Raw genomic sequence first — 115343 nt, 5'->3', positions numbered from 1 at the left:
CATTTTTGATTTTTATCAGGCTGATATGCCCGATCGCGATGCCGACCACGAAGGAGACGCTGACCATGGCCGCAACAACGCCGCTCTACGACACCTATCTGCGGGCGCCGTTGCGTTTCGAGCGAGGCGAGGGCGTCTGGCTGATCGCCGAAGACGGCACGCGCTATCTCGACTTTGCAGCCGGCGTCGCGGTGAATTCGCTCGGCCATGCTCATCCCCATCTCGTCGAGGCGCTCAAGGGCCAGGCCGAAAAGCTCTGGCATGTGTCCAATCTCTATGATGTTCCCGGCCAGGAAAGCCTGGCGCGGCGGCTGACGGCGGTCACCTTCGCCGACCGGGTGTTCTTCACCAATTCCGGTGCCGAAGCGCTCGAATGCGCGATCAAGACGGCGCGCCGCTATCACTTCGCCAAGGGGCATCCGGAGCGCTTCCACGTCATCACCTTCGAAGGTGCCTTCCACGGCCGCACCATCGCGACGATCGCCGCCGGCGGCCAGCAGAAATACATCGAGGGTTTCGGGCCGAAGGCTCCGGGCTTCTACCAGGTGCCGTTCGGCGATATCGCCGCGGTCAAGAATGCGATCAACGACGAGACCGCCGCGATCCTGATCGAACCCATCCAGGGCGAGGGCGGCATTCGTCTCGCTTCGAAAGAGTTCATGCAGGAGCTGCGCGCGCTCTGCGACGAGTTCGGCCTGCTTCTGATCCTCGACGAGGTCCAGTGCGGCGTCGGCCGCACGGGCAAGCTCTTCGCCTATGAATGGGCCGGCATCCAGCCGGACATCATGGCGGTCGCCAAGGGTATCGGCGGCGGTTTTCCGCTTGGCGCCTGCCTGGCGACCGAGGCGGCGGCTGCCGGCATGGTGGCCGGCACCCATGGCTCCACCTATGGCGGCAATCCACTGGCCATGGCGGTCGGCAATGCAGTCCTCGACGTCGTCCTCGCAGAAGGCTTTCTGGAGAATGTGCGCGACGTGGCACTGGTCTTCCGTCAAGGGCTTGCCTCCCTCAAGGACCGTTTCCCCGAGGTGATCGAGGAGATCCGCGGCGACGGGCTGATGCTCGGCATCAAGGCCAAGGTGCCGTCCGCCGACGTGCTGAAGGCGATCCGGGCCGAGAAGCTGCTCGCCGTGCCGGCCGGCGAAAACGTGCTGCGGCTTTTGCCACCGCTGATCACCACCGCCGCCGAGGCGCGCGAAGGGTTGGCGCGACTGGAACGCGCTGCCGAAGCGATCCGGGCCAGCAGCGGCACGGCCGCGGCCTGACGCCGAGACGGATTGAAGGCGGCCCGGAAAGCGTGGTCGATTATCGGTTTATGACAGGAAATTCAGTATTATGACTGCCACCAGACATTTTCTCGATCTCTCCGCGATGACGGCCGCCGACCTGCGTACGATCATCGACGATGCACGCGTGCGAAAGACGGCGACCAAGGCGGGAACGGCGGAGAAGCCGCTTGCCGGCAAGATGCTGGCGATGATCTTCGAAAAGCCGTCGACCCGCACGCGCGTATCCTTCGATGTCGGCATGCGGCAGCTTGGCGGCGAGACTCTGTTCCTGTCCGGGACGGAAATGCAGCTCGGCCGCGCCGAGGCGATCGGTGACACCGCCAAGGTCCTGTCCCGCTATGTCGACGCCATCATGATCCGCACGACCGACCATCGCCGCCTCCTGGAATTGGCGGAGCACGCGACGGTTCCGGTCATCAACGCCCTGACCGACGACACGCATCCCTGCCAGATCATGGCCGATATCATGACCTTCGAGGAGCATCGCGGGCCGGTCAAAGGCAAGACGTTCGCCTGGGCCGGCGACGGCAACAATGTGCTCCATTCGCTGATCGAAGGATCCGCACGCTTCGGCTACCGGATGAACATGGCCGTGCCGCTCGGCTCCGAGCCGCAGGACAAGTTCTTGAACTGGGCACGCAACAATGGCAGCGAGATCCTGCTTTGCCATGAGGCGGAACAGGCGGTGGCCGGCGCCCACTGCGTCGTCACCGACACCTGGGTGTCGATGAATCAGGAGCATCGTGCCCGTGGACACAACGTCTTCCAGCCCTACCAGGTCAATGAGGCGCTGATGAAGCACGCTTCCCCGGAGGCCCTGTTCATGCATTGCCTTCCGGCGCATCGCGGCGAGGAAGTCACCGACGAGGTCATCGATGGCCCGCAATCCGTCGTTTTCGACGAGGCCGAGAACCGGCTGCATGCGCAGAAGTCGATCCTCGCCTGGTGCCTGGGCGTCATCTGACGACCGCGACCGCCGCGGCGAGACTATTGAAACCGGCGAGGTTCGACACGATTTAGGCTGCATATGGGTGGCTCCGGCACGCCGTGCCGGCTATCGCCGCCTACAGCGCCGCGCGTCTTAGCAGACGCGCAAAGGTCGCTGTAGCGCTTTGAATTGCTGCATGTTTCCTCAAATCGTGCCCGATTTAAGGATAAAACATGCGGTAGAGGGCCTCATGCGAGTTTGCCGAAGTGCGCCTGAAGGCGTGCCGGCCAAACCCAGGTGACTTCTGGACAAATCCGGTCGCAGCGGCATCAAATAGGATAACGGGCAGGTTGCGCGAGGGAAAACAATGCCCGCGCCGTGGCCATTGTTCGTGAGACAAGGAGCAAGCGATGACAGAGACAGCGCCGGGACTTGGCGAGTTCGATTTTGCCGGTGACGACCACGTCGTACCCTTCCAGGTGGAGGGCCTCGACGTGCGCGGGCGCGCCGTGCAGCTCGGTCCGATGCTCGACGCGATCCTCGAGCGGCACAGCTATCCGCTGCCGGTGGCACGGCTCGTTGCCGAAACGGTCGTGCTGACGGTTCTGCTCGGAACGTCGCTCAAGTTCGAGGGCAAGCTGATCGTCCAGACCCAGGGCGATGGGCCGGTCGACCTCGTCGTCGCCGATTTCTCTACTCCGGACCGGGTTCGCGCCTATGCGCGCTACGACGAGGAGGCGCTTGCCGCCGCCGAGAAGGGTGGGCGCACGCAGCCGCATGAATTGCTGGGGAACGGTATCCTTGCCTTCACCATAGACCAGGGGACTCATACCCAACGCTACCAGGGCATCGTAGCGCTCGACGGCGCGACGCTCGAGGAGATCGCAGCGGTCTATTTTCGCCAATCGGAACAGATACCGACCAAGGTCCGCCTCGCCGTCGCCGAACTGCTCGACCGGGACGAAAACGGCAAGCCGCGACATCGCTGGCGCGCCGGCGGCATGGTGGCGCAGTTCCTGCCCGAGGCTCCCGAGCGCATGCGCCAGCCGGATCTGCACGGCGGCGATGGCGATGACGGCGACACCGGCCTCCCCTTCGAGGAGGACGATCTCTGGGCCGAAGCCAAGGTGATGGTCGAGACCATCGATACCGACGAGCTGACCGACCCGATGGTCGGGACGGAGCGCCTGCTCTATCGGCTGTTCCACGAGCGGGGCGTTCGCGTCTATCAGCCCCAAGCCGTCTATGACCGCTGCAGCTGCTCGCGCGACAAGATACGCGAAGTTCTGGAAGGACTGAGCGCCGAAGACATCGAGCACAGCATCGAGGGCGGCCAGATCAAGGTCACCTGCGAGTTCTGCTCCACCAACTATCGCTTCGAGGCGAGCGAGGTGCGATCCCAGTAGCGCGGGACGACCCTCAATTCAGGGTCCGCACCAGTCCCGGAGAATCGAGTGAAAAGGCGGGGATGGCCACATTGAAGGTCTCCCCGTTTTCGGCTTCCATGTTGTAGTGGCCGAACATGACGCCCGAGGGCGTGTCGAGCGGGCAGCCGGAGGAGTATTCGTAGGTGTCGCCGGGATTGAGCAGTGGCTGCTCGCCGATCACGCCGGGACCGCTCACCTCGTCCACCTGGCCGTTCTCGTCGGTGATGTGCCAATAGCGGGTCATCAGCCGAACCGCGATCTCGGAATGATTCGATATGACGATGCGGTAACCCCAGACATAACGGCTATCGTCCGGATCCGATTGTTCTTCGAGAAAGTACGGCTCTACCGTGACCTCTATGTCGCGCGTCAGTGCCCGGTACATGTTCGACATCCTGTTTCAAAACTGCTCAAGTATCATACAGCGATAAGGTTTCGTGAAGAATAACGGCAAGATTATACGAGTCGTTTCAACTTTCACGCAAGGCGGGTGAACATGCTTGACGGCGCGTTGCGCAGGCGCCTGGATCCGATCCTGAACCGGCTTGGCGCTGTGCTCGCCAGCCGGGGCTTGAGTGCCGATGCGATCACGATGTGCGGGCTGTGCCTCGGGCTCGCCGCGGCCGTTCTCGTTGCCTGGCACTTATATTTTGCGGGCGCGTTCCTCATTCTCCTGAGCCGGTTCTGCGACGGTCTCGACGGGGCGGTGGCGCGCGCAAGCCGCAAGACCGATTTCGGCGGTTTTCTCGACATCGTCCTCGACTTCGCCTTCTACGGCGCGATCCCGCTCGCCTTCATGGTCGCCGATCCGGCGGCGAACGGTCTTGCCGGCGGGCTCCTGCTCTTTGCCTTCTACGTCAATGGCGCGAGTTTCCTCGCCTTCGCAGCGATCGCCGAGAAGCGGGCGCTGTCGACCGAAATCCGCGGGGCGAAGTCGATCTATTTCACGACCGGCCTTGCGGAGGCTACCGAGACCATCGCCGTTTTTCTGGCCTGTTGTCTGTTTCCACATTGGTTCCCGGTGCTGGCGGCGCTCTTCGCCGTCCTCTGCCTTTACACCGCCCTGTCGCGGATCGTCCTGGCGCGCTTCACATTTCGCGACGGACAGTGACAAACCGCCCGTGGGAAGCCGGGCGGTTAAAATCGCACGCTGAGAGGAATCACGCGCGGACGTTCTTCAGCGCCTTGGCAAAATCTTCGACGAGATCGTCGCTGTCCTCGATGCCGGCCGAGAAGCGGACCGTCCCGGACGAAATGCCGAGTTCGGTCCGGGCCTCGTCGGTGAGGTTCTTGTGCGTCGTCGTCGCCGGATGGGTGATGAGGCTCTTGGAATCCCCGAGATTGTTGGAAATTCGCACGATTTCGAGCGCGTTCTGCAGCGCGAAGGCCGATTCCTTGCCGCCCTTCAGCTCGAAGGCCACGAGCGTCGAGCCGCCGGTCATCTGCTTGGCAATGATATCGGCCTGCGGATGGTCCTTGCGGCCGGGATAGATGACGCGCGCCACCTGCGGCTGCTCGGCGAGGAGGTCGGCGATGCGGCGGGCATTTTCCGTCTGCTGCTTGACGCGCAGCGGCAGCGTCTCGATGCCCTTGAGCAGCGTCCAGGCGTTGAAGGGCGACATGGCCGGGCCGGTGTGGCGGAAATAGTCGTGCAGGTTTTCGTCGATCCATGCCTTGTCGGCAAGCACGACGCCGCCGAGGCAGCGACCCTGGCCGTCGATATGCTTCGTGGCGGAATAGACGACCACATGGGCGCCCAGTTCCAGCGGCTTCTGGAAGAGCGGCGTGGCGAAGACATTGTCGACGACGACCTTGGCGCCGATCTGATTGGCGAGCTTGGCGACGCCGGCAATGTCGATCACCTCCAGCGTCGGATTGGTGGGGCTCTCGAGGAAGAACACCTTGGTGTTCGGCCGCACCGCCTTTTCCCAGTTGGCAAGGTCGCGGCCATCGACCAGCGTGCATTCCACACCATATTTCGGGGCGAGCGTTTCGACCACCCAGCGGCAGGAGCCGAAGAGGGCGCGGGCGGCGACGATGTGGTCACCCGCCTTGACCTGGCAGAGGATCGCCGCCGAAACCGCGGCCATGCCGGAGGCAGTGGCGCGCGCATCTTCGGCCCCTTCGAGCATGCACATGCGCTTCTCGAACATGTCGTTTGTGGGGCTGCCGTAGCGGGCATAGATGAAGCCGTCGGTCTCGCCCTTGAAGCGGGCTTCCGCCGCTTCCGAGCTCTCATAGACGAAGCCCTGCGTCAGGAAGATCGCTTCGGAGGTCTCGCCATGCTGAGAGCGGGTGGTACCGCCGTGGACGAGTTGGGTTGCCGGGCGCCAGGTCTTGCTCATGCGACATCACCTTCAAAACAAAAAAACCGGCCGCGAAACGACCGGTTTGACACCCGGCCTTTTTAGCTACTTGTTTAACGTGGCTGCAAGCCGACCGGCCAAATCACCACGGGATAACGCTTCAAATACTGCCTGGCCGCGCTTGCGTCAATTCCCGGAGTTTGGTTTTGTCTGGCAACTGAGAATGAGGATCGGAATGGGTCGCGATACAGGGATTTTGGCCGACCGCGCGATCGCCGCGCTGTATGCCTCGGGACGTCTGAAGAGCGAGAAGGCGCTGGATGATGACCAGATCCAGCCAGCCAGTCTCGATCTTCGCCTCGGATCGAAGGCGTTTCGGGTCCGGGCGAGCTTCATGCCGGGGCCGGCCCACCTCGTCGCCGACAAGCTCGACCGCCTGAAGCTGCATGTGATCGATCTCAGCGAAGGCGCGGTGCTGGAGACCGGCTGCGTCTATATCGTGCCGCTGATGGAGAGCCTTTCGCTGCCGGAGACCATGTCTGCCTCCGCCAATCCGAAGAGCTCGACCGGTCGCCTCGATATCTTCACGCGCGTCATCACCGACCGGGCGCAGGAATTCGACAAGATCCCGTCCGGCTATAACGGTCCGCTCTATCTGGAGATCAGCCCGCGAACCTTCCCGATCGTGGTACGCCGCGGCTCGCGCCTCTCGCAGATCCGTTTCCGTGTCGGCCAGTCGGTTCTTTCCGAGCAGGAGCTGCTGGCGCTTCACGAAAGCGACGTTCTCGTCGCCAGCGAGCGGCCGAACGTCTCCGGCGGCGGCATTGCCCTCTCCATCGACCTCAAGGGTACCGGCCCGGACGGGCTGATCGGCTATCGCGGCAAGCACCACACATCGGTCGTCGACGTAGACAAGAAAGCGGAGCACGCCGTCTTCGATTTCTGGGAGCCGCTCTACAGCCGCGGTCGTGACGACCTGATCCTCGATCCGGACGAGTTCTATATCCTCGTCTCGCGCGAGGCGGTGCATGTGCCGCCGCTCTACGCCGCCGAGATGACACCCTTCGATCCGCTGGTCGGCGAGTTCCGCGTCCACTATGCCGGTTTCTTCGATCCGGGCTTCGGCCACGCATTGGCGGGCGGCAGCGGCAGCCGCGCCGTGCTCGAGGTCCGCAGCCACGAGGTGCCCTTCATCCTCGAGCACGGCCAGATCGTCGGCCGCCTGGTCTACGAACACATGCTGGAACGACCGGAGGGGCTCTATGGCCTCGACCTCGGTTCGAACTATCAGGCGCAGGGCCTCAAGCTTTCGAAGCATTTTCGCGCCGAGTAAGGATCGACGCTTGACAGATCGCGGCCTTTGGGGAAATTTCCGCTTCTGACGCGGGTGTAGTTCAGTGGTAGAACGCCAGCTTCCCAAGCTTGATGTCGTCGGTTCGATCCCGATCACCCGCTCCATTTCCTTTCCGCTCCACCAGCCCGTCGACGGCTTTTCCGACAGACGCTCGTGCCGGAGAGGTACCTATGGTCAGCGCCCCAATGTCCCGCTAAGTTCCGCTGAATGCTCGGGAATCGGATCGCAATGACGCGCGCTTTCTTTCAGAGAATTATCGGCCTGCTGGCGATCGCGACGCTGCTCGCCGCAGCCGGGGCGAGTGCCGCGCCGAAGGAACTGCCCTTGCTGTTCGATGCCCGCGAGCGCATCGCCAAGCCCGACCTGACCGCGCTGGCGCGGCTGCGGTTCCTGACCACGGTCGATTTCCCGCCCTTCAATTTCATCGATCAGTCGGGCAAGCTTTCAGGTTTCCACGTCGATCTCGCCCGGGAAATTTGCCGGGAGCTGGAAATCGAAGCGAAATGCCAGATCCAGGCGGTGACCTATCCCGAACTGATGCCCGCGCTCGAACAGGGCCAGGGCGAGGCGATCATCGCCGGCGTCGCCGTTACGCCGGAACTGAGGCGACGTTTCGCCTTTTCCAGGGCCTTCATGCAATTGCCCGCGCGTTTCGTCCTCAACAGGAAGGCGGCCGGCGGCATTAAAGGGCCGGCCGATCTCGTCGGCAAGCCCGTCGGAGCCGTGGCCGGCACGACGCACGAGGCGATGCTGAAGGCGTTCTTTCCGACCCTCGAAGCCAAGGCCTATCCCGACCGTGATGCCTTGCTCAACGCCTTGCGGGAGGGCGCCGTGACGGCCGCCTTCTCCGATGGCATGCAGCTCTCCTTTTGGGTGTCCGGCAGCGTCGCCGCGGGATGCTGCGCCCTGATGGATGGCGCCTATTTCTCCGAGCGCTTCCTGGGCGAGGGCCTGACGATCATGAACCGCACGACCGAGCCCGCCCTGACCCAGGCGATCGACCATGCGCTGCTGGCGCTCTCGCGCAGCGGCAGGCTCGAGGAAATCTACCTGCGCTATTTCCCGAACGGCATTTATTGAGCGGGGGGGCAGGCGGGGAGAGCTGCGAGGGACCATCTCAGCCGCGGCGAAACGGAAGTATCAGCGACCATGCGAGCTTTGTCGGCTCGCTGCGCCCGAAGGCCTTCAAGCCTGTCTCTATCGCGTCGTCGCCGCTCGCGGGCTCTGCCACATAGGTCGAAAACAACCGGTCCCACAGGGAGAGGCTGAAGCCGTAGTTCGAATCTGTTTCGCGTTTTTCGACCGAGTGATGGATGCGGTGCATGTCGGGCGTGACGATCATCTGCCGCAACAACCTGTCGGCTTTCGGGGGCAGCCGCAGGTTGGCGTGATTGAACATCGCGGCGGCGTTGAGGACGATTTCGAAGACCAGGACGGAGAGTGCCGGCGCGCCGAGCGCGATGATGACCGCGCTCTTCCATGCCATTGAAAGCAGGATCTCCAAAGGGTGGAAACGCAGCGCCGTCGTGACGTCGACGCCCGGATCGGCGTGGTGAACACGGTGGATACGCCACAGGATCGGCAGTTTGTGAAACACCACATGTTCCAGCCAGACGGCGAAATCGAGCGCGACGAAAGCCAGGAGACCCGCAAGCGGCGCAGCCACGCCAAGCGCGGGCAGCAGGCCATAGCCATGCGATCCGGTCCAGATTGCAACGCCCGTCGCGGCGGCCGGAAAGACGATGCGCAAGAGCAGGGACGAGAGGAGAAGTATCGAAAGGTTCGTGGCCCAGCGACGCGCCTTCAATGCCCGCAGAAGCTCGGGTCTTTCGAGCCGGGGATGCATGAGTTCAAGCACCGCCAACGCGGCGAAGACCGCCGCAAAGGCACCGAGCCGCCACACTGGTTCCGCAATGCCGAGGAACAGCATTCGCCATCCTTCCCGCCGCGCCTATGGCGACAAACTTGGAATTGCCGCATCGATTTGTCGAAACATGCAGCAGGACGACGATATGACGTCTTGCCGGCGGCCGGCAAAGACACGTTGGCGTGAATGAAAGCCTGGCGTGACGGCTCTACTTGCGAAAGCGGGCGAGGGCGCCGCGCTCGATCGCCGCGCAGGTGAGCTTGTCGAGGGCGAGACGATCGCGCAACAACTGCAGCAGCCGGATCTCCTCGGTGCGGATGCGTTGATCAGCGGCGGCGATCTCGACGGCGAGCGCGTAGGCCGTCTCATAGTGCCGCTGCGGCAGCGATTCGCGGACCATTTCGAGCGTCACGTCGAGCCCTTCCGGAGCGGCAAGCTGGGCCGCACATTCGCGGCCGATATGGATCAGCCGATCCTCGTCGAAGCCGTCGAAGGCCGGCAGGAAACGCACGAGCCCGCCGATGCGGGCGAACTCGTCATCGCTCATGCTTCGGTCGACCGCCGACATCATGACCATAACATAGACGAGGGCTTCGTGCTGGCTGAGGCTTGCGGACATCGGCTCTCCTGGAACGGGTAGCCGTCAGTTAGGAATTCCCGAGCGGGCTTACAAGTCCGGTGCGGTCTCGCCGAAGTTCATGCCGTCCGCCGGCTCCTCGATCACCCGGGGCCTCCGGCTCAGATCACGCGGGTCGCTGCCGTAGAAACCGCGCTTGGCGCTTCGGGCCGCCTCCGCTTTCGTTTCGAGCGCAGTGCCGGGCAGCGGTATTGCCCAGCCGTTCGTGACCAGCCACTCGGCGACATTCATCTTGCCGACCGTGCAGCTTGCGGCGGCGGCACCTTCGGCCTTCTCGTCGATCTCGGCGCAGACCAGCGCCCGTCCCCTCAGGAAATTGCGGAACGCGGTGCGCGCGATCATGCCGCAGGGCCAGCTCTTGCCGTTACCTTCGCAAACCTTGTCCGCCTTCTCCGGCTCGATGTCCTTGATCTGCAGCGTCTTGTCGCCGGTTTGGACGAGGCCGGCGGCAAGCGCGACGGGTCGCTGCAGGACGAGGGGGGTCATCTTCTTTTCCGGCGCGGAAAGAGGCGGCCGCGGCGCGATGCGTTCGAGCGGTTTCGCAACGCCCTCTTCCGGCAGGGCGAAGAGGTTCGGGTCGACGGGCCGCACCGGCACCCGCGACGTCTTGGCGGCGGCCTCCTCGTCGACTGGCGGCGGCGTCGGCTCGGCCGGAATTTGCTCCACGGGATCCGGTTCCTCGGCAGGTTCCGCAGCCGGGCTCTCGATCGCGGCGGCGTCCGGCGTCTCGAGCACGAAATCAGGCGTCGCCGCGCTTTCGCGACCGCGGATCGCCGTGGCACCGCTCAGAAGGATACCGGCGTAAAGAGCGAGGGCGGCTAGCCCGCCGGCGATGGAGATGGTCTGGGGCCGCATCTTGACGTTATCCTATTGGCTGGCCCAGATGATCCGGGCGATCCATTCGACGTCCTTCATCTCGAAACGGCGGTTCGGATGGTCCGGATTGAGCGACAGAAGCTCGACGCCGCGCGGCGTTTGGCGTGCCAGGATCTTCGCCATCACCTCGCCCTCGCGGCTCTTGAGGACGACGCGGTCGCCGCGGCGCGCCTGCGCTCCCGGATCGACGATCAGGATATCCCCGTCGCGATAAAGCGGCAGCATGCTGTCGCCCTGGACCTCCAGCGCATAGACGCTGGCCTTGCTCTGCGGCGCGGCGGGAAACTCGACCTCGTCCCAGCCCTGGCCGACGGGAAAGCCGCCATCGTCGAAGAACCCGCCTGCGCCGGCCTGCGCGAAGCCGATGAGAGGAATGCCGGAAGCCGGCCGGCCGGAATGCGTCGGTCTGCCGCTGCTGGACTGCAGCAGTGCCATGAACTGGTCGACCGTCGCGCCGGTCGCCTCGAGGATCTTCGAGATCGATTCCGTCGACGGCCATCGGTCACGGCCATCGGGCGACTGGCGCTTCGACTTGTTGAATGACGTCGGGTCAAGACCGGCGCGGCGCGCAAGGCCGGATGGCGAGAGCTGGTGGCGCTCCGCCAGCGCATCGATCGCCCGCCAGATGCTGTCATGTGAAAGCATGTCGATCCCACCCCGCAGGCGCGGCGGATGCGGCGCCACGAGAACCATACGGAGCGCACATTACCGAAGCCCGGGACGGCCGTAAAGAAAGGGCAGGAAAATAGTCCTGTTCCAGCCGCAACCGGCAGGCTCACGAACCGGCGCCGGCGAGCTCCCGTTCCTTGGCCTTGCGGTTCATCACCTCTTCATAGGCCGCCTGCAGCGTCTGGCGCACCGATGGGCCAGATGGTGCGCCAGTCTCGCCGAGATGTTCTGCCCTGAGTTCGTCCATGAATCGTTCCCAAAGGGCCGGGCCGCCCTCCTCCATCAACTGGGCGCGGATGCTTAGTTCCTCGCTGACCGGCAGATAGCGTCGCCCCCAGGCGCCAAGGTGGGCCATGATCGGCACCAGAGCGATCGCCATCTCCGTGAGGCTGTAGATCGCCTTCTGCTTGTGACTCGGATCGTCTCTCTTCGTCAGCATGCCGATTTCGAGCAGCGTCTTCAGCCGGTCGGCGAGAATATTGGAGGAAATGCCCTCCTGCGACCGCAGCAACTCGCGGAAGTGGCGTTTGCCGCCGAAGATCATGTCGCGGATGATCAGGAGGCTCCATTTGTCGCCGAAGACTTCGAGCGAGAGGTTGATCGGGCAGGCCGAGCGGTGATCGTCAGTCATTCTGGTCTCTGTACCGGAGGGCGGATGCGGATTGGCGATTCCAATCCTTCAAAACTGCTTGCATTATTGCAGCAGTGACATTACAGTGCAACTGCTTTCAAAATACAATCAGTGTTGCGGCGCGTCCGGCACAGGGCCGGCCGCCGAGGAGGAGAGAAAGCGATGACCCAGTCTTCCGTCGAGCATGCAAGCTTCACCATCGAGCGCGTCTTCAAGGCGTCCCAGGAGCGAGTCTTCAACGCCTTTTCCGACCCCGCCGCCCACGACCGCTGGTTCGTCAAGGCCGACAATTGGCCGGTGGCGGAGTACCGCCACGATTTCCGCGTCGGCGGCCGGGAAAACGGCCGCTTCAGCCAGGACGGCAAGACCTTTTATTTCAACGAGACCGTCTATCTCGACATCGTCGAGAACCGGCGCATCATTTCGGCCTATAGGATGGCAAAGGACGATCGGCCGATTTCCGCTTCCATCGCCACCGTCGAATTGGTGCCGGAAGCAAGCGGTACACGCGTCATATTTACCGAGCAGGCGGCCTTTCTCGATGGCCTCGACCAAGTCGAGTATCGCCGCAGCGGCTGGGAGCAACTGATCGGTTTTCTGGCGGCCGAGCTTGGCGAGACGGCCGAAGCCGCCTGACCTGCAGATCGCCTACAACATCGAAGCCAGTGCGCTGCCGGCAATGCCGAAGGAGAAGGCGACAAGGCAGGCAGCGGCGATGCGGCGCGGAAGACGTGGGCCGACCGGCCGCCTCGGCAGGCGCGCCAGAAGCGTGCCGGCGCCAATCCACAGGGAGCCGGCGCTTAGCGTCAGCCCCGCAAGGCCGACAAGCCAGGGCAGCATCGCGAAAAGCCCGACCTCAGGCATGATGACGAGCGCAATGATCAGCGCCTTCGGGTTGAGGATGGTGGTGACGAAGACCTGTCCGGGGGTGATCGGCCGCTCGCTCGCGCTGTGCGCCTTCATCGTCCAGAGGGCATGCGCCATGAAGAGGATCCAGCAGGCGGCGGCGAGCTTCAGCAAAAGGCCGATCTCGGGATGGGCGGAAATGAGCGGCGCCGCCAGCACCGCCATCGGGACGATCACCGTCAGATAGCCGCCGAGTTCGCCAAGTAGAAGGGGCAGGGAACGGCGCAAGCCGACCGCCGCACCGGAAAGCCACAAAAGCGTGTTGGTGGGTCCGGGTGTTGCGAGCAGAAGCAGGATGGCAAGGGCGAAGGGGAGCGGCTGCATTGTGGATGTTCGGCTTTCGGTGATGACAGATGCTCTTAGCCCAGTCGCCAGCGTGGCGACTTGATTCTGGTCAACTGCGCTTGTAAGCGCGGCGTCCCCCTTGCTCCGTCATCCTCGGGCTTGACCCAGGGCTTGACCCGAGGATCCAGAATTAGTCCGGGCGGCATTGCACACAGTGGCCAATGGTCGCTCGTGTTTGGATCCGGGTCAAGCCCGAGGATGACGGAAGGTGTTGGCACGAGCGAGCCCACAGGGGGCGCTTCGCAGGCTGCGGGGGTTCCCGTGCGAAGCGACATTGCGGTCGGGAAGAAACGGGCGTCAGCCCCTGTGCAGCCGGATCGGCCGCGTCTTCTCCCGCACGATCACTCCCTTTGCCTCGAGGTCGAGCTGCACGGTTTTCGACCACCAGGAGACCCCCTTGCCGCCCGGGAATTCCTCCTCCGGCAAACGGCCGGGGATCCGCTCGCGGATCTCCGCCAACGTAAGGCCGGGTGGCTCGGAGGGGATGACGGCCATCCAGGCGGCCTTCATCGCCGCATATTTTTCGGCGTCGACGAAATTCGTCTTGCCGGGTCGGATGACGTTTTCGACAGCGACTTTGTGAGGTTTCGACATCTCGGTTCCTCCAGTTTTTCCGAAGGACGATTGAGCGAGGTGGCGGCCGACATAGCTTCGTCGGACCGACGCGCCGAATATGTGCCGCTTCTCGAATCATGACAAAGAAAAAGGGCCGCCCCCAATGGGCCGGCCCTCCGATAGTCTCGGGTCAGGCGAGCGGTTCACGCCGCCTTCTGCGCCTCGCCATAGGGATCGAAGCGGCCGTAGAAGGTCTCGCCCTTTTCGGCCATCTCCTTCAAGAGCGGCGTCGGCTTGAAGTGGTCGCCATATTCCTTGGCAAGCTTCTCGCAGAGCGCGACGAAGGCCTTGGCGCCCATGCCGTCGATATAGGAGAGCGTGCCGCCGGTATAGGGCGCGAAGCCGAAGCCGAGGATCGAGCCGACATCCGCCTCGCGCGGATCGGTGACGATGCCTTCCTCGATCGTCCGGGCCGCTTCCAGCGCGATCGTCGCCAGGAAGCGCTGCTTCAGCACCTCGACGTCGACCTTGTCGGCCGCCTTCTGCGGATAGAGCTCCTTGAGGTCCGGCCAGAGATATTTCTTGGCCGGCTTTGCCGGATACTCGTAGAAGCCCTTGCCGTTCTTGCGGCCGCGCCGGTCGAGTTCGTCGACCAGCTTGTTGACCAGCGCCAGATGGCGCGGATCGACAGCCTTCTCGCCGAGATCGGCGACCGTCGCCTTGAGGATCTTCTGGCTGAGGTCGATCGCCACCTCGTCGTTGAGCGACAGCGGCCCGACGGGCATGCCGGCCATCTTGGCGGCGTTCTCGATCATCGCCGGCGGCACGCCTTCGATCAGCATGTCATAGGCTTCGTGGATATAGCGGAAGACGCAGCGGTTGACATAGAAGCCGCGGGTGTCGTTGACGACGATCGGCGTCTTCTTGATCGCCGCGACATAGTCGAGGGCAGTGGCGAGTGCCTTGTCGCCCGTCTCCTTGCCGAGGATCACTTCGGTCAGCATCATCTTCTCGACCGGCGAGAAGAAATGGACGCCGATGAACTGATCCGGCCGCTTCGAATTCCTGGCAAGTCCGGTGATCGGCAGCGTCGAGGTGTTGGAGGCGAAGATCGCGTCGGGCGCGATGACGGCCTCCACTTTCTCGATCACGTCCTTCTTGACCTGCCGGTCCTCGAACACCGCCTCGACGACGAGACCGACGTCCTTGAGGTCGCCATAGTCGGCCGACGGGGTGATCCGGGCGAGCAGCGCTTCGCCCTCTTCCTTCGTCAGCCGGCCCTTGCCGATGGAGTCCTTGACCAGGCCTTCCGAATGCGCCTTGCCCTTCTCGGCCGCTTCCATATCGCGGTCGATGAGGGTGACCGGAATGCCGGCGGCGGCCGTCACATAGGCGATCGAGGCGCCCATGAAGCCAGCCCCGAGGACGCCCACTTTCTTGAATTCGGACTTCGGCACGCCAGCCGGGCGGCGGGCGCCCTTGCCGAGTTCCTGCATCGAGACGAACAGCGAGCGGATCATCGAGAAGGCCGCGGTGGTCTGCAGGATCTCGGTGAAATAGCGCTGCTCGATCTTGAGGCCCGTGTCGAACGGCACCTGCAGCCCTTCATAGACGCATTTCAGGATGGCAATCGCGCCCGGATAGTTGCCGTAGGTTTCGCGGCGAAGAATGGCGGAAGCCGCCGGCCAGAGTTGCGCCGAGGCGGGCGTCCAGACGCCGCCGCCCGGAAGCTTGAAGCCCTTCTCGTCCCAGGGCTGCACGGCTTTGAGCCCGCTCTTGATCATCGCCTTGGCGGCCTCGACCAGCTTCTCCGGTTCGACCACCTCGTGCACGAGGCCCATCGCCTTGGCGCGTGCCGCCGTCAGCGACGAACCGGTGGTCATCATCTGCAGCGCGTCCTGGGTGTTCGTGAGGCGCGGTACGCGCTGGGTGCCGCCGGCGCCCGGGAAGATGCCGACCTTGACCTCGGGGAGGGCGATCTTCACGGATTTCGAATTGGAGGCGACGCGGCCGTGGCAGGCGAGCGACAGCTCGAAGGCGCCGCCCATGCAGGTGCCGTTGATCGCCGACACCCAGGGCTTGCCTGAGGTTTCGAGCTTGCGGAACAGCCCGGTCATGCGGCCGACGAGGTTGAAGAGCTTCTGCGCGGCATTGGCCGGATCGTTCTTCTTCTCCTCGGCCTGTAGCGTGAACATCGACTTGATCATCGAGAGATCGGCGCCGCCGGAGAAGGAGGATTTGCCGGAGGTGAAGACGACGCCCTTGACGGCGGCGTCGGCGGTCGTCTGGTCGACGATCGCGTCCAGTTCGTCCATCACCTCCTGGGTGAAGACGTTCATTGACTTCTCCGGCATGTCCCAGGTGACGAGTGCGATGCCGTCGGCGTCGGTTTCGATCTTGAAGTTCGTGTAAGACATATTCTCTCTCCCGGGATCGGATCAGACGCGTTCGATGATCGTGGCAGTGCCCATGCCGGCGCCGATGCAGAGCGTCACCAGAGCCGTGTTGAGGTCGCGGCGTTCGAGCTCGTCGAGCACGGTGCCGAGGATCATCGCGCCGGTCGCGCCGAGCGGATGGCCCATGGCGATCGCGCCGCCATTGACGTTGATGCGATCGTGGTCAATGTCGAAGGCCTGCATGAAGCGCAGCACGACGGCGGCAAAGGCCTCGTTGAGCTCGAAAAGGTCGATGTCCGAAAGCTTCATGTCAGCGCGCTTCAGCAGCTTTTCCGTGACGTCGACCGGACCGGTCAGCATCAGCGCCGGATCGGAGCCGACATTGGCGAAGGCGCGGATGCGGGCGCGCGGCTTCAGCCCCATGGATTCACCGCCGGCCTTCGAGCCGAGCAGCACCGCCGCAGCACCGTCGACGATGCCGGAGGAATTGCCGGCATGATGGACATAGTTGATCCGTTCGATTTCCGGATGCGCCTGGATGGCGACGGCCTCGAAGCCGCCCATCTCGCCGGGCATCTGGAAGGACGGGTTGAGCGAGGCGAGCGCCTGCATGTCGGTGCCGGGGCGCATATGCTCGTCGCGGTCGAGGATCGTCAGGCCGTTCTGGTCCTTGACCGGCACGATCGAGTTCTTGAAGTAGCCCTTCTCCCAGGCATGCGCAGCGCGCTTCTGGCTTTCGACCGCATAGGCGTCGACGTCATCGCGCGAGAAGCCGTATTTGGTGGCGATCAGGTCGGCCGAGACGCCCTGCGGCATGAAATAGGCCGGCAGGCTGACGGAGGGATCCATGAACCAGGAGCCGCCGGACATGCCGAGGCCGACGCGCGACATCGATTCGACGCCGCCGGCAATGACGATGTCGTCCGCCCCTTGGGCGATCTTGGCCGCGCCGAAATTGACGGCGTCGAGGCCGGAGGCGCAGAAGCGGGAGATCTGCATGCCGGGGGCGCGCGTCGAGTAGCCCGCCTCGAAGGCGGCGGCCTTCGGGATCACCGAGCCTGCATCCATCACCGGATCGACGCAACCCATGACGATGTCGTCGACGGTCGACGTGTCGAGCCCGTTGCGGTCGCGGACCGCCTCGAGCACCTTGGCGGCGAGCCGGACGGACGGCACTTCGTGCAGCGATCCGTCCTTCTTGCCACGGCCGCGCGGTGTGCGCACGTGGTCGTAAACGAAGACTTTCGTCATGTCTCATCTCCCTTTCGTCGGCGCCTGGTCGGGCCGCGCATTATCGATTGGAGCGGAGTGCGGGCGGAAAGCCGCCACGCAGTCCGTTCCCCATTCTCCACTCTGAAATCAGAACGCGGCGGCGTCCAGCGCCATCAGCGTGTCGGCGCCGGTTTCGATACGGGCCTTGCGCAGCGCCGTTTCCGGCAGGATGCGTTCCATGAAGAACTTGGCGGTGATCAGCTTGTTCTTCAGATAGTCCGCCTGCGCGGTTTCCCCCGCTGCAAGCTTCTCCTCCGCCGCCTTGGCGATCTTCGCCCACATGTAGCCGAGCACGACGAGGCCAAAGAGATGCATGTAGTCGGTCGAGCCGGCGCCGGCATTGTCGGGCTTGGCCATGGCATTCTGCATGAACCACATGGTGGCCGCCTGCAGGTCGTTCAGCCCCTTCTTCAGGGCCTTGGTGTAGCCGGAGAGACTTTCGTCGCCGCGGTTCTCCTCGCAGAAGTCGCCGATCTCCTTGAACAGCGCCATGACGGCGCGGCCGCCATTGATTGCGAGCTTGCGGCCGACGAGGTCGAGCGCCTGGATGCCGTTCGCGCCCTCGTAGATCATCGCAATGCGGGCGTCGCGGACATACTGGCTCATGCCGTGCTCTTCGATATAGCCGTGGCCGCCGAACACCTGCTGCGCCATCACCGCATGGTCGAAGCCCTTGTCGGTCAGAACGCCCTTCAGGATCGGCGTCATCAGTCCGAGCATGTCGTCGGCGGTCTGCCGCTCCTCGGCGTTGTCGGAGCGATGGGCGATGTCGGATTTCAGCGCCGTCCAGAGCGTGAAGGCGCGGCCGGCCTCGGTGAAGGCCTTGATGGTCATCAGCGTGCGGCGAATGTCCGGGTGGACGATGATCGGATCGGCCTTCTTGTCCGGTGCCTTCGGGCCGGAAAGCGAGCGGCCCTGGATGCGTTCGCGCGCATAATTGACGGCGTTCTGGTAGGCGATCTCGGCGATCGACAGTCCTTGCATGCCGACGCCGAGACGCGCCTCGTTCATCATCACGAACATGGCGTTGAGGCCCTTGTTTTCCGTGCCGATCAGATAGCCGGTCGCCTCGTCGTAGTTCATGACGCAGGTGGAGTTGCCGTGAATGCCCATCTTGTGTTCGATCGCGCCGCAGGAAACGCCATTGCGCTCGCCCGGCTCGCCGCTGCCATCGAGCGTGAACTTCGGCACGATGAAGAGCGAGATGCCCTTGACGCCTTCCGGCGCGCCCTCGATGCGGGCAAGCACCAGGTGGATGATGTTCTCCGCCATGTCGTGCTCGCCGGCGGAGATGAAGATCTTCTGCCCGGATATCCTGTACGATCCGTCGCCGTTCGGCACGGCCTTGGTGCGCAACAGGCCGAGATCGGTGCCGCAATGCGGCTCGGTCAGGTTCATCGTCCCGGTCCAGGTGCCTTGCACCATCTTCGGCAGGTAGGTCCGCTTCTGTTCATCCGAACCATGCTCGATGATCGCGGCGATGGCGCCCTGCGTCAGGCCGGGATACATCATCAGCGCCATGTTGGCGGAGGACATGTATTCGCCGACGGCGGTGTGCAGCGTGTAGGGCAGGCCTTGGCCGCCGAACTCCTCCGGCACGGCAAGACCGAGCCAGCCGCCCTCGCGATAGAGGTCATAGGCTTCCTTGAAGCCCTTCGGCACGCTGATGGAGCCGTCGTCGCGGCGCTTGCAGCCCTCCTGGTCGCCGGAAAGATTGATCGGGAAGAGTTCTTCCTCGGCGAGCCTGGCGGCCTCGCCGACGATCGCCGCCACCATGTCCGGCGTCGCATCGGCAAAGCCCGGCAGGTTGTGGTAGCGCTCGATACCGAGCACGTCGTTGAGGATGAACAGGGTGTCGTCGACCGGAGCCTTGTAGATGGGCATTCTTTCCTCGCCTTGATGTCCCCTCGGGCCGCGCCGCCGCCTGCCCGATTTTTGCTGTCCTGAGCGCGAGCCGAAGGGATCGGTGTCGCATCGTTGGCAGGATGCTACAAAATTTTGACGTTTGCGTAAACGTCAAAAAATGGCGCATCGCAAAATTCTGGCAGCGAGGTTGTTGCCGGTCCCAAACGCCCCTCCGCCGAAGATTAGGACCGGTCCGGATGGATAAATCGTTAAAAAATCGCAGGGATTAACGGCTTGTTTACCACGTTTAATGAATTGTCGGCTGTGAGATGGTCAAAGCTGCAACCGCAAGCTCGCGTAGTGTGGCTTTGCTCGCATCGGCCGCTGAAGAGGAACGGGGTCAGCGCCCTTCCGCGGCTTCCACGATCGTCGGCGACAGGGGCGAAGAGACAATGAACGGGTCACGATCCAATCCTCAGCGCACAAGCAACCCGTCCTATGGCGACAGGCCGTCGCTCGATGCCCTCAACCGAACCATCGAAGGCCTCGAGGCGCGCATCGAGGGCCTGATGAGCAGCGTCAGCCGCGAGCAGCGCCAGCCGGAGCGTCCGACTGCACCGGCGAGCACCGCCGTCTCGGAAATCCTCGAACGCCAGCGCGCGCTCAGCGCCGCACGCGAGCGATCGCCGTTGCGCGAGCGAATTGCGGCGCGGGAAGCAGCTCGCTCCGCTCCCGTGCGCCTTGCGGAAGAGCCGCAATATCAGCCCGCCCAGCCCGCGCCCGCCCCGTCGTCGCGCCCGTCCGCCGCAGCCGATATCGCCGAGGCTCTCGTCGGCTTGAGGCAGGATCTGAAGCGCGACATCAGTGATGGGCTTGCTCGCGAAATGCACGCCCTTCGTTCCGAAATCCGCGGCATCAAGGCGGAGGCCTCCGAAGACAGCGGCTACGCTGCCGATATCAGGGCCGATCTGCAGAGGCTTGCCGACAGCATCAATCAGCTCGGCCGCCAGGCGCCGTCCGCGCAGGCGGACGCGCTCCGCGTCGAGTTTGACGACCTTCGGACGATGATCGATGGGCTGGCGCGCGAAGATAGCATGCGGCGCATGGAAAGTCGCTGGACCGGCGTCGAGGATCGGCTGAACGCCTTCGACCAGAGCCGCGACGACGAACTCGTGGCGCTCGCCTACCGTCTTGACGAAATCAAGTCGCAGATCGGCACGCTGAACCAGGCCCCGGTGGTCGATGTGCTGGAAGACAAGCTCGTTGCGGTGGCCCGGGCGATCGAGATGCTCGGGCGCCAGATAGAGCCGGACGACCGGTTCGTTTCGCAGTTCGCCGAGCTCGATCATAGGCTCGATGAAATCGGCCGGGCGGTCGCCGCCGGCCGCAATGCCGCGAGCCTCGACAATGCCTTCGTCAACCGGCTGGAAAGCCGTCTCGGCGATCTGTCGCACCAGATCGACAACCTTGCCCGCCCGGTGGACGCCGGTCTCGGCGCACGGATCGAAGCGCTGACGGCGCGTGTCGAAGATCTTGCCGGCGAAAGGGCTGCGGCTCGGCTCGAGGAACGGCTTGACCAGCTTTCGACGCTGCTCGAGCGCAGCCAGCGCAATGCGGCGCCGGAACTGGCGGGCTATCTCGCCGATATTTCGCGCAGGATCGAGGCCCTGGACCAGGGCAGCGTCAACGACGCGCTGGCGGAACGGCTCGACTATCTCGCCCGCCGCATCGACGAGCTGGACGGGCATGCCGAATCGCCCGTGCCCGACATGCGCTTCGAGCGGCTCGAAGACCGGCTTGCCGACATCGCCCAGCGCCTGGAAGAGACACAAGCCGCGCCCTTTGACGATCGCGACGCGCTGCGCAATCTCGAAGCCCAGATCAGCACCCTCTCGGCGCTCGTCAGTCAGTCGCGCCAGGAGCCGGCCGCCGCTGCACCGGTGGAGTTCGAAAGCCGCATGACGGCGCTCGAAGACTATCTGGCGACCAGCGACGAATATATCATCGAAGCCGCCCGACAGGCCGCCGAAGCGGTGATGGAAGCCTATGCCAGGAACGGCATGCCGCAGACGGCAGCCGGCGCCGACATGGCCGCGATCTCGGCGCTCGCCGACGACCTTCGGACGCTTGAAGATCTTAGCCGTTCGAGCGAAGAACGCACGGCGCGTACGTTCGAGGCCCTGCACGACACGCTCATCCACATCGCCGAGAAACTGGAACGGCTCGAAGAACGGGAGCCGAGTGCCGGAGCACGGAATGCCTCGCATGACGTACCGGCGATGCCGAAAGCAGTGCAGCCGGAGTTTTTCGACGCAGCCGATCAGCGGCACGCAGAACTTCAGCAGGACGGATCGGTGACCGAGTCCAAAGCCGACGTCGTTGTCGCAAGCCCGGTTGCCGCCGAATTGTCCTCCTCCGTCGATGTTTCGATCGTCGAGCGGGATGAACCGCGGGCAGATCCTCCCGCAGCAAAAGCCGGCCTGCTGGCCGGTCTTACTCGGCGTTTCTCCGCCAAGCGTGGCGAGACGGCGACCGTTAAGGCGCGCCAGATGGTCGAGCCGGCGCCTTCGATCGACCCGTCGGAAATGCTTGCGCCGGAAGACGCCAACCAGTTGCTCGAGCCGGGCTCGGGCGTGCCGGACGTCAAGAAGATCCTCGAACGGGTGCGTGCCGGACAAATGGCCCGCGGCGGCGAGCCGGCTGCCGGCGGCGAAAAGGCGGACTTCATCGCCGCGGCTCGCCGTGCGGCGCAAATGGCCGTCGAGGAAGCCGATTCGCTGAAAGGCGCCAGGGACAGGCTCCCTTCGTCCGGCGGCGGTGCCTTTGCCCGTCATCGTCGCCCGATCCTGATGGCGGTCGGCGCCGTATTGCTGGCGATCATGTCCTATCCGCTGGTCAGCACGATGCTGAAGGGAAGGGACGCTGAGAACGGCAAGCCCGTCTCGGCGGTCGAACGCAAGGCGGAAGTGGAAATTGCGCCGAAGGCCACCGTCGAGGAAGCGGCCGAGCCGGCATCTGCCGCAGTCGCGGTAACGGCACCCGCGGCACAGTCGGTTGCGGCTCCGGTCGAGACGATATCGGCAAAGGCACCCGTAGCGGGGGCCGACGAACCTGCCGCAGCCGTTCCGGCAGCGGCGCCGCTGCTGCAGCCGGCAGCCGAGCCGGCGCCGACCGGTCCGGTCTCGACGTTCCAGCCGACGACCACAGGCGCGCTGACGGTCGCGAGTTTTGCACCGGTCAAGGCGAGCGAAATCGTCCTGCCGGAAGGCTTTGGCCCCCCGGCGCTGGTGACGGCGGCGAAGGGCGGCGATCCTCTCGCCTATTACGAGATCGGCACCCGCTTCACCGAGGGACGCGGGGTGAAGGAAGATCTCGCCGAGGCTGCCAGATGGTATCAGCGCGCGGCCGATGCCGGCGTCGTGCCGGCCGGATACCGGCTTGCTAATCTCTACGAGAAGGGGGCGGGGGTTACGCGCGACGCGTCCAAGGCCAAGGCCCTCTATCAGAAGGCTGCCGAGGCGGGTAACGCCAGTGCGACCCACAATCTCGCGGTCATGCTCGCCAGCGGTCGCGACGGTGCGCCTGATCTTGCCGCGGCGGCGAAATGGTTCGAGAAAGCCGCCAATCTCGGGGTCCGCGACAGCCAATTCAATCTGGCCGTGCTCTACGCCCGCGGCAACGGCGTCGATCAGAGCCTTGGGGAATCCTACAAATGGTTCGCGATCGCTGCGCGCGACGGCGACAAGGACGCGGGTGAAAAGCGCGACGAGATCGCCAAGGCGATGAAGCCCGATGAACTCTCGAGCGCCAAGGCGAAGGTCGAAGCCTGGAAGATGCAGCCGGTCGACGCCGGCGCGAATACGGTCGACGTGCCCGACGCCTGGGTCGGCCCTTCGACGAAGACGGCGTCGGTCGACATGACGAAGGCCGTGCGCAACATCCAGGCCATTCTCAACAATAATGGCTTCGACGCGGGCGCCCCCGACGGACAGATGGGCAAGAAGACGGTCGCCGCGATCAAGGCGTTCCAGAAGTCGATCGGCCACGAGCCGACCGGCGAGATCACCGACGGGCTGGTGAAGGAACTCTTGAAGCGCAATTCGTAATGGCGGACCGGGCGACCGTCCTGCTGCATCTTGGCCTCTGCAAAACCGAAGATGCTAGCGGCACCCGCTGAAAACTGCCCGCCATGTCCCTGAAAAGGTTGACAGCTCCCGCCCGAGGGCGCATGAGCGAAGGCGTCGTGTGCCGTCCGTTTGAAGACGCAGGCGACTACAGCGGCGCGCGTCCAATTGGACGCGCAAGGGTCGCTGTAGCACTTTGAAATGCTGCATGATTTTTCCTTAAATCGGTCTCGATTAGAGGAATCATGCAGTAGCCGAAAAATCCCGCTCGTGATGTTCTTGCCACTTCGAAGCATCCCGCAGCGCCTCCCTCCAAGGTGGGGGTGCGAATAATTCAAAGCGTTGCACGATTCCTAAATCGTTTCCGGTTAGGAGTTGTGCGGTTGCAATTTTCATCCGCCTTGCGGGTCCGTTGTTACATCGAGGTTCGGCCGTGACGGTCTATCTCCCCATTGCAGAATTGTCGGTGAACATATTCATCATTCTCGGCATGGGCGCGGCCGTCGGTTTTCTGTCGGGCATGTTCGGTGTCGGCGGCGGCTTTCTGATCACGCCGCTCTTGATCTTCTACAATATTCCGCCGGTGGTGGCGGTGGCGACCGGCGCGAACCAGGTGGTTGCCTCGTCGATCTCCGGTGCGATCACCCATTTCCGCCGCGGCACGATCGACATCAAGCTCGGCACGGTGCTGCTCTGCGGCGGTCTCGTCGGAGCGACCGTCGGCGTCTGGCTCTTCTCGGTGCTGCGCCGCATCGGCCAGCTCGATCTCGTCATTTCGCTGCTCTATGTCGTCTTGCTTGGTTCGGTCGGCGGTTTGATGCTCTGGGAGAGCATCATTGCCATGCGCAAGGCCGCCAAGAACCAGCCCACGCAATTGCGCCGACCCGGTCAGCACAACTGGATCCACGGGCTGCCGCTGAAGATGCGCTTCAAGAAGTCGAAGATCTATCTGAGCGTCATCCCGGTTGCCACGCTCGGCTTCTGCATCGGCATCCTGACATCGGTCATGGGCGTCGGCGGCGGCTTCATCATGGTGCCGGCGATGATCTATCTCCTGCGCATCCCGACCAGCGTCGTCGTCGGGACCTCGCTGTTCCAGATCGTCTTCGTCTCCGCCTATACGGTCATCGTCCAGGCCTCGACCAACTATACGGTCGATATCGTGCTGGCCTTCGTGCTGATGATCGCCGGCGTCATCGGCGCCCAATACGGCGTGCGCGTCGGCCAGCGGCTGCGTGGCGAACAATTGCGGGCGCTGCTGGCGCTGCTCGTCCTTGCCGTCGGCGTTCGCCTGTCGATCGAGCTCATCATTCCGCCGAAGGACATCTATTCGGTCGTTTCAGCGGGGTTCGGCTTCTGATGCGCGCGCTCGCCCGTCTCGTTCTGCTTGCGCTCGCGCTTTCGGCCGCCGCGCCGGCATCGGCACAGTCTCTGGAGCGTGAGGTCGGCAACTTCCCCGAGAAGCTCGAGATCGGCATCTCGACGGACGAAATCTCCATCACCTCCGACTTTCGCGGCGCCGACCTGACGATCTTCGGCGCTATCGACGGCTTCGACGCCAACCTTCTCGCCCAGGGCAAGTACAACATCATCGTCGTGCTCGAAGGGCCAAAGGACAATGCGACGGTGCGCAAGAAGGAGCGCGTCTTCGGCATCTGGGTCAACACCCACTCGATGACCTTCGAGCTCGTTCCCGAAGCCTATTCGCTGTCGAGCACGCGCGATATCGCGACGATCGCACCGCCGCGCGACATCGCCAATATGGGCATCGGCGTCGATCACATGCGGCTGGTGCCGCTCGGCTTCATCGGCGACGGCAGCAGCCTCGGCGAGTTCCGCAACGCCTTCCGCCGCATCCGCGAAGAAAGTGGCGTCTACCAGCGCGATCCCGGCGGCGTGCAGTTCATCAGTTCGAGCCTGTTCAAGGCATCCGTCCGCCTGCCGGCCAATGTCCCGAACGGCGTCCATGTGGTGCGCGCCTATCTCTTCCGCGAGGGCCTCTTCGTCGCCGCCAAGGCGTTGCCGCTGAGGGTGGTGAAAACCGGGCTCGAACAGGCGATTACCCGCGCCGCGCACGAGCAGCCGGTGATCTACGGCCTTTTTGCGGTGACTCTGGCGGTGATCACCGGATGGGGCGCGAGCCTGCTCTTCCGCAAGGATTGATGCGGAATGGAGCCCGGGCGGTCGCATTGCGGGCACGTTCTCTTTTGTGCCGTGGTGGTTTAAGGAGAAGATTGAATCAGCACCGCCCGTCTGGTCCCGGGCTGGGAACGGTGCGCGTGATCGGGAGGCCGCCATACTTCCCGGAAGCAGAGGAAAACCCCGATGAAACCGATTTTCGTGCAACTGCAATGCGCGCCCGGCCGCACCTACGAGGTCGCCGACGAGATCTACCGCAAGGAGATCGTCTCGGAGATGTATTCGACGAGCGGTGATTATGACCTGCTCTTGAAGATCTATGTCGAGGAAGGCCAGGACATCGGCAAGTACATCAACGACAACATCGCCACCGTTCCGGGCATTTCCCGTTCGCTGACGACGCTCACCTTCAACGCTTTCTGATTCGGTTCCTATAGATAGAGCGGATGCGGGGCGGAAACCTTCATCCCGCTCTACCCCAAGAGGTTGGCAAAGCGCACCGAATAGATCCGGTCGCGGCCCATCAGATGGGCGACGAGCTGCTGCCGGTCGAAAAGGCCGGTCATGGCGCGGTGCCGCAGATCCAGCCCGCCGGTGGTCACGCCGAAGGCGGGCATCAGCAGCCGCTTGCCGTCGGTTGCGAAACAGGCGCGCCGGACCGATCTTTCCCGGCGTCGGACGGTCGCCGAGGGATGCAGGTGGCCGGCGACTTCGCCGAGCCCGTCTGCCAGAGACGGCTCGTGGCGGAAGACCAGGCCGGCATGACGAAGCTCGTCCATCGACGCGCCGGGCAGCCCCGAGGCGCCGTCGGGATCGTGGTTGCCATTGATCCAGATCCAGTCGCGCCCGTGCGCCATTGCCGCGATCATCTGGCGGAAGGTCTCCGGCATCGCTGCCGATCCGGCGCGGTCGTGGAAATTATCGCCGAGGCTGATCACCGTTGCGGGATCATGGCGAAGAATGATCGCCTCCAGGATGCGCAACGTCGCGAGCGTGTCATAGGGCGGCAGCATCATCCCGCGCCTGGCGAAGGCGGAGCCTTTTTCGAGGTGGAGGTCGGAGACGACCAATGTCCCGCTGTCGGGCAGAAAGAGGCCGCCGAGCGGATCGCAGATGCCGCTAACGCCGTTGATCGTCGTGCGGGCCTGGAAGAAGGCGCCCGTCGCCGGAGCCGATGTCGCGTGAAGGAGCCGGTGCATCGTTACCCCGACGCTCTCGGATGTAGAACAAAACCCCTCCCCAACCCCTCCCCACAAGGGGGAGGGACTAGGTTGCCGCGCCCTCCGTACACTATCTTTGCTCTACCTACGTGTTGAGCCGTGGGAAGCGGCAAGTCGGTGCCGCAGCGAAGCCCCTCCCCCTTGTGGGGAGGGGTTGGGGAGGGGTCTCCACTCCGAATTAGCCGGCGAGTCTCTCTCATGCCGCTTTCCTATTCGCCTGCACCGTGCCCAATCCCCATCGCCTCGTTGATCAACTCATCGGCCGCCGCTTCCGTGAGCAGGAAGTCCTGCGCTTCCCCGTGGACCGATTCCCGGCCGATTTCCAGCATGACCGGCACGGCGAGCGGCGAGATGCGGTCGAGTTGGCGGTGAGTGATGTGGCCCTTGATTCGCTTGAGCATAGAGCCGAGGCGGCCAATGTCCAAAAGTCCGGCGGCCGCGTCGTTGCGGGTCGCTTCAAGCAGGATGTGGTCGGGCTCGTGCATCCGCAATACGTCGTAAATGAGATCGGCCGATACGGTGACCTGCCGCCCGGTCTTCTCCTTGCCCGGATGGCGCTGGTCGATGAGCCCGGCGATCACCGCACAGGTGCGGAAGGTGCGCTTCAGCAGGAAGGATTCGTTGAGCCAGGCCTCCAAATCGTCGCCGAGCATGTCCTCGTCGAAGAGCTCGGCGAGCGATGGCGCCCGCTCCCGGAACGCCGCGCCCAGATCGTCGAGCGCCCAGACGGCCAGCGAATAGTCGGTGGCGACGAAGCCGAGCGGCTTCAGGCCGGCCCGATCGAGGCGGCGCGTGAGCAGCATGCCGAGCGTCTGGTGGGCGAGCCGTCCTTCGAAGGCGTAGCTGACCATGTAGTGGCGGCTGCCGCGCGGGAAGGTCTCGATCAGCAACTCGCTCTCGCCGGGCAGCATCGAAATGTCGCCCTGCAGCGCCAGCCAGTCGCGCACCTGGTCCGGCAGGCTGGCGCGCCGCGCCGGGTCGGCGAGCATCTTTCTCACCTGGGCTGCGAGATAGGTGGAGAGCGGGAATTTGCCGCCGGCATAGGTCGGCACCTTGGGATCGAAGGAAAAGGCCTGCGAAACGAGGCATTCGTTCTCGCGGATACCTTCGAAGCGCAGCACCTTGCCGGAGAAGAGAAACGTGTCGCCGGGCGACAGCATTTCGAGGAAATACTCCTCCACCTTGCCGAGCGGCATGCCGCCGCGGCCGAGCGAGCCGCGTGCATTCCTCTTCACCATGCGCACGTTCAGCATCGGCGATTCGACGATCGTGCCGACATTCAGCCGGTATTGCTGCGCGACCATAGGGTTGGAGATCCGCCACAGCCCTTCCTTCGTCTTGCGGATGCGGGCGTAGCGCTCATAGGTTCGAAGCGCATAGCCGCCGGTGGCAACGAGGTCGACGACCCGCTCGAAGGTTTCCCAGGAAAGATCGGCATAGGGGGCCGCGGTGGTAATTTCGTCATGAAGCTCGACCGCGTCGAGGGGTCTGGCGCAGGCCATGCCGAGCACATGCTGCGCTAGCACGTCGAGCGCGCCCCTGCCGACCGGCGGCGTATCCTGGGCGCCGATATAGTTGGCGTCGAGGGCGGCCTGGCATTCCATCACCTCGAAGCGGTTGGCCGGCACGAGGATCGCCCGGCTCGGTTCGTCCATGCGGTGGTTGGCGCGGCCGATGCGCTGCGCCAGCCGGCTCGCCCCCTTCGGGGCGCCGACATGGACGACCAGGTCGACGTCGCCCCAGTCGATGCCGAGATCGAGCGTCGAGGTGGCGACCACGGCGCGCAGCCGGTTCTCCGCCATCGCGGCCTCCACCTTGCGGCGCTGGGCGACGTCGAGCGAGCCGTGGTGGAGCGCGATCGGCAGGTTGTCGTCGTTGATCGTCCAGAGCTCCTGGAAGAGCATTTCCGCCTGGCTGCGCGTGTTGACGAAGAGCAGCGTCGTGCCGTGCTCTTTGATCGCGGCATAGACGTCCGGGATCGCATAGCGGGCCGAATGCCCCGCCCAGGGCACATGATTCTCGCCGCGAAGGATGGAGATTTCGGGTTTGGCCCCGCCGGATACGGTGATCAATCCGGCATGACTTTGCTCGCCAGGAGGCTGGCCGACCAGCCAGCGCTGCAGTTCCATCGGCTCGGCCACCGTCGCCGAAAGGCCGATCGTCTGCAGGCAGGGCGCCAAGCGGCGCAGCCGCGCCAGCCCGAGGGCCAGCAGATGGCCGCGCTTCGAGGTGACGAGCGAATGCAGTTCGTCGAGCACGACATAGCGCAGGTTTTTGAAGAAGCGGTCAGCCTCGCCATCGGCAATGAGCAGCGCAAGCTGCTCCGGCGTTGTCAGCAACAGGTCGGGCGGATTGAGCTTCTGGCGCTGCCTCTTGCCCTGCGGCGTGTCGCCGGTGCGGTTCTCGATCCTGACCGGCAGGCCCATTTCACTGACCGGCTTCGTCAGGTTGCGCTCGATATCGACGGCGAGCGCCTTGAGCGGCGAAATATAGAGCGTGTGGATGCCGACGAAGGCGGAGCCGGGCGGTATCCTGCCGCGCCGCGTGAGATCGACCAGCGACGGCAGAAATCCGGCAAGCGTCTTGCCTGCGCCCGTCGGCGCGATCAGCAGCGTGCTTTGCCCGGCTTCGGCGCGCGACAGCAATTCGAGCTGGTGGGCGCGCGGCCTCCAGCCCTTTTCGGCGAACCATCGCAGAAAAGGCGCCGGCAACGTCAGGACGTCGCTTTCCGGCAATGGGGAATCGATCCTGTTCACGGTGAACAAAGGTAGATCAAACGCGGCAAAAGAGAAGCCTGTACCTCGTCATGCCCGAGATTGCAGGCCAACCAAGCTTCAAAGCGCGATATATCGATCGGCGCGGTGGTTGATTGCCACGAAGAGGTTGAGGACGACCGCGCCGAGCACCGACCACAGAACGACCCAGGGCGTCGTGACCGCGAAGGCAACGGCCAGAACCACCATGTCGATCGCCAGTTGCACGAGACCGGCGCGGATGCCGAAGCGCTCCTGCAGATAGACGCCGAGGATGCCGACGCCGCCGAGGCTGGCGCGGTGGCGGTAGAGTGCCAGAACGCCGTAGCCCAACAACAGGCCGCCGAGAAGCGCTGCCCAACCGGGATGAATCTGTTCGATCTCGAACAATCTCGACTGCGCATCGGTCAGCAACGAGGTGAGTCCGATGGCAATGAAGGTCTTGATGGTGAAGGCTGGTCCCAAGCGCTTCAGCGACAGGTAGAAGAACGGCAGGTTGAGCAGGAAGAAGGCGAGGCCGAAATTCACCTCGGTCGCGTAGTGCAGCAGGAACGCGACACCGGCGGTGCTTCCGGTCAGCAGTCCGGCGCTGGCGAGGAAATAGAGGCCGAGCGCGGCGACGAGGCTGCCGGAAAAAACGCCCTGCACATCCTCGAGCGGCGTGTGCCTGGTGGGGCTGGTATTCCAGAGACCGAAAACGCTGCTCATCTCTGCCATGGCGAACTCCCGCGAAGAGCTCCATCATTTGCTGCGGCGCATGAAGATAATCAAGAAAAATATGTAAGTAACGCTGACCTATTTTTGCAAGCCGTCGTTGCGATTCATGCAGACTTGCGGGCGACAAACAGGATGCCGGCAATCGGCAGGCCGGCATCCATGCGAATGATCGTCCGTTCGACGGCGATCATCTCGAGCTGAAACTCTGCACAGAGCGCGGCGACATAGGCTTCCGAATGGGCGTAGCGCAGCGATGGTCGAAGCAGGAAGCCGTCGCCATTCGCCGCGTCCTCGACGGAGAAGGCAAACAGCCCGCCGGGCGCCAGCAGCCGGTGCGTGATGGCGAATGGGCGTTCGAGATTGCCGAGATACATCAGCACGTCCGCCGCGCTGACGAGGTCCGCGCGCGCTTCGGCGAGTTCGCCGAAAAAGCCGGAAACCTCCGGCGGCTGCGACAGGTCCGCCTGGCCCAGCCGGTCATAGAGTGCCTTGCCTTCTGCCTTGGCAAGCATGTTGGCCGAAAGATCGAAACCCTCGAGAAAGTCGGCGCGGCCGCGGATGCGCTCGCCGAAGAGCCCGGTGCCGCAGCCGAGATCGGTAACATGGCGAAATTTTTGCCCGCCGGTCGTCCTGTCGGTCAGCGCCGCGAGTTTTTCCGGGACACTGTAGGCGAGCTTCTCGACGAGGGCCTGGTCGAACCGCTCGGCATAGTCGTCGAAAAGCCGCTCCACATAGGTGCTCGGCGGCTGCTCCGGCGTCTCGCAGGCGCCGAGCAGGGCCAGTTTCAGGCTGGCGCCGTAAATGTCCTGAGGGTTGAGCCGAAGCGTGCGGCGCAGGGCCGCGACCGCCGCCTCTTTTCGGCCCGATTTCTCCTCATAGTCCGCCAGCCGGAACCAGCCGGCTGCCCAATTCGGCACCAGTTCCAGCGCCTGGGCCATGAGCTCAGCCGCGCCTTGGTGGTCGCCGCTTTCGGCGAGCATCTTTGCATAGTCGGCGCGGCGATCGGCGATCAGATCGCCGGAGGAGAGCTGGTGGGCGGCCATGAGGGTGACAGTTGGTTTGCGACGGACGCTTCTGGCGCCGGACGCGACAAAACACAAGCGGAATCTGAAAGACCGCGTTTCTCGCGGCTTGCGGGGGCTGGCAGAGCGGCTTATGTGATGGGAAACAGGAGAATTCTTCGCTGATGTCGGACGGCGTAAACAAATTTCTCGGCGATTCACCGCTGCGCGTGCTCGTCAAGCTCGTTGTCGTGTCGATCCTCGTCGGCTTCGTCATGACCGTCTTCGATTGGCGCCCCATGGACCTTCTCGACGGTATCCGCGACTTCGTCGTCGACCTCTGGCGGACGGGCTTTGCCGCGCTGGGACGGGTCGGCGATTACCTTTTGCTCGGCGCCGCCGTGGTCATTCCCGCCTTCATCATCCTCCGTCTCTTGAGCTATCGGCGTTAACCATGCAGGATCAGTTCTTCCTTCCCCGCAGACGGCTCATTCTGTCCGCCGGTGCCGTGATTTCGCTTGGGCTCGTCGCCGGCTGCTCGACCTCCGGCCTGCTCACGGCTGACGACGGGACGGGCAGCGACCAGACCGAGGCGACGCTCGGCTACGTCAACGCGTTGCGCAAGGGCAGAGGGCTCTCGACGCTTTCGCGCGACCCGGCCGCCTCCGTCGCCGCCATGCACCAGGCCGCGCGCATGGCCCGCGCCGGCAAGATGAAGCACAATATCGGCTGGCGCGACGATTTTTCCGATCGGATGAAGGGCGATGGCGTGACACTTCCCGCCGCCGAGAACATCGCCATGGGCCAGGACACCCCCGAACGGGCCTATGAAGCCTGGTTCAAGTCGCCAAAGCACCTCGAAAACATGCTCGGCGGCTATCGCGGCCTGGGCGTGGCCGTGGCGCAAAATACCGCTTCCGGGAACCGCCCCTATTGGGCCATGGTGCTGTCCGGCTGAGTTGATTCCCCAAGATCGCCTTGCGGAGACGGCCGCGGGGTAGCGACGATGTCTGCCATGGAAAGTATCGAGCGTGAAAAGCTTGCCCGCGAGGCGGGTCCGTTCGACGTCACCAATCGGCTGATTTTCTCGATCGCCCTGCCGATGACGCTCGGATTTTTGACGACGCCGCTTCTCGGCCTCGTCGACACCGGCGTCGTCGGCAGGCTCGGCCGGGCGGAGATGCTCGCCGGCCTCGCCGTCGGCGCCGTCCTGTTCGATCTGATCTTCGCCACCTTCAATTTTCTGCGCGCTTCGACGACCGGCCTCGTCGCGCAGGCCTATGGCCGCGGCGACCGGCGCGAGCAACAGGCGGTGTTCTGGCGCTCGATGGTGATCGCCCTCGTCTGCGGCATCGCCGTCGTCCTGCTGTCGCCGCTCCTGCTCGCACTCGGTCTGTGGCTGATGGCGCCGGACGCAGAGGTGGCGGCAGTCACGAGCACCTATTTTCTCTATCGGATTCTTTCCGGTCCGGCGGCGCTCGCCAATTACGCCATCCTCGGATTCGTCCTTGGTCGCGGCGAGGGCTCGATCGGCCTCCTGCTGCAGACCCTCATCAACGGCACCAACATCGTGCTGTCGATTTTGCTGGGACTCGCCCTCGGCTGGGGCGTGGCAGGGGTTGCAATCGGCACGGTCGCGGGCGAGCTGATCGGTGCGCTCGCGGGCTTCGCGATCGTCTACGGCCGGTTTGACAAGAGGGACGCGCCGGACTGGGCGACGATCTTTGCCGGCGACCGGCTAAAGGCGCTGTTCGGGCTCAACCGCGACATCATGATCCGCTCCTTCGTGCTGCTCGCCGCCTTCACGCTGATGACCCGGATCGGCACGTCCCTCGGCCCGGTGACGCTCGCGGCCAATGCGGTGTTGATGACGATTTTTCTGGTCGCCGGCTACTATCTCGATGGCCTTGCCAATGCGGCCGAGCAGCTGACCGGCCGCTCGATCGGCGCCGGCTATCGCCCCGCCTTCGATCGCGCGCTCAGAATGACAGCATTTTGGTCGCTCGGCCTCGCTTTATTGACGACGGCGTTTTTCCTCGCCTTCGGCAACATCCTCGTCGATCTTTTGACGACGGCGCCGGATGTGCGCGCGCTCGCCTATGAATATATGCCCTGGGCGGCGCTGACGGCGCTCACCGGCGCGATGGCCTTCCTGATGGACGGCGTCTTCATCGGCGCCACCTGGTCGCGCGACATGCGCAACATGATGCTCGCCGCCTTCCTCGTTTATGGCGCGGCGCTCGTCGTTCTCGTACCGGTCTTCGGCAATCACGGCCTGTGGGCGGCGCTCAACCTGTTCCTGCTGCTGCGGGGCCTGTTCCTGGTGCTATTGCTGCCGCGGCGGGCCGCTCAGATCTTCCGCCCGGCCCAGTAGTCGAGACGGCTGTCGCGGATCTCGCGGATCGAGGCAAGCTTCTCCCGATCGCAGAGCGCCGAAAGGCCGCGCAGGATTCGGCCGGGAAGCGCCGGCCCCTCATAGACCATGCAGGAATAGAGCTGTACCAGATCGGCGCCCGCGCGGATCTTTTCCGCCGCCGTCTCCGCCGAACTGACGCCGCCGACCCCGATGATCGGCAGGTTCGGCCCGACGCGCTTGCGCATGCGGGCGAGCACCGCCGTCGATTTCTCGAAGAGCGGCTTGCCGGAAAGGCCGCCAGCCTCCTTGGCGTGGCGCTGGTCCCTGAGACCTTCGCGCGACAGGGTCGTGTTGGAGACGATCAAACCGTCGAGATCGTGCGCCAGCACCTCCGCCGCGATGTCGTCCATACCTTCCTCGGTGAGATCCGGGGCGATCTTCAGGAACACCGGAACGTGTCTTCCTTCCTTCGCGGCTTCCTCGTCGCGGGCGGCAAGCACGGCCGAAAGCAGCGCCGCCAGGCTTTCGCGCGCCTGCAGGTCGCGCAGGCCGGGCGTGTTCGGCGAGGAGATGTTGGCGGTGAAATAGCGGGCGACGGCATGGAAGGTGCGGATGCCGGCGACATAGTCGGCAATCCGGTCGGCGCTGTCCTTGTTGGCGCCGATATTGACGCCGATCAGCGCTTGGCGCGAACAGGCCTGAAGGCGCGCCAGCGCCGCACCGTGCCCATCATTGTTGAATCCGAGCCGGTTGATCACCGCCTCGTCCTCGACGAGCCTAAAAATCCGCGGCTTGTCATTGCCCGGCTGCGGCTTCGGCGTCACCGTGCCGATCTCGGTGAAGCCGAAGCCGAGTCTCAACAGGGCCTCCGGCACCTCGGCATTCTTGTCGTAGCCGGCGGCCATGCCGAGCGGATTCGGAAAAGTGAGGCCAGCAATGGTCTGCTTGAGCCTGGCATCGGCAGGCGCAGCACAGCTTGGCACGACGCCGCTCTTCAGCGCCTTGATCGAGACGCCATGGGCGGTTTCGGGGTCGAGGAGGAACAGGCCGCGGCGGGCGAGGCGTTCAAGAGGTCCAGTCATGGCGCGAGCTCGGGGAAAATATGCGTGCCATTGGCGCCGAGCGGCAGCGGCTTTTCCCACAACACCGCGTCGAGCGTCAGTGGCCCGTAGAGATGCGGAAACAGCGCGCCGCCGCGCGAGGGCTCGTAGACGAGCTTGTCGCCGAGGGCGCCTGCGTTGACGGCGACGATGAGAAGATCCGTCTGTCCCTCGAAGTGTCGCGCCGCCGTTTCCGCGACCTGCTCGCCCGTTGAGAAATGAATGAAGCCGTCGGCGAGATCGACGGGCGCGCCGGCGAACTGCCCCGCGCGCCGCGCTTCCTGCCATAGAAGCGCCGGAACGATCTTGTATATGGTAGCGTTCATCTGGTCCGCTCGTCCGTCATGAAACCGAGCCATGGCCTTGCCGCAAATATCGCCGCATGTCCACCGCCGAGCATCAGATCGAAGGCGGATTTGCGGGGAAGAGGAAACTGCACGCGGTTTTCCGCGCGCATGCCGCTATATCTACAAGAAGCGATCACCAGAGCATCCAAGGGAGAGGATGTCATGAGGCAGGCAATCACAGCGCTCGCGTTCGGCTTGGTTCTCGGCTGGGGCCAGATGGCTGGCGCCCAGGAACCGGCGCCGGGTCGCTTCAGCATGCAGAAGGCGGAGACAGGCTTCGCCCGGCTCGATACCGAGACTGGCGAGGTCACCCTCTGCCAGGAGAAGAACGGCGAACTCGTCTGCCGGATGGCCGCCGACGAGCGTGCCGCCTTCGAGCGGGAACTCGACCTTCTGACGAAACGGGTAGAAGCCTTGGAAAAGGCCGTGCAGAGCGGGGCGACAGCCGCGAAACCCGATCTTCCGACCGACGAAGAGATTGACCGGACCATGAGCATCATGGAAAGAATGATGCGCAAGTTCATGGATATCGTGAAGGAACTTGAGGGTCGCGATCCTACCGAAGACGGTGGACCGGTGCCCGACAAGACCTGAGTGTCCTGAACAAACACCGAGTGGCGCGTGGGGGACGAAGCCGATCGGTGAACGAACATGCAGCATGCCAATGCTGCATCCGAGGCTCTTGGGAGGGAGCGTCACCATGCCCGACATGACCATCATCATTGCTGACGACCATCCGCTGTTCCGCGGTGCGATGCGCCAGGCGCTGAGCGGCATGGCGGGCGCGCCAACCGTCGTCGAGGCCGGCGATTTTGCGGCCGCTCGCAAGGCCGCGGTGGACAATCCCGATGCCGATCTGATGCTTCTGGATCTCACCATGCCGGGCGTCAGCGGCCTTTCCGGCCTGATTGCGCTGCGCGCCGAATTCCCAAGCCTGCCGGTGATGATCGTCTCGGCTCATGACGATCCGGCGACGATCCACCGCGCCATCGATCTCGGCGCGGCCGGCTTCCTTTCAAAATCCGCCGGCATCGAGGAAATCCGCGACGGTATCGGCAAGGTTATCGCCGGCGAGATCTTTGTCCCGGCCGGCTACGACGGGAACCAGGAATACGAGCCGGAAGTGGCCGACCTTATGCATCGCCTGCAGACCTTGACGCCACAGCAATCGCGCGTCTTGTCGATGCTTGCCGAGGGCCTGCTCAACAAGCAGATCGCCTACGAACTCGGCGTCTCCGAGGCGACCATCAAGGCGCATGTCTCGGCGATCCTGCTGAAGCTCAATGTCGACAGCCGCACCCAGGCGGTCATCCAGCTTTCAAAACTCGGGAGTGTGGCGGCGGCTTAGGAACCAGCTAATTTAAGAAAAACCGCCGCTACTCCGCCGCCGCCCGTGCCGCTGCGGCAAGCTGCGTCAGCCAGGCGCGCAAGGCGGCAGGGCGCACCGGCTTGTGCTGCAGCGACACGCCGTCGCGCTCGGCGGCGCCGCGAACCTCCGGCGTGCGGTCGGCGGTCACCATCAGCGCCGGAATACTGTCCTTCCAAAGCCCACGGATCGACGCGATCGCCTCGATGCCGGTGCCGTCGTCGAGGTGGTAGTCGGCGACGATCGCGTCGGGCCGCGCCGGCAGGTCGTTCGGGCCTATCTTGTCGCAGGCGGCAACCGATTCCACCGTCGTGACGGTGCAGCCCCAGCCGCCGAGGAGCAGCGCCATGCCTTCGAGGATCTTCGGTTCGTTGTCGATGCAGACGACGGTGAGCCCGGTCAGCGCGTCGCTCGTCTTCGTCGCGACGACCGGCTGCGACCTTGATGGTTCGCCGGTGCTTGTATCGAGCGGTACGGTAACCTTGAACCCGGTCCCCTTTCCCGGCTTCGACTGCAGGCCGACCGGATGGTTGAGGACACGCGAGATGCGGTCGACGATCGAGAGTCCGAGGCCAAGCCCGGAGGCCGTGCGCGCCCCTTCGTCGAGGCGCGCGAATTCCTTGAACACGGTGCGGAACTTCGACGCCGGAATGCCGATGCCGGAGTCGAGCACTTCGATCGTCACCGCCTGCCCGTGTCGCCGCACCCCCACGAGCACCTTGCCCTCAAGCGTGTATTTGATCGCATTGGAGACGAGATTCTGGACCACGCGCCGCAAAAGGTTGGGGTCGCTGCGCACGACGAGCGAAGTCGGCATGACGATGAACTCGATTTCCTTCGCCCGCGCCATCGGGGCGAAGTCCGTCTCGATGCGCCTCAGGAGATCATCGAGCTGCACGGCCTGCAGCCGCGGCTTCATCGCCCCTGTGTCGAGCCGCGAAATGTCGAGCACGGCGCCGAGAATGGCCTCCACCGATTCGAGCGAGGAATCGATGTTCTGCACCAGCGCCCTGTTGTCCGAACCACCTAGCCGCTCGACAAGCGATGAGGAGTAGAGGCGCGCCGCGTTCAGGGGCTGCAGGATGTCGTGTCCAGCGGCTGCGAAGAAGCGGGTCTTGCCAATATTGGCGTCTTCTGCGGCGGCGCGCGCCTCGCCAAGTTCTTTGTTGACCCGCGTCAACTCGCTCGTCCGTTCGGCGACGCGCAGTTCCAGCGTCTCGTTCGCCTGCTTCAGCGCCATGTCGGCGGCCACGCGCGGGGTGATGTCGGTATAGGTGGTGACGATTCCCTTGTCGGGCATCGCGTTGGTCCGCACCTCGATGATGCGGGCGCCATTGCCGAGTTCCAGCAGGAACGGTTTGTCGAGCGTCAGGAAGTTGGTGACCAGCGTCTTTTCGTAGTCTTTGCGGATGTCGCCGCGGCGCGCCAGGATCGCCACGATGTCGGCAAGCGGGAAGCCGACCTGACCGGCGGCCTCGGGCAGATCGAGCAGTTCCCGGAAACGGCGGTTCCAGATGATCAGGTTGCTGGCGTTGTCGAAGACGGCGATTCCCTGGTCCATCTGCGAGAGCGCCGTCTGCAGCATGTCCTGGTTATGCTGCAGGGCCTCGCTCGCCTGGTCGAGCAGCCAGGCGGTGTCCGATGAGGTGTCGTCCATGCGCTGCAGCACGAGCGAAAACACCAGCCGGGCCGAAGAGGAGCCAATGGCGCTGCCGAGCAATTGTTCGGAAAAATGGACGAGCGCCATGTCGGCGGAGGCGTTTTCGTCGAGCCAGCGGCCGGATTGCTGCTCGTAGGTGTGAAACGATCGCTGCATGCGCTCCTCGCCCATGTAGCGGGCGATCGTCGTCTTTAGGTCGCGCACCGTCACCTTCGTCTTGCGTCCGCGGAAAGCCCGTTCCGTGCGCGAGCGCCGGGTGATGAAAACGCCGGCCTGGAAGCGCTCGAGCGGCTTCGGCGTGCGGGTCAGCGAGCCGAGCACATAGGCGGACACGTTGACGAGCATGCTGAGCGTCGACGCGTTGACCAGCGGGTCGGATTGCGGGCCCGAGAAGAGATCCGTGAACGGCAGGAGGAAGCTCAGGATCGTCGAGGCCACGTGGGAATTGTCGGGTCCGCCGAGGCTCGGCAGGAACAGCACATAGGCCCAGACGAGGAAGCCGCTGACCATTCCGGCAATCGCGCCGCGGGCGTTTGCCTGCCGCCAGACGAGGCCGCCGAGGAGGGCCGGCGCCATCTGCGAGATGGCGGCGAAGGAGAGCAGCCCCAGCGAGGCGAGGCCGGAGCTCATGTCTGCCGAGCGATAGTAGCCGTAGCCGAGCAGCAGGACGACAAAGATCGCGGTGCGGCGGATGTTGAGCAGCGTCCCGGCCATGCTCTCCTGCAGCGTTCCGCGGGTGCCGAGCCTCTGGCGCAGAAAGACCGGCATGACGATGTCGTTGGAGATCATGATCGACAGCGCCACCGAGGCGACGATGACCATCGCGGTTGCGGCGGAAAAGCCGCCAATGAAGGTGAGAAGCGTGATCAACGGCACGTCGCTGGCGAGCGGCAGGGCCAGGAGGTAGAGATCGGCATCGCCGGAGCCTGAAAAGGTCAGGATGCCGGCAATGGCGATCGGCAGAACGAAGAGGTTGATGGCGATCAGATAGAGCGGAAACAGGACCCCGGCGGTGCGCAGTTCGTTGTCGGTGCGGTTTTCGACGACGGTGACGTGAAACTGCCGCGGCAGCATGATGATCCCGAAGGCGGAGAGCACGATCAGCAGGATCCAGCGCGCAACCGGCGTCTGGTATTCGAGCGCGGAAAGGACCGCGGGGCTCTGCTGGGCTGCGGCCAGCAGGCTTGCCGGCCCGTCGAACAGGACGAAGACGATGTAGAAGCCCGCCGTGAGCATGGCGACGAGCTTGACGACCGATTCCATCGCGATCGCCAGGATCAGCCCGTCCTGATGCTCGGTCGCATCCGTGTGGCGCGTGCCGAAGACGATCGCGAAGCAGGCGAGGAAGAGCGTGACGAGCAGCGGCAGGTCGATGAAATTCTCGCCTGCGCCGATGCCGTAGTCGCTGGTATCGATCATCGCCGCGACCGAGCTCGACACCGCCTTGAGCTGAAGGGCGATATAGGGAATGGCCCCCACCAGCGAAATCAGCGCGACGATCGCCGCCACCGCCGGGTTCTTGCCGTAGCGCGCCGCCACGAAGTCGGCGACCGAGGTCAGTTTCTCGGTCTTTGCGAGCTGCACGATCCTGCGGATCAGCGGCATGCCGAGCGTGAACATCAGGATCGGCCCGATATAGATGCCGGTGAATTCGAGCCCATGCTCGGCGGCGAGCCCGACGCCGCCGAAATAGGTCCAGGAGGTGCAGTAGATCGCCAGGCTCAGCGCATAGACCAGCGGCCTGCCCTTGCTGGCAATCTTGCTTCTGCTGGCCCGCCGGTCGCCGTAGCTTGCGACTGCGAAGAGCAGCAGCAGATAGGCGAAGGCCGAGGCGAAAATGACCGAACCCGAAAGCATGCCTCACTCCTCGACGGGCAGCATAGGGCAAGTCCATCCCATTGAGAATTGGCTGCTTTATGCGTCTTAAGTCCAAGACGGGACGGGGCGGCCGTCGCGTGTTACGTGCCGCTGCCCACCTTGATCTCGAAGGGCGGTTCCATCGCACCGAGCTTTCGTCTAGATTCCTACCAGCGGTTGCCGCGCGGGACAGGCGCGGCCAGCCGTTCCAGGACGGGGATATCATGGAGAGACGTATGCTGAACGAATTCAAAGAGTTTATCGCGCGCGGCAATGTGATGGACCTGGCAGTCGGCGTGATCATCGGCGCCGCCTTCACCAAGATCGTCACGTCGGTCGTCGACGATCTCGTGATGCCGGTCGTCGGCGCGATTACCGGCGGCGGCTTCGATTTCTCCAACTATTTCCTGCCGCTTTCCGCCAACGTCACCGCGCCGACGCTTGCCGCCGCCCGCCAGCAAGGCGCCGTCTTCGCCTATGGCAGCTTCATCACCGTGTTCATCAACTTCCTGATCCTTGCCTGGATCATCTTCCTGCTGGTCAAGGTGGTGAACCGCATCCGCGCCTCGGTGGAACGGGAGAAGGCACCGGCCCCGGCAGCTCCGCCGCCTGAGGATGTCCGACTCCTGTCGGAAATAAGGGATATCCTGAAGCAACGCGCCTGACGGCAGCGAATCATCACAGGAATCGATAAATCCGTCAGAGAAAATCGCGTGATCGCAGGCGCGAAAGCGTCTAGAAGCGCCGGGAAATTCAGGAGCCCGCCGCCGATGACGAACATCACCAACCTCAGCCCTCGCGCAGTTTCGGCGCCCGAAAGCGGCATCGTCGAAGTGGTGAACTATGCGCGCGGCCGCGACGGACTCATTCCGCTCTGGGTCGGCGAGGGCGATCTTCCGACGCCGGAATTCATCAGCCGGGCAGCGGCGGAAGCACTGGTGGCTGGCGAGACCTTCTATACGTGGCAGCGCGGCATCCCGCCGCTGCGCGAGGCGTTGGTGCGCTACTATCAGCGCCGCTTCCAGAAGACGCTCGCGCCGGAGAATTTCTACGTCACCGGATCGGGAATGCAGGCGATCAAGCTGGCGATCGAGGCGATCGCCTCGCCCGGCGACGAGATAGTGCTCTTGACCCCAGCCTGGCCGAATTTCGCGGCCGCCGCGGACCTCTCCGGCGTACGGCCGGTCTCGGTGCCGCTGCGCTTCGAGAACGGCAAGTGGCAGCTCGATCTCGACCGACTCGAGAAGGCGATCGGGGAGAAGACACGGGCGCTCTTCATCAACACCCCGTCCAATCCGACCGGCTGGACGGCGACGCAGGACGATCTCAAGGCCATCCTGGCGCTGGCGCGCAAGCATAGCATCTGGATCATCGCCGACGAGATCTATGCGCTCTACGCCTATGTCGGCGGACGCGCGCCGTCGTTTCTCGACATCATGGAGGCGGACGAGCACATCCTCTTCGTCAATTCCTTCTCCAAGAACTGGGCGATGACCGGCTGGCGCGTCGGCTGGATCGTGGCGCCGCCGGCAATGGGCCAGGTGCTCGAGAACCTGATCCAGTATTCGACCTCCGGGGTTGCGCAATTCATGCAGCGCGGCGCGGTCGTCGCCCTGGATGAAGGGGACGGCTTCGTCGACGATAATGTTGCCAAGGCCAGGCGCAATCGCGATCTGCTTTGCGATGCACTGATCTCCACCAACCGCGTTGAGACCCTGAAGCCGGACGGGGCGATCTACGCCTTCCTGAAGATCGATGGCGTCACGGACTCGCGCCGTACCGCGCTCGACATCGTCGACAAGACCGGCGTCGGCCTCGCGCCCGGAACGGCCTTCGGCGAAGGCGGATCGCTCTTCATGCGCGCCTGCTTCCTGCGCGATCCGGCCCAGATCGCGGAAGCCGCGGACCGGCTGCGCGCCTACGTCCTCGACCGCTGATGCCAGAATTTCGTCCACTCCGGGCCGATCGATAAAATCCGAATGATTGTCGTCGCCCGGACTTAACCACGCGGACGAGAAGTGGCGGAGAATGGTGGCTCCGGCGCCCCGATTTACCAATTCCGTAAGCATCGCCCGTCTTTGCTGTTCCCGGGATTTATCGGGGTGGAAAATCAGCCATGGCCATATTGGTGACGGGCGGAGCGGGCTATATCGGCAGCCATATGATCTGGTCGTTGCTCGACGCGGGCGAGGCCGTCGTCGTGCTCGACAGCCTGACGACCGGGTTCCGCTGGGCGGTGGCGCCGGAGGCGCGATTCTATTTCGGCGATGTCGGCGATCGCGCGGTGCTGGCGCGGATCTTCGCCGAAAACACGATCGACGCCGTCGTCCATTTTGCCGGCTCGGCCGTCGTGCCGGAATCCGTTTCCAAGCCGCTTGCCTATTACGAGAACAATACGGCGAAGACGCGCACGCTGATTGCCGCGACCGTGGAGGCCGGCGTGCGCCGCTTCGTCTTCTCGTCGACGGCGGCTGTCTACGGCACCCAGGATACGCCGGATCCGGTCAAGGAAACGGCGGCCTTGCGCCCGGAAAGCCCCTATGGCCGTTCCAAGCTGATGTCGGAAATCATGCTCGAGGACGCGGCCGCGGCGCATGATTTCAGCTATGTCGCCTTGCGCTATTTCAACGTCGCTGGGGCCGATCCGCTGGGTCGCGCCGGCCAGTCGACCTTCGGCGCCACCCATCTCATCAAGGTTGCCTGTGAAGCTGCGCTCGGCAGGCGCCGCAAGGTCGATGTCTTCGGCACCGACTATCCGACGGCGGACGGCACCGGGATTCGCGACTATATCCATGTCAGCGATCTGGTTGCCGCGCATCGGAAAGCGCTTGATTATCTGAGCTGCGGCGGCGAGCCGCTCGTCGCCAATTGCGGTTATGGCGACGGCTTTTCCGTGCTGCAGGTCCTCGACACGGTGCGCCAGGTTTCCGGCCGAAATTTCCGGGTCGACTATGCCCCGCGGCGCCCGGGCGATGCGGCCCAGGTGGTCGCCGATCCAAGCATGGCGCGGTTGAAGCTCGACTGGGTCCCGACCCATGCCAGCCTCGAGCATATCGTCCAGAGCGCCTTCGACTGGGAAGGCTATCTCAGCCGCAAGAACAGTTTCGACGATGGGCGCGGCGACGACGGGCGGCTGGTAGCCAACGGCTGACGCGGCTCGAGTCCTATCCCTCGTCTTCACCGAGGAGGCGACGCTCATGCGCGATCGCATGCTCGATCAGTTGCGCCCACAGGCCCTCATAGAAGCCCGGCTCCAGGCCGAACTCGATTGCGTGCCTGCGGGCATTCTCCCGGACCTCGGCGACGCGCGCCGGAATGTCGGCCTTCAAGTTCAGCGGACGCTTGATTTCGGCAGCGCGGTCGATATAGCCCCAGCGCTCGGCAAAGAGCGACATCAGGGCGCGGTCGAGCCGATCGATTTCGGCGCGCACATCCGCCATCGTCGTGCATTCTGCGGGGCTCTTCTGCATATCCGGCTCCTGCGGGGCGGATCGCGCCCCGTTTTCTTGCGCCGAACTGCTAGCAAAGGGGATGCCGGCTGAGAAGGGGAAAAACGGTGCGGCGCTTGAGAGACAGCCCTTGCAGCGTGCTTAGCGCGTCGTGGTACGCCATGCCATCCTCATGCTTCGTCATCCTCGGGCTTGACCGGAGGATGACGAAAGAACATGGATCGTGTGCTAAAGCTGACCAGAAGCTTGTCCCGCTCCAGCCGAAACTGGTCACCTCGGCAGGCGATCGCTGGGGAGTAGGGTGCGGTCCTGTCTCTGCCGGCGATTGCCTGCCGATGTGTGGGAAGACGGTAGGCGCGCAAACTTGAGCGGGGCTTTCTAACCGCCGAGCGCAAGCTTGATTGCGAGGCCGACCACGCTGACCGCCGCGACGCCGGCGAGCCAGAGCCCGACGAACCAGAGAATCCTGCGCCCGAGCGCGCTCATCAGTGATAGCCCTCTTCCGGATCAACCTTGCCGCGGAACACCCAGTAGGCATAGGCCGTATAGGCAAGGATGATCGGCACCAGCACGAGCGCGCCGACGAGCAGGAAAGCGAGGCTGTCGTTCGGCGCCGCAGCGTCCCAGATGGTCAGCGACGGCGGCACCATATAAGGGTAGAAGCTGATACCGATGCCGATATAGCCGAGCAGGAAGAGGCCGAGGGCGGCGATGAAGGGCTGGCGGTCGTGGCGCTGTTGGATGCCCTTGAGCAGCAGGTAAAGGCAGCCGAGAACGAGCAGCGGCACGATGACGCTGAAGATCGCCGTCGGCCAGCCGAACCAGCGCTGCAGATAGACCGGCTCGAGAAATGGCGTCCACAGGCTGACGATGCCCATCGCCGCAACTGTGGCGAAGGCACTTTTGAGGGCGATCGCGCGGGCCTGCTCGGCAAGTTCGCCCTGCGTCTTCATGATCAGCCAGGTCGCGCCGAGCAGTGCGTAGCCGACGACGATCGCCAAGCCGGTGACGATCGAGAACGGCGTCAGCCAGTCCCACCAGCCGCCGGCATAGGCCCGGTCCTCGACAGGAATTCCCTGGACCAGCGCGCCGAGCGCCAGCCCCTGGGAAAAGGCTGCGAGCGTCGAGCCGCCGGCAAAGGCCCAGTTCCACAAAAACTCGCCGCGCCGCGTACGCCAGCGATATTCGAAGGCGACGCCGCGGAAGATAAGGCCGAGAAGCATGGCGATGATCGGTGCATAGAGCGCCGGCAGCACCGTCGCATAGGCGAGCGGGAAGACGGCCATCAGGCCGCCGCCGCCGAGCACCAGCCAGGTCTCGTTGCCGTCCCACACCGGTGCCACGGAATTCATCATCACATCGCGATCGTGTTTCTCCGGGAAAAACGGAAAGAGAATGCCGACGCCGAGGTCGAAGCCGTCGAGCACCACATAGGCGAGCACCGCGAAGGCGATAAGCGCGGCCCAGATGAACGGCAGGTCAATGGCCATGCGGGCCTCCATGGGGTTTCACCGCTGCCGGGCCAGGGGTGACGCCGGCTGTGCGCAGCGGCCCCTCGTCGAGCTCCGGCATGGTATCGCGCGGCAGGCGCGCCATCAGCCGCAGGATGTAGAAGGTGCCGGCGCCGAAGACGAGGAAGTAGACGATGATGAAGGCGAGGAGCGACGCGCCGACGGCCGGAGCCTCGATCGGTGATACCGAATCGGCCGTCAGCAAATGGCCATAGACCGTATAGGGCTGTCGCCCGACCTCGGTCGTGATCCAGCCGGCAAGCACTGCGACAAACCCCGCCGGACCCATTGCCACTGCCATGCGATGCAGCCAGGCACTGGTAGCAAGTGTCCCGCGATACCGACACCAGAGAGACCATAGCCCGATGCCGAGCATGGCCAAGCCCATGCCGACCATGATGCGGAACGACCAGAAAACGACAGGGACCGGCGGATGCAGTTCCTCGGGAATCGTGTCCAATCCGGCAAGCGGCGCATCGAGATCGTGTTTCAGGATGAGGCTCCCCAGTTTTGGCACTTCGATCGCGTAGTCGATGCGCTTCTCCGCCGAATTCGGAATGCCGAAGAGAACCAGCGGAGCACCGTCGGGATGGCTGTGAAAGTGGCCTTCCATCGCCATCACTTTGGCCGGCTGGTGCTCGAGCGTGTTGAGCCCGTGCTGGTCGCCGGCGAAAATCTGGATCGGCGCGACGATGGCCGCCATCCACATCGCCATCGAGAACATTTTTCGGGCGCGGCGTGGTGCGGTCTTGCGCAAGAGATGCCAGGCGCCGCAGGCGCCGACGACGAAGGCCGTCGTCAAATAGGCGGCAAGCACCATATGGACGAGGCGGTAGGGGAAGGACGGATTGAAGACGATCGCCCACCAGTCGACCGGCATGAATTGCCCGGCCTCGTTCATGGCAAAGCCCGCCGGGGTCTGCATCCAGGAGTTCGCGGACAAGATCCAGGTGGCCGAGATCAGCGTGCCGGTGGCGACCATGGCTGTCGCGAGAAAATGCAGGCCTGGCCCCACCCGGTTCAAGCCGAAGAGCATGACGCCGAGAAAGCCGGCCTCGAGAAAGAAAGCGGTCAGCACTTCGTAGCCCATCAGCGGCCCGATGATCGGGCCGGCCTTGTCGGAGAACACGCTCCAGTTGGTGCCGAACTGGTAGGACATGACGATTCCGGAGACGACGCCCATGCCGAAGGCGACGGCGAAGATCGTCTTCCAGAAGTTGAAGAGCTCCAGATAGACCGCGTCCTTCTTCCAGAGCCAAAGCGCCTCCAGAACCGTCAAATAGCTGGCGAGCCCGATGGAGAAAGCGGGAAAGATGATATGAAACGAGACCGTGAAGGCGAACTGAATGCGCGCAAGCAGTGTCGCATCGAAGGCTTCAAACACGGCGCAATCCTTTCAGACGGAAGCCGGCAGATCAGACGCGAATGCATCTCGTATCAGCGATCTGCATCGTGCGATTGAATCTGACGCAATATTGCCAAACGTCAATGAAGGGCGAACCGCCACGTTGTCACACTGCGGCAATGTTTCGCCTGCGGCATTTGCGACCGCAGCTACCGATGGGACGCGCGGCGTTGGAACTTCAGGGACGCGCGAGATAGGCCTCGGCGAGTTCCGTCCAGAAGGCGGCGCCGATCGGCAGCAGGTCGTCGTTGAAGTTGTAGCCGGGGTGATGGAGCGGCTTCTCCTCGCCGGTCGCCCGCGACCCCAGGAAGAAATAGGTCCCGGGCCTCTCTTTAAGCATATAGGCGAAGTCCTCGCTGCCCATATAGGGCCGGGCCAGATCGACGACCTTGTCCGCCCCGGCGAAGCGGATCGCCAGGTCGCGGACGAAATCCGTCTCCGCCTTGTGATTGATCGTCGCGTCATAGCTGCGCTGGTAGTCGACGGTGGCGCGCATGCCGAAGCTCGCCGCCTGCACCTCGGCGATCATCCGGATTCGGCGTTCCAGTTCGTCGCGAACCACCGGATCGAAGGACCGGATGCCGACGACGATCTCCGCCCGTTCCGGAATGATGTTGCTCGCCGAACCCGCGTGGAAGGCGCCGACCGTGACGACGGTCGGGTCCATCGGATGGATGTTGCGCGACACGATCGTCTGCAGCGCCATGACGATGCTGGCGCCGCAGACGATCGGGTCGGCCGTCTCCTGCGGTTCGGCGCCGTGGCCGCCGCGGCCGTGCACGGTGATCCGCGCCTCGTCGACGGCCGCCCCGATCGGGCCCTCACGCAATGCAAACTGCCCGAAGGGGAGATTCGGCTCGTTGTGGAGCGCGAAGACAGCGTCGCAGGGAAATCTTTCGAACAGGCCCTCGTCGATCATGATCTTCGCACCGCCGAAATTCTCCTCGGCCGGCTGGAAGATGAGGTGGACGGTGCCGTCGAAATTCTTCCGCTCGGCAAGCGCCCGGGCGGCGCCGAGCAGCATTGCCGTGTGGCCGTCGTGGCCGCAGGCATGCATCAGCCCCACCGTCGTGCTGGCATAGTCGAGGCCGGTCTCCTCATGGATCGGCAAGGCGTCGATATCGGCGCGGATGCCGATCGAACGGGGGCTGCTGCCATTCCTGAGTGTGCCAACGACGCCGGTTTTCGCCAGTCCCGTCGTCACCTCGTAGCCGAGTGCTTCGAGGTGGCCGGCGATGAAGGCCGATGTGCGCGTCTCCTCCAGTCCGAGTTCCGGATGGGCGTGCAGGTCGCGGCGAATGGCGACGAGTTCCGGCAGGGCATTGCCGATCGCAGCGGAAATTTTCATGTCAGGCACCACGGGTTGGGATGCGGTTTTCGAAATAGCGGAAAGTGACGACCAGGATTCCGGTCAGGCACATGTAGATGAGGGCGAGTAGCAGCAACGGCTCGTAGGTGAGGAAGGTTTCCTGCCGCACCTTCGAGATCACTGCATAGACGTCGACCACGGTAATGGTGGCAACGAGCGGCGTCGATTTGAGCTGCAGCACGGTTTCGCCGTTGAGCGTCGGCAGCGCCCGATGGACGGCGCGCGGCAGCCAGATGCGCCGGAACATCGTCCAGCGTCCCATGCCGTAGGCACGAGCAGCTTCCAATTCTCCCCGCGGCACTCCGGCAAAGGCGCCGCGCATCACTTCCCCCTCATAGGCCGCGAAGGAAATCGTCAGCGCCGCCACCCCATAGGGCCACGCCTCGCGCAGATAGGGCCAGAGGAAGGAATGGCGGATCCAGGGGAACTGGGGAAAGAGCGAGCCGAGGCCGTAATAGAGCAGCCAGAGCTGCAAGAGCAGCGGCGTTCCCCGGATGACGGTGCAGAAGAGACGGGCCGGGAGCTTTAGGAACCACGGGCCGGTCACCTGGACGAGCCCGAGCGGAACGGCGAGCAGAAAGCCCAGGATCGCGGTGCTGAACAGCATCGCCAGGCTGACAAGGATGCCGGAGCCGAGCCTCGGCAGGTAGCGCGGCAGCCAATCCCAACGCATGAAGACGGCGACTGCGACGACGACGCCGGCGAAGACGAGCATCAGGACGATGCGATGCGGCTTGAGGAGGTTCTCCGGCTTGGGAAGATCCCCGGGGACGAGCGCAAGAGCGGAATGAGGAAAAGTGTGAAGCGGTTTTCCGCCCGCATCCCGCTCCAACCTGCTGGAATCGGTCAGAATGATCTTGGGTTGTTTCAACCCAAGATCATTCTGACCGGGCGCGCGGGTCGTTTCGTCGGTCATCGCTGCTCCGCGAAGCCGCGCCGGGCATGCCGCTCGATGACGCCGATGAAAAGGTTCGAGACGAGCGTCAGGGCGAGATAGAGCGCCCCGGCGGCGCAGAAGAACAGCAAATAGGCCTTGGTGGTGCCGGCGGCCTGGCGGGTGACGAGCGTCAGTTCGCTGAAGCCGACGACGGCCAGCAGCGCCGTGTCCCTGGTGGCGATCAGCCAGAGATTGGCAAGGCCGGGTATGGCATAGGGGAGCATCGCGGGGAGCGTGATGCGCCTGAGAACCTTCATCGGCGACATGCCGTAGGCACGCGCCGCCTCGATTTGCCCGCCAGGCACCGCCTTGATGGCGCCGCGCAGCACCTCGGTCGAATAGGCGCCCTGGACGACGCCGATGACGAAGATGCCGGCTGCCAAGCCGCTGATATCGACGGTGCCGATCCCCATGGCGCCGAGGAACTGGTTCAGAAGGTCGGTGCCGGCATAGTAGAGAAGTAGGATGAGAACGAGTTCGGGCACCGCCCGGACAATCGTCGTATAGCACTCGAGCAGGTCGCGCACCACCGGCCCGCCATAGAGCTTGCCGAAGGCGCCGCCGACGCCGAGCAGCAGTCCGAGCGCATAGCCGCCGACGGCGATCTCGATCGAATGCAGGAAGCCCTGCAGCAGAACGCCGCCCCAGCCGGGCGCCCCGAGCGCGAGCAGGCTCCAGTTGATGATGGAATCGGCGGCCATTTGATACTCTCGTCGAGGTCAAGACCCGGCGGCCGTGGACCGCCGGGCGGCTGCGGCTTAGCCGCCGTAAATGTCGAAGTCGAAATACTTCTTCGAGAAGGCGTCGTAGGTGCCGTTCTTCCGGATCGCATTGATCGCCGCGTTGATCTTGTCCTTGAGTTCGGTCTCGTCCTTGCGCAGCCCGACGCCAACGCCCGGTCCGATAACGTCGACGTCCTCGGCGACTTCGCCCTTGTAGTCGCAGCAATCCTTGCCCTGGTCGCTCTTCAGGAAGGCCTCGAGGGCGATCGCATCGGCCTGCACGGCGTCGAGACGGCCGGCGGCGAGGTCTTGGTTGGCTTCGTCCTGGGTCTGGTATTCCTTGACCTCCACGCCGGCCGGGGCGAAGTGCTTGGCCGCATAGGCTTGATGCACGGTCGAGACCTGCACGCCGAGCGTCTTGCCCGCGAGCCCTTCCGGCGTCGGCTTGATGTCCTCGCCCTTGGCGCCGATGATGCCGGTCGGGGTGTTGTAGTACTTGTCGGAGAAGTCGATGGTCTTCAGGCGCTCCGCGGTGATCGACATCGAGCCGACGATCATGTCGATCTTTTTGGAGGTCAGCGCCGGGATGATGCCGTCCCAGGCGACGGGGGTGATCACGCAATCGAGCTTAGCCTCGGCGCACATCGCCTTCATGAACTCGACCTCCCAGCCTTCCCAGTTGCCGTTCGCGTCAGGCGAGGTGAAGGGCGGGTAGGGTTCGGCAGCAAAGCCGACCTTGACCTGTTCGGCCGAGGCAGCGGCGGCAGCGGTGATCGACAGGGCGGCGGCGAGCGCCAGGAGCTTCAATGTCTTCGTCATGCTGTTCCCTTTTTTGGTTGTTGAGCATTGCGGAATTCAATGAATTGAACTGATGAATTTCTTCAGCCTTTCGGATTTCGGCGCGCCGAAGATTGCCTCGGGTGGTCCCTGTTCCTCGATGAGGCCGTTGTGCAGGAAGACGATATGGTTGGCGACGTTGCGGGCGAATTTCATCTCGTGGGTGACGAGCAGCATCGTCCGTTTCTCGCGCGCAAGGTCGCCGATCACGGACAGCACTTCGCCGACGAGTTCGGGATCGAGCGCCGAGGTCGGCTCGTCGAAGAGCATGACGAGCGGTTGAATGGCGAGCGCCCTGGCGATCGCGGCGCGCTGCTGTTGGCCGCCCGAAAGAAAGGCTGGATAGGCGTCGCGCTTCTCGTGGAGCCCGACGCGGCGCAAGAGCTTCTCCGCCATTTCGACCGCTTCGGCCCTGGATTTGCCAAGCACGTGGACGGGAGCCTCGATGACGTTTTCGAGGATCGTCATGTGCTGCCAGAGATTGAAGCTCTGGAAGACCATGCCGAGCTGGGTGCGGATGCGCTGGACCTGTTTGCGGTCGGCGGGCATCAGCCCACCGCGGCCGTCGGACTTCATCCGGATCTCTTCGCCATGCACGCTGATGCGGCCAGCCGACGGCAGTTCCAGCATGTTGATGCAGCGCAGAAAGGTGGACTTGCCGGAGCCGCTGCCGCCGATGATGGCGATGACGTCGCCTTGCCGGGCGGTCAGCGATACGCCCTTCAGAACTTCCAATGGCCCGAAACGCTTGTGGAGGTCAGTGACCGCAATTGCCTGGGCCGCGTCCGTCATCGACACGCGGCTCCCCTGGCTCGCAGAGCTTCTTTTGAAGGCATGAAAACAGTTCCCCTGGTCGCTCTTTCGTGCAGCATCTTCGGCTTGTCACGCTGTTTCACGGGGGCATGGTTGCACTTGTGCCACTATTATTCAAGTGTATAATAACTGCGCCGCTGATTTTTCGCGGACCTCGCCCAATCGCCGCCCCACCAGTGGAGCACCACATGAACCTGCCCGGTTCACAGACACGCACGATCTCTAGGAATGGCCCTGCGGCCGGGTGGCGGCCATGAATCGCCGCAGCTTTCATCGCGCTCCGGAAGGCGAACGTCGCCAGGAATTGATCGAGGCGACGCTCGACTGCATATCGGAATTCGGCCTGAAGGGCGCGACGGTCCGGCAGATCGCCGTTCGCGCCGGGGTCACCGCCGGGCTCGTCCGCCACTATTTCGATTCGAAGGATCAGATGGTCGCGGAGGCCTATCGCGCCGTGATCGCTTCGCTCACGGAGAAGGCGAAAAATGTCGAAGGCGAGCCGACGACGCGGCTCAAGGACTTCATCGCCATCAACCTGACCGAACCGGTCGCCGACAGCCGCAGCGTCTCGCTCTGGGCCGCCTTCATCAGCCAGGTGCGGGTCGATCCGGTGCTCGCCGAGATTCACCGCGAAGGCTATCTCGCCTTTCGCAACGCGCTCCAGGATCTGTTGAGCGATTTCCTCGCGGCGAAGGGCAAGCCCGCCAGTCCGGAGGAATGCCGCCGCTACGCAATCGCGATCAACGGTCTCGTCGACGGGCTGTGGGTGGAAGGCTGCCTTGCCGGCGACCTTTTCCGGGAAGGCGAGTTGGTCAGCATTGCCATGGCTTCCGTCGAGGCACTGCTCGGCCTGCCGATAGAAGAATAAGAAAAGGGAGAAATGTCCATGCGTTATGCGTCGATCACCTCGCGCCTGGCGGATCTCGGTTCCGGCAAATGGTCGCTGCACATCCGGGCGCGGCAGTTGAAGGCGAGCGGCGCGGATGTGATCGAGCTCACCATCGGCGAGCCGGATTTGCCGCCGGACCGCGCCCTTCTCGACGAGTGCCAGCGCGCCATGGATGCCGGGCGCTACCGCTATTCGAACGGCCGCGGCGAGCCCGCCATCGTTGCCGCGCTTTCGGAAAAATACCGCCGACGCCGCGCCGATGTGACTGAGGAAAACGTCTTGTGTTTTCCCGGCACCCAGACGGCGCTCTTCGCCGTCATGCTGGGTCTTGCCGAAGCGGGTGACGGCGTGCTCGTCGGCGATCCGCTTTACGCCACCTACGAAGGCGTCATCCGCGCAACCGGCGCCCATCCCGTCCTCGTGCCGCTGAAACCGGAAAACGGCTTTCACATGCGGGCGGAAGACCTGGAACGGGCGGTCACGCCCGACTGCCACGTCCTTCTCTTGAACACGCCGCACAACCCGACCGGTGCGGTACTGACGGAAGCCGAGATCGCGGCGATCGGCGAAGTCGCGCGCCGCCACGATCTCTGGATCGTCTGCGACGAAGTCTATGAGGAGCTGGTCTTCGATCCCGTCTTCGCATCGCCCTTCGACAATCCGGAACTGGCCGAGCGCACCGTGGTCGTCTCGTCCATTTCGAAGTCGCATGCCGCTCCCGGTTTCCGCAGCGGCTGGGCGGTCGGTCCGGCAGAGTTTACCCATCGCCTCCTGCCGGTTTCGGAAACGATGCTGTTCGGCCAGCAGCCGTTCATTGCCGACATGACCGCCTATGCGTTGACGCATGAGATCGACACGGCGCGACAGATGCGCGAGACTTACAGGCGCCGCGCCGGCCGGATATCGGCCGCTCTGGCACGGACGCCCGGCGTCTCCGTTCTGCCGCCGGAGGCCGGCATGTTCGCCTTGATCGATGTCGCCGGAACGGGTCTCTCGGGCGAGGCTTTTGCCTGGGCGCTGCTTGAGGAGGAAAGCGTGGCAGTGATGCCGGGCTCCTCCTTCGGTGAGCAAGCGCGGGATTTCGTCCGGGCGAGCCTGACCGTACCGGATTCGGCGCTCGACGAGGCGTGCCGGCGCATTGTCGCTCTCGCCGAACGCTGCACGGATCGAAGGGAACGCCGCGCATGAGCGCCGGAATGAAAACCGTCGGCGAGGTGCTCGTCGATCTGCTCGAAGCGAACGGGGTCGAGGTCGTGTTCGGCATTCCAGGCGTTCACACGGTCGAACTCTATCGCGGGCTTTCCGCGTCGAAGATCCGTCATGTGACGCCCCGTCATGAGCAAGGTGCCGGCTTCATGGCCGACGGCTATGCGCGCGTCAGCGGCAAGCCGGGCGTGGCGCTGGTCATCACCGGGCCAGGCCTCACCAATACGATTACGGCGATGGCGCAGGCGCGGCAGGATTCGATCCCGATGCTGGTGATTTCCGGCGTCAACCGGCGCGACTCGCTGGGGCATGGCCGCGGCCTGCTGCACGAATTGCCGGATCAGCAGGGCATGATGAAGACCCTGGCGCTCTATTCGCACACGCTCATCAATCCGGCCGACCTGCCGCTGGTCGTTGACCGCGCCTTTGCGGTGCTGCTTTCCGGCCGGCCCGGGCCCGTGCATATCGAGATTCCGACCGATGTGATGGCCGAGCGTATAGAGGCGAGGGGGATGAAACCGGCGGCGGCTACCCGCCCGCGCTCCGACAGCGAAACGCTGCAGAGGGCAGCGATCCTCTGTGCCGAAGCCGCGCGCCCCGTCATCCTCTGCGGCGGCGGCGCGCTGACGGCCGAGGCCGAAGTCCGTGCGCTCGCCGAGCAGATCGGCGCGCCGGTGGTCACGACGGTGAATGCCCGTGGGATGCTCGCCGATCAACCGCTGCGCGTGCCGGCAAGCCCCAGCCTCAAGGCCGTTCGTGCTCTGTTGCGCGATGCCGATCTCGTGCTGGCGCTCGGCACCGAAATGGGCCAGACCGATTACGACCTCTATGCCGATGGCGGCTTTCCCGCGCTTCAGAACCTGATCCGCACCGATATCGACGCCGCGCAGCTGGCGCGGGGGCCGCAGGCGGCGCTGTCGATCCTCTCCGGGGCAAGGGCGGCAACGGCGGGCATACTGGGCCTCCTGCCCGGACACACGGCCGCGAAGGACGGCGCCGCGCGGGCCGAAGCGGCGCGCAAGGCGGCCTTGAAGGAGCTGACGCCGAAGATGCGTGCTGAAATCGGGGTCATCGACCTGATCTACAAGGTGCTCCCGGACTGTACGATCGTCGGCGACTCGACCCAGGCAATCTATGCCGGCAACCTCTATTGCGATGCGCCGCGGCAGCGGGCCTGGTTCAATTCCGCCACCGGCTACGGTTCGCTTGGCTACGCGCCTCCGGCGGCGGTCGGCGCGGCGGTAGCCGACAGGACGAGGCCGGTCGTCTGCCTTGTCGGCGACGGCGGCTTCCAGTTTTCGCTGGCCGAGATCGGCTCGGCGGTCGACGCCGCGGCCAGGGTCATCTTCCTCGTCTGGAACAATGACGGCTATCGGGAGATCGAGTCCTATATGGTCGAGGCCGGAGTCACCCCGGAAGGCGTAAGGCCTTCGGCGCCGGATTTCCTGATGACTGCGGGTGCCTATGGGGTGCCCGCCGAACGTTTGGCGACGATCGAAAATCTGCCGCGCGCGTTGGCGGATGCGGCTTCGCGGCCAGGCCCGTCTCTGATCGAGATCCACCAGGAGAAGACCGCCGGTGTCCGCGGCTGATGACCGTCGGGCCAGCGCGCATTTGACTTTTCCGGCCCGGGATGGTGTTAAGGGCGCCTGCTCGAATCCGGCCATGTTCTTCTATTAGGCTGCGGTTCGGGGTTGAAATTTCATGTCTCGCAAGCGCGAAGGCGCCGAGAGAAAGGGACCGCGTCCTCGATGGACCTTCTGAGTGGTGGCAGCAGAAACATGCAGGCCGGCCGGCTCCTTGCCGTGCTGTGGCTGTTCTGCGCTTCCTTTGCCATGCAGGTCATCGCCGTCGGCCAAAGCGTTTCCAGCCGTGTCGCCGCGGGAGCGCAGACCGGCAATGTCTCCGCGCCCGATAGCGGGTCGCCCGACCGCCCCGCCGCCCGCCAGGTTTCCCGCGCCGTCGCCTTGCCTGAATTGCGCATCATCGGCGAACGGGCCGACGGAAAGCCAATGCTCGGCAGCGATCCATCTGCGATCGTTGCGGCCGAAGTGGCGACCTTGCCGATCTATGAAGACGTCCGGTCCCTGTCTTTCCCACGCGCCGACGTCGCAGTCGACTCTCGTCACGAGAGTAGGCGCATCCGCGGACCGCCCCTGGCGTAACGTAGCGGCTGAGAATTCGGCGGAGCCTTCGCTTCTGCCTCGATGAAACCTGGCCCGAGCGGTGCAAGAACAGCACGTTCAGGCGTTTTTGGAATTTCCACATGCGTACATCCAGATGGGCGATACTCGCCTATGTCGCGATCATTATCTTCGGATGCCTCGCGGCGATGCCGAGCATTCTGACCCCGGCCCTGCGGGAGCAATTCGCTTCGATACTTCCCTTCAAGCCGGTCACCCTCGGCCTCGACCTCCGGGGCGGTTCGCACCTCGTGCTCGAAGTTGACGGGGCAGGGCTGCAGAAGGCCCGCCTCAACTCGCTTCTCGACGACACCCGTCGTGTGCTGCGCGGCGAGCGCGTCTCCGCCTCCTCCGCACGCATCAGCGGCAACAGCGTCACGGTCAACGTCCCCGACGCTGCCGATCGCGAGAAGGTCCAGCCGAAACTGCAGGAATTGGCAACGCCCGTCAGCACGGTCGGATTCGGCGCCTCCGCGCCCGAGCTCGACGTGACGACGAACGGCGACGTGATCACGCTCGCCATGACAGAGGCGGGCCTTGCCGACCGTATGACCAAGGCGGTCGAGCAGAGCCTTGAAATCATCCGCAACCGCGTCGACCAGGTCGGCGTTGCCGAGCCGCTGATCCAGCGCATCGGTTCGAACCGCATTCTTGTCCAGCTGCCGGGCCTCCAGGATCCGACGCGGCTCCGCGAACTCCTCGGCTCGACGGCGCAAATGAGCTTCCACATGCTCGACCAGACGGTGGACATCACGCAGCCGGCCCCGCGCGGCGTCGATATCCTGCCGGGTGCCGATGACGGCAACAAATATCCGGTCGAAAGCCGCGTCGCCATTTCCGGCGAACGGCTCGAGGATGCCAAGGTCGGCTTCGACCAGCGCACCAACCAGCCGGTGGTGGATTTCGCTTTCGACTCGCTCGGCGCCCGCCAGTTCGCCGACATCACCCGCGAAAATGTCGGCCGTCCCTTTGCCATCGTCCTCGACGGCAAGGTCTTGACCGCCCCCGTCATCAACGAGCCGATTCTCGGCGGCCGCGGCCAGATCAGCGGCAACTTCACCGTCGAGGAAGCAACGGTCCTCTCTGCCCTACTGCGCTCCGGTGCGCTGCCGGCGCCGCTCACCATCATCGAGGAGCGCTCGGTTGGGCCGAACCTCGGCAGCGATTCAATCCGCATGGGCCTCTATACCGGTCTTGCCGGTTTCGGCCTTGTCGTCACGCTGATGATCGTCCTCTATGGCGCCTGGGGCATGATCGCCAATGTCGGCCTGGTGCTCCACACCATTCTGACGATTGGCGTTCTCGGCCTGATCGGATCGACGCTGACCCTGCCGGGCATTGCCGGTATCATTCTCGGCATCGGCATGGCGGTCGACGCCAACATCCTCATCAACGCGCGTATCCGTGAAGAGACGGAAGCGGGCGCCGGTGCGATGAAGGCGCTCGATGTCGGCTTCAACAAGGCCTATGCGACGATCCTCGATTCCAACGTCACGACGCTTGCCGGTACGGTGCTCCTGTTCTGGCTCGGCAGCGGCCCGGTCCGCGGCTTCGCGGTCACCATGATGCTCGGCATCATCATCTCGATGTTCACCTCGGTCACCGTCGTGCGCCTGCTGATGCGCGAGGTGGTCGTCCGCCGCAAGATGAAGAAGCTGGAAATCCCGTCGCTCTTCGGACGCGTTCCGCACCTGCCGACCTTCTCCTTCATGAAGCGCCGCTACCAGGCGATCGGCTTCTCGGCCTTCCTGTCGATCAGTTCGGTCATCCTGTTCTTCACGCCGGGCCTCAACTACGGCATCGACTTCATCGGCGGCATCCAGGTCGAGGCGGTGTCCAAGGACAAGATCGACCTGCCGACGCTGCGCCACAGCCTCGAAGAACTCAATCTCGGCGAGGTGGCGCTGCAGGACTTCGGCGGCGGCCAATCGGTGCTGATCCGCGTCCAGCGTCAGCCGGGTGGTGAACAGGAGCAGACCATTGCGCTGAACAAGATAAAGGATGCGGTAACCAAAGCGATTCCGGATTCGACGATGGAGCGGACCGAGGTCGTCGGTCCGACTGTCAGCGGCGAGCTCGCGCGTTCGGGCTTCCTCGCGGTTGGCCTCGCCATGGTGGCGATCCTGCTCTACATCTGGTTCCGCTTCGAATGGCACTTCGCCGTCGGCGCGATCGCGGTGTTGCTGCTCGATATCACCAAGACGGTCGGCTTCTTCGCGCTGATGGGGATCGACTTCAACCTGACGGCGATCGCCGCCTTGCTGACGATGATCGGCTACTCGGTGAACGACAAGGTCGTCGTCTACGACCGCATGCGCGAGAACCTGCGCAAGTACAAGTCGATGCCGTTTTCCGATCTCATCGACATGAGCATCAACCAGGTGATCGCGCGATGCATCTTTACCTCGATGGCGACCGCGCTTTCGCTGGTGCCGATGGCGATCTGGGGCGGCGAGGCGGTGCGAAGCTTCGCCTGGCCGATGATCTTCGGCGTCATCGTCGCGACGACCTCGTCGATCTATATCGGTGGACCGATCCTGCTGTTTCTCAGCCGCTGGTGGAAGGATCGCGAAGCCGGCCGCTCGGGTGCGCAGCAGACAGGCACGCCGGCGGCCTGACGACCTCCAAGCTAATGTGCCGACCAAGTCAGGGGCAGCCTCAACGGGCTGCCCCTTTTTCGTCCGAAAGTCCTGCCTTTATGCGAATCGTCGCTTGCAGGTCGATTCGGCGCTACCTAGATAGGGAATGCCCCTGCAGGGACGGGTAACGGAATTGTCTGCGAGGCAGGCAGGAACGAGGCGCGAGGAATCATTTTTCTCTTTCTCGTTTTTGTTATTGACCAAATTGGTAGATTATTCTAGTTTGCAAACCGTGACGCGGACCGAATCCGCTTCACATTGTTCATGAACCGCCGCGGCGCATCGTGCCGCGCTCAGCCGAAGGAGAGTGACATGTCCAGAATCGTCTCGACCGCCGCCTTCTGCGGCTCTCGTTCCCTTTGTCGTGCAACGGTGAAAGGTCGCATTCGCAAACTTTGCCGAATGTGACCGTCTGAACTTACCGAATTTACCTTTTGCCGAGAATTGAAGGATCCGCGCCTCAGGCGTGGAGGAGCGTTATTCGCATGAGCAAGCAAGTTATCGAATATGGCGGAGAAGCCGTCGGCGTCGTCGTCCCGGACCGGGACCGGTTGAAGTTTCTGGCCGTCAAGTATCATGTCTGGGATCTCGACGCGCAGCGTTTCGGTTCCGCCGACGAGGCGCGTGCGGCCATACGCCACCTGCTGGCCGGCAGGGGCGCGCCCCAACACGACATCGGCGCGGCGGCGTGATTTCCTGCGCCCCCGCCGCCGGCCAAGATCGCCGGATGTCACGCCCGTTCTTGATAGTCGTTCGCGCTCCGGCATTGTCGGCGCGTGCTCCCGGCCGCCACCACTGTGGAAAATCAAATACGCTGACGCGAATGCTGCGAAAATCGGCTCGTTTGACCGAAACGTGGCCGCGAAAGGCTTGGTTTGCGGAAAAAAAGCGCCTATCTGGCTTCTATGTTCTACGCGCGGGCAGCTGAGACGGCGGTTTGCGCTTATATCGTATCTGAAGCTGGGATTTGATGATGGGCTTGCGGCATGTGAAGGCGGATGGACATTCTCCGAGCGCCATTCTGGATTCGATCGGCCGGACGCTGACGACGGCGGAGGACGGCATCAAGGCTCTCGCGGACCACCTGGCGACGGACGAAAGCTTTGCGCGCAGCCTCGTCGAAGCGGTCGAACTGGTCGGTGACGGGCATGGCCGCGTCGTCGTCTCCGGCGTCGGCAAGAGCGGGCATATCGGTCGCAAGATCGCCGCGACGCTCGCCTCCACCGGCACCTCGGCCTATTTCGTCCACCCGACCGAGGCGAGCCACGGCGATCTTGGCATGGTCACCTCCGATGACGTGCTCATCCTGTTGTCCTGGTCGGGCGAGACGGCCGAACTCGCCAACATGCTCACCTATGCCAAGCGCTTCAAGGTGCCGATCGTGTCGATCTCGTCGAACCGCGACAGCATCCTGGCGCGCAATTCCGAGATCGCCCTGGTGCTTCCAAAGGTCCCGGAGGCCTGTCCGCACGGCTTGGCGCCGACGACCTCGGCCATGCTGCAGCTCGCCGTCGGCGACGCGCTGGCGATCGCACTCCTGGAACGGCGCGGCTTTTCGGCCGAGGACTTCAAGACCTTCCACCCCGGCGGCAAGCTGGGTGCGCAGCTACGGCTGGTCCACGAGCTGGCGCATGTGGCGGACCAGATGCCGTTGCTCGCGGTCGGCCGGCCGATGAGCGAAGCCGTCATTGAGATGTCGGCAAAAGGCTTCGGCGTTGTCGGCATTGTCGACGAGGGCGGCGTGCTTGTCGGCGTGATCACCGATGGCGACCTGCGCCGGCACATGACCGGCGACCTGCTCGGCCAGCCGGTCGAGGAGGTCATGTCACATCATCCGAAGGTGGTGCAGGCGGACGTGCTGGCGAGCGCGGCCATGGAATTCATGCAGGAGCAAAAGGTCACCGTACTTTTCCTCGTCGGCGAGACGGGAAAGCCGGAAGGCATCCTGCATATTCACGACCTCCTGCGTGCCGGCGTTGCCTGATCGGAAGGTATTGCTCTCTTTTGCGGCTTTTGCCGCGGCGGAGGATCGACGAAGGCACCCGGTTCGTTGACGGTGTTGCGGTGCAGCCGCTCGGCGATGGCCTCGGCGCCGGCGTCGGTCCCGGCGGTTGAATAGAAATTGCCGCGAACCTGGATCGACGCCGCCATCAATCGCAGCATCGCTTTGCCCAGCTCCGGATCCGGCGACCGTGGCGCCGTCCAGAAGCCATTAAGCGGCTGCTGGTCCGTCAGGCCCGCGATATCGAAAACGGCCCTGCCGAGAACTTTTACCGGTCTGCCCTGTTTCAAGGCGTGTAAGCCGGCGGTCGAGTTCACCGTTACCATGCCGGCGCTTTTCTCCGTCAGCAGATCCAGGTTTCCGCCGTCGAGATAGACGACGCGGTCGCTGATCCCGAGTGCCGCCGCCTGGCCGGCGATGATCCTGCGCCACGGGATCAGGCCGTTGTCGAGCGGATGCACCTTGATGGCGAGCTTGCTGGCGACTGGCGCATGGCGTCTGAATGAGGCCAGAATGTCCGCAATTGCCTCTTTCTGGCTGTTGAAGGGAGAGTGTGCCCGCAATTGGAAATCGGTCTCGAGCTGCAGCGGGTAGACGAAATAGGGTGTGCTTGCGGACATAAGCGAGCCGATCAGCCGGTCTGCAGTGCTTCGCCGGCGCTCGGCTGCAGCCAGCCGCCTCATCCAGCCGGCATATTCCGCCAGCGGATGAAAGATCGCGTGCCGGCGATAAGCCGGGAAAAGAAACGAGAAGAAGACGTTCGGCAGATTGTAGAGGAGGTCGAAGGCAGCCTCGGCAAAGAAGGTCTGCGTATACCGCCGCCGCCAGTCCGGTTCCGGCAGTCCGGCCGCTGCCCGCAGGATCTGCTCCGGGTCGGCGGGAAAATGCGAGTTGGACGACATGCCGCCGCGCTCGAGCGTCAGCCAGTCGGGCCTGAGATAGCCCATCTCGACGACGAAGACCTCCACCCCGCGCCGACGCGCGGCGGCGATAGCCATCTGGTGGTAAGGGCGTTCCTCGCCGAGGAGGACGAGATCGCTGACGGCATGGCGGCCGATGAATGCCTCGACATAGGCGGCCCAATCGGCGATCGAGCCGCGATAATTGTGCGCGCCGCCGCGCCGCCAGAAAATCTGGTCGCCGGCATTGAGGTTGATCCGCAGGCAGGTATGGCCGAATGCCTCGAGCCGCGCGGCGATCTTGGCGAAGATCGGCGACGAAGGGCCTTGCAGGAACAGGAATGTTCGCCGGGGCTGCTGCTTGGTGGTGATGCCTGCCGTCATCGCTGCGTGTTTTCCCAGGGCCACTGCTATTGCAGCGTGTCCTTTTGCACATTGGCGTGCTTGAGCAGCGCGCGCAGGAGGTTCCACGGGTCCTCGTCCTGCGACGTTCGGGGACGGTGATTTGCTGGGCGAGCCTTGGCCAGCGGGACGATGAAATAGTCCGTGCGCGGATCGGGGAAGGGATCGGCAAAGGATTTGAGAAGCGGTGCGTGATCGCCGTAGAAGACGAGCCATACCGGGCGATCCAGCCTGTTGAGACCATCGACAAGCTTCCTCAGAGCGATATCCGATTGCTGAAGGATCGCCAGGTAGATATCGACCGGATTGGTGAGCGTTCCGACGCGACCGGGCTCCCAAGGGCCGTGATTGGCCATCGAAGCGACGAAGAAGAAACCGCTTTCGTCCTCGGGAAGCTTTTGCGCCTCCTCCAGAACTCTCGCGGTCAGGGCGGCATCCGAGACGTAGAGACCGTCTTGAGAGGGATCATGATCGAAGGCGTCGAGCATGGTCAGCGTTTCGAAACCGAGTACCGGCATTGCCTTGTGCCGCAGGAAGAACGTCCGGTCATAGGGATGAATGAAATGGGTGCGCCAGCCGGCGCGCTTCAACTTTCCCGGCCAGACGACATCGGCATAGTGGGCGGCGCGAAGATAGGGATAGCTCGCATCGACGTGGATGTCGTCCGGCACAAGGCCGCTCAGGACCGCGAATTCGGTGCGTAGCGTATAGCCGCCTTCGAAAACGTTGCTCAACCGCCCCCACTGCGCCGCCTGCTGACGCAGCCTGTCGATCGCCGGCAGCTTGATCGTGTCCACGCCGAAGTGGCGCATGTCGATGAAGGATTCCGATTGCCAGACGACGATGAGCGGCGCCTCCTCATGGCCGATGAGCTCCTGGACCGCGGCGCGCAGGCGTTCGGAGAGTTCGGCAACGATCTTCTCGCGCTTGACCCCCAGCCAGATGATGAAGTGGAAGACGACCGAGCCGAAGGTGCCGAAGCGCACCGTGCTCATTTTGACGTTGACCTTCTTGCCCACGAGCCGCTGCACGAGAGCCGCCGTCGGGCGGTTGACCGGTCCGTAGAACAGCAGGAGCCAGGGTCCGGCGGCGACCGCGATCATCACCAAAACCCAGAACAGCTTGTCGCGTGCCGGCAGGACGCTCGGCTCGAAATACATATAGAGCCCGGAAACCCCGAAGACGTAGAGGAAGGCGACGATCCAGAACAGGATGTTCAGCGAGGTCGCATAGAAAATGCTCTTGTACTTGAAGACGTCGGCGACGAGGGCGATGTCCGAGAAAACCAGCGGCTCGCGGATGAACTTGAACTTTGCGCGGGAGATGCCGGTGAAGATGATGAAGAAGCTCATGACACCGGCAGCTGCGTAGAGCGGCCGCCAGGAAATCGCGAAGAATCCGGCGAAGACGAGTGCAATCACGGGCAGCCGGGCGAGAGCGTCGATGACGTCCTGATTGCGTCCGTAGGGGGGAGCGTTCTTCCTGCGCTCGCGTGCCGGCAAGGCGAACCGATCGGTGAAGAAGATCACCCCGCAGGACAGCAGATAGCAGCCGAGCGTCAATGCCACCGGATAGTCGTGCAATTCAAAGGGAAGTCGCGCCAATCCGATACCTTCGAGCCATTTTCCGCGCCGGCGCCGCCTCGGCAGCAGGGCTTTCGGCCGACACTTAAAGGCTAACGACGGCGGGCACAAGCGCCGCTGCGAACCTCAAGTTTACCGTCCACGACTGCGCGCGATTGCCCGGTCGAACCACCAGTTGACGAGCGGCCGGACGGCCGGGCCGAAGCGTCCGAGCAGGAAAAGCGTGAGGCCGAAATAGATCTCAAACCGTTTCCTTTCCACGCCGTCGATGATCTTCCTGGCGACCGCTTCGGCGGTCCAGGGACGGACGACCCCCATCACCACGCTTGCCTCCGGCGGGCGCTCGGCGATCTCCCGCTCCAATTGCGGCGTTTCCGTATCCGGCGGAAAGCTCACCGATACGCCGACGTCGTGACAGCGCGCTTCGCTACGCAGCGCCTCGGCAAAGCCGCGGAGCGCGAACTTCGACGCGCAATAGGCCGTGTAGCCGTAGATGCCGATAAGCCCGGAACCCGAGGAAATCATCACGATATGGCCGCTGCGCCGCCGCACCATGGCCGGGTAGACGGCGCGCACCGCGTTGACGGTGCCGGAAAAATTCGTGTCCATCTGCCGTCGGAAGGCGGCGCTCGAAGCATCGAGGAACGACGCCGGTTCGACGACCCCAGCCGAGGTCACGAGAATGTCGCAGGGGCCCAGCGCCACGACGCAGCGCCCGATCGCCGAGCCGATGTCCTCCTCGCTCGCGACATCGGCCGTCTCGATATGGATATCGCCGGCTCCGGCACCGTATTTCACAACGAGCGTCTGCGCCGCCGCTTCCAGGAGATCACGCGAGCGCGCAACGAGAGACAGCCGGGCGCCGCGGCCGACATAGAGGGATGCGAGTGCCAGGCCTATGCCGCTGGAGCCGCCGGTTATGATCACGTGGGTCATGCGGTGAACCTGCCTGCCGCCGCTGGCCTGGAGCGGCGCCCAATGTCTAGCGCGCCGAGAGAGCCTTCAGCATCTGGTCGATATCGACGCCGCCGAGCCCGAAATTCCGTTCAGTGAGATCCTTCAGGCGCTCGGCGGTCAGCGCCACGGTGCGGCGGATCTGCTCCTCCGTATGCTCGCTGGTGATGAAGAAGCGCAGCCGCGCCATCCCCTCCTGAACCGCCGGATGGATGATCGGCAGCACGTTGATGCCGCCGGCGAGGAGGTCGTTCGACAGCTGCACGGCCCTAAGCGAATCGCCGACGATCACCGGCACGACAGAGTAGCCGCCACTCAAGCCCGTATCGAGGCCAGCTTCCTTGGCGAGTTTCAGGAACAGGTGGCCATTGCGCCTGAGTGCGGCGGTGCGCTCCGGCTCCCGTTCGAGGATGTCGAGGCTCGCCACCGCCGATGCTCCGAGAACGGGGGCGAGGCCGACGCTGTAGACGAAGCCGCCGGCCGACGCCTTAAGCACCGCGGCGAGAGCCTCGCTGCCGGCGATGTAGCCGCCGCAGCTCGAGGTGGTCTTCGACAGGGTCCCCATCCAGATGTCGACCTCGTTCGGATCGACGCCGAAATGCTCGGCAAGGCCCTTGCCCCGCCGGCCCAGGACGCCCAGCGAATGGGCTTCGTCCACCATCAGCCAGAAGCCGAATTCCGCCTTGAGTTTCAGCAGCGCCGGCAATTCGGCGACATCGCCATCCATCGAATAGATGCCCTCGACGATGACCATGATATGCCGATAGTCGCCGGAAACGGTACGCAGCACATGTTCCAGATCGGTCGTGTCGTTGTGCTTGAAAAGGCGGCGCGTGGCGCCCGAAAGCTTGATGCCGGCAAGCGCGCTGTTGTGGATGAACTCATCATGGATGACGAGATCCTTTGGCCCCAACAGGCAGCCGATGGCCGCGACATTGGTGAGGTAGCCGCTGACGAAGCAGACGGCCGCCTCGACGCCGTAGAACCGCGCGATCCGCTCCTCGAGCTCGACATGCACGGGGCGTTCGCCTGCCACGAGCCGGCTCGCCGAGGCGGAAATCCCGAAGGTTTCGATCGTCTCGCGTGCTTTGTCGAGGACGTGGGAGTGCCTGTTCAGCCCAAGATAGTCATAGGAGGCGAAGTTGATGAGCGTGCGGCCATCGATCACCGTGGTCGCACCGGCTGCCGTCTGATGCGCCCGATAGAAAGGATTGGCGATGCCAAGCTGCTCGCTCGCGAATTTCTGCGCCTGAACCTGCTTGTATTCCGGCAGATCCTCGAAGCGAGCCTGTTGACGACGCGGGGCAGGCGGCAGTTCCCGTTCCGAGCGTGCCATGCGGTTGCGCTCGGAGGATTGATGCGTGTTCCTCATCCTGTCCAGCAGGTTCTCCTTGAGGCTGCTGTTCATCTTGGAGAAGGTCTGGCCGTTTCCGTCGTTGCTCATTGGCCCAGTGCTTTTTCCTTGGCAGCTCCGATATGGCGTTGCGTCAGTTCGGTGACGAGCTTGTCGTCGGCGGCTTCACTATCGTCGCTCTGATCGCGCTTGCTTACCTTTTCATAGAGCTTGCGCGCAACATCCCCGACGGTCGTGTTGTCGGCGACGCCGCTGAGCGGCATGTCGAACCCTGTATTCTGCTGGAAGCTGATGCCGAGCTCGACGGCCATCAGGCTGTCGAGGCCGATTTCCTTCAGGATCTTGCCGCGCGTCACCGTATCCTTGGCGACGCGGAGAATGGCGGCGATCTCGCCCGCCACCAGATCGAACAGGATGTCCTCCGCCTCCTGCGGCGACTTGCCCTCGATCATCGCCACGAGGTCCATCTTGGCGCCCTCGGCGCCGGAGGTGTGCTGGTCGGCGCTGCGCAGGATCACTTCGAACAGGGCTTTCTTGGCGACCGGCAAGTTGCGCGCCGCCGCCCAGTCGATCTCCGAGATTATCACGACCGCCGCATCGACGCTGCCCGGGTCGGCCGCGATATGGTTCTCCACCATGTCGAGCGCCACCTGGGCCCTGAGCGCCGTCTTGCCGATGCGCTTGGAGAGCAGGTCGTTCACGTCGGCATTCTGCGTCAGGTAGCCCGCATCGGCGATGGCGCCGAAGCCGACCGCCAAGCCTGCCAGCCCCCCGGCGCGCCGTGCGCGGGCAAGGCCCTCGAGGTAGCCGTTGGCGGCCACATAGTTTGCCTGGCCCGGATTGCCGACGAGTGTCGTTGCGGAGGAAAACAGGATGAAGTTGTCGAGCGCGTCTGCGCGCGTCAGGCGGTCGAGGATCGCCGCGCCCTTCGCCTTGACGTCGATGACCGGCCGGTTGCGCTCGCGGTTCAAGTTGCTGATCAACGCATCATCGAGCACCATTGCCGCATGGACGACCGAACGCAGCGGCGCCTGGGCGCGAAGCGTTGCAAGCAACGCTTCGGCGGCCGCGGCATCGGTGACGTCGCAGGCATGGACAGATGCCGAGACGCCAGCCTTCTGCCAGCGCTCGATGGCTGCACTCGTCTCGGCATCCGGCAAGCCGCGGCGTGAACAGAGAGCAATGTGGCGCGCGCCCTTGTCGACGAGCCACTTGGCCGCTACCAGCCCGAAGCCCCCGATACCGCCGACAACGAGATGCATCCCGTCCGGATCGACCTTCATGCCGCTGCGCGTCTTGGCGGCAATCTCGTGCTTGCCGGCGACCGGCGGGAGCACGACGATCTTGCCGATATGGCCGGCATTCTGCATCAGCCGGAACGCATTGCCGATTTCATCGAAATCGAAGGCGCGATAGGGAAGCGGTGTCAGCCGGCCCTCTTCGAAGAGCGCGCCGATTTCCATGAAGATTCGCTTGGTCAGGTCCGGCTGATTGACGAGGAGCTGGTCGGCGTCGATGCCGAAATAGCTGACATTGCGTCGGAACGGCCTGAGGCCGATCTTGCTGTCGGCGTAATAGTCGCGCTTGCCGAGTTCGAGGAACCGCCCGAAGGGTTTGACGAGCGCCAGGCTTTGCTCCATCGCCTCGGCGAAGAGCGAGTTGAGAACGAGATCGACCCCTTCGCCGCCAGTCACGGCGCGGACATCGTTGACGAAACCGAGCGATCGGGAATCGAAGACGTGATCGGCCCCGAGCATCGTGAGGAAACGTCGCTTTTCACGGGTTCCGGCCGTGGCGATGACCTTGGCGCCCTTCAGCTTGGCGACCTGCAACGCGGCGAGGCCGACCCCGCCGGCAGCGCCGTGAATGAGGATCGTTTCACCCGCCCGGATGCGGCCGAGCTCGACCATTGCGTAATAGGCGGTGAGGAACGCCACCGGCAGCGTGGCGGCAGCCACCGGGCTGATCGTCCGTGGCAGCTTGGCGACGCCGGCCCGGGAGACGACCGCATGCGTCGAGAAGGCGGCCGAGGCGATCGCCATCACCGCATCGCCGATGGCGAGATCGTCAACGCCTGCGCCGACTTCGACCACATGGCCGGACAGCTCCATGCCGATCGTCGCGCCGGCAAAGCCGTCTTCGAGCGCCTCTTCCGGCAGCAGGCCCATCGCCCACATGACGTCGCGGAAGTTGAGACCCGTGGCGGCGACCGAGACGACGATCTCGCCGGGTCCGGCCCGCGGCACAACGGTTTCTTCCCAGGCGATGCTGCTGACCTGGGAGCTGACGCGCTGGCGAATGGTGGCGGCCGCGAAGGTGCTGGTCCTGCCCTCTGTTTTGGCGGCGGGACCAGACACCGCCCGGATTTCCGAAAGCAGACCGGTCGCCCGATCCAGCAGCCATTCGCGGTTGGAGCCCTCGATGGCCAGCAGCGGCAGCGCCGCGGCGAGCATCTCGTCGTGGCTGGCGCTCGCGTGTCCGAAGAGATCGAGTGAATGAACGTCGAGGAATTCGTACTCGTTCTGCAGCACGCGGACGAAGGTCCACAATCCCGAATTGACGCCCGAGCGCGCCGATTCCGACACCGGAGCGCCGCCCGGCGCTACCAGCACGAGACGGGGGCGCTCATTCCCGGCGAGCTCGGCGTTCGCGACACGCTGCTTGAGCGCTTCGGAAAAGGCGCTGAGTGCCAAGACCTGCGTCTGTAGCAGGGCGGAATCGGTGTCGTCGATGCGGTCTGCCCCGGGGGAGACGAAAACCGCACGGACCGGCTTCTCGCCAAGGCCATCGAGCGCTGCCCCGAGCACGGCAACATCGGCGGCCATATCGCCGGTGACTGCGACCGGGATGGCGCCCTTGGGGGCAGAGCCGCGCCGCGCTGTCGTTTCGATCATCAGATAGGGAACAACGGCGCCGGCGTCGCTTGCGGCCGGGGCCGCGACCGCTGCACCACGCGCCTCGATCAGGATCGTATTGCCATGCGGGCACTCGCAGTCGCTTACGCTGACGTCGTTGAGCTCGAGATCGGCCAGGCATTTCTGCCAATGCGACACCGCGGCGAGCTTGCCGATCGCGAACTCCGCCGTCTGGCTGCGTTCGAACCAGCCTTCAGAGAGGCCGAGCGCAAAGTCATGGAAGATCGATGGAGCACTGACGGCAGCGACCAGCGCGCCGCTTTCCTGCAGCTTCGAACGCAGCGCCGTGCGGATGGCGGCGTCCTCTTCGATCAATTGGTACAGCTTGTCCGAGGCACTGACGGCCAGGTCGAACGGTCCGATCGCGTCGAATTCGCTCTTCTTCAGGATGCGCACATGGGCGTCTTCCTCGAAGGCAATCTCGAGATTGCGCTGGGCATTGTCGCGCGGCTCGACGACGGAAAGGGTCGTTCCATGGCTTGCCGCAAGATCGGCCAGGCGCCGCGTGAAGCCGGCGGAAACGCTGCCGAACTCGACGAGACGCAGGCGAGCGCCATTCACCTGGCCGGCCAAAGCGCTTTCGACCATGGCAAGGACTTGTTCCATGCGCGAACGGCTTGCCACCGAATGGACAGCCTGGTGGTCGAGCGTCGCCTCGCTGATGAAGCCGGCGTTGAACGCTGCGGCAGCTTCTCCGCCAACGCCGGCCAGCAGGACGCCGAGACGGCTCAGTGCTTCCGCATAGGCGTTGTTGATCAACACCGCTTCGACGGTCCGGTCGGGGCGCTCCCCATAGAGCTCTCCGAGGATCTCCGCGACGGTTGGGAGGGTGAACTCCGTCGCAACTTTCCAACTGCCGTTCTGGTGTTCGCAGAGCCCGGCGTCCTCGAGTGTGTAGAGGCAGTTTGTCAAGAAGCACTGGAAGGCGAAATCGCCAGGCAGGCCATTACCCTGGATCGCGCTCTTCCCACGCGCCAGCTTGAGCGCGATGTCGTGACAGGCGCGATAGATGGCAGCATTGAAGAGCAGCGTCGCATTGTCGACGCTGCTTTCGGCGCCGGCCGCGTTGGTCAGCTTCGCCGGGACCGCTCCTGCCAGCTTCCTGCCGGGCAGGATCACGTCGGAGAGGACCGACTCATAGTGGAAGGAGAGCCCATCGAGCGTCTTGTGCTTGCGCAGATAGGTCCGGCGGAAACGACAATCGTCGAAATGCGCGATAGGCTCGCCGGCCGCATCGAAGAAGTGGAACCGTGCCTTGATCGAATTGGCGCTGACGCGCTCGATTTCGATCGTCGCCCGCGCAATCGGGCGACCTGCATTGACGACGCGAACCGACCCGAAGCGGACGGGAATATAGGGCGCGCCGCCCTTGTCGCCGGTGAAGCGGTCGAAGAGCGCCACCAGCCCGTGGAAGGTCGCGTCGACGGAGATCGGATGGAGCGCATAGCTGACGAAAGGATGACCTGATCCGGCCGGAGCCTTCAGCTCGACATCGACCAGCCGGTCCCCGTAAGCGACCGCCTTTGCGAGCAACTGGAAATTCGAGCCGTAGTCGAGCCCGAATTGCCTCGCCGTGTCATAGGCCTTTGCCGGAGTGACTATGCCTGTCTTGGCGAGGCCGGATATGGACGGGTGCTTGCCGTTCGCAACGGCCATCGGCTTGCGGCTTCTCGCCACCGCGTGCACGGTCCAGTCGTCCTCGGACAGGCGCTCGCGCGAACGGATCTCGATGTCGCCGGTCTCCGGCGACAGGATGGTCGACAGCTCCATGATCCGGCTGTCGCTGAGTTCGAGCGGTCGGACGATTTCGAGATTGGTGATCTCGACTTCGTCGCCGCCGTAATATTGCTGCGCGGCGGAAACGGCGATTTCGATGAAGCCGCTGCCCGGCAGGATCGCCTTGCCGTCGACGACATGCTCGGCAAGATCCGGGAAAAGATGCGCGTCGACATGGTTTTTCCAGCTGCCGCTGTTGGGATCGCCCCGCCAGCCTGTCAGGCGATAGGGCTTGCTGGAACGACCGAAGAGGTCCGTCGCGTCGGTGGTCGTCTGCGGGCGCAGTTCGACCGGCTCGAAGGGCAGGCTCGGCAGCGCGATGAAGGCATCGCGCTTGCCGAAGACACGGGGTCGGTCAACTACCGCACCGTGCGCGACCGCTCGGGCCATCGACGCGGAGATCGGGTCCTGCGCATTCTCTCCGGCGTCGCGCAGCAAGGTCGGCACCACACTTGCCGGGACCGCCGCCTGCTTGATCGTTTCCTTGACATAGGAGGCGAGGATCGGCCGCGGAGAGATTTCGATGAACAGCCGGCAGCCGAGCGCGAGGGCGGCCTCGGCCGCGGCCTGGAAGCGCACCGGCTCGCGGACGTTCTTCCACCAGTAGTCGGGATCGAGCTCCGTGCCGTCGAGAGCGCCGCCGGTGACCGTCGAGAGGTAGGTCAGCTCTGTCCGGCGCGGAGCGATATCGGGAATATCGGCGAGGAACGCCTCTTTCGCCTGGTCGATGATCGGATGGTGGAACGGGTAGTTAATGTCGAGGATCTGAACCGGGATCTTCGCCTTGCGGGCGGCGTCACGGAAGGCGGTGACCTCATTCGCCGGCCCCGAAATCGTCACCGAATTTTGCGCGTTGACGGCTGCGACGCAGACTTCGTTGAGGCCGCGCGCCTGGGCAAACGCGCTCGCCGCTTCCTCGCCGAGCATCACGGCCGCCATCGTGCCTTGGCCAGCCAAGAGGTCCTGGTGCAGCGAGCGCTTTGCGACGATCGACACCGCGTCAACCAGAGACAGAGCGCCGGCCGCATAGGCTGCGGCGATTTCGCCGACGGAATGACCGAACACGGCGGTCGGCGTAATGCCCATCGCCACGAGCGAGTCGGAGAGCGCCGCCTGGATCGCGAACAGCAGCGGCTGGGCGACCTTGGTGTCGGCGAGCTTCTTGTCCAGCGCCGGATCGGTCAGCAGGTCCGTGAGGACGATGTCGGAATGGAACTTGAAGAGCGCGCTGACCGAGGTGAAGGACTGGCGGAAGTGCAGGTTTTCGCGGAAGGCCTCGACACCCATGCCGGCCCATTGGGAGCCGTTGCCGGAGAAGACGAAGGCGACCGGCGCATTCTTGACCGGCGCCTCGCCGATTTCGCCGATATCGGAGCCCGGCTTGTCGAGGTGGCTGGCGATCGCCCGGACGATGTCCTCGGGGTGGTCGCTGCGCGCCGCAAAACGGTGGCGCATCTGGGTGCGGTTTGCGCCCGAAGCGGCGATGATGGCGCGCGTCTCTTCCTTGGAAGCGCTTGCAAACGTCGCCTTATAGTCCTTGAGCAGGTTTTCGAGGCTCGACTGCGTGTGGGCGCTCACGAGGAACACGTGTCCCGTCGATGCCGGCGCGGTCTTTTCCGGCTGGATTGGATCCGGATCGCTGATGACGACATGGGCATTGGCACCGCCGAAGCCGAAGGAGTTGATGCCAGCGAGCCGCGCCCGCTTGCCCTTCAGAAGCTCGATCGGATTGGCCGTCACCCGGACGTTGAGGCCGTCGAAGTCGATATGCTCGTTCGGCGTGTCGAAGTGCAGCGATGCCGGAAGGTAATTGTGCTCGAGCGCCAGCACGGCCTTCATCATGCCGAACAGGCCGGAGGCCGGCTCGGTGTGACCGATATTCGACTTGATGGAGCCGATCGGCACCGGGGCGCGCCGTTTGGCGCCGATGACCGTGCCGATGGACCACACCTCGGCCGGGTCACCGACCTTGGTGCCGGTGCCGTGGCCTTCGACGAAGGCCACCTGGTTGGCGTCGATATCGTTGCCTTCGTAGATCGCTCGCAGCAGATTGGCCTGCGCCTCGCGCGACGGCAGCGAGATGCCGTTGGTACGGCCGGCCGAATTGACGCCGGAGGCGACGATCCGTGCATAGCTCCGGTCCTTTTCCCGACGGGCCCGATCCGACCGCCGCAGGACGAAGACCACGCCGCCTTCGGCGCGGACATAGCCGGCGCCGTCATTGTCATAGGCGCGGCAGAGGCCCTCCGGCGACAACATGCGCGCCTGGGCGAAACCGACGAAGGGAAGCGGATGGGCGAGAATGTTGACGCCGCCGACGATCGCCGTGTCGATCTCGCCGGCATTGAGCGCCCGCATCGCCTGGTCGAGCGCGACGAGCGAGGAGGAACAGGCGGTGTCGACGGTCATGCTCGGGCCGCTCAGCCCGAAGACGTGCGAGATGCGGTTGGAGACGATCGACAGCGTGTTGCCGGTCATGAAATAGGGGCCGGCGGCGGCCGGATCTTCGACCGTCAGGTTGGCGTGGTCGAGGCTCGATGCGCCGATATAGACGCCGACATTCTCGCCGTGCAGCGACGCGATCGAGATATTTGCGTCCTCGAGCGCGCGCCAGGCGAGTTGAAGGAGCACGCGCTGCTGCGGGTCCATATACATGGCTTCGCGCTGCGACATGCCGAACACGGCCGGGTCGAAATCATAGATCGTGTCGAGGACGCCGGCGGCAAACGAATAGGTCTTGCCCTGCGTTCCCATCACCGGGTGCCAGAAACGCGCCAAGTCCCAACGGTCGCCGGGCACGCTGGACACGGTGCACATGCCTTGACGCAGAATCTTGAAGAGCGCCTGTGGTGATTGCGCTCCAGGTGCCAGGCATGCACGCCCTATGATTTCAACAGTCATGTATGATCGAACGCTCTAGAACTGCCGTTAAAATTGCCCAGCCAATTGCAGTATCAAACGGAAATTGCAATCGGCGACAGGTTTGCCGGGTGATTTTCCCCGTCTTTTGCCCCCTGCCGTATTAGGGAGCTTTTAACTCATAGTGCCTAGCTTTCAACCCCAAAGGACTAGATAAACGTCCCGCTGCCCCTCGTCCAAAACAATTACGGCGACAGCGCGTAACCGTTTTCGAGGGTGGTATTGCCGGAAAAGCGCAGCGCCGAATATTTTGGCCCGCTTGACGGCGGGTGGCTTGTTGTGGGACGGCGATTGTGCTTTTCAGGGACCGGCGGATTCCTGCCGGGAAGAATGCGGCGCAGATTTTTTGAATGGAATCATCGCTGTGCCGAAGACGGAGTATCGTAGTGAAACGAGTGACTGCCCTTCTGCTTTGTACCGCGCTCGCGGGATGTCAGGCTGTACCGGGCGAAGGCCCCCTGACAGGCGAAATCGTCGCAGAAGCCGGCCAGTCGGGATCTGAGATCGGCAGGAAGAACGCCACCGTTTTCGATATCGTCGATGTCGACGGCCAGTCGGCCCGGCTCGTTTCCGAATATGAAGCATCGACGCTGCGCCGCCGTTTCGGTATTGGCGGCGGCGTCGGCCAGGTGGTGATCGGCGTCGGCGACCAGCTGAAGGTCACGATTTTCGAGGCGGGCAGCGACGGCCTGTTTTCCACAACGGAATCGAAGCAGACGAGCATCGATCTCGTCGTCCAGCCAGGCGGCGAGGCGGCGATCCCCTATGTCGGCTCCGTCCGTTTCGCCGGCCTGACGCTCGAGCAGGCGCGCCAGGCGATCCTCGACGCCTTGAAACAGAAGGCCGTTGAGCCGGACGTCATCGTCACTTCGACCTCGACCGCCTCGCGCATCGTTACCGTATCGGGCGCTGTCGGCCGCCCATCGGTCGTGCCGCTCAACCTCGTCAGCGAAACGATCAACGAGGTCATCGCCAAGGCCGGCGGTCCCTCGGCGCAGCCCTATGAGACCTATGTCACGCTGGTACGCGGCAAGAAGACCGGAACGGTTCTGTTGAAATCGATCATCGAGAACCCGTCCGAAAACATCCATGTCAAACAGGGCGACCAGATCTTCGTCACCCGCGACCCGCGCACCTTCACGGTCCTCGGCCAGGTCCGCGCCAACCAGCGCGTCGAGTTCGGCGCCAACGACCTGAACCTCCTCGAGGCCGTCGCACTTGCCGGCGGCGGTTCGGACCGCAGCGTCGATGCGAAGGGCTATTTCGTCTTCCGCTACGAGGAGCCGGACATCGTCATGAGCCTGCTCGGCCGGGAGCGCTTCAACAGCATGCTGAGCAAGGGCATGAAGCCGGATCGTGTCGGTCGCTATCCGATCGTCTACCGCTTCAACATGACCAACCCGGACAGCCTGATCGTCGGACAGACCTTCCCGGTCAAGAACCGCGACGTCATCTATGCTTCGCGCCACCCCTCGGTCGACATCACGAAATTCCTGGAATTCATCGCGCGGCCGATCGGCATTGCCAATTCCGGCGTCAACATCGCCGACAATCTCGACGATCTCAACAACTGATGTGCGTGGGGGCCATGGCCCCCACCGGCCATCCTTCTTCAAGCGCCGCGCGCTAACATCCCAGAATCGATCGCCTTTATCGGGTCGCGTTCATCCTGGCGGACTGAGCGGCGGCCGTCGAACAGGCTTGCCGCCTCGCGCGTTCTGTGATTGATCTTGCAGGATTAAATCGATTTGCCGGTCGCCAGTATGGGTCGGCAGTCGCGAGGAGTGGCCATGGCCGAAGATGCCCTGATCGTCGTCGACATGCAGAACGACTTCTGCCCGGGCGGTGCGCTCGCAGTGGCAGGCGGCGATGAAATCGTGGCCGTCGTCAACCGCCTGATCGCAGACGCCCGGCATGTCATCCTAACGCAGGACTGGCACCCGGCCGGCCATTCGAGCTTCGCGTCGAGCCATCCCGGCAAGGCGCCTTTCCAGACGGTGACGATGCCCTATGGCGAGCAGACGCTCTGGCCGGATCACTGCGTCCAGGGAAGTCCGGGGGCCGATTTTCACCCCCGCCTGCGATGGACGACGGCGGAGTTGGTCGTCCGCAAGGGATTCCGCACCGGGATCGACAGCTATTCCGCCTTTTTCGAGAACGACCACCGGACTCCGACCGGGCTCGCCGGCTACCTGCGCGAGCGCGGCATGGCCAAAGTGTCGCTCTGCGGTCTGGCGACCGATTTCTGTGTTGCCTTCTCGGCGCTCGATGCGGTCGCCCAGGGTTTTTCGACCTCCGTCGTGCTCGACGCCTGTCGCGGCATCGACCTGAACGGATCGCTTGCCGCGATGACTCGGCGCATGCGCGATGCGGGTGTTGAACTGATCTAGCCGCACGGGGAGGGATCGCTCAGCGTTGCGAAATCGATCATTATTGTGTTCGGCCGGACGTGATCCAGGAAGACGTGATCCAGAAGGAGCGTAGTCGCAGATGCCAAAGACCGATATCGCGCGGCGGGTCTATAACCATACCTGGAAGCTCGATCCGATCATCCGCAGTCTGCTGGATACGGATTTCTACAAGCTCCTGATGCTGCAGATGATCTGGCAGCTCTATCCGGATGTCGACGCGACCTTCTCGCTGATCAACCGCACCAAGACCGTGCGGCTTTCCGAGGAGATCGACGAACAGGAGCTGCGCGACCAGCTCGACCACGCACGCACCCTGCGCTTCAGCAAGAAGGAGATGATCTGGCTTGCCGGTAATACCTTCTACGGCCGCAAGCAGATCTTCTCGCCGGAATTCCTCTCCTGGCTCGCCAAATTCCGCTTGCCCGAATACGAGCTGTCGCGCCGCGACGGCCAGTTCGAGCTGACCTTGCGCGGCCGCTGGGTCGAGACGACGATGTGGGAGATCCCGGCGCTGGCGATCATCAACGAGCTGCGTTCGCGCGCCGCCATGAAGGGCCTCGGCCCGTTCACGCTGGATGTGCTCTATGCCCGCGCCAAGGCCAAGATGTGGTCGAAGGTCGAGCAGCTGCGGCAATATCCGAGCTTGCGCATTTCCGACTTCGGCACCCGCCGCCGGCACAGCTTCCTCTGGCAGCGCTGGTGCGTCGAGGCGCTGAAGGAAGGCATCGGCGCCTCCTTCTCCGGCACGAGCAACGTGCTTCTCGCCATGGACAACGATCTGGAGGCGCTCGGCACCAATGCCCACGAACTGCCGATGGTGGCGGCCGCGCTGGCGCACGACGACCGCGAGCTCGCCGCCGCCCCCTACAAGGTCCTGCAGGACTGGAACCAGCTTTATGGCGGCAACCTGCTGATCGTCTTGCCGGATTCCTTCGGCACCGCCGCCTTCCTGCGCAATGCGCCGGCCTGGGTGGCGGATTGGACCGGCTTCCGGCCGGACAGCGCCCCGCCGATCGAGGGCGGCGAGAAGATCGTCGCCTGGTGGAAGAAGATGGGCCGGGATCCGCAGGACAAGCTGTTGATCTTCTCCGACGGCCTCGACGTCGACACGATCATCAAGACCTATCGCCATTTCGAGGGGCGTGTGCGCATGAGCTTCGGCTGGGGGACCAACCTGACGAACGACTTTGCCGGCTGCGCGCCGACCGAGATCGGCGGCCTCAACCCGATTTCGATCGTCTGCAAGGTCAGCGAAGCCAATGGCCGCCCGGCCGTCAAGCTTTCGGACAATCCGCGCAAGGCAACCGGCGATCCCGCCGAAGTGCAGCGCTATCTGAAATTCTTCGGGACGGAGGATTTCGTCGAGCAGAGCGTCCGCGTCTGAGGCTCATCTCCCCAAAAAAGAAGAAACCGGCCGGGCCGGTTTCAAGGAAGGGGAGTTGCGATTGTTCACCATCGCGGCTTCAAGTTAAGGTTGAAACCTTAAATTTTCGTTATCGCCGGATTCGATGCCAAGGACATCGCTCGCAGTGATCAAAAAGCGGCTTCGTATGTCGCAATAATATGACTTATTGGGGTCCCTCACTATTCTCTTGTATTTCCCCTGAAATGCCCCATGATGCCCCCATTGAGGTACCACCTTGGGAGGGGTTCGTGCGTCAAGCCTATTCGCCTGATGACGTCGATATCATGCGCGGAGCACTGGATGTCTGGTGCGCCCTGCACAATGTCGGCAAGGATGGAGCAGAGGCCGACAGAGCCGCCCGCCGCATCCTCGACCTGATGGACAGGAGGAAGTGCTCCTGTGACGAGCTTCTGGCTCAGCTCGGCGACTTCAGACCAGAACCGCGTCAGCGGGCAATCTAAGAACCAGCGACACCGTCATCCCACGTCCTGCACGGCGCATTCCGCATCGACGGCCGCGCCGTGCAGGCGGGGACGGGCGTTTGCCTCGATCAAGGACCGGCGGGTGAAGCGCGCGGGGCGAGGCATCGCGTCGCCGATCGACCGTCACCGCGGGATCGACGAGGTAATCTCGCCGGAGACGGCGGCGTTCGCCGGCGTCCTCTGTTGGGACAGGGCGAAGTGTAGGATGCCGGATACCGCGATCGACACGACGAGAACGGCGATGGTGGCGCCGAGACCCGATTTGATCATCCCCTGTCCTCCTGGAACGCGTGATTTGCCGCTCCGGCTGTCAAAGCGTGAGATGGAGTTATTCCTGTGGCGGCGATCAGGCTGTTCCCCCAGTAACGTCGATTATGGTTAATGATGTCTTCAGGGCGGCGGCCCGCCTGTGGATAATGGTGCGGCCCCACCATGTTTTGGACATGTTTCTGGCAACCACTCGCCGCCCGATGCGTTCTGCGCAAGCGTGATGGATTGATCGAGAGCACGGATGGCGCAAAGCGATGCCGCATCGAGGATTGGCCCGGAGAGCCGGGGGCCGGAAGAGGCCGAGCCGAGCCGCGATCAACCGCGCCGCTCGGAAGGCGCAGTTTTTGTCAAAACCCGAAGGGCACTTGCCGGGCTCGGCCGCGCGCTGACGCGACTTGGCCGGGCGCTCCGCGAGGAAGTGCCCGTCGCCGCCCGTCGGGCCGGGGAGAAATCCCGCGCCGCCGCGACCGTCGCCATCGAGCGGCTGCGGCGACCTTCGAGTTTCAAGGCCGGGTCCGCCGCTCTGGCGGGACGCGCCGCAAACCTTTGGTCGAGGGCGCGGCGAGGCGCGGCAACCGAACAACGCCCGGCCATGCCGAAAGTCCCCATCGGCAAGCGCGCGATCCTAGTTCAGAGTGTGGCGGCGGCAGCCTTGGTGTCGCTCCTGTTTATGGTCGCCGTCGTCGCCTGGGCGCTCCGCGATGTTCCCTGGGACGAAATCGCCGAGGGCTCGCTGAAGCCGGTCGTCGTGCTGGAAACCGCCGACGGCAAGCCTCTGGTGAGCCAGGGGCCGTTCCAGGGCTCCTACGCGGCGCGTGCCGATTTTCCGCCGCACCTGATCGAGGCCGTGCTCGCCAGGGAGGACCGGCGCTTCTACGAGCATGGCGGCATCGATCTGAGGGGTATCGCCCGGGCCGTCTACACCAATCTCGGGGCAGGAGAGGTCGTGCAGGGCGGCAGCACCATCACGCAGCAGCTGATCAAGATCCTCTATCTCGAGCGCGACCGCACCTGGAAGCGGAAGATCCAGGAAGCGGTGATTGCCTTCTGGCTGGAGCACAAGCTCGGCAAGGACGAAATCCTCACCCGCTACCTGAACAACATCTATCTCGGCGCCGGCGCCACCGGCGTGCCGGCGGCGGCGCGCATCTATTTCGACAAGGAGGTGCGAGAACTTTCGATCGGCGAGTCGGCGATGCTCGCGGCCATCATCCGCGCCCCGTCGCAGCTCAATCCGCTGACCAACCCGGAGGGCGCCCGCCAGCAGGCGGGGCTGGTCCTCGATGCGATGGTGAAGGGCAACAGGATCACTGCCGAGGAGGCGAAGGTCGCCCGCGCCGACTTCGGCAAGCTGCAGCCGACCAGCCCGGCGGTGCGCTCGGGAAGCTGGTTTGCCGACTGGATCATGCAGGATGCCCGCGAGCTCGCCGGTCCCTATCGCGGCACGATCAAGGTCAGGACCACCATGGCGCCGCGGCTGCAGGCGATCGCCGAAAAGGTCGTCGCCGAGGCGCTGAACCGGGAAGGCGCCAAGGCCGGCGTCTCGCAGGCCGCCCTGGTGGCGATGACCCCGGAGGGTGCCGTCGTCGCCATGGTCGGCGGCCGCGATTATACCAAGAGCACCTTCAACCGCGCCTTTTCGGCGATGCGCCAGCCCGGCTCGGCCTTCAAGCTGTTCGTCTATTACGCCGCCCTGAAGCGCGGTCTGACGCCCTTCGACCCGGTCGAGGATGCGCCGATCGAGATCAACGGCTGGTCGCCGGAAAATTTCGGCGGCGGCTATAGCGGCCCGGTCAGCATCGCCGAAGCCTTCGCGCGGTCGCTGAACGCCGCGACGGTGGCTCTCGCCATGGAAGTCGGCATCGACGAGGTCATCGCCGCGGCCCGCGAACTCGGCATCGACGCCAAGCTAGCCGACACACCGAGCCTCGCGCTCGGCTCCTCGGAGGTGAACCTGCTCGATCTCACCGGCGCCTATGCCTCGGTCCGGGCCGGCCGCGCGCCCGTCGAGCCCTGGGGCATCGAATCGCTCCATGCCGAAGGCCAGCCGCAAGCTTTCCGCGTCGGCCCCTCAAGAGAAGCCACCACCGATATCAGCCAGTACCGGCCGGATCTGGTCTCGCTGCTGCGGCTGGTCGTCGAGCGCGGCACCGGCCGCGAAGCCGATATCGGCACGCTTGCCGCCGGCAAGACCGGCACCAGCCAGAACCACCGCGACGCCTGGTTCGTCGGCTTCACCGAGCCGCTGATCGTCGGCGTCTGGGTCGGCAACGACGACGAGACGCCGATGAAGGACGTCACCGGCGGCAAGCTGCCGGCAAGAATCTGGAAGAACTTCATGACCGCGGCGCTGGCCGAAGGCACTCCGCAGGAGCCGGATGCACAAGCGGCGGGCGCTGCGCCCGCCTGCAACTTCAGGGCCTGCGCGCGGGCCTATCGGTCGTTCAGGCCGGATGATTGTACGTTTCAGCCGTATTACGGGCCGCGGAGGCTTTGCGAGAAGTAGAGATTAAAGGCGTGCGACGTCCCGCGCCTGAAGGGTTTTCGGTCAGCTGAAGCGTGGCAGGTAGTTCGAACCCCGTGCATGCGTCCGGGCCCAAAGCTCAGAAGATTGGTGATGTCGAGATCGGGCGAGGCAATGAAGCTTCGTGCAGTCTTCAGCGTTGAGAAGGTGTCACTACGTTTCGCTAAGCGACGCGCGGTCGTGCTCAGCCAGGAGCGGTCGGCGGCGTCATGCCGCCAGGATCAGGAACTCATGCGCTACCCTCTGTCTCGCTTCCCTCGTCGAATTCCTGGACCGGCAGAAAGCCGTATTCGTGCAGCCACTCGCGAATGATGAGTCGGATTATCGCTTCTCGCGTCATCTCAAGCATTTCGCAGGCGAGGGCGAGCGCCAACTCCACGTCGTCGTCATCGGATATTCGCCTATCCACGTACTCTGTGTGAACCATTGTCGCAATCCCTAACCACTACAACCTCACAGACTGAAGGGTCTCACAGCACACGTTGTAGTCAAGGATTGCAGCCCCCTTCGAAGGGGTGAAATATGCCGCTAAATCATTGGAAAAATTGGGCTAAGACCTTTGTCGCGGTCGCCTAGGACCAACGTCCTAAAGTCGCGTGCGTGCGAGCAAACCAGACAGTGCCCGCGGAGGGGGAGCGAACGGTGCTGGCGAACCGTCAGAAGGGAGCCGCTTCTTTGAGCGGTCGAAGGCACCGCGCTACCACGTCGCCGAGGGAATACGACGTATCCAACGCAGTCGTCTGATTCCTTAGAGCCAACAAGATAGCCCGAGCGGGCTATGCGCCGCTCAGACGGGTCGGGGCCCAGAGACGCGGAACCAACCCGAGCCCCAGAGCTGCCGGAGGGGACACTGCGGCGCTCTGGGCCCCACGTGGCCCACATAGGAGGGGGATTATTCTCCGACGTGGTAACTGCGCACTTTGCTCCGCCGTTGGCCATGAGTAAATCTCCCAATTCGGCGGCGGAAAGTACATCTTGCGGGCTTCTCAATGTGCCTCTTGGCACATGCGAATTGCTGAGGCCCCGGCGGGAACCCTGTGCGCGACAATGCGCTACTTAGAATCGCTCCGCTCATCCTGGCCAAAACCCGGGAGCCGCGTCGCTGCGTACAATGATTTTATTGAGAAAACTGGTGCTGCTAGAGAGATTTGAACTCTCGGCCTCTCCCTTACCAAGGGAGTGCTCTACCCCTGAGCTATAGCAGCATCCGGCCGCGTTTCGAATACGCCGCAGCAGGCGAGGGGCCTATTGCCATAGCTTGCGGGAGAGCGCAAGCCGCATTTCGAAGTTTTTGGTGGGGTTGGGGCATGCCGGCATGCGGCAGGCTCGGTTGCGGATCATAAATGCCGCTGGTTTCAATAGGTTGATCGGGGCCATGGCTGGAAAATCGCCTCTGGTTTTTCCGCATTTATCTCGGTTCGAAATCCTCTTGCCGCTTCCGGGGCGCCGGCTTTTGCGCTAATCCATGACCATGCAGAACGATGACGACAAGGAGCGTGCGCCGGGGCCGCGAGGCGGTACGCAGAAGGGCTTGAGCGAGGCGGAGGCGCGGCGCCAGCGGCTGGCGAAGACGCTGCGCGACAATCTCCAGCGCCGCAAGCAGCAGGCGCGGGCCCGCCGGGCCGGCGACGCCGACGAGACGACCGGGCTGCCTGCCGCAAAATCGGACGAATCGGACGATTAGTGATGAGCCGGTGAAGTCCGGGCACATCCCGCGGCTTCTTCCTTTCTTGTCGACTGCATTTCAAGGCACTTCTAATTTCGCGGCATCTCCACTAAGAGACGCCCTTCAGAACACCGGATTTTCAAGAAAGCGGGCGGCGCCCGTGCGAGAGGTCTCATGGATCGCATCAGGATCGTAGGCGGAAACAAGCTTCACGGGGTCATCCCCATTTCCGGCGCCAAGAACGCCGCTCTGCCGCTGATGATCGCGTCGCTCCTGACCGACGACACGCTGACCTTGGAGAACGTGCCGCATCTCGCCGATGTCGAGCAGTTGATCCGCATCCTCGGCAATCACGGCGCCGACATCTCCGTCAATGGCCGCCGCGAGCGCCAGGGCGAGAGCTACGCCCGCACGATCCATTTCACCAGCCGCAACATCGTCTCGACCACGGCGCCCTACGAACTCGTCTCGAAGATGCGGGCGAGCTTCTGGGTCATCGGGCCGCTGCTTGCCCGCGAGGGCAAGGCGCGCGTGTCGCTGCCGGGCGGCTGCGCCATCGGCACGCGGCCGGTCGATCTCTTCATCGAGGGCCTGGCGGCGCTCGGCGCCAACATCGAGATCGACGGCGGCTACGTCAACGCCACGGCGCCGGAAGGCGGGCTCACCGGCGGGCGCTATGTGTTCCCGAAGGTCTCCGTCGGCGCCACCCATGTGCTGATGATGGCGGCAACCCTTGCCAACGGCACGACGGTGATCGGCAATGCCGCCCGCGAGCCGGAGGTCGCCGATCTTGCCAAGTGCCTGAACGCCATGGGCGCGAAAATCTCCGGTGCGGGCACTGGCACGATCACCATCGAAGGTGTGCGCTCGCTGTCGGGCGCCCGCCATCGCGTGCTGCCCGACCGCATCGAGACCGGCACCTATGCCATGGCCGTGGCGATGACCGGCGGCGACGTGATCCTCGAGGACACGGATTCGAGCCTGCTCGAGACCGCGCTCGAGGCGATCCGCCGCACCGGCGCCGAAATCAGCGAGACGAACAGCGGTATCCGCGTGGTGCGCAACGGCGCCGGCATCCGGCCGGTTGATATCGTCACCGATCCCTTCCCGGGCTTCCCGACCGACCTGCAGGCCCAGTTCATGGGCCTGATGACCAAGTCGAGCGGCGTCTCCCACATCACAGAGACGATCTTCGAGAACCGCTTCATGCATGTGCAGGAACTGGCCCGGCTCGGGGCGAAGATCTCGCTCTCCGGCCAGACCGCGAAGATCGAAGGCGTCGGCCGCCTCAAGGGCGCCCCGGTGATGGCGACCGATCTGCGCGCCTCCGTCTCGCTCGTCATCGCCGCACTTGCCGCCGAGGGCGAGACGATGGTCTCGCGGGTCTACCATCTCGACCGCGGCTTCGAGCGGCTGGAAGAGAAGCTGACGCGCTGCGGCGCCCATGTGGAACGCGTCAGCGACTGATCGCCGCTGCATGTCGCCCAAAAGTGTGTGCCGGTTTTGGGATAACGACATGCACAAAAACAGATCACGCGCCTGAAACCGTTGCGGTTTCGGGCGCGACGTCTTATGTCCTTGATGATTGCGGTGCAAAAATCGGCGCCGGACTACAGGGATGGATCGCGCATGGATGCTTTGAAGCTGCTGGCACTCGACGAGGAAGACCTGGGGGTCGTTTCCGCTCATGTGCAGGACGCAGTCTTCAAGGTGGCCGGTATTCTCTATGATGCACGCCGTCGCCAGTTTTCCCTGGTCATCAACCGCTTCGTCTGGGAACAGGCGGAAGGCAAGCGCAAGGGCTTCGAGCGGCGCCGCGCCGTGCTCCTGTTCAAGTGCGTTAGCGCCGTGCGCTCGGTCGGCTTCGACCGGACCGACATCGAGGCGGTGCTCGATCTGCTGGCGGTGCGCTTCTCGGTCAAGGGCGACGGGCCGGAGGGTACGGTCGAGATGGTGCTCGCCGGCGATGCCTCGATCGCGCTCGATGTGGAATGCATCGAGGCGCAGCTTGCCGATACCGGCGGGGCGTGGGAAACCGCGTTCAAGCCGCGCCATCCCGAGGGCGCCTGAGCAGAGCGTCGTTACCCACCAAAAGGATCATCGCATTGGCAATCAGGTTGAACTTTCTCGGCAGCGGCTTCGAACGTGAGTTCGCCGCCTTCCTGACGACCAAGCGGGAGGTTTCCGAAGACGTCAACGCCGCCGTCCGCGCTATCATCGACGACGTGCGCGCCCGCGGCGATGCGGCGCTTGCGGATTATTCCGCCCGCTTCGACGGCATCGACTTCAATGTCACCGGCATGAAGGTGAGCGCGGCCGAGGTCGACGCGGCGATCGACGCGGTCGAGCCGGAGGTGCTCGGCGCGCTCAAGGTCGCGGCGACCCGCATCGAGGCGCACCACCGCCGCCAGCTGCCGAAGGACGATCTCTACGAAGACAAGATGGGCGTCGGGCTCGGCTCGCGCTGGACGGCGATCGATGCGGTCGGGCTTTACGTTCCGGGCGGCACCGCGAGCTATCCAAGCTCGGTGCTGATGAACGCACTGCCAGCCAGGGTCGCCGGTGTGCCGCGCATCGTCATGGTCGTGCCGGCGAGCGGCGGCGTGGTCAACCCGGCCGTGCTTGCCGCGGCTCGGCTCGCCGGTGTCGAGGAGATCTACAGGATCGGCGGCGCCCAGGCGATCGCGGCGCTTGCCTATGGTACGGAGACGATCGCGCCGGTGGCGAAGATCATGGGGCCCGGCAATGCCTATGTGGCGGCCGCCAAGCGGCAGGTTTTCGGCACCGTCGGCATCGACATGATCGCCGGCCCCTCCGAGGTGCTGGTGATCGCCGATGGCAACAACGATCCGGATTGGATCGCCGCCGATCTGCTGGCCCAGGCCGAGCACGATGCCGGCGCCCAGGCGATCCTGATCACTGATGACGCGGCCTTCGGCGCGGCGGTCGAACAGGCGGTCGAGCGGCAGTTGAAGACGCTGCCGCGCGCCGCGACGGCAACGGCGAGCTGGCGCGATTTCGGTGCCGTGATCCTGGTGCCGGACCTCGACAAGGCAGTGCCGCTCGCCAACCGGATCGCCGCGGAGCATCTCGAGCTGGCGATCGCCGATCCGGATGCGATGGTGCCGAAGATCCGCAATGCCGGCGCCATCTTCATCGGCCGCCACACGCCGGAGGTGATCGGCGACTATGTCGGCGGCTCCAACCACGTCCTGCCGACGGCGCGTTCGGCGCGCTTCTCCTCCGGCCTCGGCGTGCTCGACTACATGAAGCGGACCTCGATCCTCCGGCTCGGGCCCGACCAGCTGCGCACCCTCGGCCCGGCGGCGATCGCGCTGGCGCGCTCCGAAGGCCTCGAGGCCCATGCCCGCTCGGTCGCCATCCGCCTCAATTTCGGGGAAGAGGGATGAGGGGCGATCGCAACCTCAGGCTCTGCGATGTCGTGCTGGACGAGACGATCGGCCGCTCGACGCCGGATGTCGAGCACGAGCGCGCGGTGGCGATTTTCGATCTCCTGGAGGAGAACCTGTTCGAGCCCGCCGGCCACCCGGGCGGGCCCTACCGGCTCAACCTGTCGCTGCTCGATTCGAAGCTCGTCTTCGCGATTTCGACGGATGGCGGCGAGACGGTTGCAACCCATATCCTGTCGCTGACGCCGTTTCGCCGGATCGTGAAGGACTATTTTCTGATCTGCGAAAGCTATTACGAGGCGATCCGCACGGCGACGCCGAGCCAGATCGAGGCGATCGACATGGGACGCCGCGGCATTCACAACGAAGGTTCGCAGACGCTGATGGATCGGCTGTCCGGCAAGATCAGGCTGGATTTCGACACGGCACGGCGCCTCTTCACCTTGGTCTGCGTGCTCTATTGGCGCGGCTGACGGGGGCGACATGACCGGGATCGCCTTGCCAGGATCGAAGATGCCCCGCTCCGTACTCTTCATGTGCGGCATGAACGCGATTCGCTCGCCGATGGCCGAGGCGCTGGCGCGGGCCGCACTGCCGAAGGGAACCTATGTGGCCTCCGCCGGCGTCCGCCACGGCGAGCGCGATCCCTTCGTCGACGTTGTCCTCGACGAGGTCGGCCTGACGATCGGCCGCCACCAGCCGCACACGCTCGACGAACTCGAAGACGATTATTTCGACGTCATCGTCACGCTGGCGCCGGAGGCGCACCACAAGGCGCTGGAGCTCACCCGCTCCATGGCTGTCGACGTGGTCTACTGGCCGACGCCGGATCCGACCGGGGCGACGGGCTCGCGCGACCAGATCGTAGGGGCCTATCGCGCCGTCAGGGATCATCTCGCCGGCCTGATCGCCAGCCGGCTTGCCGGCCGCGAGAAGGTCGGCTGAGGGGCGGTGCGGCTCGCTTTTGCGTAGCTGAAAACCGCATGGGCAGCGTAGGGTAGAATTGCCGAAAAAACGGGTGTCAAGGCGGGTTCACAAATCCGCGGCGATTGTGTAGTTTCCGGCAAATTTTTCAAGGATGCGTGGCGCATCCGCTCTGAACATGAGAAAGCACAATCCTTTATGGCGAAAGAAGAAGTCCTCGAATTTCCGGGCGTGGTCACCGAATTGCTTCCCAACGCGACGTTCCGCGTGAAGCTAGAGAACGACCATGAGATCATCGCCCACACGGCCGGCCGCATGCGCAAGAACCGGATTCGCGTTCTCGCCGGCGACAAGGTGCTGGTCGAGATGACCCCGTACGACCTGACGAAGGGCCGCATCACCTACCGCTTCAAGTAAGCTCAGGCTCTACAGCGCCGCGCGTCTTATCAGACGCGCAAGGGTCGCTGTAACACTTTGAATTGCTGCGGCGGTAACCTCCGGGATTTGACGGCTCGCTTCGATGACAGTCACCAAGAAACTGATATTGGCCTCCGGATCGCCGCGTCGCGTCGAGCTTTTGGCGCAGGCCGGCATCGAGCCGGCGCGCCTGCTGCCGATGGACCTCGACGAAACGCCCAAGCGTGCCGAGCATCCCCGGTCGCTCGCCCGCCGGCTCTCCGCCGAGAAGGCCAAGGCGGCGCTGGCGGCGATCAAGGGCGAGCCGGGCTGGGACGGCAGCTACATTCTGGCGGCCGATACGGTCGTCTGCGTCGGCCGCCGCATCCTGCCGAAGCCGGAGCTGATCAGCGAGGCGTCGAGCGCGCTGCATCTTCTGTCCGGCCGCAGCCACCGCGTCTATACCGGGATCTGCCTCGTCACGCCGGACCGGACGATCCGTCAGAAGGTCGTCGACACCAAGGTGCGCTTCAAGCGGCTTTCCGGCTACGACATCGAGAGCTATCTCGCTTCCGGCCAATGGCGCGGCAAGGCGGGCGGCTATGGCATCCAGGGCATTGCCGGAAGTTTCGTCGTCAAGCTCGTCGGCTCCTACACGAATGTGGTAGGCTTGCCGCTCTATGAGACCGTCAACCTCCTCATCGGCGAGGGTTACGACGTGCACGGTCGCTGGCTGGAAGGCTGAAGACGAGTGACTGGCGAAGAGAAGAAGAACGGTTCGAATGTCGAGCCGCTGCGGGCGCCGCGACCCTGCCCGGAATGCGGCCGCCCTTCGGTGCGCGAACGCTATCCCTTCTGCTCCGAGCGCTGCCGCAACGTCGACCTCAACCGCTGGCTTTCCGGCTCCTACGCGATCCCGGTCGCCGACGACGAGTCGAAAGCCGACGACGGCGACGAGCGGTAAGCTCGCTTGCCCCTCTTCCGCCTGCCGGCAGCTTCTCCCCGCAGGTCGGGCGAAGGGACACGCCGCGCCATCCTCGTCCCCTCGCCCCGCGCGCGGGAAGGGCAAGGATGACGGGCAATCGCATGGCGCAAAGCGCAGAAGTCTGCTCCGATCCTGCTGAATCCCTTTGCTTTTCACGGCTTTTACACGCCTGGCGGTTTTCCTTCGAAAAAGAGTCATTTGGTGCTGGACACGGCCGAACAAGATGCTATAACCCCGCTCGCTTCCGGGGCGAACCAAGCGCCCCGACGGTTTCCTAACGGGAGCCTCTGCCAAAAGCAGGATGCCCGGATAGCTCAGTTGGTAGAGCAGCGGATTGAAAATCCGCGTGTCGGTGGTTCAAATCCGCCTCCGGGCACCATTCAAATCCACGCAGCAGCTTTCATTTTTGATACCCGCATTCTGCCGCGGTATTTTCCCTGCAAAGGCTTTTTGCCTTCGCTCCTCCAAATCGAGGCGGCGCCACGGGCCGCAAAAATCGGCCCGGTAGCTGGGCACTGGTCGCCAGCTTGGAATTAATGTGCGGCGACGTCTCTTCCGCGCTATAATCGCCGCGCGGCGGTGTAGACGGAAAGGTGCAGCCAATGAAGAGGCTAGCAATCGTTGCCGTGTCGCTGGCGACGGCGTTGACAAGCGCTCCGCCGGCCATGGCGTTTCCCAGCGTTGTCGTGCCGACGGTCGAGGCGCCGCAGGCGCAGTCGGTCCAGTACAGGCGTTACGGTGGTGGCTATCGTGGCGGCTATCGTGGCGGCTACCGCGGCGGGTACGGCGGGCATCACGGCCACAACGGTGGTGATGATGATTGGGCCTGGGCGCTCGGCGGCCTCGCCGCCGGCGCGCTCATCGGCGGGCTGCTGGCGCAGCCGCGCTATTACGGCCCAAGCTACTATGATCAGGGCTACTACGATCAGGGTTACTACGGCGGCCCGACCTATTACCGGCCGCGCTATTACGCGCCGCGCTACTATCGCCAGACCTATTATGGCGGCAATGCGCATGCGCGCTGGTGCTTTGCGCGCTACCGGTCCTACAGGGCTTACGACAACACCTTCCAGCCCTATTACGGTCCGCGACGGGCGTGCGTCTCGCCTTACTATTGATGGCGTGGCGGCGACGGAGCGGATCCGCGTCAGCCGGTGCTCCCGGCGGGCGATGACGCGGGAGCCGTGAGACCCGCTTTCGAGATCCGGCGCGCGGGCGGTGGCGACGTCAGCTTCGTACAAATTGCAACGGCCCCACCTCGGTCGAGATGGGGCCGTAAGCTTGGTCAAGTCAGGCCTGGATCAGATAGCCTGGTATGCGGCGATGATCGCCTCTACCTGTGTCGTGTCCAGGGCTTCCACCTGCGTCGAGGTGACGGCCAGCAACTGGTCGCTGGAGAGGCTCATGATATCGTCCGTGGACAGGCCGGCCAGGGCGGTCGTGCTGATCGCGGCGATATCGGCAGTCGAGAAGGTGGCGATGTCGTCCGTGGACAGGGCGGCGATATCGGCCGAGTCGAGGGCTGCGACCTGCGCCGAAGTCAGCGCCTCGACCTGGGTGGTGCTCAGGGCGTCGATCTGGTCGGAGCTCAGGGCGCCGATGACCTTCGAGCTGAGCGCCGCGACCTGGTCGGTGGAGAGAGCCGCGACATTGTCCGTGCTGAGCGCGGTCAGTTGCGTCGAGGTCAGTGCTCCGATCTGGGCCGAGGTGAGGGCCGCCACCTGATCCGAGGTGAGCGCCGCGATCTGGCCGGTGCTCAGTGCCGCGACCTGGGTGGTCTTGAGCGCCGCAGCCTGGTCGGTGGAGAGAGCCGCCAGATTGTCGGTGCTGAGACCGGTGAGCGCCGTGACCGTGATTGCGGCAACGTCGGCGGTCGAGAAGGTCGCGAGATCTTCCGAGGCCAGGGCTGCGACTTGCGCCGAGCCGAGCGATGCCACTTGCGCTGTGGTCAGGGCTTCGGCCTGGTCGGAGCTCATCGCTTCGATCTGTGCCGAAGTCAGGGCTGCGACCGTCTTCGAGTTCAACGCCGCGACCTGGTCGGTGGAGAGCGCCGCGACATTGTCGGTGGAGAGCGCCGTGATCTGCGTGGAGCTCAGGACGCCGACCTGGGACGAGGTGAGCGCCGAGACCTGATCCGAGGTGAGGGCGGCGATCTGGGCCGTGCTCAGAGCCACGACCTGGGTGGTCTTCAACGCTGCCGCCTGGTCCGTGGACAGTGCAGCGACATTGTCGGTGGAAAGACCCGACAGGGCCGTGGCAGTGATTGCCGCAATCTCGGAGGTCGAGAACGTTGCGATATCCTCGGAAGCGAGAGCCGCAATGTCGGCCGAGTCCAGGGCGCCGATCTGGGCGGAGGTCAGTGCCTCAGCCTGGTCGGAGGTCAAGGCTTCGATCTGCGCCGAGGTCAGAGCCGCGACCGACTTCGAGTTCAGCGCCGCCACCTGGTCGGTGGAGAGAGCTGTGACGTTATCGGTGGAGAGCGCCGTGATCTGCGTGGAGCTCAGGGCTGCGACCTGAGACGAGCTGAGAGCGGCGACCTGATCCGATGTCAGCGCGGCGATCTGGGTGCTCTTCAGCGCCACCACCTGGGTGGTCTTCAACGCTGCGGCCTGATCGGTGGAGAGCGCCGCGACATTGTCGGTGGAGAGCCCCAGCAGCGCCGTGACGGTGATCGCCTGGATGTCGGCGGTCGAGAAGGTGGCGATATCCTCCGAGGCCAGCGCCGCGATCTGCGTCGAGGTGAGCGAGGCGACCTGTCCCGTGGTCAGCGCCTCTGCCTGGTCGGAGCTCAGCGCTTCGATCTGCGCCGAGGTCAGCGCCGCGACCGACTTCGAGTTGAGCGCCGCGACCTGGTCGGTGGAAAGCGCCGCGACATTGTCGGTGCTGAGCGCCTTCAGCTGCGTCGAGGTCAGCGCTCCGACCTGGGACGAGGTCAGGGCCGCGACCTGGTCCGAGACGAGGGCGCCGATCTGGGCGGTGGAGAGCGCCGCGACCTGGGTGGTCTTCAGCGCTGCAGCCTGATCGGTGGACAGCGCCGCCAGATTATCGGTGGAGAGACCCGCGAGCGCCGTGACGGTGATCGCCGCGACGTCGGCGGTCGAGAAGGTCGCGAGATCTTCCGAGGCCAGAGCGCCAATCTGGGTCGAGGTGAGCGAAGCCACTTGCGCCGTGGTCAGCGCCTCGGCCTGGTCGGAGGTGAGCGCGTCGATCTGTGCCGAAGTCAGGGCTGCGACGGTCTTGGAGTTGAGCGCCGCGACCTGGTCGGTGGAGAGCACGGCGACATTGTCGGTGGAGAGCACCGAAATCTGCGTCGAGCTCAGGGCTCCGACCTGGGACGACGTGAGCGCCCCGATCTGGTCCGAGGTGAGCGCCGCGATCTGGGTGGTCTTCAGCGCCGCGATCTGGGTGGTCTTCAGTGCTGCGGCCTGGTCGGTCGACAGCGCCGCGACATTGTCGGTCGAGAGGCCCGCCAGTGCCGCGACGGTGATCGCCGCGATGTCGGCGGTCGAGAAGGTCGCGATATCTTCCGAGGCCAGCGCCCCCAGCTGCGACATGGTCAAAGCGGCGACCTGTGCCGAGGACAGCGCTTCCAGCTGATCGGAGCTCATCGCGTCGATCTGCACCGTCGAGAGAGACGCCAGCGTCTTGGTGTTGAGGGCCGTGACCTGGTCGGTGGAAAGGGCGACGATGCTGTCCGTGCTGATCGCGGATGCCTGCGTCGACGTCAGGGCCCCGATCTGGGACGAGGTGAGCGCCGCGACCTGATCCGAGGTGAGGGCGGCGATCTGGGTGGTCTTCAGCGCCGCGACCTGGGTGGTCTTCAACGCTGCGGCCTGATCGGTCGACAATGCGGCGACATTGTCGGTGGAGAGACCCGCCAGCGCGGTGACCGAGATTGCTGCAATGTCGGCAGTCGAGAAGGTGGCGATGTCTTCAGAGGCGAGGGCCGCCAGCTGTGTCGAGCTGAGCGCTCCGACAAGAACCGAGCTCAGAGCCTCGACCTGCGTGGAGCTCAGCGCTTCGATCTGTGCCGAAGTCAGGGCTGCAACGGTCTTCGAGTTGAGCGCCGCGACCTGGTCGGTGGAGAGTGCCGCAATATTGTCCGTGCTGATTGCCGAGACTTGCGACGACGTCAGCGCTCCGACCTGGGAGGAGCTGAGCGCGCCGATCTGGTCCGAGGTCAGCGCCGCGATCTGGCTGGTCTTCAGCGCTGCAACCTGGGTGGTCTTCAGTGCAGCGGCCTGATCGGTGGAGAGTGTGGCGACATTGTCGGTTGAGAGGCCGGTGAGCGCCGTGACCGTGATCGCCGCGATGTCGGCGGTCGAGAAGGTGGCGATATCCTCCGAGGCCAAGGCGGCGATCTGCGTCGAGCCGAGCGAGGCCACTTGCGCCGTGGTCAGAGCCTCGGCCTGGTCGGAGCTCATGGCTTCGATCTGTGCCGAAGTCAGCGCTGCGACGGTCCTCGAGTTCAGCGCCGCGACCTGATCGGTGGAGAGTGCTGCGACGTTGTCGGTGGAGAGTGCCTTCAGCTGCGTCGAGGTCAGCGCTCCGACCTGAGACGAGGTGAGCGCGCCAACCTGGTCCGTCGTGAGTGCGCCGATCTGCGTGGACTTCAGGGCGGCGACCTGGGTGGTCTTCAGTGCGGCGGCCTGGTCGGTGGAGAGTGCGGCGACATTGTCGGTGCTAAGACCTGCAAGCGCCGTGACGGTGATTGCGGCGATGTCGGCGGTCGAGAAGGTGGCGATATCCTCCGAGGCCAGGGCCGCGATCTGCGTCGAGGTCAGTGCGCCCACTTGCGCCGTTGTGAAGGCCTCGGCCTGGTCGGAGCTGAGTGCGCCGATCTGTGCCGAAGTCAGGGCCGCAACCGTCTTGGAGTTCAGCGCTGCGACCTGGTCGGTCGAAAGTGCGGTGACGTTGTCGGTGGAGAGCGCCGTAATCTGCGTCGAGCTCAGGGCTCCGACCTGGGAGGACGTGAGCGCGGCGACCTGGTCGGAAGTGAGAGCTGCGATCTGCGACGTCTTCAGTGCCGCGATCTGGCCGGTCTTCAGTGCGGCGGCCTGATCAGTGGAGAGTGCGGCGACATTGTCGCTGCTAAGACCCGTGAGCGCGGTCGCGGTGATGGCCGCGATCTCCGAGGTCGAGAAGGTTGCAATGTCTTCGGAAGCGAGGGCCGCAATGTCGGCCGAGTCGAACGCGGCGATCTGGACGGCGGACAGGGCCTCGACCTGATCGGAGGTGAGCGCGCCGATCTGTGCCGAGGTCAGCGCTGCGACGGTCTTCGAATTCAGTGCCGCGACCTGGTCGGTGGAAAGTGCGGCGACATTGTCGGTGGAGAGCGCCGTGATCTGCGCAGAGGTCAGGACGCCGACCTGGGACGAGGTGAGCGCGCCGATCTGATCCGACGTGAGGGCGGCGATCTGCGTGGACTTGAGTGCCGCGACCTGGGTGGTCTTCAGTGCTGCGGCCTGGTCGGTGGAGAGTGCCGCGACATTGCCGGTGGAGAGGCCGGCGAGCGCCGTAACCGTGATTGCGGCGATGTCGGCGGTCGAGAAGGTGGCAATATCTTCCGAGGCCAGCGCCGCGATCTGCGTCGAGGTGAGCGAGGCCACTTGTGCGGTGGTCAGCGCCTCGGCCTGGTCGGATGTAAGCGCGCCGATCTGCGCCGAAGTCAGGGCCGCGACGCTCTTGGAGTTGAGTGCTGCGATCTGGTCGGTGGAGAGCGCCGCGACATTGTCGGTGGAGAGGGCCTTCAGCTGCGTCGAGCTCAGGGCGGCGATCTGCGACGAGCTCAGGGCTGCGACCTGGTCGGAGGTGAGAGCGGCGATATGGGTGGTCTTCAGCGCCGCAACCTGGGTGGTCTTCAGCGCCGCGGCCTGATCGGTGGAGAGCGCGGCGAGATTGTCGGTGGAAAGACCCGTGAGCGCGGTGACCGAGATTGCCGCAATGTCGGCGGTCGAGAAGGTCGCGATATCTTCTGAGGCCAGAGCCGCGATCTGTGCCGAGCCGAGCGCGGCCACATGCGCGGTGGTCAGGGCTTCGGCCTGGTCAGTGCTGAGGCCGTTGATCTGTGCCGAGCTCAGAGCCGCGATCTGAGCGGTCGCCAGACTTGCGATCTTCGCCGCATCGATGGCTGCCAGCTGGTCGAGGCTGATACCGGCGACCGAGGTTGCCGCAATGGCGTTCAGCTGGGCGGTTGTGAAGACGGCGACATCCTCTGTATCGAGCGCCGCGATCTGGGTCGAGGAAAGCGCTTTCACCTGGGCGGTCGTCATCGCCGCGACATCGGTCGTCGTCAGCGAGGCGACCACGGCGGTCGAGAGGTTCTTGATCTGGGTGACGCTCAGAGAGGATACGATAGAAGTCATGGACGCGAGCCTTCAATGTTGATCGCTTGTGGAAATCACCCGTTGGCGCCGACCGTGCGACAGGCGCGGGAACCCCTGGGGGCCCAAGCGCTGATGCGTGCGACCACATGCGACGCCCGTCCACCCGGACCAGAGAGCCGCTTCGGCTGTCAAAGCGTCCAAATGGGCGAGATTATCGGGTTGAGGGACATGGCTCGCGGGAGCCCTAGCGTTCGGAAAGCTTCATGCAGACAGGACGTGTGCGTCCTATTTCCTACGCCAATGAAATGAAACCTTTCCCTTGGCGAGATCGGTTCCGTTACTTTCGCCGCAGCCTCATCCGGCGGTTGCTGACTACGGTACTCTCTTACTACGACTAGCTACGAAAGTTAAAGTTTTAGTTAACGGGTCGGCCCAAGGGGGAATGCCTCAATGGACTCAGCCTAAGCGCGAAGATTCGCCTGCAGGCTCACCTCTGTCGCGACGCTACACATCGAATCGGTGGATGGCAATATTCAGCGAAACGTAAAATACCAAGGCGTCGATTGCGGCACGTCGGGCGCATCGGCGAGGCGCAAGCCCAAGGCAAGCTAGTCGGGGTAATGGCCTAAGATAGGCGTTCGAACATGTTCTCAGCGTCGGCCGCCAACTCGCCTTGGGATTTTCATGACCATCTACACACATCTCGCCTCGGATCCTGCTTCCCCGCTCGCTGGTTTCCTCGAAAGGGCGCGACAACAGCGGCTCCCTCTGACGGAATTGTTCCAGTTTGCTGAGAGCTTCAATGCAGCCGGACAAAGAGAGCAGGCAGCCGAGCTCTACAAATCCTGGATCGCCTACAACGACTCCAATCCGCTGCTTCATCTCGTCTATTTCAACTATTCCGTCACGCTGCGGCAGCTGGGCGATCTTGCCGGCTCGGTGCATGCCCTGCGCGCTTGCCTGAAGCTCGAACCGCGCTTCGGCCAGGGACATATCAATCTCGGCCGCGCACTCGAGGATGCCGGCCTGACCGGGCAGGCGATCCAGCAATGGCAAGCCTATGCCGAGATGACCTCCGAGATCACGCCGGAGCGCATCGCGCATCGTCTGATGGTTCTTCAGCATACGGGCCGCGTGCTCGAGAATGCCGGCCTGATGGAGGAGGCGGAAACCGCCCTGTGGAAGGCGATCGAGATGCGGCCCGACAAGACCGAGGCCGGTCAGCATTGGACCTCGCTGCGGCAGCGCCAGTGCAAATGGCCGACCTTGGTTCCTTCGGAGCATGTATCGCATCGGCAGCTGCTCGATGCATTGTCGCCGTTGACCCTTGCCTGCTACGCCGACGATCCCGTCTTCCAGCTTGCCAAGGCCTATCGCTACTGCAAGTCGCTCGTCGGACGACCCGATCTGACCGGCTTTGCGACCATTCCGCCACGCCATAAATCCGGAACCGGGCAACGGCTGCGAGTGGGCTATGTGTCCTCGGACCTGCGCGACCATGCGGTCGGCTTCGCGCTCAGCGAAGTATTCGAGACCCACGACAAGAGCAGCGTCGAGATCTTTGCCTATTACTGCGGCGAGGCGCGGACCGGCGATGCGACGCAGACGCGGATGATGAGCGCTATCGACTGCTGGCGCGACATTTCCATGGTCGGCGACAGCGATGCCGCCAAGCAGATCATCGCCGATGAGATCGACATCCTCGTCGACGTCAACGGCTATACGAAGCATGCGCGCACCAAGATCTTCGCCTACCGGCCGGCACCGGTGATTGTCAGCTTCTGCGGCTACCCGGGCACCATGGGCAGCCCCTTCCACCAGTACGTCATCGCCGACGACCAGATCATCCCGCCGGAAAACGAGATCTACTATTCGGAAAAGGTGCTGAGAATCCCCTGCAACCAGCCCGTCGACCGCAAGAGGCAGATCGCGCCGCGGCCGAGCCGAGCCGAAGCGGGGCTGCCCGAGGATGCCTTCATATTCGCCTGCTTCAACGGGATGCAGAAGATCACGGCTCAGTGCTTCGACCGTTGGATGGCGATTCTCTCCGCGACACCCGGCAGCGTCCTGTGGCTGCTCGGCGGCGGCGAGGATGTCGATCAGCGCCTGAAGCAGGCAGCTGAGCAGCGCGGCGTGGCGCCCGAGCGGCTGATCTTCGCGCCGAAGGCTCCCAATCCCAAGCATCTCGCGCGCATCGGCCTCGCCGATCTCTTCCTCGACACCTTTCCCTATGGCGCGCATTCCACCGCGGCCGACGCGTTGACCATGGGATTGCCCGTCCTGACAGCCCCCGGCAACGGTTTTGCGTCGCGGTTCTGCTCGAGCATCGTCGCCGCGGCCGGCGTGCCGGAACTGATCTGCGACGGGCCGGATGACTTCGTCCGAAAGGCAATCGGATTTGCGAAAGACCGCCAAAGCCTCGCCACGGTGCGGCAGGCCCTGGAGCGCAACCGTGACGCCAGTGCGTTGCGTGACATTCCGGCTCTCGTCCGGCGCCTCGAGCAATTGTTCTGGCAGATGCAGGGCGAGTGCGAGCGCGGCGAAACGCCTGTGCCCGATCTCAGCAATCTCGACATCTATTACGAGGTCGGGGCGGAGATCATGAAGGAGAACGTGGAGTTCGTGGACGGCGCCGCCTATCGGCAGCGCTATCTCGACAAACTGGCTGCGTGGCACGCCTTCTCCCCAATTCCCTTCGACACGCGCCTGTGGACGATGGCGACAGCCAAGGCGCGATGAGCGGCACCAATTCCAAGCAGCGAGGATGAAATGGCTCCGGTTATACTTGTCACATTCGCAGGCAGACAGAAGAGAATGGAAATCCTCACCCGATACATCCATTCCGCCCTCGACGCCGGGATCATAGACGAGTGGCACGTCTGGGATTTCACCCGCTCGCAAGAGGACCATGAATGGGTGACGCGCGAATTCGGCCCGGTCCGCTATATGGGCTCCGCCGCGCCTTACCAGTCGAGCGGATCGGTTGCACCGAACCAGCCGCTGCGCCTCGCCGCGACGATCACCAACGACCTTCACATCGCCATCGTTCCGAATGACGGCAGCGATGACTATTTCGAGCTGGTCGTCGGCGGCTGGAGCAATTCACACTCCGTGTTGCGCAAACTGCCGCTGGACCAGCTCAAGAGTTTCGACCGCAACGACGTACCGGCCCTGTGGAGCAGACCCACTCCGGGCATCCTGTCGCCGGGCACGCCCAACCAGATCGTTCTTGCCGTCGACGCGGCAGGCGTTCCCGCGCTCCATGTCAACAACGTGGCAATCGGTCGCTGGACCGAACTCGACTTGTCTGCCGGCGCGTCCATCATGGTTCGCGGCGGCTGGGGCGCCGACCTGGAACTGGGCAACGTGCGATCGCGAATTCAGCGGTTCGTCGGCAACCCGAACGAACAGATGCCCTATTGGCAGGCCTATGACTACTACGCCAAGCGGTTGAAGGCTTTTTCGGACTCCATATTCCTGAAATGCGACGACGACATTGTCTACATGGACCTCGAAAAGCTCGGCGATTTCATCGAGTTCAGGCGAACCAACCCGAAATATATCGTTGTTTCCGCCAATGTCGTGAACAACGGCGTATGTGCCCACTGGCAGCAGGCGGCGGGCTCCATTCCCGAAGGGGTCGGCCACTTCGAACGGCCCCCGGGTGGGTTTGGCGGAAGCCTCTGGCAGAGCGCGGAGCGTGCCAACGAGCTGCACGACTACTTCCTGCAAACCGACCACAAACACCTGCCTCTGCCGATGAAGGTGATCGAGTGGAACGAGCGCCAGTCGATCAACTTCATCGCCTGGCTCGGAAAGGACCTCGTGCACATGGCCCTGCCGAAGGGTGACGACGAGCGCGCGCTCACGGTGGATCTGCCGATGCTGCTAGACCGGCCGACGGCGATCTATTCGGATTTCACCGTCAGCCATTTGAGCTTCGGACCCCAGGAGCAAGGCCTGGCGCTCGATCGGTTGATCGATGCCTATGACGAACTGATGCGCAGCGCGCTCGCCGCGTAATCACCTTCGCCTTTCCTGGCGAATATCACAGTACGAGACTGGAGCGTCTTTGAATGCGCACAAGCGGAAGAATCGGCATTGTCGGTGCGGGACTGTCGGGAGCGGTCATTGGCCGGGTACTGGCCGAAGCGGGTCACCAGGTCGAGATCTTCGATGCGCGTGACCATATCGCCGGAAACTGCCACACGGAGCGCGACGAAGACACCAGCGTCATGATCCATGTCTATGGACCGCATATCTTCCATACGGATGATCGTGAGGTGTGGGACTACGTCAACAGTTTCCAGACCTTCATGCCCTACAAGAACCGCGTGAAGACGACATCGAAGGGTCAGGTCTACTCCCTGCCCGTCAATCTCCACACGATCAACCAGTTCTTCGGCAAGACCTTCAGGCCGGATGAGGCCCGTGCCTTCATCGAAGCGCAGGCGGACAGGTCGATCGAGGATCCGCAGACCTTCGAGGAGCAAGCGCTCCGGTTCGTGGGCAAGGACCTCTACGAGGCCTTCTTCGAGGGGTACACGCAGAAGCAGTGGGGCTGTTCGCCGACGGACTTGCCCTCGTCCATCCTGAAACGGCTTCCGGTGCGCTTCAACTATGACGACAATTACTTCTCGCACAAATACCAGGGAATGCCGGAGAACGGCTACACCGACATGATCGGCCGCATCCTTGACCATCCGAACATCAATGTGAGCCTGAAGACCCGATTTTTTCGGGCGCAAAAGGACGATTTTGCGCATGTGTTCTATTCCGGCTCGCTCGACGGCTATCTGGATCACGAATTCGGCCCGTTGGGCTACCGAACGCTCGACTTCCACCGTTTTGAGTATGAGGGCGATTTCCAGGGCTGCGCGGTCATGAACTATGGCGACGTCTCGGTCCCCTACACGCGCATCACCGAGCACAAGCATTTCTCGCCCTGGGAGGAGCATAGCGGCTCTGTCTGCTACCGCGAGTTCTCCCGTGAATGCGGCCCGGACGACATCCCCTACTATCCAATCCGCCTCGTCAAGGACAAGGAACAGCTCGCCCAATATGTCGAGCGCGCAAGCCAGGAAACGTCGATCACCTTTGTCGGGCGGCTCGGGACCTATCGCTATCTCGACATGGATGTGACCATTCGCGAGGCGCTCGACACGGCAAGACTCTACCTTGCCCGGAGGGCGGAGAATGCGTCGATGCCGGCATTCCTGCATTCGCCGATCTGATCGAGGACATTGATGGCGGGCTTTCCGCTATCTCATCTGCTTCACTTTCGAGCGGGATCGGCAGACCGCCGGCTCGATGTGCATCGTAAGCCCTATCCGCAGAGCGAACGCCTCGGCACTCCTTCGGGTTGCAACGAATGCGCGACGGTGCCGAAGTCAGACAGACACAAGGTTGCCGACTATTATCAGCGGCAAGTTACTCCTAAGCCACGAGATCGCCCATGCCGGTTTCCGGACGCATTTCTTCCACGGCCCGCGAAATGGGCACGGATCAGGCCTCCTGACGACGATCTCAGCGATCCGGCAGGCAGGACGCCGGCCGTTGCCGGTGCCGGAGGTTGCAGCAGCGATTGCTCTTTCGGGGCGTTGGCAGACAAAGACTATTTAGGCCCCAAGGGTTTTGACGCATGACCTCGATCATTTCTTCCCTGAGCCCCACCCTGATCAAATCATATTCGACGTCGGCGGTTGCGGCCTGGACGACGGAAGATGTGGCGTCGCTTACGACGAAGCAGATGGCCGCACTGTCGTCAGCGCAGATTGCAGCGCTGGACACGGAGGATGTCGATGTCCTGAGTTCCCGGCAGCTCGGCGCCATCACTCCCAGTGCCATCGTTGGCTTGAGCCTGGCGCAACTTGCCGTTCTCGACAAATCCGATGTCGAAAGCCTCGGCACCAGCCAGGTTGCCGCTCTTACCACCAAGCAGATCGACGGTCTCTCTACGGAGCAGGCCGAAGCGCTGAGCTCGAACCAGGTCGGGGCCCTCAGCGCGCTGCAGCTCTCGGTCCTGACCGAGGAAGACCTGGCCGCCTTCTCGACCGCCGACATCGCGGCGATCGGCGCGAAAGCCGTCGCAGGGCTCTCAACGGAGGTCATGGCATCCCTTTCGACGGACCAGATTGCCGCCTTGAGCACACGCGCTGTCGCCGGTCTGACGACCGCGCAGATCGCCGCCTTGTCCACCGATCAAATTGCCGCCTTGACGACCACCCAGGTCGGCGCGCTGAAGGCATCGCAAGTCGACGCTTTGGGCACAGACGACATTGCCGCGCTTTCCACCGATCAGATTGCCGCGTTGAGCGCCTCGGCGATCTCGGGGCTTTCCACCGGCCAGGTCGCCGTCTTGTCGACCGACCAGGTCGAGGCATTCACCGTCTCACAGGTGAAGGCGCTGACCGCGGCGCAGCTCGGATCGCTGGAGACGGACGCCATAGCGACATTCTCGGTTGCCGAAATCGCGGCGATCAACAAGGCCATATGGGGCATGACGACGGATGCCGTCACTGTGCTCTCCACCGCTCAGGTCGCCGCCCTGAATACGACGGCGGTCGCGAGCCTGACGACCGCACAGATGGCCGCCTTGTCGGCTGACCAGGCCGAGGCGTTCTCCGCCCTGCAGGTGAAGGCGCTCAGCGCGAAGCAGCTTGCCGCGCTCGGAGCGGACGGCATCGCGACATTCTCGACCGTCGATATCGCGGCAATCACCAACCTAGCCATAAAGGGCGTCAGCACGGACGCCATCGCAGCGCTATCGACGGATCAGATTGCCTCCCTGAGCACGAGCGCGATTGCTGGCCTGACGACCGCGCAGAGCGACGCCCTGTCCTCGGATCAGACCGCTGCCTTGACCGCGGCGCAGCTCAGGACACTGAGCCTGGCGCAAGTCGCCGCCTTGAGCACGGACACGCTTGCGGCTTTGTCCACGGACCAGATCGCGGCGCTCAGCACCAGTGGCGTAACGGGCCTGACGACCGATCAGATCGCCGCCTTGTCGACCGACCAGGTCGAGGCTCTGACGGTGTCGCAGGTGAAGGTCCTGAACGCGCGGCAGGTGGCGGCCCTCGGAGCGGAGGGGATGGCGACATTCTCGACCGCCGATTTCGCGGCGCTCAGCAACAAGGCCGTATTGGGGTTGGATGACGAGGTCATCGCATCCCTGTCCACCGCTCAGATAGCGGCCCTGAGCACGAGCGCAGTCGCGAGCCTGACGAGCACCCAGATCGCCGCCCTGTCGACCGGTCAGGCGGAAGCCTTGTCCGTATCGCAGGTGAAAGCGCTGACCTCCGCGCAGCTCACCGCCCTTTCGGTGGACGCCATAGCGACGTTCTCGACAGCCGAAATCGCGGCGATCACGAGCAAGGCTGCCGCCGGCGTCACCGAGGACGCGATTGTAGCGCTTTCCACCGCTCAGATAGCTGCGCTCAGCACGAGCGCGGTCGCAAGTCTCACGACCGCCCAGATCGCCGCCTTGTCGGCCGAACAGACGCAGGCTCTCTCCACCGCGCAGCTCAAGGCCCTGAGTTCGACGCAGATTGCTGCCTTGAGCGCCGACAACGTCGCAGCCTTGTGCACGGATCAGGTCGCGGCGCTCAGCACGAAGGCTGTCACCGGCCTCACCGCGGACCAGATCGAAGCCTTGTCCGCCGATCAGGTCGAGGCTTTCTCTTCGGCTCAGGTTGCCGCTCTCGGCTCCGAGCAACTCGCAGCCCTCGATGCGGACGACATGGCGGTATTCTCGACTGCCGATATCGCGGCAATCAGTTCGAGCGCCATTCCGGGTCTGTCGGAAGAGCTGATCGAGGCCCTGTCAACTGACCAGATTGCGGCGCTGAGCACAAAGGGTGTCACGCGCCTCAGCATCGATCAGATCGACGCGCTGTCCACGAACCAGATCGCAGCGCTCTCAACCGCGCAGGTCGCCGTTCTCAGCTCAACGCAGCTCTCGGCCCTTGAGCCGGAAGACCTCGAGGCGTTCTCGACCGCCGATATCGCCGCTATCGGCTCGAAAGCCATTTCCGGCCTGTCGGAGGATGTCGTCTCGGCCCTCTCCTCAACGCAGATTGCCGCTCTCAGCACCGCCGGAATTGCGGGGTTGAGCACGGAGCAGATGGCGACGCTCAGCTCCGACCAGGTCGCATCTTTGAGCACCAAGCAGATTGCAGCGCTGAGATCGACGCAGGTCGCCGCCCTAAGCACGGAGACCGTCGCCGCCTTGTCCTCGGACAAGATCGCCGCGCTCAGCACCGCCGGCATCAACGATTTGACCACCAATCAGGTCGAGGCCCTTTCCTCGGGCCAGATCGTGGCACTGAGCACCAAGCAGGTTGCCGTGCTGAGCTCGGCGCAAATCGCCGCCCTGGATACGAGCGATGTAGCGGCGTTCTCGACCGAACAGATCGCCGCATTGAGTACGGCCGCCATTACGGGGTTGAGCACAAGGCAGATCACCGCCTTGAGCACCGAGCAGGTGGAGGCCCTGACCGCGGCGCAGGTCGGCGTCCTAGACGCGGCGCAGCTTGGAATGCTCGGCACGGAAGACATAGCAGTCTTCTCGACCAAGGACATCGCGGCCATCAGTTCGAGCGCCATTGCGGGTCTATCCACGGCCGTCGTGTCGGCTCTGTCCACCGATGGGATCGCTCTCCTGAGCACGGCCGGCATCGCCGGCTTGAGCAGCGCACAGCTCAACGTGCTCAGCGCCAGCCAGCTCGCCGCCTTGAGCATCAAACAGGTTGCCGCGCTGGGGTCGGCGCAAGTCGCCGCGCTCGGCACGGACGATCTTGCCGGCCTCTCCACCGACCACATCGCGGCCCTGAGCACCGCGGCCCTGGCGGGCCTCTCCACCAAGCAGCTCGTTGCCTTGAGCACCGATCAGGTGGAGGCCCTGACTTCGAGCCAGGTCGGCGCTCTGAGCGCGACGCAGCTCGAAGTCCTCGCGGCGGAAGATATCGCGGTCTTCTCGACGAAGGACATCGCGGCCATCAATTCGAGCGCGATATCGAACCTCCCCACGGCCGCCGTCGCGGCCCTCTCGACCGCTCAGGTCGCGGCCTTGAGTGCCGGCGGCATCGCGAGCCTCAGCAGCGCACAGGTCAATGCGCTCAGCACCAGCCAGCTCGCCGCCTTGAGCACCAAGCAGGTTGCCGCCTTGGGTTCGACGCAGGTCACCGCCCTGGGCAGTAGCGATATCGCGGCCCTCTCGACCGATCAGATCGAGGCGCTGGACCCTGCTGCCATTGCGGGCCTGACCGCCAAGCAGCTCGCTGCCTTGAGCACCGATCAGGTGGAAGCTCTGACCGCGAGCCAGATCGGCGCCCTGAGCTCGACGCAGCTTGCAGCCTTGGGGACGGAAGACATTGCGGTCTTCTCGGAGAAGGACATCGCGGCCATCAGCTCGAGCGCCATCGGGGGTCTGACCACGGCCGCCATCGCTTCCCTTTCGACTGAGCAGATAGGCTCCCTGGACGCGGCCGCGGTCGCGGGACTGACCACCAAACAGATGGCTGTTCTGAGTTCCGACCAGATCGCCGCCCTGTCGACCGACCAGCTCAGCGGGCTGACGTCGCAACAAATTTCCGCGCTCGACGTGGACGATATCAAGGCACTGTCCGTCGAAGACATCGCAGCGATTGGTGCGGATCTCGTTTCCGGCCTTTCGACGGATGTCATCGCGGCCTTCTCCACAGACCAGATCGCGGCCTTGAGCACGGCTGCCATTGCCGCGCTGAGCACGAAACAGGTCGATGCCTTGAGCACCCACCAGCTTGCGGCCTTGAGCACCGCGCAGGTGGAAGCGCTCACCTCCAGGCAGGTCGACGCCTTGAGCACGGATGATGTCGCGATCCTCTCGACCGACCAGATCGCCGCATTGAGCGCGGCCGGCATTGCGGGCCTCAGCGCCGCGGATATCGCCATCCTGAGCTCCAGCCAGGTCGATGCCCTGACGACGACCCAAATCGGCGCTCTCGGCTCGAAACAGATCGCAGCCTTGGACACGGACGACATAGTCGGCTTCTCGGTCGACGAAATCGCGGCGCTGAGTGCGAGTGCCGTAGCGGGGCTTTCCACCGACACGATTGCGGCGCTTTCGGCGGATCAGATCGCGGCCCTGAGCACGGACGGCATCGCCGGTCTCTCCACCGCCCAGATCCAGGCGTTGAGCACCATCCAGATAGGCGCCCTGTCGACCGAGCAGGTCGCTGCTCTCGGGTCCAAGCAGGTCGTGGCTCTGGGTACGGACGACATTGCTTCCCTCTCGGCGGACCAGATTCCCGCGCTGAGCACGGCGGGTATTGCGGTGCTTTCCACCGCCCAGATCGATGTGCTGAGCGCCGACCAGCTCGAAGCCTTGACTTCCAGCCAGGTCGCAGCGCTGAGTTCGACGCAGATCGCGGCGCTGAGCACCGACGACCTGGCGAACTTCTCGGCCCACGACATCGCCGCGATCAGCTCGAATGCCGTACGGGGTCTATCCACGGACACGATAGCGGTGCTTTCGGCGGATCAGATCGCGGCCTTGAGCACGGCGGGCATTGCCGACCTTTCCACCGCCCAGATCGATGCGTTGAGCGCCGACCAGCTCGAGGCTCTGTCGACCGAGCAGATCGCTGCACTCGGCTCCAAACAGGTGATGGCGCTCGGTACCGACGACATGGCGGTTCTCTCGATGGACCAGGTTGCCGCGCTGAGCACGGCGGGCGTTGCGGCCCTCTCGACCGCGCAGATCCAGGCGCTGAGCGCAGATCAGCTCGAAGCCCTGACGTCCAACCAGGTCGCGGTCATGAGCTCGACGCAGATTGCGGCGCTGAGCACGGACGATCTGGCGAGCTTCGCCGCCGCTGATATCGCGGCGATCGGTTCGAGTGCTGTGGCGGGCCTGTCCACCGACACGATCGCGGCGCTTTCGGAAGACCAGGTTGCGGCCTTGAGTGCGGCCGCCATCACCGGCCTTTCGACCGGTCAGATCCAGGCGCTGAGCACCGACCAGATCGAAGCCCTGTCGACGGGGCAGGTCGGTGCTCTGAGCTCCAAGCAGATGGTGGTACTGGGCACGGATGATATTGCGGTTCTTTCGACGAGCCAGATTGCCGCGCTCGACACCGCCAGCGTCGCCGCCTTGTCCACCGCCCAGATCCAGGCGCTGAATGCCGATCAGCTTGAGGCCCTGACCTCCAGCCAGGTCGCGGTCATGAGCTCGACGCAGATTGCGGCGCTCAGCACCGACGATCTGGAGAGCTTCTCGACAGAGGATATCGCAGCGATCAGTTCGAGTGCCGTCGCTGGACTGTCTACCGCCACGATAACAGCGCTTTCGGCGGACCAGATCGCGGCCCTCGGCACGGGTGGTGTCGCCGGCCTTTCCACCGCCCAGATCAATGCGCTGAACACCGACCAGGTCGAGGCGCTCACCTCGCTCCAGATCGCCGCGCTCAGTTCGAAACAGATCGCTGTTCTCGGCACCGACGATCTGGACACCTTCTCGACGGCGGAAATAGCGGCGATCAGTTCGACCGCCGTGGCAGGTCTGTCCACCGGGACGATAGCGGCGCTTTCGGTCGATCAGATCGGGGCCTTGAGCTCGGCCGGCGTCGCCGGTCTTTCCACCGCCCAGATCAATGCGCTGAGCACCGACCAGATCGAGGCCTTGTCGACCGGGCAGCTCGGCGGCCTTGGTTCGAAGCAGGTGGCGTCGCTCGGCACCGACGACCTCGCGGTCCTCTCGACAGCGCAGATCGCGGCACTGAGCACATCCGGCGTTGCGGGCCTGAATAGTATTCAAGTCAACGCCTTGAGCGATGCGCAGGTCGAAGCCTTTTCCACTGACCAGATTGCCGCTTTGAGCTCGGATGCGCTGTCGGGCCTGAGCACCGATGACCTGGAAGGCTTCTCGGCCGAGGAACTCGCGGCGATCAGCTCGTCCGCCATCAGGGGACTGCCGACGGACTTCATTGCGGGACTCTCGACTGCCGAGATCGCCGCTTTGGGCACGGCCAGCATTGCAGGCCTCAGCAGCGCGCAGGTCGGGGCCATGAGCGCCGAGCAGATCGATACGCTGTCCACCAGCCAGATTGCCGCTCTGAGCCTGGATGGGCTCGCGGGATTGACCACGGAGGATCTCGGAACGTTCACGACCGAGGAACTGGTGGCGATCAGCCCGTCTGCCATAAAGGGACTGTCCACGGACTTCTTCGGAGCGCTCTCGACGGCGGAGATCGCCGTCTTGACGGCAAGCCAGGTCGGGTCGCTGAGCTATACCCAGGTGGCGGCGATGAGTACCGACCAATTCGCGACCCTGTCTACCGCGCAGCTCGGTGCCCTGAATGCCATACACGCCGCGGCGTTGGGGACGGACGACATCGCCCAGCTTTCCACCGACGATATCGTCGCCCTGAGCACGAGTGCGATTTCGGGATTGAGCACCAGGGTCATCGCCGCCCTGACGACGGAGCAGGCCGAGGCTTTGACGCCATTGCAGGTGAGTGCGATGACCTCAGCGCAGGTCGCGGCATTGGAAACAGATGATCTCGCCACCTTCTCGGCGGAGGATGTCGCCTCGTTCAGCGCATCCGGTGTCGCGGGGATTTCAACGGACGACATCTCGAACCTGTCCAGCACGCAACTGAACGCCTTGATGGACTCCCAGATGGACGCTCTGAACTCCGATCAGATAGCGGCAGTGATCGCGGCGTATCTGGGGATGTGAAATTGGCCCGTGGTGGTAGCGACGTCTGCTACTGCATGTCTCCTTAAATCGACCTCGATTTAAGGACAAAGACATGCAGCAATTCAAACAGCGACCTTTGCGCGTCTGATAAGACAAGCGGCGCTGTGGCCCCACGTCTCCCGAGCCCGGTCGCGAGTGCCAGCTTTGGGCGCGGTGCGATTATTGGCAAGGGCAGAGGCGGTTTCGCTCAGCCTCGACGGTCCGGTGTTCCGCCGCGGGCGGCGGCGAGTTGCTTTCGTGCCGCCGCCGGTGTGATCGAAAAGGCCTTTCGGAATTTCCGGATGAAGTGCGAGACGTTCTCAAAGCCGGTTTCCAGCGCGATTTCGATCAGCGGTTTGTCGGTTGAGGCGACGAGGCGCATCGCCGCGTCGAGGCGAAGCTTCAAATAGACGGAGATCGGCGTCGCCCCGAGCTCGTTCTGGAACAGTCGCTCCAACTGCCGGCGCGAAATGCCGAGCACGTTCGCCACGTCGTCGATGCCGATCAGGTCTTCGAGATGCTGCTCCATGACCATCAGTGCAAGGCTGATCCGCTTGTCCTGCACGGGAATGGGGCCGAGGGGGTTTCGCGGCTGCATCTCGCTCGCCTCGCGGCGGCGCGTAATCTGCATGATTTCGAGCGCGTTGCGCTCGGCGTCTTCGCCGACATGCTTCCTGATGAGATAGGTCGCGAGATCGGCGACGCTGCTGCCGCCGGCGCAGGTGATGATATTGCGGTCCTCGACGAAAATTCGGTTCGACGTCACCTCTATGGACGGGAAGCGGGAGCGGAACTCGTTATGATGCAGCCAGCTCACGCAGGCTGCATGGCCGTCGAGCACGCCGGCCTCGGCGAGCACAAAGCTGCCGGTGCAAACGCCGATGATCGGCACGCCCGCGCGCGCCGCACGGTGCAGGTAGTCGATCGTCTCTCGATCGAGGGGCTCGGCGACATTGAGCCGCCCGCCGACGACCGCGATGTAGCTGAATTCCGCCGGCGGGCGCAGCGGCGCGGTCGGCGCCACCTGGATCCCGCAACTCGACATGACGAAGTTCCGCGTGCTGCCGAGCACCTCCCAGTCGCAGTTCACCCGCCCCGACTTGTCCTCCACATCGCTTCCCAGGCGAAGCGCATCGGCGAACAGCGAGAAGGCGCTGAGCGTGAAGCTGCGCGCCAGAATGAATCCGACACGCAGCACGCCCTTGTCCGCGATGGGCTTTCTGGCGGCAGCCGATGATTCCGTGAGGGACGTTCGCAATGTCGCGCTGTTCCGTTACCGATCCGGCCGGGGCCATGAACGGCACCCGTCCTCCACGCGCGCCTCGGGACGCGCTTCCAAGTCTCGAGATCCGCTTCTATTCGCCAATTATCCCGCAAGCAACGGCCCGGGTAAATGCCTCCGTTTTCCAACCGGGCAGCGGGGCTAATCCGTATTGACAGGATGACTTATTAACCAACTTGGCGGAAGCTCAATAATGTCGATGGGAGGGTTTGGCACGCCGGTCGTCGGCGAGGGGCCATCGGTTACGCCTTCGCTTGTTCCCATTGAGAGCGGGGGCAAGGATCTACGCAGATGACAATGCACATGATGAAAGTGCTGATGACCATCATGGCGGCGCTTTCGTTCGGATCGCTCATGGTCTTCATGGCCGTTCTGTAAGCTCACACGCGCCGGACTGGCGTCAGGTTTCCGACACGTCGATCCAATCCGCGTCGGTCAATTCCGCCATGCGATGAGGATTGATGTGAACGGCGGCGTTGATTGCGCCGGCAGCTGGAACGACCACATCGAAGGCTTTCAAGGATTCATCGCAATAGACCGTGTGCGGCTTCGCAAGGCCGAATGGGCAGACGCCGCCAACGGGATGGCCGGTCTCGGACTCGACTTCGCTGAAGCCGAGCATGCGCGCCTTGGTGCCGAAACGGGCCTTGTATTTCTTGTTGTCGAGGCGGGCGTCGCCGCGGGTTACGATCAGGATCACGTCATCTCCGACACGAAGCGCCAGCGTCTTGGCGATCTGTGCCGGCTCGACGCCGTGCCCTTCGGCCGCGAGCGCGACCGTTGCGGTGCTCTGCTCAAGCTCGATGACATCGATATCCGGGGCGCGCTCGGAAAAGAACTCCTTGACGGAAGCGAGGCTCATCTCGGACGCCTTATTGATGTCGTTGGCAAAAAAGGATTAGGCGCGGCGAAACGCAGCACATGGTCTGAGGCGAGGAATGTTTCAGTCGTCGTTCGATGCGTCAAGATCCTCGGGACGCCGGCCTTCCTGTTGGGGCGGCAGGTAGCCGTGGCTCGCGAACCAGTTTTCGAGAATCGTGGATATGGCCTGTCGGCGTGTCGCCGTGCCCGGATGATCGCTGATATAGGACTGGAGCGCAGTTTCGATCTTTTCGGCGTAGAGCTCGGTCATTTTTCCCTCCGCTTTCTTTTGCGGTGGCGATCCGCGGCTTCGATCGCGCACTGCTCCGGCGCCCCGTGCCTGGTCAGGCTGAAGGTCGCCGCAACGCTTGTTATCGCTGAATGATTTTGTCCTCAAACCGGTTCCGATGGTAGGCGTTTCCTTGATCGGAAATCGCCATTTCAGGCCTGTTTGACGATGCGGATCAGGACGAGGAGGATGATCGCGCCGATGGTCGAATGAATGATCGCGGCGAGAATGCCGGTGCCGAGCGTAATGCCGACGGCAGGAAAGAGGTAGCCGGCAATCAGGGCGCCGATGATGCCGACGACGATGTTGCCGATCAGGCCGAAGCCAAAGCCGCTGACGATCAGGCCCGCGAGCCAGCCGGCAACGGCGCCGACGATCAGGAATACGAGAATGCTTTCGATGCCCATCAATGCTTCCTTTCGGTTGTACGTCCCGGAAACATAACGCATCCCTTGAGTTCAGGTAGTGGCAAGTCCATCGATTGCCGATTTTTCTGCGCAAACCGGATGGCCGGCCGCAGCGCGGCGGTCCACTCAGACGATGCCGCCGCCCCCGCCGGTAACCGCGGGGCGCTCGGCCGCCACCTTGGCGCGATAGCCGCTCGCACGGTAGGTCGCGACCGGGGCAATGGCGCCGCCGTTTTCGAGGCGGGCCGTGGCGAGGATCGGCTCGACATCGGTGCGGAAGGCGGCCTTCAGCGTTTCCGACGCCATCAATGCGTCGTTTTCCTGCTGGTAGCCTTCGAGTGCCTTGCGGTCGACGAGAAGCGCCTGGGCATAGGCGCGCCCGACTTCCATGGCGCTCACCATCAGGCTCTCGATCGGATCGGTGACGTTGTGGCTCTGGTCGAGCATATGGGCAGGCTCGAAGCCGGCCGCGCCGCGCATCTCGGCATCGACCAACTCGTTGAAGACGAGGAACAGGCGATAGGGGTCGATCGAGCCGGTGTCGAGGTCGTCGTCGCCATATTTCGAATCGTTGAAATGGAAGCCGCCGAGTTTCTTGAACTGGATCAGCCGGGCGACGATCATCTCGATATTGACGTTCGGGGCGTGATGGCCGAGATCGACGAGGCAGAAGGCCTTGGGCCCGAGTTCCTGGGCGATCAGGTAGTTGGTCCCCCAGTCCTGGACCACCGTCGAGTAGAAGGCGGGCTCGTACATCTTGTGCTCGGTGAAGACGCGCCAGTCCTCCGGCAGCGCCGCATAGACGGCCTTCATCGAGTCGAGATAGCGCTCGAACGATCGGGTGAAGCTGCTCTGGCCCGGAAAGTTGGAGCCGTCGCCGATCCACACCGTCAGCGCCTTCGAGCCGAGCGCCTTGCCGATCTCGATGCATTCGAGATTGTGCTCGACCGCCTGGCGGCGTGTCGCCGCATCCGTATGGGTGAGCGAGCCGAACTTGTAGGAATGCGCCTGGCCCGGGGCATCCGAAAAGGTGTTGGAATTCATCGCATCGAAGCTTAAGCCCAGAGCGGTCCCCTTTTCCTTCAATGTCTTGAGGTCGGAAACCTTGTCCCAGGGGATGTGCAGCGACACGGTCGGCGTCGCTCGCGTCAACGCATGGATGACGCCGCAGTCCTCGAGCTTGTCGAAGATGTTGCGCGGCTCGCCGAGCCCGGGAAAGCGCGCAAAGCGCGTGCCGCCGCTGCCGACCCCCCAGGAGGGGACGGCGACGCCATAGGCGGCGACCTTTTGCTTGATCGCGTCGATATCGGTGCCGCGACGCGCGAGCCGTTCGCCGAGGGTTTCGTAGTCGCGCTCGAGCGCTTCCTGCCGCTTGGCGTTCTCGGCCTCGACCACGGAGGTGCTGATCAAATTGGTCATGGTTACCTCCCGATCAGCGCGTGAAGGACTGGGCGTTGCCCGCGTCGACATTGACGATGTTGCCGGTCGACTTTGCCGACATGTCGGAGGCGAGGAAGTAGATCGCCTCCGCGATGTCTTCCGGGAAGACGCTGAGCTTTAGCATTGACCGCTCGCGGTAATGCGCCTCCAGATCGTCCACATCCATCTTGTAGGCGGCGGCGCGCTGCTCCTTCCATTCGCCGCTCCAGATCTTGGAACCGCGCAGCACCGCATCCGGATTGACGACGTTGACGCGGATCTGCGCCGAGGCGCCCTCGAGTGCCAGGCAGCGGGCAAGATGGATCTCGGCCGCCTTGGCGGTGCAATAGGCCGACGCGCCGGGCGAGGCGGCAAGCCCGTTCTTCGAGGCGACGAAGACGACGTTGCCGCCGGTCTTCTGGGCGCGGAAGACGCGGAAGGCTTCGCGTGACACCAGGAAATAGCCGGTCGTGAGGATATCGATGTTCTTGTTCCAGAGCGCGAGCGACGTGTCCTCGATCGCCGCCGACGAGGCGAGGCCGGCATTGGAAACGAGGATATCGAGACCGCCGAAGGCAAGGAGCGCATCACCGAAGCCGGTCTCGACCGCCGCCTCGCTGGTCACGTTCATGGCGACGGAGCGGACGAAATCCTTGCCGTAGCGGGCGGCAAGCTCGTTCTGGGCGGCCCCGAGCGCCGCCTCGTCGATATCGGCGAGGACGACGCAGGCGCCTTCCTGCATCAGCCGGTCGGCGGTTGCCTTGCCGATACCGCCGGCGCCGCCGGTGACGAGCGCGATGCGCCCGGCGAGACTCTTCGGCTTCGGCATGCGCTGGAGCTTGGCTTCCTCGAGCAGCCAATATTCGATGTCGAACGCTTCCTGCTCGGGGAGGCCGACATAGGTCGACACGCCGGAGGCGCCGCGCATCACGTTGATCGCATTGACATAGAATTCGCCGGAGATCCGCGCCGTCGCCTTGTCCTTGGCGAAAGTGATCATGCCGACGCCGGGAACGAGATAGACGACGGCATTCGGATCGCGCATCGCTGGGCTGTCGGAGCGCTTGCAGCGCTCGTAATAGGCGGCGTAGTCGGCACGGTAGTCGGCGATCGCCTCCGGAAGGCCGGCAAGCGTCTTGTCGACCTCCGGCTGCGCGGGATCGAAAGCGACGACCAGCGGCCGGATCTTCGTGCGCAGGAAATGGTCCGGGCAGCTGGTGCCGAGCGTGGCGAGCGGCACCAGATCGGTCGAGGTCACGAAGTCGAGCACCGCTTGGCTGTCGTCGAAATGGCCGACCTTCTTCTCCTCGGCGCTGATCAGTCCGCGGATCACCGGCATCAGCCTCTTGGCAACCGCCGCGCGCTCGGCAGCGCCGAGCGCCGGCCGCGCCTCTCCGCCGAAGGCGGGGGCGGTGTTTTCCGCCTCGAACCAGGCGATCGCCCGATTGATGATCTCGATCGTCGTCTCGTAGGCTTCCTTCGCCGTGTCGCCCCAGGTGAACAGGCCATGGCTTTCGAGCACGACGCCGCGGGCCTTCGGATGTTCGAGGCAGAATTTCTCGAGCCACAGACCGAGTTCGTAGCCCGGCCGCTTCCAGGGCAGCCAGCCGATCTCGTCGCCGAAAATCTTCCTGGTCAGTTCCTTGCTGTTCTTGGAGGCGGCGATGGCGATGATCGCGTCCGGGTGCATGTGATCGACATGCGGCTTCGGCACATAGGCATGGAGCGGCGTGTCGATCGAGGCGGCGCGCGGATTGAGGTTGAAGGTGCAATGCGGCAGGTAGCCGACCATTTCGTCTTCGAATTCGACGCCGCGATAGATGCCCTTCAGCGCCCGCAGCTTGTCCATGTAGAGAGTAGCGAAGCCGTCCATCTTGATCGTGCCGACGTCGCCGCCCGAGCCCTTCACCCAAAGAACCTCGACCGTCTCGCCGGTGAGCGGGTCGTTTTCCATCACCTTGGCGGAGGTGTTGCCGCCGCCGTAATTGGTGATGCGCTTGTCGGAACCGAGGAGATTGGAGCGGTAGAGCAGCCGCTCAGCTTCGCTCATCGCTGCCGTCTTGGCGTCGTCCCAGAGATTGGCCAGGCGTGCGCCCTGTTGCTTGTCGAGCATCTCGAATTCCTCCCGGTAAGCTAGCCGCCGGCACTCGAGGCCGCGACGATATGATCGGCATCAGATCACACGGCCGACAAGCGAATGTCAATCAAAAACGATCAAAAACGTTCATATTGCAGCGCACAATGAAAAAATATGATCGAAACTGATTGACAATGCGCGAGACCGATGGAAGCATGAGGGACATCGGAGGAGCGCATGCACGAGAAAGAAAGACATAGGATCATCCTGTCGGCGGTGCAGGAAAAGCCGGTCGTGACCGTGCCCGAGCTCGTCGAATTGACCGGCAGTTCCGAGGCGACGATCCGCCGCGATGTTGCGGCGCTGCATGTGCAGAAACGGCTGCGCCGGGTGCGCGGCGGTGCCGAAGCGATCAACCCGCCGCAATTCGTCGGTCTTGCCGGGCGGCCCTTCAGCGTCAACGAGGGCCTGCATGCCCGGGAAAAGCAGGCGATCGCCCGGGAGGCCGTGGCGCTTTGCCAGGATGGCGAGCCGATCATCATCAACGGCGGCACGACGACCTTCCAGATGGTGCATTTCCTCGCCAACCGCCGGATGCAGGTGTTCACCAATTCTTTCCCGATCGCCGAGCACCTGCTCAAGCACTCGAAGAACACCGTGATGCTTTCGGGCGGGACGATCTACCGCGAGCAGAACATCATCCTGAGCCCCTTCGACAACGACGTGACGCGCAACTTCTATGCGCGCCGCATGTTCATGGGCGCGCAGGGGCTCGGGCCGCTCGGGTTGATGGAGGCGGACCCGCTGTTGATCCAGGCCGAGCAGAAGCTGATCGACCAGGCCGACGAACTGGTCGTGCTCGTCGATTCCTCGAAATTTCACAAGCGCTCGAGCCTCATTCTCTGTGGTCTCAAGCGCATTGCGACAGTCATTACGGATTCGGGCATCGAGGACAGACATGCCTCGATGCTCGAAAGCGCCGGCGTCAATCTGGTCATCGCCAATGCGAAGCCGAAGGTCGACGCGGAAACTGCTTCGACATCCGCATGAGGCGGATGGGGAGGGGGAATGGGAGGCGGCCTTGCCGGTGACAGGACCGTCAGATGGATTTGTCGGGTCGACGGTGCATCCACTCCGGATGCATGGACCCCAAGGGAGGAGAAAGTGATGAAAATTCTGAAATCATTGATGGTGACGGCCGCCGTCGCTGCGGTGCTCATGGCGAACGCCGCCCATGCGGAGAACAAGAAGATCGCGCTCGTCGTCAAGGCGCTCGGCATCGGCTTCTTCGAGGCTGCCAACAAGGGCGCCCAGGAAGCGGCCAAGGAACTTGGCGACGTCGAGGTCATCTATACCGGTCCGACTTCGACGACCGCCGAAGGGCAGATCGAGGTGATCAATTCGCTGATCGCCCAGAAGGTCGATGCGATCGCCGTTTCGGCCAACGACACCGACGCGCTCGTACCGGCGCTCAAGAAAGCGATGGACCGCGGCATCAAGGTCATTTCCTGGGATTCCGGTGTCGCCAAGGACGGCCGCCTCATGCATCTCAACCCGTCGTCGAGCCCGCTGATCGGTAACATGATCATCAAGCTCGCCGCCGACAACCTGCCGGAAGGCGGCGACGTCGCCGTGCTCTCGGCTTCCGCCACCGCGACCAACCAGAACACCTGGATCGCCGAGATGAAGAAGGTCCAGGGCAACTACAAGGGCATCAATGTGGTCGCGACCGTCTATGGCGACGACTTGGCCGACAAGTCCTATCGCGAGACGCAAGGGCTCATCCAGTCCCATCCGAACCTGAAGGCGATCATCGCGCCGACCTCGGTCGGTATCGTCGCCGCCGCTCAGGCCGTCACCGACGCCGGCAAGATCGGCCAGATCAACGTCACCGGCCTCGGGCTCCCGTCCGAAATGGCCGGCCATGTGAAGTCCGGCGCCTCGAAGTCCTTCGCCATCTGGAACCCGATCGACCTCGGCTATTCGGCGACGATGATCGCCTATGATCTCATCGGCGGGGCCGAAGCCAAGCCGGGCGCGGAACTGAAGATGGGCCGCATGGGCACGGTCAAGCTCGACGACAACAATGAAGGCGCCATGGCCGACCCGTTCGTCTATGATGCCAAGAACGTCGAGGAGTTCGCGAAGATCTTCTGATCGGCGCGGATGAGGGCGCATTTGCCCCTCATCCGGCCTGCCGGCCACCTTCTCCCCGTTCGGACGGGGAGAAGGGAACAAGTGGCGACGTCTGGCCCTTCATGAACGCTATGGTTCATGGCGGTCCGCCAGCGGAGTTCTCTCTCCCCGCGAGCGGGGAGAGGGCTAGTCCTCGGGTTGAACCCGAGGAGAGGGGCAGCCTGATCGAAGGCGCCCGATATCTGACCGCCGCCTCACAGAAACGACTGACTTGGTGGACTCTCTCTTGTTGCAGGAACCAACCACATCGCGGATGAAGCCCGCCATCACGCTTGAGGGCATATCGAAGTCCTTTCCGGGCGTGCGTGCGCTCTCCGATGTCTCCCTCGCGCTCTATCCGGGTTCGGTGACCGCGCTGATCGGCGAGAACGGCGCCGGCAAATCGACGCTCGTCAAGATCCTGACCGGCATCTATCAACCCGATGCCGGCGTGATCCGGGTTAATGACACGGAAACGACATTCCCGACCGCGCTATCGGCGGCGCGCGCCGGCGTCACGGCGATCCATCAGGAGACGGTTCTCTTCGACGAGCTCTCCGTCGCGGAGAACATCTTCCTCGGCCACGCGCCCCGCAACCGCTTCGGCTT

At 63.9% G+C, this 115343-nt stretch carries 89 protein-coding genes, 3 tRNA genes and 1 riboswitch (1 of these 93 running past the window's edge); of the genes, 50 read left to right on the top strand and 42 right to left on the bottom strand.

The genetic code is table 11. From position 1 onward, the window contains the following. The first annotated feature begins 65 nt into the window (after positions 1–65). The 3 genes from RHIBR816_RS0102410 (at position 66) to RHIBR816_RS0102400 (ending at position 3623) form a co-directional block, all read left to right on the top strand. Entirely contained in the window at positions 66–1265 is a 1200-nt protein-coding gene (locus RHIBR816_RS0102410; protein WP_026186565.1) for an aspartate aminotransferase family protein, read from the top strand. Positions 1266–1335: 70 nt separating this feature from the next. Beyond that, positions 1336–2253, top strand: coding sequence for an ornithine carbamoyltransferase (gene argF, locus RHIBR816_RS0102405; protein WP_018234936.1), 918 nt, complete (start codon positions 1336–1338; stop codon positions 2251–2253). 374 nt (positions 2254–2627) lie between these two features. After that, positions 2628–3623 (top strand): Hsp33 family molecular chaperone, encoded by a 996-nt coding sequence (locus RHIBR816_RS0102400; protein ID WP_018234935.1) that lies wholly within the window; start codon positions 2628–2630, stop codon positions 3621–3623. A gap of 13 nt (positions 3624–3636) precedes the next feature. Here the strand turns inward: RHIBR816_RS0102400 and apaG are convergent, their stop codons facing one another. Then, on the bottom strand, positions 3637–4029 hold the full coding sequence (gene apaG / locus RHIBR816_RS0102395; RefSeq protein ID WP_026186564.1) for a Co2+/Mg2+ efflux protein ApaG: 393 nt from the start codon (positions 4027–4029) through the stop codon (positions 3637–3639). A gap of 111 nt (positions 4030–4140) precedes the next feature. Between apaG and RHIBR816_RS0102390 the strand changes: the two genes are divergently transcribed. Next, positions 4141–4755 carry a CDP-alcohol phosphatidyltransferase family protein gene (locus tag RHIBR816_RS0102390; RefSeq protein WP_018234933.1) on the top strand — a complete coding sequence of 205 codons (615 nt, stop codon included), beginning with the start codon at positions 4141–4143 and terminating at the stop codon, positions 4753–4755. Between the two features lie 49 nt (positions 4756–4804). Here the strand turns inward: RHIBR816_RS0102390 and RHIBR816_RS0102385 are convergent, their stop codons facing one another. Next, the gene (locus RHIBR816_RS0102385) at positions 4805–5989 is read right to left on the bottom strand and encodes an O-succinylhomoserine sulfhydrylase (RefSeq protein ID WP_018234932.1); all 1185 of its coding nucleotides are present in this window, start codon (positions 5987–5989) and stop codon (positions 4805–4807) included. Positions 5990–6030: 41 nt separating this feature from the next. Next, positions 6031–6109: riboswitch (SAM riboswitch) on the bottom strand. Between the two features lie 76 nt (positions 6110–6185). Here RHIBR816_RS0102385 and RHIBR816_RS0102380 point away from each other — a divergent pair. The 3 genes from RHIBR816_RS0102380 to RHIBR816_RS0102370 all read left to right on the top strand — a co-directional run bounded on the left by RHIBR816_RS0102380 (position 6186) and on the right by RHIBR816_RS0102370 (position 8384). Beyond that, on the top strand, positions 6186–7283 hold the full coding sequence (locus RHIBR816_RS0102380; protein WP_018234931.1) for a 2'-deoxycytidine 5'-triphosphate deaminase: 1098 nt from the start codon (positions 6186–6188) through the stop codon (positions 7281–7283). Positions 7284–7333: 50 nt separating this feature from the next. After that, positions 7334–7408 (top strand) — tRNA-Gly (locus tag RHIBR816_RS0102375). 124 nt (positions 7409–7532) lie between these two features. Beyond that, positions 7533–8384 (top strand): transporter substrate-binding domain-containing protein, encoded by an 852-nt coding sequence (locus RHIBR816_RS0102370; protein ID WP_018234930.1) that lies wholly within the window; start codon positions 7533–7535, stop codon positions 8382–8384. 37 nt (positions 8385–8421) lie between these two features. Here RHIBR816_RS0102370 and RHIBR816_RS0102365 read toward each other — a convergent pair whose 3' ends face one another. From RHIBR816_RS0102365 to RHIBR816_RS0102345, 5 genes are all read right to left on the bottom strand, one after another. Beyond that, positions 8422–9234: a sterol desaturase family protein gene (locus RHIBR816_RS0102365; protein ID WP_018234929.1), complete on the bottom strand. Its 813-nt coding sequence runs from the start codon at positions 9232–9234 to the stop codon at positions 8422–8424. A gap of 145 nt (positions 9235–9379) precedes the next feature. Next, positions 9380–9790 carry a tellurite resistance TerB family protein gene (locus RHIBR816_RS0102360; RefSeq protein WP_014327209.1) on the bottom strand — a complete coding sequence of 137 codons (411 nt, stop codon included), beginning with the start codon at positions 9788–9790 and terminating at the stop codon, positions 9380–9382. Between the two features lie 48 nt (positions 9791–9838). After that, the gene (locus tag RHIBR816_RS0102355; protein WP_018234928.1) at positions 9839–10663 is read right to left on the bottom strand and encodes a thermonuclease family protein; all 825 of its coding nucleotides are present in this window, start codon (positions 10661–10663) and stop codon (positions 9839–9841) included. Between the two features lie 12 nt (positions 10664–10675). Next, positions 10676–11329: a helix-turn-helix transcriptional regulator gene (locus RHIBR816_RS0102350; RefSeq protein ID WP_026186563.1), complete on the bottom strand. Its 654-nt coding sequence runs from the start codon at positions 11327–11329 to the stop codon at positions 10676–10678. Positions 11330–11459: 130 nt separating this feature from the next. Next, a complete protein-coding gene (locus tag RHIBR816_RS0102345) occupies positions 11460–11984 on the bottom strand; it encodes a helix-turn-helix domain-containing protein (RefSeq protein ID WP_018234926.1) in 525 nt (174 codons plus the stop codon). 162 nt (positions 11985–12146) lie between these two features. Between RHIBR816_RS0102345 and RHIBR816_RS0102340 the strand changes: the two genes are divergently transcribed. Continuing rightward, positions 12147–12620: an SRPBCC family protein gene (locus tag RHIBR816_RS0102340; protein ID WP_018234925.1), complete on the top strand. Its 474-nt coding sequence runs from the start codon at positions 12147–12149 to the stop codon at positions 12618–12620. 12 nt (positions 12621–12632) lie between these two features. On the opposite strand, the gene RHIBR816_RS0102335 is transcribed toward RHIBR816_RS0102340, so the two are convergent. The 5 genes from RHIBR816_RS0102335 to RHIBR816_RS0102315 all read right to left on the bottom strand — a co-directional run bounded on the left by RHIBR816_RS0102335 (position 12633) and on the right by RHIBR816_RS0102315 (position 19342). Continuing rightward, a complete protein-coding gene (locus tag RHIBR816_RS0102335) occupies positions 12633–13214 on the bottom strand; it encodes a threonine transporter RhtB (RefSeq protein WP_018234924.1) in 582 nt (193 codons plus the stop codon). 318 nt (positions 13215–13532) lie between these two features. After that, a complete protein-coding gene (locus RHIBR816_RS0102330) occupies positions 13533–13829 on the bottom strand; it encodes a hypothetical protein (protein WP_018234923.1) in 297 nt (98 codons plus the stop codon). A 164-nt stretch (positions 13830–13993) separates the two neighbouring features. Further along, positions 13994–16207 (bottom strand): 3-hydroxyacyl-CoA dehydrogenase NAD-binding domain-containing protein, encoded by a 2214-nt coding sequence (locus RHIBR816_RS0102325; RefSeq protein WP_018234922.1) that lies wholly within the window; start codon positions 16205–16207, stop codon positions 13994–13996. Between the two features lie 21 nt (positions 16208–16228). Then, complete coding sequence (locus tag RHIBR816_RS0102320) at positions 16229–17437, bottom strand: acetyl-CoA C-acetyltransferase (protein ID WP_018234921.1); 1209 nt, start codon at positions 17435–17437, stop codon at positions 16229–16231. A gap of 108 nt (positions 17438–17545) precedes the next feature. Further along, complete coding sequence (locus RHIBR816_RS0102315) at positions 17546–19342, bottom strand: acyl-CoA dehydrogenase (RefSeq protein WP_018234920.1); 1797 nt, start codon at positions 19340–19342, stop codon at positions 17546–17548. Between the two features lie 413 nt (positions 19343–19755). Between RHIBR816_RS0102315 and RHIBR816_RS0102310 the strand changes: the two genes are divergently transcribed. From RHIBR816_RS0102310 to RHIBR816_RS0102295, 4 genes are all read left to right on the top strand, one after another. After that, positions 19756–23409: a peptidoglycan-binding protein gene (locus RHIBR816_RS0102310; protein WP_026186562.1), complete on the top strand. Its 3654-nt coding sequence runs from the start codon at positions 19756–19758 to the stop codon at positions 23407–23409. A 451-nt stretch (positions 23410–23860) separates the two neighbouring features. Next, entirely contained in the window at positions 23861–24787 is a 927-nt protein-coding gene (locus RHIBR816_RS0102305) for a sulfite exporter TauE/SafE family protein (RefSeq protein WP_018234918.1), read from the top strand. Then, complete coding sequence (locus tag RHIBR816_RS0102300) at positions 24787–25590, top strand: TIGR02186 family protein (protein WP_018234917.1); 804 nt, start codon at positions 24787–24789, stop codon at positions 25588–25590. The genes RHIBR816_RS0102305 and RHIBR816_RS0102300 overlap by 1 nt, the downstream gene beginning before the upstream one ends. Before the next feature lie 162 nt (positions 25591–25752). Beyond that, positions 25753–25989 (top strand): Lrp/AsnC ligand binding domain-containing protein, encoded by a 237-nt coding sequence (locus tag RHIBR816_RS0102295; RefSeq protein WP_018234916.1) that lies wholly within the window; start codon positions 25753–25755, stop codon positions 25987–25989. A gap of 50 nt (positions 25990–26039) precedes the next feature. On the opposite strand, the gene pdeM is transcribed toward RHIBR816_RS0102295, so the two are convergent. From pdeM to RHIBR816_RS0102275, 4 genes are all read right to left on the bottom strand, one after another. Continuing rightward, positions 26040–26765: a ligase-associated DNA damage response endonuclease PdeM gene (pdeM, locus tag RHIBR816_RS0102290; RefSeq protein ID WP_018234915.1), complete on the bottom strand. Its 726-nt coding sequence runs from the start codon at positions 26763–26765 to the stop codon at positions 26040–26042. Between the two features lie 230 nt (positions 26766–26995). Then, positions 26996–29551 (bottom strand): ligase-associated DNA damage response DEXH box helicase, encoded by a 2556-nt coding sequence (locus RHIBR816_RS0102285; protein WP_018234914.1) that lies wholly within the window; start codon positions 29549–29551, stop codon positions 26996–26998. Positions 29552–29620: 69 nt separating this feature from the next. Further along, on the bottom strand, positions 29621–30256 hold the full coding sequence (locus RHIBR816_RS0102280; RefSeq protein WP_018234913.1) for a YitT family protein: 636 nt from the start codon (positions 30254–30256) through the stop codon (positions 29621–29623). Positions 30257–30360: 104 nt separating this feature from the next. Further along, entirely contained in the window at positions 30361–31299 is a 939-nt protein-coding gene (locus tag RHIBR816_RS0102275) for a class I SAM-dependent methyltransferase (protein WP_018234912.1), read from the bottom strand. Positions 31300–31442: 143 nt separating this feature from the next. On the opposite strand from RHIBR816_RS0102275, the gene RHIBR816_RS0102270 reads away from it, so the two are divergent. From RHIBR816_RS0102270 to RHIBR816_RS0102260, 3 genes are read left to right on the top strand one after another with little or no spacing between them, the layout of a single operon-like run. Then, positions 31443–31709 carry a DUF6460 domain-containing protein gene (locus RHIBR816_RS0102270; protein ID WP_018234911.1) on the top strand — a complete coding sequence of 89 codons (267 nt, stop codon included), beginning with the start codon at positions 31443–31445 and terminating at the stop codon, positions 31707–31709. A 2-nt stretch (positions 31710–31711) separates the two neighbouring features. Then, positions 31712–32215 carry a CAP domain-containing protein gene (locus tag RHIBR816_RS0102265; protein ID WP_018234910.1) on the top strand — a complete coding sequence of 168 codons (504 nt, stop codon included), beginning with the start codon at positions 31712–31714 and terminating at the stop codon, positions 32213–32215. A 48-nt stretch (positions 32216–32263) separates the two neighbouring features. Next, on the top strand, positions 32264–33631 hold the full coding sequence (locus RHIBR816_RS0102260; RefSeq protein ID WP_026186561.1) for an MATE family efflux transporter: 1368 nt from the start codon (positions 32264–32266) through the stop codon (positions 33629–33631). On the opposite strand, the gene RHIBR816_RS0102255 is transcribed toward RHIBR816_RS0102260, so the two are convergent. Together RHIBR816_RS0102255 and RHIBR816_RS0102250 are read right to left on the bottom strand one after the other, a co-directional pair. Continuing rightward, positions 33607–34695 carry a quinone-dependent dihydroorotate dehydrogenase gene (locus RHIBR816_RS0102255; RefSeq protein ID WP_018234908.1) on the bottom strand — a complete coding sequence of 363 codons (1089 nt, stop codon included), beginning with the start codon at positions 34693–34695 and terminating at the stop codon, positions 33607–33609. The genes RHIBR816_RS0102260 and RHIBR816_RS0102255 overlap by 25 nt on opposite strands. Next, positions 34692–35039, bottom strand: coding sequence for a DUF952 domain-containing protein (locus RHIBR816_RS0102250; RefSeq protein WP_018234907.1), 348 nt, complete (start codon positions 35037–35039; stop codon positions 34692–34694). Before RHIBR816_RS0102250 ends, RHIBR816_RS0102255 begins: the two co-directional genes overlap by 4 nt. A 183-nt stretch (positions 35040–35222) precedes the next feature. Between RHIBR816_RS0102250 and RHIBR816_RS0102240 the strand changes: the two genes are divergently transcribed. Beyond that, positions 35223–35654 carry a hypothetical protein gene (locus RHIBR816_RS0102240; protein ID WP_026186560.1) on the top strand — a complete coding sequence of 144 codons (432 nt, stop codon included), beginning with the start codon at positions 35223–35225 and terminating at the stop codon, positions 35652–35654. A gap of 106 nt (positions 35655–35760) precedes the next feature. Further along, positions 35761–36408 (top strand): response regulator transcription factor, encoded by a 648-nt coding sequence (locus tag RHIBR816_RS0102235; protein WP_026186559.1) that lies wholly within the window; start codon positions 35761–35763, stop codon positions 36406–36408. A 28-nt stretch (positions 36409–36436) separates the two neighbouring features. Here RHIBR816_RS0102235 and RHIBR816_RS0102230 read toward each other — a convergent pair whose 3' ends face one another. Next, positions 36437–39943: a PAS domain-containing hybrid sensor histidine kinase/response regulator gene (locus RHIBR816_RS0102230; protein WP_018234903.1), complete on the bottom strand. Its 3507-nt coding sequence runs from the start codon at positions 39941–39943 to the stop codon at positions 36437–36439. A gap of 236 nt (positions 39944–40179) precedes the next feature. Between RHIBR816_RS0102230 and mscL the strand changes: the two genes are divergently transcribed. The 3 genes from mscL to galE all read left to right on the top strand — a co-directional run bounded on the left by mscL (position 40180) and on the right by galE (position 43094). Next, the gene (gene mscL / locus RHIBR816_RS0102225; protein WP_018234902.1) at positions 40180–40608 is read left to right on the top strand and encodes a large conductance mechanosensitive channel protein MscL; all 429 of its coding nucleotides are present in this window, start codon (positions 40180–40182) and stop codon (positions 40606–40608) included. A gap of 105 nt (positions 40609–40713) precedes the next feature. After that, positions 40714–41880, top strand: a complete 1167-nt coding sequence (locus tag RHIBR816_RS0102220; protein ID WP_018234901.1) for a pyridoxal phosphate-dependent aminotransferase — start codon at positions 40714–40716, stop codon at positions 41878–41880. A gap of 179 nt (positions 41881–42059) precedes the next feature. Beyond that, a complete protein-coding gene (galE, locus tag RHIBR816_RS0102215) occupies positions 42060–43094 on the top strand; it encodes a UDP-glucose 4-epimerase GalE (protein WP_018234900.1) in 1035 nt (344 codons plus the stop codon). A 13-nt stretch (positions 43095–43107) separates the two neighbouring features. On the opposite strand, the gene RHIBR816_RS0102210 is transcribed toward galE, so the two are convergent. The 8 genes from RHIBR816_RS0102210 to RHIBR816_RS0102170 all read right to left on the bottom strand — a co-directional run bounded on the left by RHIBR816_RS0102210 (position 43108) and on the right by RHIBR816_RS0102170 (position 50965). Continuing rightward, a complete protein-coding gene (locus RHIBR816_RS0102210) occupies positions 43108–43413 on the bottom strand; it encodes a chorismate mutase family protein (RefSeq protein ID WP_018234899.1) in 306 nt (101 codons plus the stop codon). 464 nt (positions 43414–43877) lie between these two features. Further along, positions 43878–44882, bottom strand: a complete 1005-nt coding sequence (gene cydB / locus RHIBR816_RS0102200) for a cytochrome d ubiquinol oxidase subunit II (RefSeq protein WP_026186558.1) — start codon at positions 44880–44882, stop codon at positions 43878–43880. Further along, positions 44872–46287, bottom strand: coding sequence for a cytochrome ubiquinol oxidase subunit I (locus RHIBR816_RS0102195; protein ID WP_018234896.1), 1416 nt, complete (start codon positions 46285–46287; stop codon positions 44872–44874). The genes cydB and RHIBR816_RS0102195 overlap by 11 nt, the downstream gene beginning before the upstream one ends. A 199-nt stretch (positions 46288–46486) precedes the next feature. After that, a complete protein-coding gene (locus RHIBR816_RS0102190) occupies positions 46487–47656 on the bottom strand; it encodes a M20 aminoacylase family protein (RefSeq protein WP_018234895.1) in 1170 nt (389 codons plus the stop codon). A 1-nt stretch (position 47657) separates the two neighbouring features. Continuing rightward, complete coding sequence (locus RHIBR816_RS0102185; protein WP_245262684.1) at positions 47658–48392, bottom strand: ABC transporter permease; 735 nt, start codon at positions 48390–48392, stop codon at positions 47658–47660. 197 nt (positions 48393–48589) lie between these two features. Then, a complete protein-coding gene (locus RHIBR816_RS0102180) occupies positions 48590–49315 on the bottom strand; it encodes an ABC transporter permease (protein ID WP_018234893.1) in 726 nt (241 codons plus the stop codon). A 57-nt stretch (positions 49316–49372) separates the two neighbouring features. Continuing rightward, complete coding sequence (locus RHIBR816_RS0102175; protein ID WP_018234892.1) at positions 49373–50155, bottom strand: transporter substrate-binding domain-containing protein; 783 nt, start codon at positions 50153–50155, stop codon at positions 49373–49375. Between the two features lie 36 nt (positions 50156–50191). Further along, entirely contained in the window at positions 50192–50965 is a 774-nt protein-coding gene (locus RHIBR816_RS0102170; protein ID WP_018234891.1) for an ABC transporter ATP-binding protein, read from the bottom strand. 274 nt (positions 50966–51239) lie between these two features. Between RHIBR816_RS0102170 and RHIBR816_RS0102165 the strand changes: the two genes are divergently transcribed. From RHIBR816_RS0102165 to RHIBR816_RS0102135, 7 genes are all read left to right on the top strand, one after another. Next, complete coding sequence (locus RHIBR816_RS0102165; RefSeq protein ID WP_018234890.1) at positions 51240–51854, top strand: TetR family transcriptional regulator C-terminal domain-containing protein; 615 nt, start codon at positions 51240–51242, stop codon at positions 51852–51854. Positions 51855–51872: 18 nt separating this feature from the next. Further along, positions 51873–53063, top strand: a complete 1191-nt coding sequence (locus RHIBR816_RS0102160; RefSeq protein WP_018234889.1) for a pyridoxal phosphate-dependent aminotransferase — start codon at positions 51873–51875, stop codon at positions 53061–53063. After that, complete coding sequence (locus tag RHIBR816_RS0102155; RefSeq protein WP_018234888.1) at positions 53060–54673, top strand: 5-guanidino-2-oxopentanoate decarboxylase; 1614 nt, start codon at positions 53060–53062, stop codon at positions 54671–54673. The genes RHIBR816_RS0102160 and RHIBR816_RS0102155 overlap by 4 nt, the downstream gene beginning before the upstream one ends. Positions 54674–54832: 159 nt before the next feature. Beyond that, a complete protein-coding gene (locus RHIBR816_RS0102150) occupies positions 54833–55246 on the top strand; it encodes a hypothetical protein (RefSeq protein WP_026186557.1) in 414 nt (137 codons plus the stop codon). A gap of 101 nt (positions 55247–55347) precedes the next feature. After that, the gene (gene secD, locus RHIBR816_RS0102145) at positions 55348–57882 is read left to right on the top strand and encodes a protein translocase subunit SecD (RefSeq protein ID WP_018234886.1); all 2535 of its coding nucleotides are present in this window, start codon (positions 55348–55350) and stop codon (positions 57880–57882) included. 506 nt (positions 57883–58388) lie between these two features. Then, positions 58389–58595 (top strand): hypothetical protein, encoded by a 207-nt coding sequence (locus RHIBR816_RS0102140; protein ID WP_018234885.1) that lies wholly within the window; start codon positions 58389–58391, stop codon positions 58593–58595. Between the two features lie 281 nt (positions 58596–58876). After that, a complete protein-coding gene (locus RHIBR816_RS0102135; protein WP_034815896.1) occupies positions 58877–59887 on the top strand; it encodes an SIS domain-containing protein in 1011 nt (336 codons plus the stop codon). On the opposite strand, the gene RHIBR816_RS0102130 is transcribed toward RHIBR816_RS0102135, so the two are convergent. The 5 genes from RHIBR816_RS0102130 to RHIBR816_RS0102110 all read right to left on the bottom strand — a co-directional run bounded on the left by RHIBR816_RS0102130 (position 59857) and on the right by RHIBR816_RS0102110 (position 72689). Continuing rightward, the gene (locus tag RHIBR816_RS0102130) at positions 59857–61188 is read right to left on the bottom strand and encodes a capsule biosynthesis protein (RefSeq protein ID WP_018234883.1); all 1332 of its coding nucleotides are present in this window, start codon (positions 61186–61188) and stop codon (positions 59857–59859) included. The two genes, RHIBR816_RS0102135 and RHIBR816_RS0102130, sit on opposite strands and share 31 nt — an antisense overlap. A 26-nt stretch (positions 61189–61214) precedes the next feature. After that, complete coding sequence (locus RHIBR816_RS0102125; RefSeq protein WP_018234882.1) at positions 61215–62810, bottom strand: LTA synthase family protein; 1596 nt, start codon at positions 62808–62810, stop codon at positions 61215–61217. A gap of 111 nt (positions 62811–62921) precedes the next feature. After that, positions 62922–63725 (bottom strand): SDR family oxidoreductase, encoded by an 804-nt coding sequence (locus RHIBR816_RS0102120; RefSeq protein WP_018234881.1) that lies wholly within the window; start codon positions 63723–63725, stop codon positions 62922–62924. Positions 63726–63771: 46 nt separating this feature from the next. Beyond that, on the bottom strand, positions 63772–65187 hold the full coding sequence (locus tag RHIBR816_RS0102115; RefSeq protein WP_018234880.1) for an aminotransferase class I/II-fold pyridoxal phosphate-dependent enzyme: 1416 nt from the start codon (positions 65185–65187) through the stop codon (positions 63772–63774). Then, on the bottom strand, positions 65184–72689 hold the full coding sequence (locus RHIBR816_RS0102110; protein ID WP_026186556.1) for a type I polyketide synthase: 7506 nt from the start codon (positions 72687–72689) through the stop codon (positions 65184–65186). Before RHIBR816_RS0102110 ends, RHIBR816_RS0102115 begins: the two co-directional genes overlap by 4 nt. A 404-nt stretch (positions 72690–73093) precedes the next feature. Here RHIBR816_RS0102110 and RHIBR816_RS0102105 point away from each other — a divergent pair, with 404 nt between their 5' ends. The 4 genes from RHIBR816_RS0102105 to RHIBR816_RS0102090 all read left to right on the top strand — a co-directional run bounded on the left by RHIBR816_RS0102105 (position 73094) and on the right by RHIBR816_RS0102090 (position 76984). Further along, a complete protein-coding gene (locus tag RHIBR816_RS0102105; protein ID WP_026186555.1) occupies positions 73094–74281 on the top strand; it encodes a polysaccharide biosynthesis/export family protein in 1188 nt (395 codons plus the stop codon). Between the two features lie 216 nt (positions 74282–74497). Beyond that, a complete protein-coding gene (gene pncA, locus RHIBR816_RS0102100; protein WP_018234877.1) occupies positions 74498–75097 on the top strand; it encodes a bifunctional nicotinamidase/pyrazinamidase in 600 nt (199 codons plus the stop codon). A gap of 100 nt (positions 75098–75197) precedes the next feature. Continuing rightward, positions 75198–76502 carry a nicotinate phosphoribosyltransferase gene (gene pncB, locus RHIBR816_RS0102095; RefSeq protein ID WP_018234876.1) on the top strand — a complete coding sequence of 435 codons (1305 nt, stop codon included), beginning with the start codon at positions 75198–75200 and terminating at the stop codon, positions 76500–76502. 269 nt (positions 76503–76771) lie between these two features. Next, positions 76772–76984 carry a hypothetical protein gene (locus RHIBR816_RS0102090; RefSeq protein ID WP_026186554.1) on the top strand — a complete coding sequence of 71 codons (213 nt, stop codon included), beginning with the start codon at positions 76772–76774 and terminating at the stop codon, positions 76982–76984. 144 nt (positions 76985–77128) lie between these two features. On the opposite strand, the gene RHIBR816_RS35550 is transcribed toward RHIBR816_RS0102090, so the two are convergent. Next, entirely contained in the window at positions 77129–77275 is a 147-nt protein-coding gene (locus RHIBR816_RS35550; protein WP_018234874.1) for a hypothetical protein, read from the bottom strand. A gap of 241 nt (positions 77276–77516) precedes the next feature. Here RHIBR816_RS35550 and RHIBR816_RS0102080 point away from each other — a divergent pair, with 241 nt between their 5' ends. Then, positions 77517–79781, top strand: a complete 2265-nt coding sequence (locus RHIBR816_RS0102080; protein WP_018234873.1) for a PBP1A family penicillin-binding protein — start codon at positions 77517–77519, stop codon at positions 79779–79781. A 247-nt stretch (positions 79782–80028) separates the two neighbouring features. Here RHIBR816_RS0102080 and RHIBR816_RS33610 read toward each other — a convergent pair whose 3' ends face one another. Both RHIBR816_RS33610 and RHIBR816_RS0102070 read right to left on the bottom strand, forming a co-directional pair. Beyond that, a complete protein-coding gene (locus tag RHIBR816_RS33610) occupies positions 80029–80226 on the bottom strand; it encodes a hypothetical protein (RefSeq protein ID WP_018234872.1) in 198 nt (65 codons plus the stop codon). A 703-nt stretch (positions 80227–80929) separates the two neighbouring features. Continuing rightward, positions 80930–81004, bottom strand: a tRNA-Thr gene (locus RHIBR816_RS0102070). A gap of 260 nt (positions 81005–81264) precedes the next feature. On the opposite strand from RHIBR816_RS0102070, the gene RHIBR816_RS0102065 reads away from it, so the two are divergent. From RHIBR816_RS0102065 to RHIBR816_RS0102015, 11 genes are all read left to right on the top strand, one after another. Beyond that, positions 81265–81483 (top strand): hypothetical protein, encoded by a 219-nt coding sequence (locus tag RHIBR816_RS0102065; protein ID WP_018234871.1) that lies wholly within the window; start codon positions 81265–81267, stop codon positions 81481–81483. Between the two features lie 156 nt (positions 81484–81639). After that, positions 81640–82932, top strand: a complete 1293-nt coding sequence (gene murA / locus RHIBR816_RS0102060; RefSeq protein WP_018234870.1) for a UDP-N-acetylglucosamine 1-carboxyvinyltransferase — start codon at positions 81640–81642, stop codon at positions 82930–82932. A 162-nt stretch (positions 82933–83094) separates the two neighbouring features. Further along, positions 83095–83535: a DUF2948 family protein gene (locus tag RHIBR816_RS0102055; RefSeq protein ID WP_026186553.1), complete on the top strand. Its 441-nt coding sequence runs from the start codon at positions 83095–83097 to the stop codon at positions 83533–83535. A gap of 35 nt (positions 83536–83570) precedes the next feature. Beyond that, positions 83571–84875 (top strand): histidinol dehydrogenase, encoded by a 1305-nt coding sequence (hisD, locus tag RHIBR816_RS0102050; protein ID WP_026186552.1) that lies wholly within the window; start codon positions 83571–83573, stop codon positions 84873–84875. Continuing rightward, complete coding sequence (locus RHIBR816_RS0102045) at positions 84872–85348, top strand: UPF0262 family protein (protein WP_018234867.1); 477 nt, start codon at positions 84872–84874, stop codon at positions 85346–85348. The genes hisD and RHIBR816_RS0102045 overlap by 4 nt, the downstream gene beginning before the upstream one ends. Positions 85349–85358: 10 nt before the next feature. Further along, positions 85359–85820, top strand: coding sequence for a low molecular weight phosphatase family protein (locus RHIBR816_RS0102040; protein WP_026186551.1), 462 nt, complete (start codon positions 85359–85361; stop codon positions 85818–85820). Between the two features lie 177 nt (positions 85821–85997). Beyond that, positions 85998–86216 (top strand): translation initiation factor IF-1, encoded by a 219-nt coding sequence (gene infA / locus RHIBR816_RS0102035; protein ID WP_014327290.1) that lies wholly within the window; start codon positions 85998–86000, stop codon positions 86214–86216. 103 nt (positions 86217–86319) lie between these two features. Next, positions 86320–86940, top strand: coding sequence for a Maf-like protein (locus tag RHIBR816_RS0102030; RefSeq protein ID WP_026186550.1), 621 nt, complete (start codon positions 86320–86322; stop codon positions 86938–86940). A gap of 6 nt (positions 86941–86946) precedes the next feature. Further along, on the top strand, positions 86947–87159 hold the full coding sequence (yacG, locus tag RHIBR816_RS0102025) for a DNA gyrase inhibitor YacG (protein WP_018234864.1): 213 nt from the start codon (positions 86947–86949) through the stop codon (positions 87157–87159). A gap of 324 nt (positions 87160–87483) precedes the next feature. Then, positions 87484–87559: transfer RNA gene (locus RHIBR816_RS0102020), tRNA-Phe, on the top strand. Positions 87560–87782: 223 nt separating this feature from the next. Further along, positions 87783–88298 (top strand): BA14K family protein, encoded by a 516-nt coding sequence (locus tag RHIBR816_RS0102015; protein ID WP_018234863.1) that lies wholly within the window; start codon positions 87783–87785, stop codon positions 88296–88298. A gap of 183 nt (positions 88299–88481) precedes the next feature. On the opposite strand, the gene RHIBR816_RS0102010 is transcribed toward RHIBR816_RS0102015, so the two are convergent. Beyond that, on the bottom strand, positions 88482–93545 hold the full coding sequence (locus RHIBR816_RS0102010) for a hypothetical protein (RefSeq protein ID WP_018234862.1): 5064 nt from the start codon (positions 93543–93545) through the stop codon (positions 88482–88484). A 645-nt stretch (positions 93546–94190) separates the two neighbouring features. On the opposite strand from RHIBR816_RS0102010, the gene RHIBR816_RS0102005 reads away from it, so the two are divergent. From RHIBR816_RS0102005 to RHIBR816_RS0101990, 4 genes are all read left to right on the top strand, one after another. Beyond that, a complete protein-coding gene (locus RHIBR816_RS0102005) occupies positions 94191–96245 on the top strand; it encodes a hypothetical protein (RefSeq protein WP_026186549.1) in 2055 nt (684 codons plus the stop codon). 30 nt (positions 96246–96275) lie between these two features. Then, a complete protein-coding gene (locus RHIBR816_RS0102000) occupies positions 96276–97529 on the top strand; it encodes a hypothetical protein (protein ID WP_026186548.1) in 1254 nt (417 codons plus the stop codon). Positions 97530–97582: 53 nt separating this feature from the next. Continuing rightward, the gene (gene glf / locus RHIBR816_RS0101995) at positions 97583–98740 is read left to right on the top strand and encodes a UDP-galactopyranose mutase (protein WP_018234859.1); all 1158 of its coding nucleotides are present in this window, start codon (positions 97583–97585) and stop codon (positions 98738–98740) included. Positions 98741–99147: 407 nt separating this feature from the next. Then, positions 99148–106224: a hypothetical protein gene (locus tag RHIBR816_RS0101990; RefSeq protein WP_018234858.1), complete on the top strand. Its 7077-nt coding sequence runs from the start codon at positions 99148–99150 to the stop codon at positions 106222–106224. A gap of 208 nt (positions 106225–106432) precedes the next feature. Here RHIBR816_RS0101990 and RHIBR816_RS0101985 read toward each other — a convergent pair whose 3' ends face one another. From RHIBR816_RS0101985 to RHIBR816_RS0101955, 6 genes are all read right to left on the bottom strand, one after another. Beyond that, positions 106433–107422, bottom strand: a complete 990-nt coding sequence (locus tag RHIBR816_RS0101985; RefSeq protein WP_198294131.1) for a GlxA family transcriptional regulator — start codon at positions 107420–107422, stop codon at positions 106433–106435. Positions 107423–107906: 484 nt separating this feature from the next. Then, a complete protein-coding gene (locus RHIBR816_RS0101975; protein WP_018234856.1) occupies positions 107907–108368 on the bottom strand; it encodes a YbaK/EbsC family protein in 462 nt (153 codons plus the stop codon). A gap of 81 nt (positions 108369–108449) precedes the next feature. After that, positions 108450–108638 (bottom strand): hypothetical protein, encoded by a 189-nt coding sequence (locus RHIBR816_RS0101970; protein ID WP_018234855.1) that lies wholly within the window; start codon positions 108636–108638, stop codon positions 108450–108452. Positions 108639–108808: 170 nt separating this feature from the next. Then, complete coding sequence (locus RHIBR816_RS0101965; protein ID WP_014761069.1) at positions 108809–109063, bottom strand: GlsB/YeaQ/YmgE family stress response membrane protein; 255 nt, start codon at positions 109061–109063, stop codon at positions 108809–108811. Positions 109064–109189: 126 nt separating this feature from the next. Further along, on the bottom strand, positions 109190–110482 hold the full coding sequence (gene rhaI / locus RHIBR816_RS0101960) for an L-rhamnose catabolism isomerase (RefSeq protein WP_018234854.1): 1293 nt from the start codon (positions 110480–110482) through the stop codon (positions 109190–109192). 13 nt (positions 110483–110495) lie between these two features. Then, positions 110496–112595 (bottom strand): bifunctional rhamnulose-1-phosphate aldolase/short-chain dehydrogenase, encoded by a 2100-nt coding sequence (locus tag RHIBR816_RS0101955; RefSeq protein ID WP_018234853.1) that lies wholly within the window; start codon positions 112593–112595, stop codon positions 110496–110498. Positions 112596–112796: 201 nt separating this feature from the next. Here RHIBR816_RS0101955 and RHIBR816_RS0101950 point away from each other — a divergent pair, with 201 nt between their 5' ends. The 3 genes from RHIBR816_RS0101950 to RHIBR816_RS0101940 form a co-directional block, all read left to right on the top strand. Then, positions 112797–113609 carry a DeoR/GlpR family DNA-binding transcription regulator gene (locus RHIBR816_RS0101950; protein WP_018234852.1) on the top strand — a complete coding sequence of 271 codons (813 nt, stop codon included), beginning with the start codon at positions 112797–112799 and terminating at the stop codon, positions 113607–113609. 117 nt (positions 113610–113726) lie between these two features. Continuing rightward, on the top strand, positions 113727–114716 hold the full coding sequence (gene rhaS, locus RHIBR816_RS0101945; protein ID WP_018234851.1) for a rhamnose ABC transporter substrate-binding protein: 990 nt from the start codon (positions 113727–113729) through the stop codon (positions 114714–114716). 292 nt (positions 114717–115008) lie between these two features. Beyond that, on the top strand, positions 115009–115343 hold the 5' portion of the coding sequence (locus tag RHIBR816_RS0101940; protein ID WP_018234850.1) for a sugar ABC transporter ATP-binding protein. Its footprint extends 1177 nt past the window's final position; the window shows 335 of its 1512 coding nt (coding positions 1–335); the start codon lies at positions 115009–115011; its stop codon lies beyond the right edge, outside the window.

This window comes from Ensifer sp. BR816 (assembly GCF_000378985.1).
Taxonomy (GTDB): Bacteria; Pseudomonadota; Alphaproteobacteria; order Rhizobiales; family Rhizobiaceae; genus Sinorhizobium.
Note: the sequence above shows the minus strand (reverse complement) of the source record. Positions and strands in the feature narration are given on the sequence as shown.

Bases quoted from the DNA above. Each gene is read 5' to 3' on its own strand.
- RHIBR816_RS0102410 (WP_026186565.1), top strand. From the start codon at position 66: ATGGCCGCAACAACGCCGCTCTACGACACCTATCTGCGGGCGCCGTTG.
- argF (WP_018234936.1), top strand. From the start codon at position 1,336: ATGACTGCCACCAGACATTTTCTCGATCTCTCCGCGATGACGGCCGCC.
- RHIBR816_RS0102400 (WP_018234935.1), top strand. From the start codon at position 2,628: ATGACAGAGACAGCGCCGGGACTTGGCGAGTTCGATTTTGCCGGTGAC.
- apaG (WP_026186564.1), bottom strand. From the start codon at position 4,029: ATGTACCGGGCACTGACGCGCGACATAGAGGTCACGGTAGAGCCGTAC.
- RHIBR816_RS0102390 (WP_018234933.1), top strand. From the start codon at position 4,141: ATGCTTGACGGCGCGTTGCGCAGGCGCCTGGATCCGATCCTGAACCGG.
- RHIBR816_RS0102385 (WP_018234932.1), bottom strand. From the start codon at position 5,989: ATGAGCAAGACCTGGCGCCCGGCAACCCAACTCGTCCACGGCGGTACC.
- RHIBR816_RS0102380 (WP_018234931.1), top strand. From the start codon at position 6,186: ATGGGTCGCGATACAGGGATTTTGGCCGACCGCGCGATCGCCGCGCTG.
- RHIBR816_RS0102370 (WP_018234930.1), top strand. From the start codon at position 7,533: ATGACGCGCGCTTTCTTTCAGAGAATTATCGGCCTGCTGGCGATCGCG.
- RHIBR816_RS0102365 (WP_018234929.1), bottom strand. From the start codon at position 9,234: ATGCTGTTCCTCGGCATTGCGGAACCAGTGTGGCGGCTCGGTGCCTTT.
- RHIBR816_RS0102360 (WP_014327209.1), bottom strand. From the start codon at position 9,790: ATGTCCGCAAGCCTCAGCCAGCACGAAGCCCTCGTCTATGTTATGGTC.
- RHIBR816_RS0102355 (WP_018234928.1), bottom strand. From the start codon at position 10,663: ATGCGGCCCCAGACCATCTCCATCGCCGGCGGGCTAGCCGCCCTCGCT.
- RHIBR816_RS0102350 (WP_026186563.1), bottom strand. From the start codon at position 11,329: ATGCTTTCACATGACAGCATCTGGCGGGCGATCGATGCGCTGGCGGAG.
- RHIBR816_RS0102345 (WP_018234926.1), bottom strand. From the start codon at position 11,984: ATGACTGACGATCACCGCTCGGCCTGCCCGATCAACCTCTCGCTCGAA.
- RHIBR816_RS0102340 (WP_018234925.1), top strand. From the start codon at position 12,147: ATGACCCAGTCTTCCGTCGAGCATGCAAGCTTCACCATCGAGCGCGTC.
- RHIBR816_RS0102335 (WP_018234924.1), bottom strand. From the start codon at position 13,214: ATGCAGCCGCTCCCCTTCGCCCTTGCCATCCTGCTTCTGCTCGCAACA.
- RHIBR816_RS0102330 (WP_018234923.1), bottom strand. From the start codon at position 13,829: ATGTCGAAACCTCACAAAGTCGCTGTCGAAAACGTCATCCGACCCGGC.
- RHIBR816_RS0102325 (WP_018234922.1), bottom strand. From the start codon at position 16,207: ATGTCTTACACGAACTTCAAGATCGAAACCGACGCCGACGGCATCGCA.
- RHIBR816_RS0102320 (WP_018234921.1), bottom strand. From the start codon at position 17,437: ATGACGAAAGTCTTCGTTTACGACCACGTGCGCACACCGCGCGGCCGT.
- RHIBR816_RS0102315 (WP_018234920.1), bottom strand. From the start codon at position 19,342: ATGCCCATCTACAAGGCTCCGGTCGACGACACCCTGTTCATCCTCAAC.
- RHIBR816_RS0102310 (WP_026186562.1), top strand. From the start codon at position 19,756: ATGAACGGGTCACGATCCAATCCTCAGCGCACAAGCAACCCGTCCTAT.
- RHIBR816_RS0102300 (WP_018234917.1), top strand. From the start codon at position 24,787: ATGCGCGCGCTCGCCCGTCTCGTTCTGCTTGCGCTCGCGCTTTCGGCC.
- RHIBR816_RS0102295 (WP_018234916.1), top strand. From the start codon at position 25,753: ATGAAACCGATTTTCGTGCAACTGCAATGCGCGCCCGGCCGCACCTAC.
- pdeM (WP_018234915.1), bottom strand. From the start codon at position 26,765: ATGCACCGGCTCCTTCACGCGACATCGGCTCCGGCGACGGGCGCCTTC.
- RHIBR816_RS0102280 (WP_018234913.1), bottom strand. From the start codon at position 30,256: ATGGCAGAGATGAGCAGCGTTTTCGGTCTCTGGAATACCAGCCCCACC.
- RHIBR816_RS0102275 (WP_018234912.1), bottom strand. From the start codon at position 31,299: ATGGCCGCCCACCAGCTCTCCTCCGGCGATCTGATCGCCGATCGCCGC.
- RHIBR816_RS0102270 (WP_018234911.1), top strand. From the start codon at position 31,443: ATGTCGGACGGCGTAAACAAATTTCTCGGCGATTCACCGCTGCGCGTG.
- RHIBR816_RS0102265 (WP_018234910.1), top strand. From the start codon at position 31,712: ATGCAGGATCAGTTCTTCCTTCCCCGCAGACGGCTCATTCTGTCCGCC.
- RHIBR816_RS0102260 (WP_026186561.1), top strand. From the start codon at position 32,264: ATGTCTGCCATGGAAAGTATCGAGCGTGAAAAGCTTGCCCGCGAGGCG.
- RHIBR816_RS0102255 (WP_018234908.1), bottom strand. From the start codon at position 34,695: ATGACTGGACCTCTTGAACGCCTCGCCCGCCGCGGCCTGTTCCTCCTC.
- RHIBR816_RS0102250 (WP_018234907.1), bottom strand. From the start codon at position 35,039: ATGAACGCTACCATATACAAGATCGTTCCGGCGCTTCTATGGCAGGAA.
- RHIBR816_RS0102240 (WP_026186560.1), top strand. From the start codon at position 35,223: ATGAGGCAGGCAATCACAGCGCTCGCGTTCGGCTTGGTTCTCGGCTGG.
- RHIBR816_RS0102235 (WP_026186559.1), top strand. From the start codon at position 35,761: ATGCCCGACATGACCATCATCATTGCTGACGACCATCCGCTGTTCCGC.
- RHIBR816_RS0102230 (WP_018234903.1), bottom strand. From the start codon at position 39,943: ATGCTTTCGGGTTCGGTCATTTTCGCCTCGGCCTTCGCCTATCTGCTG.
- mscL (WP_018234902.1), top strand. From the start codon at position 40,180: ATGCTGAACGAATTCAAAGAGTTTATCGCGCGCGGCAATGTGATGGAC.
- RHIBR816_RS0102220 (WP_018234901.1), top strand. From the start codon at position 40,714: ATGACGAACATCACCAACCTCAGCCCTCGCGCAGTTTCGGCGCCCGAA.
- galE (WP_018234900.1), top strand. From the start codon at position 42,060: ATGGCCATATTGGTGACGGGCGGAGCGGGCTATATCGGCAGCCATATG.
- RHIBR816_RS0102210 (WP_018234899.1), bottom strand. From the start codon at position 43,413: ATGCAGAAGAGCCCCGCAGAATGCACGACGATGGCGGATGTGCGCGCC.
- cydB (WP_026186558.1), bottom strand. From the start codon at position 44,882: ATGGCCATTGACCTGCCGTTCATCTGGGCCGCGCTTATCGCCTTCGCG.
- RHIBR816_RS0102190 (WP_018234895.1), bottom strand. From the start codon at position 47,656: ATGAAAATTTCCGCTGCGATCGGCAATGCCCTGCCGGAACTCGTCGCC.
- RHIBR816_RS0102185 (WP_245262684.1), bottom strand. From the start codon at position 48,392: ATGCTCGTCTTCGCCGGCGTCGTCGTCGCAGTCGCCGTCTTCATGCGT.
- RHIBR816_RS0102180 (WP_018234893.1), bottom strand. From the start codon at position 49,315: ATGGCCGCCGATTCCATCATCAACTGGAGCCTGCTCGCGCTCGGGGCG.
- RHIBR816_RS0102175 (WP_018234892.1), bottom strand. From the start codon at position 50,155: ATGACGAAGACATTGAAGCTCCTGGCGCTCGCCGCCGCCCTGTCGATC.
- RHIBR816_RS0102170 (WP_018234891.1), bottom strand. From the start codon at position 50,965: ATGACGGACGCGGCCCAGGCAATTGCGGTCACTGACCTCCACAAGCGT.
- RHIBR816_RS0102165 (WP_018234890.1), top strand. From the start codon at position 51,240: ATGAATCGCCGCAGCTTTCATCGCGCTCCGGAAGGCGAACGTCGCCAG.
- RHIBR816_RS0102160 (WP_018234889.1), top strand. From the start codon at position 51,873: ATGCGTTATGCGTCGATCACCTCGCGCCTGGCGGATCTCGGTTCCGGC.
- RHIBR816_RS0102155 (WP_018234888.1), top strand. From the start codon at position 53,060: ATGAGCGCCGGAATGAAAACCGTCGGCGAGGTGCTCGTCGATCTGCTC.
- RHIBR816_RS0102150 (WP_026186557.1), top strand. From the start codon at position 54,833: ATGGACCTTCTGAGTGGTGGCAGCAGAAACATGCAGGCCGGCCGGCTC.
- secD (WP_018234886.1), top strand. From the start codon at position 55,348: ATGCGTACATCCAGATGGGCGATACTCGCCTATGTCGCGATCATTATC.
- RHIBR816_RS0102140 (WP_018234885.1), top strand. From the start codon at position 58,389: ATGAGCAAGCAAGTTATCGAATATGGCGGAGAAGCCGTCGGCGTCGTC.
- RHIBR816_RS0102135 (WP_034815896.1), top strand. From the start codon at position 58,877: ATGGGCTTGCGGCATGTGAAGGCGGATGGACATTCTCCGAGCGCCATT.
- RHIBR816_RS0102130 (WP_018234883.1), bottom strand. From the start codon at position 61,188: ATGACGGCAGGCATCACCACCAAGCAGCAGCCCCGGCGAACATTCCTG.
- RHIBR816_RS0102120 (WP_018234881.1), bottom strand. From the start codon at position 63,725: ATGACCCACGTGATCATAACCGGCGGCTCCAGCGGCATAGGCCTGGCA.
- RHIBR816_RS0102115 (WP_018234880.1), bottom strand. From the start codon at position 65,187: ATGAGCAACGACGGAAACGGCCAGACCTTCTCCAAGATGAACAGCAGC.
- RHIBR816_RS0102110 (WP_026186556.1), bottom strand. From the start codon at position 72,689: ATGACTGTTGAAATCATAGGGCGTGCATGCCTGGCACCTGGAGCGCAA.
- pncA (WP_018234877.1), top strand. From the start codon at position 74,498: ATGGCCGAAGATGCCCTGATCGTCGTCGACATGCAGAACGACTTCTGC.
- pncB (WP_018234876.1), top strand. From the start codon at position 75,198: ATGCCAAAGACCGATATCGCGCGGCGGGTCTATAACCATACCTGGAAG.
- RHIBR816_RS35550 (WP_018234874.1), bottom strand. From the start codon at position 77,275: ATGATCAAATCGGGTCTCGGCGCCACCATCGCCGTTCTCGTCGTGTCG.
- RHIBR816_RS0102080 (WP_018234873.1), top strand. From the start codon at position 77,517: ATGGCGCAAAGCGATGCCGCATCGAGGATTGGCCCGGAGAGCCGGGGG.
- RHIBR816_RS33610 (WP_018234872.1), bottom strand. From the start codon at position 80,226: ATGGTTCACACAGAGTACGTGGATAGGCGAATATCCGATGACGACGAC.
- RHIBR816_RS0102065 (WP_018234871.1), top strand. From the start codon at position 81,265: ATGACCATGCAGAACGATGACGACAAGGAGCGTGCGCCGGGGCCGCGA.
- murA (WP_018234870.1), top strand. From the start codon at position 81,640: ATGGATCGCATCAGGATCGTAGGCGGAAACAAGCTTCACGGGGTCATC.
- RHIBR816_RS0102055 (WP_026186553.1), top strand. From the start codon at position 83,095: ATGGATGCTTTGAAGCTGCTGGCACTCGACGAGGAAGACCTGGGGGTC.
- RHIBR816_RS0102045 (WP_018234867.1), top strand. From the start codon at position 84,872: ATGAGGGGCGATCGCAACCTCAGGCTCTGCGATGTCGTGCTGGACGAG.
- RHIBR816_RS0102040 (WP_026186551.1), top strand. From the start codon at position 85,359: ATGACCGGGATCGCCTTGCCAGGATCGAAGATGCCCCGCTCCGTACTC.
- infA (WP_014327290.1), top strand. From the start codon at position 85,998: ATGGCGAAAGAAGAAGTCCTCGAATTTCCGGGCGTGGTCACCGAATTG.
- RHIBR816_RS0102030 (WP_026186550.1), top strand. From the start codon at position 86,320: ATGACAGTCACCAAGAAACTGATATTGGCCTCCGGATCGCCGCGTCGC.
- RHIBR816_RS0102015 (WP_018234863.1), top strand. From the start codon at position 87,783: ATGAAGAGGCTAGCAATCGTTGCCGTGTCGCTGGCGACGGCGTTGACA.
- RHIBR816_RS0102010 (WP_018234862.1), bottom strand. From the start codon at position 93,545: ATGACTTCTATCGTATCCTCTCTGAGCGTCACCCAGATCAAGAACCTC.
- RHIBR816_RS0102005 (WP_026186549.1), top strand. From the start codon at position 94,191: ATGACCATCTACACACATCTCGCCTCGGATCCTGCTTCCCCGCTCGCT.
- RHIBR816_RS0102000 (WP_026186548.1), top strand. From the start codon at position 96,276: ATGGCTCCGGTTATACTTGTCACATTCGCAGGCAGACAGAAGAGAATG.
- glf (WP_018234859.1), top strand. From the start codon at position 97,583: ATGCGCACAAGCGGAAGAATCGGCATTGTCGGTGCGGGACTGTCGGGA.
- RHIBR816_RS0101990 (WP_018234858.1), top strand. From the start codon at position 99,148: ATGACCTCGATCATTTCTTCCCTGAGCCCCACCCTGATCAAATCATAT.
- RHIBR816_RS0101975 (WP_018234856.1), bottom strand. From the start codon at position 108,368: ATGAGCCTCGCTTCCGTCAAGGAGTTCTTTTCCGAGCGCGCCCCGGAT.
- RHIBR816_RS0101970 (WP_018234855.1), bottom strand. From the start codon at position 108,638: ATGACCGAGCTCTACGCCGAAAAGATCGAAACTGCGCTCCAGTCCTAT.
- RHIBR816_RS0101965 (WP_014761069.1), bottom strand. From the start codon at position 109,063: ATGGGCATCGAAAGCATTCTCGTATTCCTGATCGTCGGCGCCGTTGCC.
- rhaI (WP_018234854.1), bottom strand. From the start codon at position 110,482: ATGACCAATTTGATCAGCACCTCCGTGGTCGAGGCCGAGAACGCCAAG.
- RHIBR816_RS0101955 (WP_018234853.1), bottom strand. From the start codon at position 112,595: ATGCTCGACAAGCAACAGGGCGCACGCCTGGCCAATCTCTGGGACGAC.
- RHIBR816_RS0101950 (WP_018234852.1), top strand. From the start codon at position 112,797: ATGCACGAGAAAGAAAGACATAGGATCATCCTGTCGGCGGTGCAGGAA.
- rhaS (WP_018234851.1), top strand. From the start codon at position 113,727: ATGAAAATTCTGAAATCATTGATGGTGACGGCCGCCGTCGCTGCGGTG.